Genomic DNA, 92,599 nt, shown 5'->3' on the forward strand with positions numbered 1-92,599 from the left:
GCGCTCAGGCTGATACCGACCTTCTTGGCCATGGCCCGTCCGGTCCAGTGGGTGACGGCCCCGGGCGGCTCTGCGCAGGTCAGCGCCAGCACCTTGGCGACCGTCGCCGTGGCCAGCGGCGCCCGGCCGGGTTTGCGCGTCTTGTCGCGCATCAGACCATCGACGCCCTGCTCGGCGTAGCGCCGCTGCCAGCGCCACACCGCAGGGCGGCTCACACCCACGCGGCGGGCCACCTCCAGGACCGGTAGCCGCTTGGCCGACAGCAGAATGATGTTGGCCCGCTGCGTATGCTTGAGCGRGCGGTTCCGGTCGCCGATGATCTCAGCCAGGCGGGCACGATCCTCGGATCCAACAATGACACTGACGGTCTGGGCCATGCCCGGAGCATTCCACCGCCCCAGCTCGCTGTGAATCCTCCGTCTGGGTCAGTGCACTAGGTGTCTGGTCGCGGAACATTGTTGGGATCCGGTTGGGCTGGCCATCATAGACTATGCGTACCGCTTCGAGCGCCTGAAGAGCGCCGTGCAGGGAGGAAGGTGAGCCATGCTCCAGATCCATCCCAACGCCCGCACCACCCCCGCCGTCCGGGCCGAGATCGCCCGCTCGACCGAGCCTTGGGGCACCCTGGCCCGCCGCTTCGGGGTGAGCAGCGAGACCATCCGCAAGTGGCGCAAGCGAGGTCCTGAGGACTCCCTCGACCACTCAGCACGGCCTCACAAACTGCCCTGGAAGGCCTCAGACGAGGAGCGTGCCGTCGTCTGCGCCCTGCGCCGGGCCACTAACTTCCCCCTCGATGACCTCACCTTCGTGGTCACCCACCTCTTGCCGCACCTGAACCGCGACAGCATCTGGCGCATCCTCCGGGCCGAGGGGCTGAACCGCAGGCGTCCTCCCATCTCTGACCGACCTGCCCGGGGCAAGGGCACCTTCCGGGACTACGACCTCGGCTTCGTCCGCATCGACATCAAGCACCTGCCCAAGCTGCAGACCGCCGGTGGCGAGCGCCGCAAACGCTACCTCTATGTCGCCATCGATCGCCGGTCCCGCTCCGTCCACCTGGCCGTCAAGGACGACGAGACCGAGCGCAGCGCCATCGCCTTTCTCCGCGAGGCCGCAAAAGCCTTCCCGTTCCGCCTCACCCACGTGCTGACCGACAACGGCAGCTGCTTCACACCCGCCTTCGCCAAGGTCTGCGCCGAACTCGGCGCCGAGTGCCGCCACACTCGCCCCTACTCGCCGCAAACAAACGGCATGGTGGAGCGGTTTAACGGACGGGTCGGCAGCGAGGTGCTCGGCATCACCATCTGGTCCCACGCCCAGCTCGAGGGGCTGCTCCGCGGCTTCAACGCCGCCTACAATGCCCGCCGCCAGCGCGTTCTCGACGGCAAGACACCAGACCAGATGGTCAAGGAGCGCCTGCGGGCGCGACGAAAGCTCGCCCGGCCCAAACCCGAAACACCTGAAGGTCGAGCCGGACCAGACGACATCGCCCGCGCACGCCTCATTGCTGAGCACGCCAAGGAGGTCTCACAACCAGACAGCTAGGATTCACCACGGCCCTGACCTTGCGCCCGGTCTTCCCTCTGGTTCTCATCAGACCAAGGGTCTCAGCGGGGCTATCCTCTCTTCGTCCAGCCATTTGGCTGCTGTGTCCAGGTGGATGGAACAACGAGGCGCATGTTATGCGGAGCCTGACGATGGAGGCACAAGAGCAGCGAAGGCGGCGGGTGATTGGGCTACGCGAGCGGAGCAAATCACTGCGGCGACAGCGGCCAAGATTGGGTTGACTTCGACCGGTGCTTTTGATGTCGCGAGCTTTTCGCGGCGCACGGCTAGGCATGGCCGAGGGGCAAAGCGCGTGGACCAGCGCCAAGCCATGTTCACCTCCCGGCGGCAGGGCGGGAGGCGGATGAATTGGCCTCGCGGCTGTACCCTGGGGCTGCATGGCGGTGCAGGCACCAGTTTGGTAGGGCTTTGGCGTCACGAAGGTGGTGCGTGCTACGGGCAGTCACCTAGCGCGCTGGGGCGACACGCCGCGGAAGTTGCTGCGGTGAGCCCACGAGCAGCACCCGGTGGCGGCACAACGCCGGCTGCGGCCCGAGTATCCAGCGAGCGCGGCCCAGGCTAGAGCGGAGAAAGGGGTAATCTTCTGGGCCGACGAGACCGTTCTGCGATTGAACGATTTGTGCGGCTGCAGCGATGCTTCGCGTGGTGAGACCCCGGTAAATCGTTCTAATTACTGTCGCAACAACGCCCATCCAGTTCTGCGGTGACTAAATCGAAGCAAGGCAAGCTTGATCGTGCTCGAAGGCGCGGTCAAGGCATAAACCCTATTCCATTTCTGCAACGAGAGCGGCGAGGTTTTCCTCATTGTCGACCAGTTGCAGGCGCATTGGTCAGAAGAGGTGCGCACATGGCTAGTTGGGGGCGGGGATCAGACCGAGGTCTTCCTCCTGACTACCGACATTCACGACCTCAATCCTGACGAGGGACCGATCGCGATGTGACGCAGGCAGTTAGCGACAAGCCTTCGCCCCGGCGAAGGGCAGCTCGAGCGAGCGATTGCCGACCACACACGTAACCTGTTCCGGCGACCGGAGGGCATCCGTTCCTTCTTCTGCCATCCGCCACTGCGCCATGCAGCTTGATCCAAGAACGCCCGGGACGGCTCAAGAGGACGATTGCCGAGCCTGGAACTGGTCCACCGTACTGTAGCTCCGGCCGCGCACTGCTGCTGTGGACGGATGGGTGAACAGCAATCGAAGGAAGCAAGCAAGTTCGCCAGGGCTGGTTGGATCAATTGCAAAAGCACGCAACGCAAACCCAAGTGCCGCAGCACGCCGGCCCGCCAGCAAGTTGTTTAGGGCAACGCCCTTCACCGCGCTGTACTCAGACCAACGAGTCTCACGGCGGAAGTCGCGCAGCAACGGGGAGCGACGAGCAGCCCGGTAGGCGGTCAGGGAGGCTGCCGTGAGCCGACGAGGCGAGACAGTTAAGCTGTCTTGCTCGCGCCGCCAGCCGTAGACCTCGCTGTTGAGCATCCAGAGTGGCGTCAGAGTTGACAACTCCGCAATGAGCAGCGTGTCTTCGTGAAAGAATGATCCAGGGTGAAAGCCGCCAGTCCGTTCAAAAAAGCAGCGCCGCACCAACATGCCACCTAGGTGAAGCCAAGCGTCACCCAGTAGCCGCTGGGTTAATCTAGGACCCTCCAAACGTGCTAGGTCGGGTGCGACGGGTGTCGGAAGCAAATCGGTTTCTGTAAGCAGGGGGAAGGCTTCAGTCCGGCCGCTTGTGAACAGCAGACGATGCCGTCCAGCTATCCATTGCGCGTCAGGAGCCGCCTCCAGTACGGCGGCAAAGCTTGCCTGCCGCCCGGGCAGCCATAGGTCATCCGCGTCAATGAAGCCGATCCAATCTCCTGTGGCGCGTCGGATAGCGGCGTTGCGAGCACTGGCTGGGCCCCCATTGGCGGTACGCAGGAGGACGATCCGCGGGTCGACGGTGGTGAGGTGCGTGAGCGTAGCGAGGGTTGCGGGTTTACGCGAGCCATCATCAACAAGGATTAGCTCGGCCATGGCGGAGCCAGCCTCGGCCAGCACTGAAGCAACGGCTGCTTCGAGAAGAGGCGCTGGCGTGTCGAACACAGGGCAGACAACACTGATTCGCATGCAGAATATTATCGCGAGTTCATACCAACATGGCAACTGTTAGATGGCCGACGCTGGGCAACGAGGAGCTTCTGTTCCTGCGCAAGACGGAACCGCTCACAATCCGTCGTCTCGCCTCGCTGCTCCGCAGAGGCTGCCTAAGCCTCTGCGCAGTGATCTCGAGACGGAATTTGGACTGAGTCGTTGAGCAGGAATAGCGTTTCTTGTTTCTGACGACTGTTATCCGGCGGTAGAACCGCTGTTGCCGTGGGAGCGGCCGAAGGCGAAAGGCGATCGGTCGCGTGCGCCCGACTGTGTGGCGCTGGCTAGTATCTGTTGGTGCGGCGACCGCGCATTTCGTGGCACGAGATACCAACTGAGTTAGGCTGCTACGGCAAGACCTGCTAGCGCCGATGAGGTGGGTGGCGTACGGCCGCGCTCTGGGCCCGGCTGTACCGGCTCTTGCTGGGCCAGTCGCAGGATGCAGGCGCCCTGGACCAGAAACGAGCGACGCTGGATAGCGCCAGCCTTCCTGCAAAAAGGGGCGCGCGGACCTTGGGCGAACCCGACAGGGTCAGACAAGCCGAGTACCAGGGGTCACATCGTAACAGACGTTCGTGGCACGCTTTTTGGTCAAACGGCAGAATGAGTTATTAAAGGCGGGCCTGAGCATCCCTTCTGTAAGTGAGCACGGGTTCGGGCCTACGTAGCCTTGGCGAGTTCTTCGATCTCAACCGGCGCTTTGTAACCAACCGCTGAGTAGAGGTGGTATCGATTGCAACATCCCGCGAGGAGGCCAAAGAAGGTGGATCGTGCCGCCGTCTTGAAGCTGCCAAGAAGGTTTTTGTCGGGACACTGCTCCAGCAGTCGCCCTTCTGGCCCTTTGAACAGGACGCGCCGGTTTTGGTTAGCCGGCGAGGGTTAGTACTGCGCAGGATCTAGCCGCCGCGGTCAGCATGGTGCAGCAGCCCAAAACCTGATCGGCGCTTGTTGTTCGCCATACTCCGACCTCAACCTGTCGGGCAGCTATCCAAACCGGCCCCGATCGCTGCTCGGCACGCCTAACGTTAGTTCTGACGGGTCCGTGCCTCCAACTGCTCCAATGTCTGAGCGCACTGTCGCACGCCGGACACCAGAAAGTATTCGAAACGCTTCCTGGTAAAGAGGATGGTGCAATACCCGAAGTGTCCACATCCAAGCCAGCACGCCAACTGTTATACCGGCTAACAGCGGGAGCAAAGGTGTGTTGGCTGACCACCCGTAAATCGTCATCACGCCGGCGGCCGGCAACACGGCTGCAGCTGTCAACAAGGATCCTTGGCCGTAGATCGGCATGTAGTCCGACCAAGTCGTGTCCGTCATACGTTCCAGGTGGGGTTGGTAGATTAACAGGGAGAACACCGACGAAAGTATTGCAAGCGCGGCAACTGCATCTAAATCAAAAAGACAGCCAGCGAAGAGGAGACCGAAAGACACCAGGGCTCGCATTACTTCAATACGCACTTGCTTTCCGGTTTCGCTGCACAAGATAAAGATATCCCAGGCCATAATGATGGGAATGACGACCGCGGTGGAAACGGCCAGGAAACTCAGGGGCAGGACAACGCCATACCATGCATCGCCGAAGAGAAGGAGGACGAGTGGCCCGGAAATAACGGCCATGCCGATAAGCGGTGGCCAGAAGGCAGCTGTTAGAAGTCTCATGGTATGTAGATAGGAATCGCGGAGTGACTTGCCCTGGCGGCGCTGCTCAGCGAAGTCCACAAGCAGGACGCGCAGTACTATGGCGTGCAGATTTTCCCATAATACACCTGTAAGACTCCCGGCGCGAGAGTAGAGGCCAAGAGCACTAAGTCCAAGCATTTTTGCTAAGATAAGGTCTGACAAACGGCCGCTGAACCCTCCTAGACCTGAGGTCGTCAGGACCTGCAATCCGAAACGTAGGACTGTACGATGCTCTGATAGGCCAAGCCGAAGGTGCGCATACTGCCAGCCAAAACCGTTGCTCATGACGGCAGCCATCACCGCACTGGCAACTTGGCCATAGGCAAGGCTCATGAAGCCGTGGCCAGCATATGCAAGAGCGAGCGTGAGCAAGTTAGCCGTTGTGTATCGAACAAGGTTGATGAGCGCTATGGTTTTGAACTCCCCTCGTCTCTCAAGGCCAGCGGTGGGGAGAAAGTCGAAGATACTGATTAATGGTACAATCGCCATGATGAGCAGGACTTGCCTCACCCCGACTTCTTCTAAGGCGGCGCTGCCCAGTACGCTTAAACCGGTGACTGCGGCAGAGAGCGTCAACGCCAGTACTGCATTGATTGTAAAAACGGTCGAAACCAACGGCCGGCTCCATTCCTCCACCCGAATGAGGAAGGAACCAAGCCCAAAGGAGCGAATGGTTGCGAGAAGTCCAACGGTGGAAACTGCGACAGCGAAGATACCCATCTCATACGGAGACAGCAGCCGTGCCACCAGGATCGACACGACGAACTGGAGGACAAACAGGCTAACTTGCGAAAAGGCCATCCAGGCGAGGCCGCGTCGGACGGAGGTCAATGACGGATCCCCAATCCCTGACGCCGCGAAAGGCCCTCGTCCAGGCGATCGAAGCCCATCATGCGTGTTGAGCTGACGTTGTCGGTCCGAGTGCCAGGTAAAAGATCGTCTGGCGCAATCCCAGATAACAGAGCGGCGTGATCAGAGTTATTCGGCTTGGGAGGTGTGTATCCCAGCTGGCCCTTTGGCGTATCCGACTGACCAGTACGGCAGCCTCCGCTTTGAACTGGCTCCATGCTCAACCGACCGGCTGCAACCAGAGCAAGTCCAGATGCGCTGGCGCGGCGAGGTTTTGCGTAAGAATGGCGTGGTCCCCTTGAAGTCCATGACACACGTAGAAGCGCATACAAAAAGATTAGAATGCCGTGAAAGCTCTCTTTCGACTGAATTGAGGAGTAGCACAGCGCGTTCAAAAGGCCCACGAATCTACGAATCTTGCTGTAGCAGCGAACAATCATGAATTGTCTCCGCCCATGGCTAGATTTGTGGCCGATGCGCTTTGGTCACGATTGCAGAACTTCATCAATATGGCGCGCTGATCGATGAATTTTTGCGACTGCTTGCGTCGCTGCTATTGAGCAGGTTTGATAAGGCGCATCTTCATTGTAGTTCAGGACATCGACGATCAGAGACGTCAACTGCCGCAACACCATTAGCATGAGTGTCACCTTACCACGACGCCCAGAAGGCGGTGCACCATCATCTCGCAATGCTACGACTCCGCGATGAGACGTACATCGCAGGAATGAATGGCGTTGCTCGTGCTTCTCACGGCAGCAACCAGAAGCCTTACCTTAGCACTCCAGCAGAACGATGCGCAAACAAAACTAATACACGAAAAGGTTAGATCTGTTAAGCGCTGAACTAGATCTGGTCTTGAGCTAAGCCGTTCTGAAAAAATGATCGGCGTCTGGTGAAATCCCTTCCCGGATTTTGCGCGATGGACGAAGCGCTGTGTTGTAAAGAAGCGCCTCTCGAGGGCCTATGGCAAAGCTTCTGTCGAGACACTCGCGGCGGCAAACGCCCCAGTACGTCTTCGCCTCCAGGCAGATTTTCCCTGGGGTTTAGGCAAGGAAACCCCTGCTCTACACCAGCAACCATCCAAGATCAGTCGGTGCAAGGTTGCGGCGCGGAAGGACGAACGGGATCGAAATCGTCTACCTGAAATACGATTGGCGTCTCTTCCGCCCCGCCCTTCAGCGTAAGGTCGACAACGCCTTCCACGCGGGTATCTGCGATTGACGTCACAGCATTCGCCAGGTCCGAGCCCGACTCAGATCCGTTCCAGCTGCGCTTTTCGTCACGCTCATTGCGACAATGCGGCACCCAGGTCATCACGCACCTATGGTTCAGCTAGGCTGCAGCGGCTATTCAGAGCCGACCACTCAGGGGAACTCTTTCAGGGTGCGGCTGCGCATCGGCGTCTTGCTGACTATAATGGAAAGAAGGGTCCGGGCACGTCGTTTGAGATCAAGAACATACGCGGGAAGGCAGGCCGCCCCGATGAGCAGGAAACCTTGTGGGCTCGGATAGTTGATGAAGGATCGTATTAACAATTCACGTGCCAACAAGTTGTTGCGATTATAGAGCGCAGTACGTCCGAACTCGGCGTGGATGTTTGATATTCTGCGCTTCACTAGCCTCTTCGGGAGGGATAAATTATCGGCCAGTAGATTGATATTGCACAGAGCGGCTTTATAGAAGCGCGGAGTGTCTGAGGAGATGCCAATCCCGCGTGTGTACTGGGTTAGTGGCTCAGGGCAAAGGAGGATCTTCCAGCCAGACGCTGCAAGCCTGAGCCAGAAGTTATAGTCCTCAACGGAAATAAGATCCCTCGTTTCGTCGAAGCCGCCAAGATTCTCGAACGCTTTCTTGCGCAGGAGGACGGTGGAGTTAACAATCCAATTTCGATCCCAGAGCTGCTCGAAACTGAGTGTGGTCGGGACTTGTGCCCTCTGGCCGTCGGTCAAGGTGTGAACGAGGCCGACTTCGGGATCGGCCACAAGACGCAGCTGCCGCTCAAGCTTGTCAGGCGCCCAGAGATCGTCAGCGTCTAGCAGGGCAATCCATTCGCCCGCAGCCTGTCGAACACCGAGGTTGCGTGCGGAAGCGGGCCCTCCGTTCTGCTTTCGTATTACTTTAACGAAAGGGCCGTAACCCTCGGCGACCATGGCCGTGTCGTCAGCCGAGCCGTCATCGACCACGATAATCTCCTTGGCCGGCACGGTCTGGGCAAGGACGGTTTCGATCGTGTTCCCGATGGTTTTCGCGGCGTTGTACGCGGGGATGACGACGCTGACATCCGGATAGTTGGATGAAAGATCGTTTCCAAAATGGGCTTCCTGCGGGGCGGGCATCAGATGGCCTTCCCCGAAACGGTCTCGTACATCGACAAGACTTGCGGAACGACGGCCGCTTCCGAGAAGCAGGCCTGCACATGGTCCCGGCCCCGCATGGCAAGGTTTCTCCTTCTTGCAGCGTCGAGCAGCATCGGAAGGCTGGCCTGTAGTCCCCCATCTTTCGAAAGATCGCTGTAAACGCCGCCGTCACCGACGACGGCGCGGAAGGAGGGACTGTCGTGGCAAACCACGGGTAACCCGCTCGACATCGCTTCCAGCAGGACGATGCCGAACATCTCCTGCAGGGAGGGAAGGACGAAGACATCGGCCGCCTGGTACAGATCCTTCACCTCTGCCCTCGGTACGTTCACCATGAAGCGAACAGCGTCACCGAGCAGGGTGTGACCCATCTGAATAAGATCGGCGGTGTCCTCTTCCTGCGCGCCCGCGATGATCAACATCATCTGTCCGCCCACAGCGGTGTTAGCGGCTGCGAACTCGTTGAGGAGATAATCGATGCGCTTGTGGCGCCGCCGGATAGCCGCACAGCAGAGGACGATCAGCTTGTCCTGAGGAAGACCCAGCCTCGCTCGCACACTGCAGCTTGCTGCGGGGTGGAACCTCGTGACGTCGATGAGGTTCGGAATGACGAAGCTGGCCTGCTTGGATGGGCGATGCGCCTCCCATTCGTCGGCCGCCTCGGGAATGAGGTGCTGTAGCGTGGAGAAGGCCCGCAGCGTGCTTGGCGCTTCGCTGGTTCCGTGGGCGAGGATAACCTTCGGGCGGGACAGTCCGGCCCGGTGCGCCGCCTCGAAGAACCTGGCGATGACGGGGTCCTGGACGTGCAGTAGGTCGTGACTGCGATGAATTCGGCGCCACAGGCCGAGGGCGAAGCTGGTCTGCTCCACTTCGTACGGCGAGCCCATGCCGTAACGCCACCCGCCAAGCTGGCGAAGGACGCTCGCCACACGCCGCGTAAGCAGGTCGTTTCTCTTCAGGCATTGAACGCGCTGGCGGTCTGGACCTGACGTCGCCGCGAACAGATCCAGCTGGAGGGAAGGGGCTCGGCGCCGAAGCCCGGCCGCCAAGTCTTCAGCCCATGCCTCGACCCCACGTTGTACATGCCCGAGACCGGAGCAGGCGATCGCGACGCGGATGCGCTGAAGCGACGACGGATTCTGCTGACCCGCCTTCACAGGTCTGGCCGTCGTGCGAAGGAGCGTTGGCGCTTCCAGGCTTTCAGGCATCCATTCATTCCGATCACGAAATTGAGAGGAGATCTGAAGCGTCAGGCCGACTCCGCTAAGCGCCTGCCCTCAATTTTGAGACTATGATTGATATCGATACTAGACGCAAGACGGAACGATGCTCCTCCGTAGGGATCGTTGTCGATCCCAGACGGCAAGCTGGTCCTGCCAACCCTCGCCTCACGGCGTGCGGGCTTCAGGGGATGGAGGCGGCTCAGCAGCCAGGATGAACTGTGTGGACGGCGACGCCGATCGTACCTCGGAGCAACGGGATCGCACGGCATAGGGCGACCGGCGCTTCCGCTACCCCCCCTGTGGTCCGCGGTTGAACGCTCGCTCGGCACTATCATGATACTCAATAACGCTAGTCAAACTATCCATTTCACGAGGTACCTACAGCTCCTGCATGGTTCTGCCAAGGAACAGCCAGGAGCAGATCGATGGCCGATATCAAGGCGCTAAAGGGTCGGATCAAGATTTGCATGTTCGACCAATACGGAACCGTCGTGGACATGCAGGGCGGGCTGCGCGAGGCGGCAGCGCTCTACCTCCAGTCCAAGGGGTGGAAGGGCAACCCGAACTCCTTCGTCACCTGGTGGCGCCGCACCCACTTCGAGAACTCCATGATCGACGCGCTGCTCCACCGCGAGCACATGCGCTACCGCGACATCGGGCACCTCTCAGTGGACCAAGTGCTAAACCGCGCCGGCATCGAGCACAGCCAGGAGGAGGTGGAGAGCCTCGTTTCCAACATCGAGCGCCTGAAGTGCTTCCCCGAGGTGCCGGAGGCGCTCGGGCGGCTGCACCGCGACTTCAAGCTCGTCGTCCTCTCCAACGGCGACCCGGACATGCTGGAGGAGGCGAAGAAGCACCACGGCATCCCGTTCGACCGGGTGATCTCGGTGGCCGCCGCGGGCGCCTTCAAGCCGCACGTCTCGACCTACACCAAGGCGGCGGAGATCTGCGGCGTGGCGATGGACGAGATCCTCTTCGTCGCGAACCACGAGTTCGACTGCGTGGGCGCCAAGGCCGCCGGGATGCGCGCTGCCTTCATCGACCGTCGCCGCCGCCCCTTCGCCAAGTGGCCCTACCAGCCCGACCTGATCGTCGGAAGCATGACCGAGCTCGCCGACCTCTTGGTGGAGCGGGCGGATGCGGTGGCCTGAGGCGAATGGCCCGGCCCCGCTCGGCGGGGTAAGGGTGCTGGACCTCACCCGCGTCGTCTCCGGCCCCTTCTGCACCATGCTGCTGGGCGACCTCGGGGCAGACGTGGTCAAGGTTGAGGAACCGGGCGATGGGGACGAGAGCCGCCGGTACGGGCCGCCCTTCCAGGGCGGCGAGAGCAGCTACTTCCTCTCCGTCAATCGAAACAAGCGCAGCATCGCCCTGGACCTCAAGAGCAAGGAGGGCCGCGAGACCGCCCTCTCGCTCGCCGCCCAGGCCGACGTCGTGGTGGAGAACTTCCGCCCCGGCGCGCTGGATCGGCTGGGCCTGGGCTGGGACGCCCTGAGCGCGGCCAACCCGAGGCTCATTCTCTGCTCCATTACCGGCTTCGGCGCTGAAGGACCGGACGCGCAGCGACCTGGCTACGACCTGATTACACAGGGCGAGAGCGGGCTGATGGGCATCACCGGCCTGCCGGACGGGCCGCCGACCAAGGTGGGAACCTCAGTCGCAGACCTCGTCACAGGGCTGTACGCGTCCCAGGCCGTGCTCGCCGCGCTGCGGCGCCGGGACGCGGCGGGCAAGGGCGGCCGGGTCGAGGTATCCATGCTCGACGCACTGGCATCGCTCCTGACCTTCAACGCCGGGATCTACTTCACCACGGGCCGCAGCCCGGCCCGGCGCGGCAACGCGCACGCGACCATCGCGCCCTACGAGACCTTCGAAGCATCCGACGGCTGGATCAACATCGCCGTCGCGAACGACAAGTTCTGGCGCCTCTTCTGCGCCGAGGCGGGGTGCCATGCCCTGGAGGCGGATCCCCGCTTCGCGACGGCGCCGGACCGGGTGATCAACCGGGAAGCCCTCATCAGCGTGCTCGCGCCGGTCATCCGAACGCGCCCGAGGCAGGAGTGGCTCTCCCTTCTCTCGGCAGCGGGTGTCCCCTGCGGCCTCATCCGCTCCGTGGGCGAGGTCTGCGAGGCGCCGCAGCTGCTGGAGCGCGGGATGATCTCGACCGTGGAGCACCCGGCCGCCGGTCCGGTCCGCTACATCGCCTCGCCCGCGCGCTTCGACGGCCACCCGCTCCCTCCGGCCGCCCGCTCCCTCCGGCCGCCCCGCCGCCCCTGCTGGGGCAGCACGCGGCGGACATCAAGGCGGACTGGCTCGGCCGCTCCGGGCGGGAGGCAGCGGAATGAGGGCGGTCTACTTCCTGGGCGACCGTCGCCTGGAGGTCCGGGACGTGCCGGACCCGACCCCGGGCCCGGGAGAGGTGATCCTCGAGATCAGGGCGTCCGGCATGTGCGGGAGCGACCTGAAGTACTACCGCGCGGCGGACGGCGCCGCCTCCATGGGCCTTGGCCGCCGCTCCGAAGGTCCGGTCATCGCCGGGCACGAGCCTTGCGGGGTCGTTGCCGCCCTAGGGCCCGGCGTCTCCAGTCCCGTGGCCCGGATCGGTGCGCGGGTCATGAACCACCACTACGCCGGCTGCGGGTGCTGCTCGCCCTGCCGCAGTGGGTGGACGCAGATGTGCGACGACGGCTCGACCACCTTCGGCGCCAACGGGGATGGTGCCCACGCGAAGTACATGAAGGTGCCGGCGGAATCCCTCATCCCCTTGCCGGACGTCCTGTCCTTCCGTGCGGGCGCGGCTATCTCCTGTGGCACGGAGACGGCCTGGGGCGGGCTGGACCGGCTCGGCCTGCGCGGGACCGAGACCATCGCCGTCTTCGGCCAGGGCCCCGTCGGGCTAAGCGGAACCCAACTTGCCTCGGCGATGGGGGCCAAGGTCATCGCCCTCGATATCGATCCGGGCCGCCTCGCGCGCGCCGCCGAGTTCGGCGCGGACGCCACCATCGACGCCCGGCGGAACGACGTCGTGGAGGCCATCCGCGACCTGACCGGGGGCCACGGCGCGGACTGCACGATGGACTGCACGGGGGCGGCCGAGGCGCGCTCCGCGGCCATTCGCGCCGCTCGGAAGTGGGGGCGGGTCGTGTTTCTGGGGGAGGGCGGAACCGTCACCATCGACGTCAGCAACGAGATGAACCGCAAGCAGCTCTCGATCTTCGGGAGCTGGACCTTCAGCCGGAACGGTCAGGCGGACTGCGCCCGCTTCGTCGCGGAGCGCGGTCTCGATCTCGACAGCCTCTTTGACGTGCCCCCGTAGAAGCAGTCCGCCGGTTATGTGAACTGGCGGCTGTTTTGAGGAGGCTAGGATGGGTCGGAAGAGGACGCACACGCCGGAAGAGATCGTTGCCAAGCTGCGGCAGGTTGAGGTGCTGACAGCGCAGGGCAAGCCGGTGTCGGAGGCGGTGCGGGCGATCGGGGTAACAGACCAGACCTACTACCGCTGGCGTGCCGAGTTCGGGGGTCTGAAGCTGGACCAGGTCAGGCGGCTGAGGGAGTTGGAGCGGGAGAACGCGCGGCTGCGGAAAGCGGTGTCGGACCNTTGACGTGCCCCCGTAGAAGCAGTCCGCCGGTTATGTGAACTGGCGGCTGTTTTGAGGAGGCTAGGATGGGTCGGAAGAGGACGCACACGCCGGAAGAGATCGTTGCCAAGCTGCGGCAGGTTGAGGTGCTGACAGCGCAGGGCAAGCCGGTGTCGGAGGCGGTGCGGGCGATCGGGGTAACAGACCAGACCTACTACCGCTGGCGTGCCGAGTTCGGGGGTCTGAAGCTGGACCAGGTCAGGCGGCTGAGGGAGTTGGAGCGGGAGAACGCGCGGCTGCGGAAAGCGGTGTCGGACCTGACGCTGGACAAGGTGATCCTGAAGGAAGCGGCAACGGGAAAATACTGAGCCCCGCCCGTCGTCGCGCGGCGGTGGGGCATGTGAGGGATGAGCTCGGCGTGTCCGAGCGCAGAGCCTGCGCGGTACTGGGTCAGCACCGATCAACGCAGCGCAAGGTGCCGCACGCAGCGGACGACGAGGCAGCGCTGACGGCGAGTATCATCGGCTTGGCCAAACAGTACGGCCGGTATGGCTACCGCCGGATCACCGCGCTGCTCAGGACGGAGGGCTGGCGGTGTAACCACAAGCGGGTTGAGCGCATCTGGCGCCGTGAGGGCCTGGAGGTGCCCGCCCGGCAGCCCAAGCGCGGGCGGCTGTGGCTCAACGACGGCTCCTGCGTGCGGCTGCGGCCGGAGCGGCCGAACCAGGTATGGGCTTATGACTTCGTGGGGGACCGCACCCGGGACGGGCGCAAGTTCCGGATGCTGAACGTGGTGGACGAGTTCACCCGCGAGTGCCTGGCCATCCGGGTGGGTCGCCAGCTCAGGGCCGCCGACGTCATCGACGTGCTGTCCGACCTGTTCATCCTGCGCGGTACGCCCGGCCATGTTCGTTCGGACAACGGGCCCGAGTTCGCCGCCACGGCCGTGAAGGGCTGGATCACCGGCGTGGGTGCGAAGACAGCGTTCATCGAGCCCGGCAGCCCTTGGGAGAACGGCTACGTGGAGAGCTTTAACGGCAAGCTCCGGGACGAACTGCTCAACGCCGAGGTGTTCAACACGCTGGCCGAGGCCAAGGTCCTCATCGAGCAATGGCGNTGGCCATCCGGGTGGGTCGCCAGCTCAGGGCCGCCGACGTCATCGACGTGCTGTCCGACCTGTTCATCCTGCGCGGTACGCCCGGCCATGTTCGTTCGGACAACGGGCCCGAGTTCGCCGCCACGGCCGTGAAGGGCTGGATCACCGGCGTGGGTGCGAAGACAGCGTTCATCGAGCCCGGCAGCCCTTGGGAGAACGGCTACGTGGAGAGCTTTAACGGCAAGCTCCGGGACGAACTGCTCAACGCCGAGGTGTTCAACACGCTGGCCGAGGCCAAGGTCCTCATCGAGCAATGGCGACGGCACTACAACACCGTCCGCCCGCACTCCTCGCTGCGCTACCGACCGCCCGCGCCAGAGGTCGTCCTGACGCACCTCGGCAGGCCACCACACGGCCAAACCGCCCACGCCTCGGCCCAGCTCCTGCCCATGCGCCATTAACATCCGACCCGGTGCACCTCGTGGGGGCTTGTCACTCGAATCCCATCTTCAGGTCCTGGCCAACGAGCGCCTGCTCGGGACGCTGCTGAAGGGCGTCGACATCATCCTCGGCGCGGGCTCGAACACGCGGCTCGGCGATGCGGACGACCTGGCCGTCAACTTCCCGGGCCACGCGGCTGACTTCGCCGATACCTACCCGGTCGTGATCACGGCCGCCGACGGCAAGCCCACGCTCCTCGTCAACACGGACAACGAGTACACCTATCTCGGGCGCCTCAAGGTTGATTTCGACGCAAACGGCGAGGTGATCCTCGCCAACCTGGCATCGGACAGCGCGATCAACGGCGCCTACGCCGCGACCGCCGGGAACGTCGCCGCGGCCTGGGGAACGAGCCTGGGCGATCTCGACGCTACGGCCTTCGCTGCGGGAACGAAGGGCAGCCAGGTCCGCGACCTCACGGACGCGGTCCAGGGCGTGATTGTGGCAACGGACGCCAACGTCTTCGGCTACACCGGTGTCTATCTCGAGGGTGAACGCTCGCTCGTGCGGAGCGAGGAGACGAATCTCGGCTCTCTCTCGGCCGACGCCAACGCCTTCGCCTTCCGCGAGGCGCTCGGGCTCTCCGCGGACAGCTTCGTTGTGTCGTTCAAGAACGGCGGCGGTATCCGGGCGCAGATCGGAACGCTCTCGGCGCCCGACCCGGTCGATGGCAGCGTGGACAAGCTTCCTCCGCTGGCCAATCCGGCGGCCGGCAAGCAGACCGGCGGGGTCTCGCTCCTCGATGTCGAGAACTCGCTCCGATTCGACAACAAGCTGATGGCCTTCGACACCACGCCGGAGGGGCTGAAGGCCATCCTCGAGCACGGCGTGGCGGCGGGGACGCTGCAGGGGCGCTTTCCCCAGATCGGCGGCGTCAGCTTTTCCTGGGACCCGGACTTGCCGGCGGGCAGCCGCGTCTCGGATATCGGTCTGCTGTCGGCGGACGGCCGCGGCCTCCTTGCGCTCTACAACGACGGAGCCGTGCTCCCCGGCGCGCCCGCCCGTATCAGCGTCGTGACGCTCAACTTCCTCGCCAATGGCGGCGACGGCTACCCGGCGAAGGAGAACGGCGAGAACTTCCGCTATCTCCTCTCCGACGGAACGCTCTCGGGCGCGGTGGACGAGGCACTGAACTTCACCGACCCCGGCGTGATCGCCGGCGCGACGCCCTCGGGGAGCACCCTGCTCGGCGAGCAGCAGGCGTTCGGGACCTATCTGGCGGCCCGCTACGCCACCCCGGAGACGGCCTACGCCCTCGCCGACACGCCCGTCTCGCTGGACGAGCGGATCCAGAAGCTCAACTTCCGCGCCGACACGGTGCTGGCGGGTATCTCGATGCCGGGAACAGGCATCACGATCGGGGAGGGGCCGGACAGCCTCGTGCTGCGCATCAGCCAGGATGCCTGGGTTGGCGACGCCCAGTACGTCGTGAAGGTCGATGGGATCCAGGTCGGCGGGGTGCTCACCGCCTCCGCCTTGCACGCCTCGGGCCAGAGCGACGTCGTCACCGTTCGGGGCGACTGGGCGGGTGGGCTGCACGGCGCCACGATCGAGTTCCTGAACGACGCCTGGGGCGGCACGCCGCAGACGGACCGGAATCTCTATCTGGACGGGGCGACCTACAATGGGGTCGCGGTGGCCGGGGCCAACGCGGTGCTCGAGAAGCCGGGGCCGGCCTTCGTCACCTTCACCGACACCGGGCCGGTGACAGTGCCGGCGCCGGCCAGCGCCACCATCGGCGCGGGCGCGGACTCGCTCGTGCTGAAGATCAGCCAGGACGCCTATCTCGGCGCGGCGCAGTACACGGTGGCGGTGGATGGCGTCCAGATTGATGGCGTGCTCGCCGCCTCCGCGACGCGCGCGTCGGGGGGGGCCGACACGCTGACCGTGCTCGGGAACTGGTCTGGCGGCCTGCACGAGATCACTGTGCAATTCCTCAATGATGCCTGGGACGGGACGCCGGAGACGGACCGTAACCTCTACCTTGAAGGTGCGACCTATAATGGGGTGGCCGTGGAAGGTGTTGTCGCCGCGCTCGAGAAGCCGGTGGCGGCCTCGTTCACCGTCCTGGACATGGGTCCCGTCGGCGCGCCCGTCACGACCACCATCGGCGCCGGTCCGGACGGCCTTGTCCTGCGCGTCAGCCAGGATGCTTACCGGGGGGACGCCGCCTACACGGTGAGCGTCGACGGTGTGCAGATTGGCGGCGTGCTGACCGCCTCTGCCCTGCGCTCCACCGGCTCAAGCGATACGCTCAACGTGTTCGGCAATTGGGGTGAGGGCGTGCACGAAGCGAGGATCGAGTTCCTGAACGACGCCTGGGGCGGCACGCCGGAGACGGATCGCAACCTCTTCCTTGACGGCGCGACCTATGGAGGCGCCGTGGTGAACGGCGCCACTGCCACGCTCGAGAGGCCGGGGGCTGCCGTGTTCACGTTCGAGGATGCGGCGACCAGCGGATCGGCCAACAATGCGGACCTACTCTTCGCATCCTAGCTCAGCATCCACCGTCCAAGGGGCGGTGGTGCAGGGAGGTGGCGAGACCGCCAGGTGGCAGGGGCGGGGAAGGTCTAATACCAACCGCCTTGGTGGATGACCGTTTTGGGTGGGAAGCGGCTGTAGAACACCCAGGCCCGAATGTCCGCTTTACCCTCCTGAACGGAAGGGGGACTAGGCCGCATCGTCTGGGGCCTAACAGCATGGTCTGGCCGGAAGCCGCCTGACCGCTTCCGGGCACCGAAACCGGGCAGCGGACATGGTCCGCTGCGACGAGGCTCATCACCCGCGCACGTCGGCGCCACCGAACACGACCTGATTGCGAACCCCTGGCTGGAACAGGCCGTAGAGGATCTTCTGGTCGCCGCCGCTCGTCGCGTCGAGCGCCTCGGAATGCTTGGGCGCTAAATCGAGGCCAAGGGCAGCCACGTTATCGGTCACCTGCTCGGCGCGGCTCACCCCCATCAGCGTGGAGGCGACACCCGGTCGTCCCACCACCCAGGCCAGCGCGACGCGGGCCGGGCTCTCGCCCACCTCGCCCGCGACGCGCTTCAGCGCCTCGACGATGTTCCAGTTGCGGTCGGTGAACAGCATGTCGCCGAACGGGTTGTCGCCATCCAAACGCTTGTCCCCCTCCGGGCGAGGCCGGCCGTTCATATCCGCCTCGTTCGGGACACCGCCTCGCCGCGGCGCGGCGGCTTCGACGGCGGTACGGTCGTACTTGCCGGTCAGCAGGCCGTAGGCCAGCGGGCTCCACGGCACCAGTCCCATGCCGAAGGCTTGGCCCAGCGGGATGTGCTCGCTTTCCACGCCACGCTCGACCAGCGAGTAGAAGTACTGCAGTCCGACGGGTCCCGGCAGGCCGCGCACCTGCGCCAGCGTGGCGAGCTGCGTAGCGTACCAGGCTGGCGTGTTCGAGATGCCCCAGTAGCGGATCTTTCCCGCCTGGATCAGCGCTGCCATGGTCTGGAGCAACTCCTCCGCAGGAGTGATGCCGTCCCAGATGTGGATCCAGTAGAGGTCGATGAAGTCCGTGCACAGCCGCCGCAACGAGCGCTCGACCGCCGCATGGATGTGCCGCGCGCCATTGCCGCCCTGATGAAACCCCTGGCCCGTGGCGAAGCCCGACTTGGTGGCGATCACCATCTGGCCGCGCAGGCCGTTTTCATCGACGAACTGGCCGACCATCTCCTCCGAGCGGCCGCCGGAATACACGTCGGCGGTGTCGATGAAGTTGCCGCCCAGCTCGACGTATCGCTCGAAGATGGCGCGGCTGCCCGCCTCGTCGGCACCCCACCGCGCCGTGCCGAAGGTCATCGTGCCCAGGGCGAGCGGGCTGACCAGCAGACCCGAGCGGCCAAGCGGGCGGTAGGTCTGAAGGTTCATCGGGTGCTCCTCTCTTCGTGCAGCGTGCCGAAGATGGACTGCCGCTCGGGGGACGATTAGTGCCTCAAGGACGCATGGGTTACTGAGGAATTTTCAGAAATGGAGCGTGAGCTCTGGTCGGGCCTTGCCGTGTTCGCGGAGATCGTGGAGGCCGGCAGCTTCGCGAGGGCGGCAACCCGGCTTGGCCTTTCGGCGTCGGCGCTGAGCCATGCCATGCGAACCCTGGAGGGCAGGCTGGGTATCCGCCTGCTGGACCGCACCACCCGCTCGCTCTCACCCACGGGCGCAGGCGAGCAGCTCCTGTTGCGGCTACGCCCGGCGATGGCCTCGGTGGAGGACATGCTGGCCGAGCTCGACCAGGCGCGCGACCGCCCGGTGGGGCGGGTTCGTGTCAACGCGCATCGGCCAGCGGCCGTCCATGTCGTGCTGCCCCGCCTCGCGACGCTGGCGCAGCGCTACCCGGACGTGGCGGTGGAACTGGTCGTCAACGATGGATTGGTCGATATCGTGGCCGAGCGGTTCGATTGCGGCGTGCGGCACGCAGGCGGTCTGCAGGGGGACATGATCTCGGTGCGGATCAGCGAGCCGATGGAGCTCGTCTTCGCGGCGGCATCAGCCTATCTCGATGCGCACGGCGTGCCCGAAACGCCCGACGACCTCGGCGCACATCGCTGCATCAGCTACCGCCACACCTCGTCAGGGGCACTACACCGCTGGGATTTTGTGCGCGACGGCGAGATGTTCGGGCGTGCGGTCCCCGAAACCTTCATCACCAACGATGCCGACCTGATGCGCGACGCGGCGCTGTCCGGGCTGGGCATCGTCTGCCTGCTGCGTCTCCAGGCCGCCCCCTGTCTGCTCGATGGGTCGCTCACCGAGGTGCTGCCGGGATGTGCGCCGGTGCTGGCGGCCAACCATCTGTACTACCCAAGCCGCCGCCAACCGAGCGCGGCGTTCCGTGCCTTCCTCGAAGTCATGCGGGCTTGAAGGAGAAGCCCCAGGGCTCAGGCGGGCGTCAGAGGCCCTGACAGCGGTCATCACCTCGATCTGTCTGAACCGGGAGTGCCATGTCCGCTTACCGAAAGGGGAACGCATGCAGCCTTTGGCCGAGATGGGCGCGAAGCAGCCGCCTGTATCTGCGGTGACGCAATGTCCGTTTCTCCTTCCACGTCCGACTTTGCATCAACGAGCGTCAATGTCGTGGATGGGTCGCAACCGGTCATCTACCAAGGCGGTTGGTATAAGGGCTACCCTTCATGCGCGACACATCCGGTGGCTTGTCCCGTAGAGGAGCGTCGCCCCTGCCCCACGCTGTAGGGTACGACCGCTGACCTCCAGGAGGAGGTAAGCGGCAGATTGAGGCGATGTCACCAATCCTTCACCGGGAGGATCCACTGCACATCATGATTGAGGCGGCAGAGAACACGTCGTTAGAGGTTAAAGGGGTAGATCATGTCCAATTTCCGCGTGAGCCGTCGCGCCGCCCTCGCCGGCGCTCTGCTTGCGCGGCCCGGGTTCGTCTTCGGGCAGGGAGGCGCCCCCGCGCTCATCAGCAGCGACGCGCTGCGCCCGCGGGCGCAATGGGGTGCAAGCGCCGGGGACGTCTCGGCCGATCGCGCCATCATCTGGAGCCGTGCGGACCGGCTTTCCCGCATGCAGGTGGAGTGGTCGACAAGCGACATCTTCCGCGACGCGCAGCGCGTCCTCGGCCCGCACGCGACCGAAGCGACCGACTTTACCGGCAAGGTTGACCTATCCGGCCTGCCCCCTGACCAGGAGATCTTCTACCGCGTCACCTTCAAGGACCCGTCCGGTGTGGCCGCTGAGCCCGTCAATGGACGCTTCCGCACGGTGCCGGTGTCGCGTCGTGACGTGAAGTTCCTCTGGTCCGGCGACACTACGGGGCAGGGATGGGGCATCGACGAGAGTCGCGGCGGCATGATGACCTACGACGCGATGCGGCGAACGGGCGCGGACTTCTTCATCCATTGCGGCGATACGATTTACGCGGACAGCGTCGTGGCAGGTGAGATCCATTACCCGGACGGCAGCCTGTCACGGCAGTTGGTGACGCCCGAGAAGGCCAAGGTGGCCGAAAGCCTGGCCGAGTACCGCGGCGCTCATCGTTACAACCTGATGGACCGCAACGTTCGCGCCTTCCATGCCGAGGTCGCGCAGATGTGGATGTGGGACGACCACGAGGTCGTCAACAACTGGTCGGACAGCAAGGATCTCACGGCCAACGCGGCCTACCACGAGAAGCGCATCGGCGCGCTGCGCGCCAACGCCACCCGCGCCTTCCTGGACTACGCACCGCTTCGCACCAACCCCGACGAGGCCGAGCGGGTTTACCGTCGCGTGTCCTACGGTCCCCATCTCGACCTCTTCATGCTCGACATGCGCTCCTACCGCGGCCCGAACACCTATAATCGGCAGGAGGCCGCGGGGGCCGAAACCGCGTTCCTGGGAGAGGCGCAGCTGCGCTGGCTGAAGAACGGTTTGCAGGCCTCGCGCGCGACCTGGAAGGTCATCGCGGCCGACATGCCGATTGGGCTGCAGGTGCCAGACGGCAAGGATAGCCAGGGCCGGCCGGTATTCGAGGCTGTGGCGAACGGCGATGGCCCTGCCCTTGGCCGCGAGCTGGAGATGGCAGAGCTGCTCTCCTCCATTCGCGCCGGGAACATCCGCAACGTGGTGTGGTTGACGGCCGATGTGCACTACACCGCCGCCCACCACTATCATCCCGAGCGCGCCAAATTCCGCGATTTCGCGCCTTTCTGGGAGTTCGTGAGCGGCCCTCTTTGGGCGGGCGGCTTTGGGCCGAACGCGCTCGACGACACATTTGGTCCGGAAGTCGTGTGGCAGAAGGCGCCCGGCACGGACAACGCAGCTCCAGGGGAGAACACGCAGTTTTTCGGGGAGGTGCAGATTGCCGGCGAGAGCGGCGACATGACGGTTTTGCTACGCAACATGAGCGGCACCTCGCTCTGGGAGCGGCGGTTCACGCCAGCCGGTGGCTGAGTGAAAGCTTTGCGAGCAAGTGCCCTTCAGAATGCTGCAGGGGGGGCTGCCGCGGGACAGCCTCCCTATTTCCCCCGCACGCAACTCGAGCTGCATGCACCCTGTTCCGCCGTTGTTCTGGCCGGACGGGGTTTCGACAGAGCATCCTGAGCTCCTAGACCTTCCCAAAGTCGTCTGCTGCGCGGTGCGACGTTGGCGAGGATGCCGCTGGCCAACTTGGTACAGACGAAGGCATCCGGCTTGGCATTGGTTATGTCGATGTAGCCCTGAATAGCGGCCTTGAAGGCGAAGGTGCGGCCTGCGGCGGCGCAGCACGCTTCCATCTAAGCTCCACAAAAATGTCACTTCTGTTATCACATAAAAGTGAGTCACAGTGTGCGGGTGCTCGTCATGGAAAGGAGCCGAGGTCCATGTTCAAGGTGTGGTGCGGTTTTCTCGCTGCGGCTGTAGCGCTCGTGCTGGGCGGCCAAGCCTTGCTTGGAGGAGGCCGCCAGGGCAACGCGTCAGGCAGTCTCCACATACCAGGCCCTGCGCAGCTGTCGGTCACATCCTCCGGGCTGCTTGGCAGCCGTTGAAGACTGCTGGCCGGATGTAACCCTTGGTGGCTAGGCTAGTCGCCACCTGCGAGTGCCAGCTTGCAACGAGGACAAGAACATCCGTTGGATGGGGCATCACTGCCCCCCGGCTTTGCCCTTCTCGGCGGCGATGATTTCGTCACAGACGGCGATGCGTCGCCTTACCTCGGCCATGGCATCGGCCGTGGAGACCTGAAGGTCACCTGGCGTGTCGCCCGGTATCCGACTGCCTCCGTTCTCGAGAAACCGGAGCTGTGCTTCAAGGGAAGCCCGGTCCTCCCTGGCCCGACCCTCTGCATGCTTTGAGACCGCCATCCATCATCTCCCGGCTTTCCAGCGGCCTCGCATACATCAGGCCAGAAGTGGATGGCCAGGAGAGTAGCGGGGCGTCCGTGCTCCCCCGAGACACGGCACGCGGGCTCCATGTCACGACCCGGCCCCGCCGGAAGGAGCTTAGAGGATGCTGCCCTGCTCCGAGTAGGGCTGATCCCGAAATAACTTGAAGCGCCCATATCCCGCGTTATCGTCTGATCTTCCGGCCCCTCCGCCCCGCGGTTGGCGCCGGATCGGACGACCTGGCGGAACCGAGGCCGGCTCTGGGGCGAGGTGATCGCAAGCCTCCCGAGCCGGTAGAGGCCTCGTCCTCCGGGGCGAGGTCTCTACGTTCTGGCGACCGGCAAAGGCGGCACGTGCATGCGGCATGACCACGAGCCAGAACGACGAGCAAGCGGAATGGCGGCGTCGCCTTGCGGATGCGCTCCGCGAGTGCCTGATGGCCGCTGATCGCCTTGCCACTAGAGCGGAGACGATGGAGTCAGAGCAGCGGATGCGAGCTCTCGAGGAGGAGGGCCGGCTGCGAGGCTCAGGCCAGCGGACCCATCCAAGCCGTAGTTCAACGCACCTCAGATTACTCGGTGAGGCCTCCGCCTCAGGCACAACACGCGCTCACGTCTCGCCATGGCCGGTCAACAGTAGGTAGCCGCCCGGATGAGGGTCTGCGTGGTGGCGAGGGTGGTCGTCAACGCCCCCCCCCGCGTCACGCGAGGTACGCGGCCATTATCCGCGCTCGTACCAGCCCTTCGTCCGCATCACGATGTGGACCACCGAGAGCATGACGGGCACCTCGACCAGCACGCCGACCACCGTCGCGAGCGCGGCGCCGCTCTCGAAGCCGTAGAGCCCGATTGCGACGGCGACAGCGAGCTCGAAGAAGTTGGAGGCGCCGATCAGGGCCGACGGTCCGGCGACACTGTGCGCCGAGCCGCACTGGCGGTTCAGAAGGTAGGCAAGGCCCGCGTTGAGGTAGACCTGGATGAGGATGGGCACCGCCAGCAGCAGGATCACCAGCGGCTGCGCGAGGATCTGCTCGCCCTGGAAGCCGAACAGCAGCACCAGCGTCGCCAGCAGCGCGACCAGCGACACCGGGTGCAGCGCCCTCAGCGTGCGCCCGAGGGACGCCTCGCCGCCGGAGGCGAGCAGCGACCGCCGCCAGGCCTGCGCCGCTGCGAGGGGAAGGACGATGTAGAGGCCGACCGAGAGGAGCAGCGTGTCCCAGGGCACCGTGATGGCGGACAGGCCGAGGAGTAGGCCGACTACTGGGGCGAAGGCCACCAGCATGATCGCGTCGTTCAGCGCGACCTGGGACAGGGTGAAGTTGGCGTCGCCGTCGGTCAGGCGGGACCACACGAAGACCATGGCCGTGCACGGCGCGGCCGCCAGCAGGATGAGGCCGGCGATGTAGCTGTCCACCTGCCCCGCGGGCAGCCAGGGCCGGAACAGCCAGCCGATGAACAGCCAGCCCAGCAGGGCCATCGAGAACGGCTTCACGAGCCAGTTGATGCCGACAGTCACGGCGATGCCGCGCCAGTGGCGCGCGACCTGGCCCATGGCGGCGAAGTCCACGCGGAGCAGCATGGGGATGATCATCGCCCAGATCAGCAGGGCGACGGGGATGTTGACCTGGGCCACCTCCAGGCGGCCGAGCGCCTGGAACGGGCCTGGCAGCACCGCGCCGAGGGCGATGCCTGCCACGATGCAGAGAGCGACCCAGAGGGTCAGGTAGCGCTCGAAGGTGCCCATGGCGGCCCTGCGGCGCCCGATGGCGGCCTCGCCCTCGACGGCCGCGCTCATGCCGCTGAATCCTTGGCGACGCGCTGCCCGTCGGCGCCGGCCACCGCCTCGCCGTCCTCCTTAGCGAAGGCGCCGCGCTGCGGCTTGGGCAGGATGTCGAGGACCGCCTCGGAGGGCCGGCACAGGCGCACGCCGAGCGGCGTCACCACGATGGGGCGGTTGATGAGGATGGGATGCGCCATCATCGCGTCGAGCAGTTGGTCGTCGGTGAGAGACGGATCGCCGAGACCCAGCTCCGCGTAGGGCGTCCCCTTCTCACGCAGCACGGCGCGGACCGGGATGTCCATGCGCCGGATCAGGTCCACCAGCTCCTCCCGAGACGGCGGGGTCTTCAGGTACTCGACGATCTCCGGCTCCTCGCCGCTATTGCAGATCAGGGCCAGGACGTTGCGGGACGTCCCGCAAGCCGGGTTGTGGAAGATCGTAATGGTCATGTCGCTGGCTCCGGAGAGGGGCAGGCGCAGGCCGATAGGGAGGCGACCGCGGGGGTACAGACCTCCGGGTGGCCCTGACAGCAGTCCTGCAGGAGGAAGGCGATGAGGCCGGAAAGGGCGTCGTAAACGGCCGAGTACCGGATCGACCGGCCGTCCCGGCGCGACTGTACCAAGCCCGCATGCTCGAGATGGGTGAGGTGGAAGGACAGGCGCGAGGAGGTTGCGCCCATGGCCTCGCCGATGGCGCCGGCTGCCATGCCGTCCGGCCCCGCCGTCACCAGCAGGCGCACGATCCGCAGGCGGGTTTCCTGGGAGAGGGCGCCCAGCGCATCGAGTGCTTGCGTTTCGTCCATGACGGCTCAATAACTCAAGATCAATTGAGATGTAAGGGGTCACGATGAACGCGCTGGTCCTTCCGCTGAGCATCGGCTTCAAGGGCGACGCCTCGCTCGGCGCGCTGCGGCCCCACTGGGGCGCCGGCTGGTCATCAGCTACGACGGGCGCCAGACCGAACCCGGCTACCACGTCACCGAGGTGAAGGCGGGCGCGGTACGGCTACCGGCGCCTGCACGTGCTGCTGCGGCGTGGTTCGAAGCACTTCTTCGGACGCCGAAGGTTGGGTGGCCGGTGAACCATAAGCGTACCTACCGGCTGTACGCCTAGGAGGGGCTGGCGATCCGCTCCAAGCTGCCGCGGCGCAAGCGGGCCTGGCGCTACCGGCAGGGACATCCGGGAGCGGTCGCGCCGAACGAGATCTGGGCCATGGACTTTATGTCCGACCAACTGTTCGACGGCCGCCCGATCCGGATCCTGACCGTGGTGGACATCCACACACGAGAGGGCCTCTCAGCGCATCCGAGAGCCAACTTCCGAGCAGCCCAGGTGGTCGAGGTTCTGGACCAACTCGTGCGCGCCCGGGGCAAGCCGAAAAGCCTGAGGGTGGACAACGGGCCGGAGTTCGCCGATCGCCTGCGCGACCACTGGGCTTACCTGAACGGGGTGGAGATCGACTTCTCGCGCCCCGGCAAACCCACGGACAACGCGTTCATCGAGGCGTTCAACGCCCGGCTCCGGGCCGAGTGCCTGAACGCCTCATGGTTCCTTTCCTTGGCCGATGCCAAGGAGCGCATCGAGGAATGGAGGTGCCACTACAACGAGGAGCGGCCCCACTCGGCGCTTGGGAACTTGACCCCGAGCACCTTCGCCAACCAAGCTCAACCAGCCCGAGAACTTGCATAGACCCCGGACCAGAGTTGGGGCGCAGACCAGTGCCCGGTCCGAGCGTTCAGACGGCGTCGAGCAGTCCCTCAGCAAGGGCGATGAGGCTGTAGCACAGCTCGCACGCAAGCTTTCAGGACCAAATCCTTATCTTATCCTGTGAAGCGCTTTGATTGAGTTGGCGAACAGAGTCACTGGGTCGAGATGCAAGGCCTCCGCGATGTCTACGAACTCAAAGACGTCAAGCCGGCGCTGCCCGCTCTCAAGTCGCGAAATAAAGGCCTGTGGCCGCCCTAACCGACCAGCAAGTTCAGCTTGCGAAAGTCCTTCAGCCTGCCGCTGCTCGACAAGGAGCTTCCGCAGTGTCGCTGAGGACTGAAGCCAGGACATTTAGGGGAGACGCGCCTTGCCAGCAGTGCACGACGCCTCGCTATGCGAAAAACCACCTTATGCAAAAAATGTATGGACCCTCGACTGCCCGCATCATACAAAAAATGCATGATCATGCTGTGGCTGGACCTCTTGCTTGTAGAAGGAGCAGCTCGGGTGAACTTCCCTCTTTCCTTGATGGAGAAAGCAGTGAGCTTGAGGCGGCAAGAGCACGCTACAAGGCGAAATCAGTTCTCGGTGTTAGTGAAGCTCGGCTTCCTCAGGGAGATCCTTGAGGTCGGCCCTGAGGGAGTGATCTGGTCGATCCATGACCCTGCCCTGCCGGGCGAGGAGGGCCTCTACGCCTTGGAGAGCGGGGACGAGCTCCGCGTGCTCGACGGCACGGGCCGCACTCTCTGGGAGGGGGTGGTGAGCTTCGATCGGCTGGGCTCCCGGCCCAACTCCTGCCCTGACGGTGACCTGCTCGCGGACGATGCTCGGGGTATGTGGCACCACGGCACGCAGGTGGACGTGGACCGCGGTTTCTGGGGGTGCCTGTTTGCCGAGCACCGGCGAGCCGTTCTGCGCCGCGGTCCGCCAAACCCCTGGGACCGAGCCCCGCACCCGTTCAGCGGCCCGGCCGACGGTTTAGGCGCGCGCCTCGCCGCGCTGTCGCCGGTGCAGGCCGAGGCGCTGTTCAGGAGTACCCTGGGCGCGGCGGCGCGAAGGCGGGGCACGGGGCGCGGCTGGCCTGCTTTTCCTTCAACGGCAACAAGATCATCACCGCGGGCGGCGGCGGCGCCCTCGTCTCCGACAACCCCGCGCTGATCGCGACGGCGCGGCACCTCAGCACCCAGGCCAAGGAGACGGCGCCGCACTACCAGCACGAGACCACCGGCTACTCCTACGGCCTCTCCTCGGTGCTGGCGGCGGTCGGGCTCGCGCAGCTCCGCACGCTGGAGGCGCGGGTGGCGTCGCGGCGCGCGGTCTTCGCGCGCTACGTCGTGGGGCTGGCGGACGTGCCGGGCGTCTCCTTCATGCCGGAGCCCGCCTGGGGCCGGTCCTCGCGCTGGCTTTCCGTCGCGATGTTCGACCCTGCCCGCTTCGGCGCCGACCGGGAGGGGGTGCGGCGGGCGCTGGACGAGGCGGGCATCGAGAGCCGGCCGGTCTGGAAGCCGCTTCACCTGCAGCCGGCCTTCCGGGACGCCGAGGTCGTCGGCGGCCCCGTCGCGGCCTCGCTGTTCGAGCGCGGGCTCTGCCTGCCGTCCGGCAACATGACACCGGCGGTGCAGGCGCGCGTGATCGAGACGATCCGCCGGCTGGCGCGGCGCTGAGGGGCGGCGCCTTGCGCCTGCTCTATCTCCACCAGCACTACTCCGGGCCCGGGGGCGCGACCGCGACCCGGGCGCACGCCATGGCCCGCGCCATGGCCGCGCGCGGGCACGCGGTGACGCTCGCCTGCGGGCGCTACGACGGCGCGGTGACGGGGCTCGCCGGCCCCTTCGAGGGCGGGCGGCGCGAGGGGCGGGTGGCGGGCTTCCGCGTGGTGGAGTTCGACATCCCCTGCGGCAACGGCCAGGCGCTGGCCGCGCGGACGGGCGCCTTCCTGCGCTACGCCTGGCGGGCGGGGGGCCTCGCGCTGGCGGAGGAATTCGACCTCGTCCTCGCCTCCTCCACGCCGCTGACGGTCGCGCTGCCGGCCCTGGCCGCGCGGCGGATGCGGGGCGTGCCCTACGTGTTCGAGATCCGCGACCCCTGGCCCGAGCTGCCGCGCGCGCTGTCCGAGGCGCGGATGCCCGGCGGCGTGCCGGGGCCGGTTCTGGAGGGGATGGAGCGGCTGGCGACGGCGGCCTGCCGGGGCGCCGCCGCCGTGATCGCGCTGACGGAGGGCATGGCCGAGACCGCCCGCGCCCGCGGCGCCTCCCGCGTCCACGTCGTGCCCAACGGCTGCGACCTCGACCTCTTCGGGCCGCAGGTGGCGCCCTGGCGGCCGGAGGCGGCGGGCTCGGCCGAGGTTCTGGCGGTCTATGCCGGGGCGCACGGGCGGGCGAACGGGCTCCACGCCGCGCTGGAGGCCGCGACGATCCTCCGCAACGCCGGCGAGCGCCGGCTGCGCCTCGTGCTGGTCGGCGAGGGGAGCGAGCGGGCGCGGCTGATGGCCGAGGCGGCGCGGCGGGACCTGCGGAACGTCACCTTCCTCGACCCCATGCCGAAGACGCAGGTGGCGGCGCTGCTCTCGGCCGCGGGGATCGGGCTGCACCTGCTGGCGCCGGTGCCCGCCTTCGCGGAGTGGACGGCGCCGAACAAGCTGATGGACTGCCTCGCCGCCGGGCTGCCCGTGGTGACCAACGCGGCCGGGCGGGCGGCGCGGCTGCTGGAGGCGGGGCCGGACGGGCCGGCCTGCGGAATCGCGGCGCCGCCGGGCGACGTGCCGGCGCTGGCGGACGCGCTCGCCGCCCTCGCGGGCGCGCCGGCGCGGCGGGTGGCCATGGGGAAGGCCGCGCGGGGGCGGGCGGTGCGGCTCTGGGACCGGCGGCTGCACGCGGCGCGGTTCTGCGAGATCCTGGAGGCGGCGGCCGGCCTCGCACCGCTCGCCCGGGCGGCCTGACCGGCCCGGCGGTTTTCACAACGACGACGAGAGGGAGCGGGGCGCGAGGCACGGCTTCCGCCCCGGCGTGCCACGATGGCGCCTGAGCCGAACCCCCCCGAGCTGCACCTTGTTGCCGCGGCCCGGCCGAACCTGCCCAAGCTGGCCGCGCTGGTGCACGCGCTGGCGGAGCGGCCCGCCTTCTGCCGGCCGGTGCTGGTCCACACCGGGCAGCACCACGACGCCGCCATGTTCGGCGGGCACCTGGCGGATCTCGGCCTCCCGCCGCCGGACGTGTCGCTGGGCATCTCGGGCGGCGGGCACGCGGGGCTGACGGGGCGGACCATGATCGCCTGCGCGGAGCTCTGGGCGGCGCGGCGGCCGGCGATGGTGGTGGTGGCGGGCGACGTGGACGGCGCGCTGGCCGCGACGCTCGCCGCGCGCAAGCTCGGCCTCCCCGTGGCGCACCTGGAGGCGGGGCTGCGCTGCGGGGACCTCGACATGCCCGAGGAGATCAACCGGCGCGCGATCGACGCGGTGAGCACGACCCTCTGGGCGCCGGACGAGGGCACGGCGGCGCGGCTGCGGGCCGAGGGCCACGCGCCCGGCGCGGTGCGGGCCGTGGGCAACGCGATGATCGACAGCCTGCTTCGCGCCCGGCCGGCCGCGATGGCGCGGCCCCTGCCGCCGGGCCTCGTGCCGGGGGGCTACGGCGTGCTGACGCTGCACCGCCCGGCGAACGTGGACGGGCGGGAGGCGCTGGCGGGGCTGCTGGAGGCCGTGGGCGCGGCCGCGCGGCGCCTGCCGCTGGCCTGGCCGATGCACCCGCGGACGCGGCAACGTCTTTCGGAATTCGGCCTCGCCGTGCCAGAAGGGGTCATGCGCCTGCCGCCGCTCGGACACCTCGATTTCCTGGGATTGCTCGCCCGCGCGCGCCTCGTCGCGACGGACAGCGGGGGCGTGCAGGAGGAGGCCTGGGCGCTCGACCTGCCCTGCCTGACGCTGCGGCCCTCGACCGAGCGGCCGGTGACGCTGGAGGCCGGGACGAACCGGCTGGTGCCGCCCGCGGGGCTGGGCGCGGCGGTGGCCGCGGTGCTGGCGGGGGACTGGCCGCGGGCGCGCCCGATCCCGCTCTGGGACGGGCGGGCGGGCGCGCGGATGGCCGCGCACCTGGCGGAGACGATGGGCGCCGCGGGAGCCACGGCATGAGCGAAGCGCCCGACACCCGCGCCCGGCCGGCGCGCGGCCCCGCCGGGGCGCCGAGGCGCCCGGCGCCGCTGGTCCTGATGCTCTCGGCCGCGCACCCGCCGACCGACCTGCGGATCGTCGCCAAGGAGGGCGCGGCCCTGGCGGAGGCGGGCTGGCGCGTGACCCACCTCGCGCCCGCGCCGCTGCGCGGGGCGAAGGACGTGCCGGCGAGCCTGGCGGGGGTCTCGATCGTGACCTACCCGCGCCCCACGGGCTGGATCGGGCGGCTGCGGGCCGCGCGGGCGCTGGCGGCGCGGGCCGCGCGGCTGAAGCCGGACGTGATCCACGCGCACGAGCCGGACAGCTGGTACGCGGCGATCCGGGCCGCCGGGCGGACGGGGGCCTCCGTCGTGCTCGACGTGCACGAGCACTACCCGTCGCGCCTCGACGGCCGGCTGCCCCGGGTGTTCCGCGGCCTCGGCCGGCGCGCGGTGCGGGCGGCCTGCCGCTGGATGGCGGCGCGGGCGGACGCCGTGGTGGTGGCCAAGGACGGGCTGGAGGACGCCTTCCCCGAGGTCGCGATCGTGCCCGTGCGGAACTACGCGGCCGCCGTGCCGGTGGAGCCGCGCGAGCACCGGCCGGGGCCGCTGACCCTCGTGCACCTCGGCGCCCTGACGCGCGAGCGCGGCGCCTTCGAGATGCTCGCCGCCCTCGCGGACTGCCCGGAGGGGACGCGGCTCTCGCTCATCGGGCGCTTCACCGACGGCTGCGAGGCCGAGTTCCTGGCCGAGGCCAGGCGGCGCCGCCTGGACGGCCGGCTGGACCGCCACGGCTGGATGCCGCACGCGGCGGCGCTGGGCCTGGCGGCGGCGGAGGCCGACATCGGCCTCGTGCTGTTCCAGCCGGGCCACGAGAACCACCGCCTGGCGCTGCCGCACAAGCTGTTCGACTGCATGCTGGCCGGGATCCCCGTGATCGCCCCCGCCTTCGCCGAGGAGGTGGCGGCGGTGGTGCGGGAGACGGGCTGCGGCCTGCTGGTGGACACCGCCGACCCCGCCGCCGTGGCCGGAGCCGTGCGCGCCCTGGCCGACCCCGCGCGGCGCGCCAGCATGGGCGCCGCCGGCCGGGCCGCGGCGCTGGGCCGCTACGGCTGGGCGGGCGAGGCGGCGCGGCTGGTCGGCCTCTACCGGGAGCTGGCGCCGCTGCCCGCGGCGGCCCCGCCCCGCGAGTCCCCCGCGGTCCCGATCGCCGCCGTCCCGATCGCCGCGGTGCCGCCGGCCGAGGCGCCGGCGGACCCCTTCGCCGGGCTGCCTGCGGGCGGGTGGACCCCGCCGCGCGAGCGCGCCGCGTCCGCGGCCGGTGCGGAGGACGCCTTCGCGAGCCTCTCCGCGGCCCTGCAGTCGGCAACTCCGCCGCCGCCCGCCGGCCCCGCGCCGGTCGCGTCGCCGCCCGCCGTGGCGGAGCCCGACCCCTTCGCGAGCCTTTCGGCGGCGCTGCGGGCCGCCGCGCCACCCCCGGCTGAGGCCGCGCCGCCGAACGGGGCCTTCGCGAGCCTGTCCGCCGCCCTGCGGGACGAGGCCGACGCCCGGGCGCCGGTGGAGCCCGTGCCGGTGGAGCCGGAGGCGGCGGGCGGGAGCCCCCTGCCCTTCTCGCTGCTCGCCGGGCTGGGCGAGGCGCCCGGCGGCGTCCCGGCCGCGCCCCCCCCGGTCCGCCCGGCACCGTCGCCGCTGGCCGGGCGCCCGATCGAGGCCCCGCCGGCGGCGGAGGGCCGGCGCCTGCTCGTGGAGGCCGGGCTCTCCGCCTCGGCGATGCCGGACTCGGTCGCGGCGCTGCTCGCCCGGCCGGCCGAGGAGCCCGAGGCCCCGCCCGCCGCGGCGCCGGTCACCTCCGACGTGCCGCTGATCGAGGCCGGGCTGCGCGCCGCGGGCCCGGCATCCGCCCCTTCCGAAACATCGGCGTGGCGCCTGTTGCAGGCCGCGCCGTCCCTGCCGGACGCGGCGGCCCCCGCCGCCCCCGGCCGCTAGGCTGATCCCATGGCGCCGCAGCGCATCCTGCTGAACCTTGCCCTCGACCTCGCCCTTGCGGCGCTGGCCCTTCCGCTGGCGCTGCTGCTGGCCGCGCCCGGGACCTGGCCGCCGGCGGGGTGGTGGGGGCCGGCGACGGCGGGGTCGCTGCTCGCCTTCGCCGCGGCGGCGCTGCCGCTCCGCCTGCCGCAGCAGTACTGGCGCTATGTCGGCCTGCCGGACCTGCTGCCGCTGCTCGGCGCGGCGCTGATCGCCGCGCTGGTGTTCTGGGGCGGGCTGCTCGTGACGGGCGGGTGGCGGCCGCCGAACCCGGCCTTCTTCCTCCTGCACGCGGGGGTGCTGACGGCGCTGACGGGCGGCGCGCGGCTGCTCGGGCGCATCCGCTCGGCCCACCGGGGCGGGCCGGAGTCCGACGTGCCGCCGCAGCCGGTGCTGCTGGCCGGCGGCGGCAACGCGGCGGACCTCTTCATCCGCGCGCTCATCGCCCAGCGCGCGCCGGGCTACCGGGTGGAGGGCATCCTCGCGCCGCGGGCGCGGCAGCGGGGCCGCCGCATCCTCGGCGTGCCGATCCTCGGCACGGTGGAGGAGGCGGGGGCGGTGCTGGACGCGCTGCGGGCCGAGGCGCGGCTGCCCTCGCTGGTCGTCCTCGCCGATCCCTCGTTGTCCGGGCCGGTGCTCGAGGCGCTGCTCGACGCCGCGGACCGGCACGGGGTCTCCGTACGCCGCGCGCCGCGCGTGACGGCGCTCGACCCCGCCAGCGCCCGGCCGCAGGCGGCGCGGCGGATCGACCTCAGGCCCGTCTCGATCGAGGAGCTGCTGGACCGCCCGCAGGTGCCGCTCGACCGCGAGGGGATGGCGCGGCTCATCCAGGGGCGCCGCGTGCTGGTGACGGGGGCGGGCGGCACGATCGGCAGCGAGCTGTCGCGCCAGATCGCGGCGCTCGGGCCGTCGAACCTCACCTTGCTCGATCACGGGGAGTTCGCGCTCTACGAGATCGACCTCGAGCTGTCGGAGAACCACCCCGCGGTCGCGCGGCGCGCGGTGCTGGCGGACGTGCGCGACGAGGCGCGGCTGCGGCGGCTGATGGAGGAGATCCGGCCGGAGCTCGTCTTCCACGCGGCGGCGCTGAAGCACGTGCCGATGGTGGAGAACGACCCACTGGAGGGGCTGCTGACGAACGCGCTCGGCACCCGCCTGATCGCCGACGCCGCGCGGGCGAACGGCTGCCGGGCGATGGTGTTCATCTCGACCGACAAGGCCGTGAACCCGACGAGCGTGATGGGCGCCTCCAAGCGGCTGGCGGAGATGTACTGCCAGGCGCTCGACGTCGCGACGCGGGCGGCCCAGGGGAGCGGGCCCGGCGTGGGATCGTCCGGCGGCGCGCCGGCGGGCGGGATGCGCTGCGTGACCGTGCGCTTCGGCAACGTGCTGGGCTCGACGGGCTCCGTCGTGCCGCTGTTCCGCCGCCAGCTCGAGCGCGGCGGGCCGCTGACGGTCACGCACCCCGACATGCGCCGCTACTTCATGACCGTGCGCGAGGCCGTGGGGCTGGTGCTGCAGGCGAGCGTGATCGGCGCCGAGGACCGCGAGGACCAGCCGCCGGAGCTGCGCGAGGGCGGCATCTTCGTGCTCGACATGGGCAAGCCCGTGAAGATCGTGGACCTCGCCCGCCGGATGATCCGCCTGGCCGGGCTGCGGCCGGACGAGGACGTGGAGATCCGCTTCACCGGGCTCCGCCCCGGCGAGAAGCTGTTCGAGGAGATGTTCCACGGGCAGGAGCCGCCGCGGCCGACCGGCTTCCCGGGCCTGCTGGTGGCGACGCCGCGCACGGCCGACGCGGCGCTGGTCGGGCGCGCGATCGACGAGGTCTCGGGCGCGGCGCGCGGCGGGCAGTCGCGGCTGGCGCTCGTGGGGCTCGCCCGCATGGTGCCGGAGTTCGAGCACGCCCCGAACACGCCGGCCGCCGGGCGGGCCTGAGGGGGCCGCCAGGGCGGAAAGACCGGCTTCCGTTCCGCGCGCGTCCGGAAGGTCTTGCAACCGGCGGTCGTGGAAGGCTTCAATGCGCTCCGTTAACGGAGCAAAACGCCGTGATGGTCTTTCCCGCGACCCCGGTGCGACAACCGGGCGCCCCGACCGCGCCCGCCCGGCCGGGCCGCGCGCCGTGAACCAGGTCCTGGCGCGCGACGCGGGCGCGGGTCGCCACCTGCGGGACCGGCTGCTCGACCTCCTGGCGTCGCGGGAGGCGCGGATCGGCGTGATCGGCCTCGGCTACGCCGGGCTGCCGCTGGCGCTGCGCTACGCCGAGCTCGGCTTCGTGGTGGAGGGCTTCGACATCGACCCCGCGAAGGTGGAGGCGATCGAGGCCGGGCGGAGCCCCGTGCACGGAATCGCCGACGCGCGGGTGGCGGCGGCGCGGCTCGACGGGGGGTTGCGCGCCCATGGCGGGGCCGCGGCCGCCGCGCTCTGCGACGCGCTGATCATCTGCGTGCCCACCCCGATCGGGCCGCACAAGGAGCCGGACCTCGCGGCCGTGCGGGACACGCTGGCGGCCCTGGCGCCGCATCTCCGCCCCGGGCAGGCGGTCGCGCTCGAGAGCACGACCTACCCGGGCACGACGGAGGAGCTGGTGCTGCCCGCCCTGGCCGCGGCCGGGCTCGTCGTCGGGCGGGACGCCTTCGTGATCTACTCGCCCGAGCGCGAGGACCCCGGCAACCCCGAGGGCACCGTCGCCCGCGTGCCCAAGCTCGTCGCCGGCGCGACGGCGGACTGCCTGGCGGTCGGGCGGGCGCTCTACGCGCCGGTGGCGGGCAGCCTCGTGCCCGTCTCCTCGCTGGCGGTGGCGGAGCTGGCGAAGTGCTACGAGAACGTCTTCCGCGCCGTGAACATCGGCCTGGTGAACGAGCTGAAGCGGATCGCCCACGCGATGGCGCTCGACGTGAACGAGGTGATCGACGCCGCGGCGACGAAGCCCTTCGGCTTCATGCCCTTCCGCCCCGGGCCGGGTCTGGGCGGGCACTGCATCCCGGTGGACCCCTACTACCTCGCCTGGAAGGCGCGGGAGCTCGGCGTGCCGAGCGACTTCGTGGAGCTCGCCGGGCGGGTGAACGACGCCATGCCCGGCTACGCGGTGCAGCGGCTGCGGGACGCGCTGGACGCGCGCGGCATCCCGCTGCGGGGCGCGCGCATCCTCCTGCTCGGCCTCGCCTACAAGCCGGGGGTGCCGGACACGCGGGAGAGCCCGGCCGTCGAGATCTTCCGGCTGCTGGAGGCGCGGGGCGCGCGCGTCGCCTACCACGACCCGCTGGTGCCGCGCTTCCCGGCCACGCGCCGGCTGGCCGGGGCCACGCCGGCGCTGGAGAGCCTTCCCCTCGACGAGGCGGTCGTCGCCGCGCAGGACGCGGTGCTGCTGGTGACGCCGCAGCCGGGGATGGACCTCGCGATGGTGCGGCGCGCGGCGGCGCTCGTGGTGGACACGCGCGGCGCGATGCGCGGCGAGGGCCCGGGCGTGGTGGTGACGGCCTGAGGGCCGCGCCCGCCGCCGCCCGCCCGCGGCCCCAAAATCTGGACGGGAGACACGCGCGGTAACGCGGGCCGCAACGCGGGACGTCGCGCGTCAGCCTCCTGTTAACGCCTCACGGCCAGTTTACCCCCTTCGGCGACCGGTGTTGTCGCGGAGGAGAGGGAACCTTGGTCATGAAGGTCGGGCAGCTTCGCTGGCGGGAGGGGGATGGCTGGGACTTCGCGCCGGGCGGCGCGCCGCCCTCGCTGGTCCTCTACTTCGGCTCGGCCGGGAACATCGAGTCGGCGCGGGCGCCCGCCGCGCTCGCGGAGCGCTACCCCGGCGCCCTCGTCTTCGGCTGCAGCACCGCCGCCGGCATCGCGGGCGACGCGATCGACGAGGGCGGGATCGTCGGCGTCGCCTGCCGCTTCGACAGCACGCCGCTTCGCCTGGCCGAAGCCGAGGTGCCGGACAGCGGCCATTCCGCCAGCGCCGGGCGGCAACTCGGCGAGGCGCTGCGCGGCGAGGGGCTGGCGGGCGTCCTCGTCCTGTCGGACGGGACGGGGGTGAACGGCAGCGCCCTCACCGCGGCCCTCACCGAGTCGCTCGGCGGCCGCGTGCCGGTCAGCGGCGGGCTGGCGGGGGACGGGGCGCGCTTCCTGCGCACCCTCGTCGGCGCCGGGGGCTCGGCGCGGCCGGGGCGCGCGGCGGCGGTCGGCTTCTACGGGGGCGCGGTCCGGATGGCGCACGCGAGCGCGGGGGGGTGGGACCCCTTCGGCCCGCGTCGGCGCATCACGCGGTCGAGCGGCAACGTGCTGCACCAACTCGACGGCCGCTCCGCCCTCGCGCTCTACGAGCTCTACCTCGGCGAGGAGGCGGCGGGGCTGCCGGGCACGGCGCTGCTCTTCCCGCTGCTCGTCTGGAACCCGGAGGCACCCGGGGACACGCTCGTGCGGACCGTGCTCTCGATCGACCGGGAAGCGGGCAGCATGACCTTCGCGGGCGACATCCCCGAGGGATGGAGCGCCCAGCTCATGCGCGGCACCTTCGACCGGCTGGTGGACGGCGCCGCCCGCGCGGCCCAGGTGGCGCGCGAATCCCTCACCGAGGCGGGCGGGGGCGACGCGCTGGGCGTGATCGTGAGCTGCGTCGGCCGCCACATGCTGCTCGGCCAGCGCACGGCCGAGGAGCTGCACGCGGTGACGGCCGCGCTCGGCCCGGGGGTGACGCAGGTCGGCTTCTACTCCCACGGCGAGATCGCCCCGCGGCGCCGGCTGGAGCCGGCCATGCTGCAGAACCAGACCATGGCCGTCTCCCTGATCGCCGAGGCCGCGTGAGCACGCCCGCCGAGCGGCTGTTCCGCCGCCAGCTCGCGGCCGCGACCGACGCGGCGGGCCGCCTGGACCTCGCGCGCCTGCAGGAGCTGGTCATCGGCGCCTACGCTGAGACCGACCGCGACCGCCGGCGCGGCGACCAGGCGGCGCGGCTGATGGCGGCGGAGCTGGAGGAGGTGAACGAGGCGCTCGAGCGGTCGGTCGCCGACCTGCAGGCGCAGAACCTCCGCTTCGCCGTCGCGCTCGACAACATGGCCAACGGGCTGGCGCTGTTCAGCCGCGAGGGCCGGCTGGTGGTCTGCAACGGCCGCCAGCGCGAGATGCTGGGCTTGGCGGAGGCCGAGGCGGGGTGCAGCTTCGCGGCCTTCCTCCGCGCGAGCCCCTTCCTCGACGCGCGCCTGGCCGGGGAGCGGCTGCGGCTGGCGGAGGCGGGCACGCGGGGCGAGATCCTGCAGACGCTCCTCAACGGGCGCGACGTGCGCTTCATGGTGTGCCGGACCGCCGACGGCGGCTTCCTCACGACCTGCGAGGACGTGACGGAGCGCAACCGCGCGGCGGCGCGCATCACCTACCTCGCCTACCACGACACGCTGACCGACCTGCCGAACCGCGCCCTGCTGCGCGAGCGGCTGGAGGCGGCGCTCGCCGCCGGGCGCTGCTCCGTGCTCTGCCTCGACCTCGACGGCTTCAAGGGCGTGAACGACACGCTCGGGCACGGCATGGGCGACGCCCTGCTGCGCGCGGTGGCCGAGCGGCTGCGCCACCAGATCCGCTCGGGCGACACGCTGGCGCGGCTGGGCGGGGACGAGTTCGCCGTCGTGCTGGCGGCCGGCCAGGCGGAGGCGGCGCGCATCGCGGGTCGCATGGTGGGTGCGATCGGCGCGCAGTTCGAGATCGAGGGGCAGATCGTCAACGTCAGCACGAGCATCGGCATCGCGACCGCGCCGGCCGACGGCACGACGCCCGAGGACCTGCTGCGCCACGCGGACATCGCGCTCTACAGCGCCAAGGCGGCGGGGCGGGACTGCTACCGCGCCTTCGAGGAGGCCATGCGCGCCGTCGTCGAGGCGCGCCGCACCGTGGAGAACGAGATCCGCACCGCGCTGGCGGAGGGGCAGTTCGAGCTCCACTACCAGCCGCAGGTGAGCGTGCTGACGGGGCGGATCACCGGCTTCGAGGCGCTGGTCCGCTGGAACCACCCCGTGCGCGGCATGGTGCCGCCCGGAAGCTTCATCCCCGTGGCCGAGGAGACCGGGCTGATCGTGCCGCTCGGCACCTGGGTGCTGCGCGAGGCCTGCCGCCAGGCGGCGGGGTGGCCGGGCGCGCCGCGCGTCTCCGTCAACGTCTCGGTGGTGCAGCTCCGCTCGGGCGGCGTGGTGAAGGCGGTGGCGGAGGCGCTGGGCGAGAGCGGGCTCGAGCCCGGGCGGCTGGAGCTGGAGGTGACGGAGACCGTCATGCTCGACGACACCACGGCGACGCTCGGCGCGCTGCGGGCGGTGCGCTCGCTCGGCGTGCTCGTCGCGATGGACGACTTCGGGACGGGCTACTCCTCGCTCAACTCGCTGCACAACTTCGCCTTCGACCGGATCAAGATCGACCGCTCCTTCGTCGCGGACCTCGCCTCCGGTGAGAAGGCGCTCGCCATCGTGCGCGCGGTGATCGGCCTCGGGCGGAGCCTCGGCGTCCCCGTCACGGCCGAGGGCGTGGAGACGCCGGCGCAGCTCGAGCGGCTGCGGGCCGAGCGCTGCGACGACGTGCAGGGCTACCTCTACAGCCGGCCGGTCCCGGCGGCGGCGGCGCGGCGGATGCTGGAGGAGGCGGGCGGGCGCGTCGCGGCCTGAGGCGCCGGGCGCTAGCCGCGCCGCGCGAGGGTCGCGGACTGGCGGGCGATGGTAAGCAGCGCGGTGCGGGCCAGGGCCGCGTCCGGCATGGGCCGCCCGGTGCCGCCCGACTTCGACAGGCGCTCGGCCTCCAGCAGGCTGGCGAGCACGGTCTCCAGCGCCTCCGGTCGCCAGTGGCGCAGCGCCTTCTCGAAGCCCGGGCGGCTGCGGAAGAAGACCGGCGGCTGCAGGGCCTGCATGCCCGCGACGGAGGCGAGGTGCAGGCGCTGGACGTGGCGCAGCAGGGCGCGGATGACCTGGACGGGGTTGGCGCCCTCGGCCATCGCGGATTCGAGGGCGCGGTCGGCGGTCGCGACCTCGCCGGCGGTGGCAGCCACGAGGGCTTCGTCGAGCTCGAGCGCGGAGCCGTCGCCGATGCAGGCGAGGACGTCCTCCTCGGCCAGCCGCCCGCCGGGGCCGGCGTAGAGGGCCAGTTTCTCAAGCTCGCGCCGCATGGCCTGGCGGTCGTCGCCGAGGCGGCCGGCGAGCCAGGCGATGGCGGAGGGCTCGGCCGTGACGCCGGCCTCGCGCAGGATGGCGGCGATGCTGGCCGAGAGCTCCGCGCCGCGCTCGCGGTAGCAGGCGACGCTGGCCGCGCGGGCATGGGCCTCGGCGAGCTGGCGGAGCTTGGAGCGGGCGGGAAGCTCGCCGGCCTCGAGGATAATCAGCGTGTCGCCGGGGGCGTCCAGCACCTCGCGCAGGGGCGCGGCGAGGGCGTCGGTGGCGTCGCGCACGCGCACCACGCGGCGGCCGCCGATGAGGGACAGGGCCGCGGCCTCGCCGGCCAGGGCGCCGGGGCGGGCGGCGGCGTCGCGGGCAAGGTCGGTGACGCGGAAGGGGTCGTTGCCGGGGGCCACGGCCTCCTGCAGGGCGTCGGCGCGCTCCCGCGCGAGGCCCGCGTCCTCGCCGTGCAGGAGGGCCGCGCGGGTGGCGCCGGGGTCCTTCAGGAAGGCGGGCAGGCGGCGGGCGTCGAGCTTCATCGGGCCCCGCGGCTCAGGCCGCGGGGCGTTCGCGGAAGGCGAGGGCGAGGCGGAGCGCGATGTCCTCGGCGACGCGGTCCACCAGGCGGCGCTCGGCGGCCTCGCTGCTGACGACGGAGGAGAAGAACTCGAGGTCGGCGAGGTTGAAGGAATCGACCGCCCGCGCCGTGCCGGCCGCGATCCGCTGGGGCGGCACCGAGAGGGTCGAGAGGGTCCAGGGGGCGGTCATGGTGAGGCGGAAGCGGGAGGGCGAGCCGTCGCGCCGGTAGCCCTGGGCCTCGGAGGCGGAGGAGATGGAGGTGGTGAGGAGGTAGCGGGGCGCGGGGCCGCTGGGGTCGCGGGCGGCGAGGCGGCGCTCGAGGGACTGGTGGAGAAGCTGGCCGCTGCGGCCGTAGGTGGGGCCGAGCCGGATGGCGGCGAGCTCCGGGCCGAGATCCGCCGTGCCGCCGCCGAGGGACGGCGGGGCGTTCAGGGGCTCGAAGCCGCAGCCCGCCAGCAGCGGCAGGCCGAGGGAGGCGCCGAGCGCCCCGAGCAGGGCGCGGCGGCCGGTCGCCCCCGGGTGGGCCTCAGACCGGGCCTCGGATCGGGCCTCAGACGACGAAGTTGACGATTCGGCCTGGGACATGGATGCGCTTCCGGATGGGCTTGCCCGCGATGGCACGCTGCACGTTCTCCTCGGCCTCGGCGGCCGCGAGGACGGCATCTTCCGGCGTTCCGACCGGCAGGGAAAGGGTGGCGCGCAGCTTGCCGAGCACCTGGACGGCGATGGTCATCGTCTCCGCCGCCAGCAGCGCCGGGTCGGCCTCGGGCCAGGGCATCCCCGCGACCAAGTCGGTGGTCCCGGGCCGGAGGATGGAGAGAAGCTCCTCCGCCAGGTGCGGCATCATGGGCGCGACCAGGCGGGCCATGACCGAGACCGCCTCGCGCCGCGCCTCGAGGGGGGCGTTGCTCCCCTCGATGGCGTTGGCAAACTCGTGCAGGCGGGCGACGGCGACGTTGAAGGCGAAGCCCTCCAGCGCCGCGGTGACGGCGGCGATGGTGCGGTGGGTGGCCTGCATCAGCGGGCGCGCGTCGCCGTCGCCGGCGCGGCCTCCGGGCGTCGCCGCGCCCTTCTGGTCGAGGGTGGCGGCGAGGCGCCAGAGGCGCTGGACGAAACGGTGGGCGCCGGCGACGCCGGACTCCGACCACTCCATGTCGCGGTCGGGCGGGTTGTCCGCCAGGATGAACCAGCGGGCGGTGTCGGCGCCGTAGCGGGAGATGATGGCGCCGGGGTCCACCGTGTTGCGCTTGGACTTCGACATCTTGTCGTTGCGCGACACGGTGAGCGGAATGCCTGTGCCCTTCTCCACCGCGCTGCCGTCGGCCGCGACCTCCACCTCGTCGGGCGCGAGCCAGCGGTTGTCGGGCGCCTTGTAGGAGGCGTGCTGGACCATGCCCTGGGTGAAGAGGCCGGCGAAGGGCTCGGGGGTCCGCACCTGGCCCATGGTGGACAGCGCCCGGGTGAAGAAGCGGGCGTAGAGGAGGTGCAGGATCGCGTGCTCGATGCCCCCGATGTACTGGTCCACCGGCAGCCAGGCGTCGGCGGCCTCGGGCGTGATCGGCGCCTCGGCGCGGGGCGCGCAGAAGCGGGCGAAGTACCAGGAGCTGTCGACGAAGGTGTCGCAGGTGTCCGTCTCGCGGCGCGCGGGGGCCCCGCAGGAGGGGCAGGCGACGTGCTTCCAGCTGGGGTGGTGGTCGAGCGGGTTGCCGGGCACCGAGAAGTCCACGTCCTCGGGCAGGAGGACCGGGAGCTGGTCCTTCGGCACGGGCACGGTGCCGCAGGCCTCGCAGTGGATGACCGGGATGGGGCAGCCCCAGTAGCGCTGGCGGGAGACGCCCCAGTCGCGCAGCCGCCAGTTCACGACGCCCTGGCCGAGGCCGCGGGCCTCCAGCGCGTCGATCGCGGCGCGCTTGGCGGCGGCGGTGTCGAGGCCGTCCAGGAAGGCGGAGTTGTAGAGGGTGCCGTCGCCGGTCCAGGGCGTGCGGCCGATGGCGAAGGACGCGGGGTCCTCGCCCGGCGGCAGCACCACGGGGGGCACGGGCAGGCCGTACTTGCGCGCGAAGTCGAGGTCGCGCTGGTCGTGCGCCGGGCAGCCGAAGAGGGCGCCCGTGCCGTACTCCATGAGGACGAAGTTCGCGATCCAGACGGGGAAGGTCGCGCCCTCGAGGAAGGGATGGGCGACGCGGAAGCCAGTGTCGAAGCCCTTCTTCTCGGCCTGCTCGATGGCGGCCTCGCTCGTGCCCTGGCTGCGGCACTCCGCGACGAAGGCGGCGGCCGCGGGGTCGCGGGCGGCGGCGGCCGCGGCCAGCGGGTGCTCGGCGGCCACCGCCAGGAAGGACATGCCGAAGAGGGTGTCGGGGCGGGTGGTGAAGACCTCCGCCTCGGTGACGCCGTCCACGGGCGCGGCCAGCGGGAAGCGCACGCGCGCGCCCTCGCTCCGGCCGATCCAGTTCGCCTGCATGGTGCGCACGCGCTCGGGCCAGCGGTCGAGCGTGTCCAGCGCCGCCAGGAGGTCGGGCGCGAACTTCGTGATGGCGAGGAACCACTGGGAAAGCTCGCGCTTCTCCACGGGGGCGCCGGAGCGCCAGCCCTTGCCGTCGATGACCTGCTCGTTGGCGAGCACCGTGCCGTCCACGGGGTCCCAGTTCACCCAGGACTTGCGGCGCTCGACCAGGCCGGCCTGGAGGAAGTCGAGGAAGAGGGCCTGCTGCTTGCCGTAGTACTCGGGGTCGCAGGTCGCGAACTCGCGCGACCAGTCGAGCGAGAGGCCCATGCTCTTCAGCTCGGCGCGCATGGCCGCGATGTTGGCGTAGGTCCAGGCGGCGGGGTGGGTGCCGCGCTCGCGCGCCGCGTTCTCGGCGGGCAGGCCGAAGGCGTCCCAGCCCATGGGGTGCATCACCGCGTGCCCGCGGGCGCGCTTGTAGCGGGCGACCACGTCGCCGAGCGTGTAGTTCCGCACGTGCCCCATGTGGATCTTGCCGGAGGGGTAGGGGAACATCTCGAGGACGTAGTACTTTGGCTTCGTGCCGTCGGGCACGTCGGGCGCGGCGAAGAGGGCGCCCTGCTCCCAGGCCGCCTGCCAGCGGGGCTCGGCGGCGGCGAAGTCGTAGCGCTCCACGGGTCGCTCCAGGGGGCGCTCCATCGGGCGGGCGGGGGTGTCGGTCGGGCCGTCGGTCATCGGGGCCAATATGGGCCTTCGTCGTTGGTGCGTCCCCATATTCCGCCGCGCGCGGGGTGGGAAGGGGGCGGTGCAACCCTGGGGCGGCCACGGGGTTCTGAGCCCCGCTGACGAAGGATTCATGACATGAAGTTAATGCGGACCGCCACCCTTCTCGCCGCCCTCGCCGCGGCCCCCGCCCTCGCGCAGGGCCAGACCCCGGCGGGCGCCACCGCCATCCCGTCCGGGCACCTGCGGGCCGAGGCGCTGATCGACCGCGACGTCTACAGCACCGACAACGTCGAGGTGGGCGAGGTGCAGGACCTCATCATCGATCCCGCCGGCGGGCGCGTGACGATGGTGGTGATCGAGGTGGAGAGCCGGCTCGGCCTCGCGCAGAAATACGTCGCCGTGCCGCTGGAGCGGCTGCGCCTGTCCGAGGCCGAGCGGCGCGTGGCGCTGGACATGGCCTCGGCGGAGGTCCGGTCGCTGCCGGCGCTCGGCTACTGAGGGCAGTGGAGCCGGACCGCCAGTCTCGGGCCGCCGGGCTCAGAGCGCGGCGGACTGGCTCCGCAGCTCGCGGGCGCGGGCGAGGACCTTGTCCTCGAGCTCCGTGCTCGTGGCGTTGGCGACGGGGACGTCCACCCAGAGGCCGTTGCGGAGTTCCTGGCGGAAGACCGAGACGCGCACGCCGTCCGAGCGAAGCTGGCGGCCGAGGATATAGGCGGTGGCGCGGAAGCGCTCCCCCTGGGCGGCGGGGGGGCTGTACCAGTCGGTGATGATGACGCCGCCGAAGGGATCGGCTGAGGCGAGCGGCATGAAGGAGAGGGTGTCGAGGCTGGCGCGCCAGAGATAGGCGTTCACGCCGAGGGTGCCCTGGTCGGCGCCCGCGCCGCCGCCGTTGCCCCCGCCCTCGCGCCGGCTGGTGCCGAGGATCAGCAGGCCGTCCTGGTTGCCGGAGAGGCGGCCGGTGACGCGGGCGCGGCGGCTGTCGTCGTAGTACTCGCTGTTGTCCACCTGCCGGGTCTGGCCGCAGGCGGCGACGAGCACGGGAAGGGCAAGGGCGGCGAGGCGAAGATGGCGCATGGGCCGGCACCTAAGGCAGCCGCGGGCCGGGGCGCAAGGGGTAAGTTGGAGAAGGCGGCGGGGTTTCGGCGGCCGCCGGGAGGCGGGCATGAAAAAGGGGCGGCGGGTTTCCCCGCCGCCCCCTTGGGTTCCGCCGAAGCGGATTGGATCAGAAGGCGACGCGGAAGCCGGCGAGCACCGTGCCGACGTTCGAGCCGCGCTGGATGAAGGTGCCGTTCGCGACCGTGGCGGCCGTGGCGGTGTTGCCGGTCACGAAGTCGAAGCCGGCCTCCTTGCGCTGGGTCTGGAGGTACTCGGCGAAGAAGTCGAGGCCCGGCGCGATGCGGTAGTTGCCGCCGACCGCGAAGCCCGTGTCGGTGCGGTCACCCGTGGCGGCGCGGAGCACGCCACCGCCGCCGGCCGTGCCGCCGGTCAGGGTCTGGGCACCGGCCGAGACCGAGCGCAGGTAGTGGCCGCCGATCGTGATGGCGTCGATCGTGTAGGTGGCGCCGACGAGGAAGGCGTCGATGTTGCGGCTGTCGACCGGGTTGCCGGCGCTGCGCTCGAGCTTGGTGGCGAAGTTCGCGTTGCCGCTGCCGCCCGTGTACCAGCCGCCGACCGTGAAGCCGTAGGCGGTGGCCGCGACGCCGGCCCAGACCATGTCGAGGCGCTGCGGCGAGAAGCCGGTCGTGTTCTTGATGGAGTCCGCGCCGTAGTAGCCGATGGTGGCGGTCAGGCCCACGGGGCCGAAGGCGCCGCGCCAGCGGAGGGCGGCCTGGATCTCGTTGCGGCGGCGGAAGTTCTGGCCGTTGAGCGCGGAGGTGCGGTCGCAGAGCGCGGCGGCGTTGAGCGCGTCGCAGCCCGAGTTGGCGCCGTCGTTCGTGTTGAACGAGAAGCTGCCGCCGGCGTCGAAGCCGAGGAACTGCGGGGACAGGTAGATGAGCTTCGTGTTGTCGCCCGGGTCGTTCACGGTGCTGAAGGCGCCGCGCTGGTTGCCGCCGACGACCTGCTGGTACTGGTCGCCCGAGTCGAGGCCGCCGACGCCGAAGCCGGTGATGTGGCCGGACTGGAGCTGCTGGACCGCGCCGTCCTCGTCGCCGAAGCGGATCTGGCCCCAGGAGCCGGCGAGGTAGGCCCACGCCTCGTCATAGGCGAGCGTGTTCTTGCCGCTGTTGTTGACCGAGTTGTAGGTCTGGTTCGGCGTCACCGTGGCGTTGAACGCCTGCGGCTGACGGTAGGCGTCGTTCTCGATCTCGAGCGCCACGCCGTACTGGAGGCCGTTCGCGGCCTTGCCCGAGGCGAGGATGTGGATCTCGATCTCGTTCGTGAAGTCAGACTTGCCGAGACGCGTGGTCGCGTTGCTGTCGTTCGTCTGGTTCGTGTAGTTGTACATCGCGCGGTAGTAACCGCCGATGCGAACCTCGAGACCGCGCATCGAGGTGCCGGCGGCGCCCATCGAGCTGTCCGAGAAGCTCACGCCCTGCGCCATGGCGCCGGTCGGCGCGAACAGGGCAGCGGCGGCGACGGCCGTGCTGCCGAGAAGAAGCTTACGCATCCCAAATCCTCCTGACGTACCGGGGAGCAGCCCCGGCGCTTCACGCGACCCGCCCGCCCCCCTCGGCGGGTTTGCCGCGAGAAATGCACCCCAAGGATGCGCCCCCCTTTGGCCGAGCCCGGGCGGACTATGGTTCAGGGTGTCGGAAGGCGTCCATGGCGCAATCGGGCCGAACGCGACATCCGCGAAACACTGTGGCCAGCACGCCACAGGCTCAGGCGAGCCCCCCGATGGCCGCCCAGCCCAGGGTTGCGGGGGCGCCCGGCCCTCGCTTTCCGGGCAGGCCGGGCAGGCGGCGCCGGTTGCGGGCGGTAACGCCGCCGAGCGCGACGACCGGCCGCCCGGCGCCGCGCGCGACCGCCCCCCAGCGCAGCGGGCCGAGCGCGGGGGCGCCGGGGTGGCTGGCCGTCGGGAATACCGGCGAGAGGAGGACGAGGTCCGCCCCCAGGCGGCGGGCGCGGGCGAGTCCCCCCCGCCCGTGCGCCGCGACCGAGAGCAGCGGCGGGCGCGGCCGGCGCCGGGCGAGGAGGAAGGGAAGGAGGCCCGTCGCGGGGCGGCGGTCCGGCAGGTGCAGCCCGGCGCGAAGGAGGAGGGCGGCGCGGCCCTCGCCGGCAAGGACGAGTCGCAGGCCCCGCCGGCGGGCGAGCAGCGCGAGGGGGCCCAGCAGCGCGGGGTCGAGGTCGCGCGCCAGCACCGCGCTGCCCGGCGGCAGGCGCCCGGCCGCGGCGCGGGGATCGGGCAGGCGGCGGGCGTCGCTGAGCAGCCAGAGGGTGGGCAGGCCGCGGTTCCCGGGAGCCTGGTTCTGCCCTAGCGTCCCGCGCCTCATGACCGAATTCCCCGCCCCCGCCGAACACGCCCCCGACGCCTCCGCCATCGCCGCGAATCTCGCCCGGATCAAGGCGCGGATCGCCGTCGCCTGCGACCGGGCGGGGCGCGACCCCGCGGCGGTCGCGCTCGTCGCCGTCTCCAAGACGCACCCGGCCGCGGCGGTGGAGGCGGCGCTGGCGGCGGGGCAGGTGAATTTCGGCGAGAACCGCGTGCAGGAGGCGGCCGGCAAGTTCCCGCCCCTGCGCGCGGCGCACCCGGCGATGCGCCTGCACCTCATCGGCGGGCTGCAGACGAACAAGGCGCGGGACGCCGTGCGGGTAGCCGACGTGATCGAGAGCCTCGACCGCCCGCGCCTGGCCGAGGCCATCGCGGACGCCATCCGGCGGGAGGGCCGCGCGCCCGCGCTGCTCGTGCAGGTGAACACGGGGGCGGAGCCGCAGAAGTCCGGCGTGGCGCGGGACGAGGCCTCGGCCTTCCTCCGCGCCTGCCGGGAGGCGCATGGGCTGGCCGTGACGGGCGCCATGTGCATCCCGCCCGAGGGCGAGGACCCGGCGCCGCATTTCCGCTGGCTGGCCGCCTTCGCGGCCGACGAGGGGCTGCCCGTGCTGTCCATGGGCATGAGCGGCGACTTCGAGGCGGCGGTCGAGTGCGGGGCGACCGAGGTGCGGGTGGGAAGCGCCCTCTTCGGGGCGCGGCCCTCGCCGGTCTGAGGCGCGGCGGGTGAGCGACGCCGGCGCCTGGGACGCGCGCTACGCCTCCGGCGGCTACGCCTTCGGGGAGGCGCCGAACCGCCACCTGGAGGCGCAGGCCTGGCGGCTGCGCCCGGGCTCGCGCGCGCTGTCGCTCGGCGATGGCGAGGGGCGGAACGGGGTCTGGCTGGCCGAGCGCGGCCTGGACGTGACGGCGGTGGACTGGTCGGCGACGGGCCTGGCCAAGGCGGCGGCGCTGGCGGCCGCGCGCGGGGTGCCGCTGCGCCCGGTGGTGGCGGACCTCACGGCCTGGGACTGGCCGGCGGCCGCCTTCGACCTCGTCGCCTGGATCTTCGTGCACCTGCCGCCCGCGGACCGCGCGGTGGTGGCGGCGGGCGCGGCCGCCGCCCTGGCGCCGGGCGGGCTGCTCGTGCTGGAGGGCTTCACCCCGGCCCAGGAGGGGCGGCGCTCGGGCGGGCCGCGCGACCCCTCCCTGCTCTGGTCCGCCGCCCTCGTGCGGGAGCGCTTCGCGGGGCTGGAGGTGCTGGAGTGCCTCGAGGGCACCGTCGTGCTGGACGAGGGGCCGAAGCACCAGGGCCCGGCCGAGGTCGTGCGGGCCGTCCTGCGGAAGCCGCCCCCCTTATAAGGATGGCCTCTCAGGCCGCGGCCGGCGCCTCGCCCTTGGCCGAGGCCGCGAGCCAGCCCCCGCCGACGACGAGCGCGGCGGCGACCGCGACCCGCGGCCCGGCCTGCCCCTCGCCCGAGAGCAGCAGCAGGAGGGTGGAGGCCACGGGCACCGCGTAGGCGAGCGTGCCGAGCAGCCGGGGGTCGCCCCGCTTCATGCCGACGTCCCAGAGGAAGAAGGCGGCGCCGACGGGGCCGAGGCCGAGCAGCAGGGCGGCGGCCCATTCGCGGGGGGTCGGGACCACCGTCGTCTCGAAGGCGAGGTGGGAGAGGGCGGCGAGGAGGGCGGCGCCGAGGCAGAAGCCCGCGACGGCCTCGGTCGGCACCCCCGAGAGGCGGCGGGCGGTGACGGAGTAGAGGGCCCAGACGAGGGCCGCCGCCGCCGCGCAGAGGAAGCCCGGCACCGCGCCCGGCGGGAAGGCGGCGCCCGGCCCGACGACGAGCGCGCAGCCCGCGAAGCCGAGCGCGACCCCGGCCAGGCGGCGCGGCCCGAGCGGCAGGCCGAGGATGGGAGCGGAGAGGGTCACGATCAGCAGCGGCCAGAGATAGTTGATGAGGCTTGCCTCCACCGGCGGCGCCCAGGCGAGGGCCGCGAAGTAGAGGGCGTGGTAGCCGAAGAGCCCGCCCACGCCGTGCGCCCAGGCAATGGGCGGCTGGCGCAGCGCGGCGAGCCGCCCGGTGAGGGCGAGCCAGGCGGTCGCGAGGATGCCGGCGGCGGCGAAGGCCATGGCCGTGACCTGCAGCGGCGGCAGCCCCGCGGCGCCGCGGGCGAGCAGGGCGAGGAAGGCCCAGAGGGCGAGCGCGCCGATGCCGGAGGCGGTGGCGCGGTTCATTGCGCAAGCCCGGCAACCGGGGCGCGGAGGGCGCGTTGCCCCTGCATCCTGCCGGATCTTTCCGGCGCTGGCCTGGGCGAGGAGTTGGACACGGTGGGCTTCCTGATTCGAACGGTCATCACGGCCGTTGCCTTCTACATCGCGGCGAATGTCGTGACCGGGCTGTGGTTCTCCAGCCTGACCACCCTGATCATCGCGGCGATCATCTTCGGCGTGGTGAACGCGGTCATCCGCCCGATCGTCGCGACCCTGTCCCTGCCCGTCACGGTGCTGACGCTCGGCCTGTTCACCCTTGTCGTGAACGCCTTGATGCTCGGGCTCACGGCGCTGCTGATGCCGGGCATGCGGATCACCAACCTTTCCGCCGCCTTCTTCGGCGCGATCATCATCTGGCTGGTCTCGTGGCTGGCCAACAAGCTGGTGGGCGACCGCACCGCGGCGGTGGCGCGGTGACCGCGGCCGTCCTTGCCGCCGTCGCGATCACGGCGGCGGTGGCCGCCGCGCTGGCCTCCCTCGGCGCGCCCCCGAAGGCGATTCCGGTCCGGGCGCGCCGGAGGGGTCACGGCCCCGGCAACGGGCGGTAGGGAAGCGGCGCGAAGCGCGTGAGGTGCCAGGCGGTGTCCCTCCAGACACCGCCGGTCATGTAGGGATCGACGGCCCACCAGGCCCTGGCTTCGTCCAGGCTCGGGTGGGCCGTTATCGCGACCGAGCCCACCATCCGCCCCCCGGGCGCGTCGAGGATGGCGCCGCCGGCGGCGAGGAGGCCGGTCTCGGCGGCCGGGTGGACGCGGGCGAAATGGGCGTCGCGCACCGCGAGCCGCCGGGAGAGGGCCTCGGGGTCGGCCCCGTCGCGGGCGATGGCGATGCTGTGGGTCGGGCTCGGCGCGGCCGGGCCCGATGACGGGAGCGGGCGCCAGGGCAGAGAGGCGAGGCGGAAGGGATGCGTCGCGTGGCTCTCCCAGACGCCGCCGCGGCGGAAGGGCTCCGCCTCGAGGTAGCGGTCGAGCGCCGCGTCGGCGACGAGGAGGAGCGAGCCGCGATAGGCCCCCGCCTCGTCCATCACCGCCACGCCGAGAAGGAGGTCCCCGGCCTCGGCTAGGCTCGCGAGCAGGTCGAGGTGGGCGGGGCGGACGGCGCCGATCCGCTCGGCGGCGTCGGCGGCGCCCTTTGCCAGCACCAGGGTGCAGTCGGTCATGGTCGGTCCTCCCCGGGTCATCCCGGACGGGAGGCTGGCCCGCCCGGGCCGCCGCGGCAAGGCGGCGCGGGGGGCCGTGCCGCTAGCGGTTCGTGCGGCCGAGCTTGCCGGGGTCCACGCCGCCATCGGGCGTTGTGTCGTTGGCGGTGTCGCCCTCGTCGGTGTTGTCGCCCTGCAGGACCGCGGGGTCGGTGCCGCGGCCGAAGGTGCCCTTGGAGGAGCCGATGCCGGGGTTGCGCTCCTCGTCGGAGGGCGGGCGGGGGATGCCCTCGCCCAGCCCCTTCTCGTTCGGGCCGCCATGGGGATGCTTGGACGCTGTCATCGTCGCCTCCGTTCCTTGGATTGGAACGGAGGTAACGGATGCTGGCCGACGCGGTTCCCCGTGCGGCCTCAGTACATGTGCTGGCCGCCGTTGATGGAGAGGGTGGAGCCGGTGATGAAGTCGGCCTCGTCGGCGGTGAGGAAGGCGACGCCGCGGGCGATGTCGTCGGCGGTGCCGAGGCGGCCGCGGGGGATGCGGGCGATGATCTTCTCGAGCACGTCGGGCGGCACGGCGCGCACCATCTCGGTGTCGACGTAGCCCGGGGCGATGGCGTTCACGGTGATGCTGGCGCGCGCGCCCTCGAGCGCGAGGGCCTTGGTGAAGCCGTGGATGCCCGACTTGGCGGCGGCGTAGTTCACCTGCCCGTACTGGCCGGCCTGGCCGTTGATCGAGCCGATGTTCACGATGCGGCCGAACTTGCGGGACGACATGCCGTCCCAGACGAGCTTGCAGAGGTTGAAGCAGGAGCCGAGGTTGGTGTCGATCACGTCGTCCCAGGCCTTGCGGTCCATGCGCTTCATCGTGTTGTCGCGCGTGATGCCGGCGTTGTTGACGAGGATCTCCACCGGCCCGACCTCGGCCTCGATCTTCTTCAGGGCCGCGGCGCACTGGTCCCAGTCGGAGACGTCGAACTTGTAGGTCGGGATGCCCGTGCGCTCGGTGAAGGCGCGGGCCGCCTCGTCGTTGCCGGCGTAGGAAGCGACGACCGTGCGGCCGTTCTTCTGCAGATGCTCGCTGATGGCGGCGCCGATGCCGCGCTGACCCCCGGTGACGAGTGCGATGCGTGCCATGGTTGGACCTTTCTTGGACGTGGGCTCCCGTCCGTGAGGCTGGCGCATGGGCCAAGGGGCTTCAAGGGGGGCCTCATGGGCGGAGCCCGCCGGATAGCCGCCCCGGCCGCCGTTTTCTTCCCCCGGCCGCGGAATAGGTGCCCGGCGCGAGAGAATGGTGGCGGCACAACCCCCTGGCGGTGTAGGACGCCGCCGCCCGTGCGCACTCGCGGCACCCACCGCCGCGCCGCCCGCCGCCATCAAGGACCGCCTCCCCATGGACACTCCGATCGCCGCCGTGCTCTGGCCGGAAGAGGCCGGCCGCGACATGGCCGCGCTGACGCGCCTCATGGAGCACCTGGAGCGGTGCTGCCTGGAGCTCGGGGCCGACGAGGCGGCGGGCCACCTGGCGGAGGCGGCGGCCTGCCTGACGCAGGACCGCGCGCAGCGGCGCATGGCGGCCTGAGGGACCCGGGCGCGGCCCGGATCCGCCGCGCCGCCCTTGCGGGCGCGCGCATGCGCTGGTAGCCGCGGGGCCCTCCCGATCCCCTCGGTGCCCAGCCTTGCAACGATTGCCGCGACAGCCGGAACTCGACGCGCTCCGCGGCCTCGCCGCCCTCTCCGTGCTCCTGCACCACAACCTCGTGGCGGCCGGGCTGCTGAGGGGATGGCTCTACGACGTCCTGGAGGCCTCGCCGCTCCGCGGGCTCGTGTCGGGGCGCCCGGCGGTGCTCTTCTTCTTCGTGCTGAGCGGCTACGTCCTCGCGCGCTCCCTGCGCGGCACCGGGACCGGGCGCTCGGCCGGCCGCTACGCGCGCTGGGTCCTGCAGCGCGCCGTGCGGCTCGGCCTGCCGACCCTGGGCGCCCTGCTGCTCTCGGTGCTGCTCTACCGCCTGACCTATGACGGGACCTGGCCCGGCCAGACGCCGTGGCTGCGGCAGCAGCTCTGGCGGCATCCGCCCGAACTGGGCGAGTTCCTGCGGCAGGCGCTGCTGCTCGTGCCGGAGCGGGGCTTCGACCTCGTCTACCCCGTCTGGAGCCTCGTGCACGAGTGGCGGATCTCGCTCCTCATCCCCGCCCTCGTCGCGGTGCCCGCGCTGGGGGGAAGCCGGGGCGCGGCGCGGCTCGTCCTGGTCGGGGCCGGCCTGTCCGGCCTAGCCGGCGGCTCCGCCGGGGAGGGCACCTACACCGGCGAGACTGCGCTGGAGGACCTCCGGGCGACGCTCTACTTCCTGCTGCCCTTCCTGCTCGGCGTCGCGCTGGAGGCCGGCCGCGTCGCCGAGATTCCGGGCGGCTGGGGGATGGTGGCGGCCGCGCTCCTGGCGGTGGCCGGGCTGGCGCGGGTCGGCAGCGACCTCGCGATCGTCGCCGCCGCCGCGCTGCTGATCTGGGCGGGGCAGCGGCCGGGGCCGTTCCGGGCGGCGCTGCGGCGGCCGGCGCTGGTCGCGCTCGGCACCGTTTCCTTCAGCCTCTACCTCGTCCACGAGCCGCTGCTCGCGGCCCTGCACCACGGGCTGCACGACGCCCTGGCCCCGGCCCGGATCGCCGCCCTCAGCCTGGCCGCCGCGCTGCCGGCGGCCTGGCTGTTCTTCCTCGGTGGAGCGGCCGGCGCACCGGCTGGCCCGCCGGATCACGCGTCCCCGCCCGGGGACGGCGCCGGAGGGGGCGCTTGCCGCGACGGACCGGGCGAAGGCGGAGCCCCCCTGAGGCCCCGCGCCGCCGCCGTCAGGCCGCGCGCTTGCGGCGCGGCAGGCCGAGGCGGTCCCAGACCGCGGTGAGCGCGCCCGCGAGACGGGCGATGGCGGCGTCGTCGTGCAGCGGCGTCGGCGTGATGCGCAGGCGCTCGGTGCCGCGGGGCACGGTCGGGTGGTTGATCGGCTGGATGTAAATCCCGTGCTCGTCCAGCAGGAGGTCGCTGGCCGCGCGGCAGAGGGCGGCGTCGCCGACCATAACGGGCACGATGTGGCTCGGGTTCAGCATCACCGGCAGCCCTTCGGCGAGAAGGGCGTCGCGGGTGGCGCGGGCGCGCTCCTGGTGGGCCGTCCGCTCGGCGTCGGAGGCGCGGAGGTGGCGCACGCTAGCCAGCGCGCCCGCCGCGATGGCCGGGGCGAGGGTGGTCGAGAAGATGAAGCCCGAGGCGAAGGAGCGGACGGCGTCCACGAGGGTCGCGCTGCCGGCGATGTAGCCGCCGCCGACGCCGTAGGCCTTCCCGAGCGTGCCCTCGACGACGTCAATCTCCACCCCCTCCCGCGCCGCGACGCCGGCGCCGCCGGGGCCGTAGAGGCCGACCGCGTGGACCTCGTCGATGTAGGTGAGCGCGTTGTGGGCGCGGGCGAGGTCGGCGATGGCGCGGATGGGCGCGATGTCGCCGTCCATGGAGTAGACGGATTCGAAGGCGACGATCTTCGGCGCCTCCGGCGGAAGCTCCGCGAGAAGCTCGGCGAGGTGGGCGACGTCGTTGTGGCGGAAGACCCGCTTGGGCCCGCCGCCGTGGCGGATGCCCGCGATCATGGAGGCGTGGTTGTCGGCGTCCGACAGGATCGTGCAGCCCGGCAGCAGGCGCGCGAGGGTCGACAGCGCCGCCTCGTTCGCCGCGTAGCCGGAGGTGAAGACGAGGGCGGCCCCCTTGCCGTGGAGCGAGGCGAGCTCCGCCTCCAGCGCCACGTGGTGGCGGCCGGTGCCGGAGATGTTGCGCGTGCCGCCGGCGCCGGCGCCGTCCTCGCGGATGGCGGCGATCATGGCGTCCCGCACGGCGGGGTGCTGGCCCATGCCGAGGTAGTCGTTGGAGCACCAGACGGTGACGGGCGAGCCGTCCGCGCGCCGGGCCGCCGGGAAGGCGCCGGGCTGGCGGTGCAGCGTCAGGAAGTGGCGGTAGCGCCCCTCCGCGCGGAGCGCGTCGAGATGGGCACCGAGGAGCGCGTCGTAATCCGGCATGGTGGCGGGCATATGGGGGTCTGGCCGTGCCTGGTCAGGGTGGGGGGCGGGATCACGGGAACGTATCCACCCGGCGGGCCTACCATTTCCATAATTTTCTCGCCCTCCCGGCGCCGGACGCGGGCCAGGGGGGCGAGAAGCGGGGGTTCCCGGGCCGGCCGCGGCCGGCCCGGGGTCAACGGGAGGACGCGCCGGTCAGGCGGCCTCGACGCACATGGCGACGCCCATGCCGCCGCCGATGCAGAGCGTGGCGAGGCCCTTCTTGGCCCCCTGGCGCCGCATCTGGAACAGCAGGGTGTTCAGCACCCGCGCGCCCGAGGCGCCGATGGGGTGGCCGAGCGCGATGGCGCCGCCGTTCACGTTCACCTTCGCCGGGTCCCAGCCAAGGTCCTTATTCACCGCGCAGGCCTGCGCCGCGAAGGCCTCGTTCGCCTCGATGAGGTCGAGGTCGTCCACCGACCAGCCGGCCTTCTCGAGCGCGCGGCGCGACGAGGGGATGGGCCCCGTGCCCATGATGGAGGGATCGACGCCCGCGGTGGCCCAGGAGACGATGCGGGCCAGCGGCGTGACGCCGCGGCGGGAGGCCTCGGCGCCGCTCATGACGAGGAGGGCGGCCGCGCCGTCGTTGAGGCCCGACGCGTTGCCGGCGGTGACGGAGCCCTCCTTCGAGAAGGCCGGGCGGAGCTTCTGCAGGATCTCGATCGTCGTCTCGGGCTTGGGGTACTCGTCGTTCTCGTAGACGGTCTCGCCCTTGCGGCCCTTCACGGTCACCGGCGTGATCTCGTCCTTGAAGCGGCCGGCCTTCATCGCCTCGCCCGCCTTGCGCTGGGAGGCGGCGGCGAACTCGTCCTGCTGCTCGCGCGTGATCTGGAACTTCTGGGCGACGTTCTCGGCGGTGTTGCCCATGTGGTAGCCGTGGAAGGCGTCCCAGAGGCCGTCCTTGATCATGGTGTCGACCATGGCGAGGTCGCCCATCTTCTGCCCGGCGCGAAGCTGCGCGGCGTGGGGCGCCTGGGTCATGCTCTCCTGCCCGCCGGCGATGACGATCGTCGCGTCGCCCGTCGCGATCTGCTGGGCGGCGAGCGCCACCGTGCGCAGGCCCGAGCCGCAGAGCTGGTTGATGCCGAAGGCGGTGCGCTCGACCGGGATGCCCGCCAGGATGGCGGCCTGGCGGGCCGGGTTCTGGCCGGCGCCGGCGGAGAGCACCTGGCCGAGGATCACCTCGTCCACCTCCTCCGCGGAGACCCCGGCGCGCTCGAGCACGGCCTTGATGGCGATGGCGCCAAGCTGGTGCGCGGGCAGGCTGGCGAAGGCGCCGTTGAAGCTGCCGACCGGGGTGCGGGCGGCGGAGGCGATGACGATGTCGTCCATGGGTGCGCTCCTCGTTGATCCCAGGATTTTCCGGCGAGGGGGCCGCTGGGAGGGGGGTTATAATTGGGGTGATGCTGCGCGTGGCGCGGGGGGCAAGCAATCCCGGGAAGAGCGGGTCTGCCCCTCATTCCGCGTCTGGCGCGCGCCCGGCGCCGCGCGGCAGGCCCAGGACCCAGTCGCGGAGCGGCCGCCAGAGGGCGGTCTCGGCCCGGAGGCCCGCGGCCATGCCGATATGCCCCGCGGGCACGTCGAGCACGGTGGCGGCGGGCAGGCGGGCGGCCAGCGCGCGGGCGCTCTCGGGCGGCACGATGCGGTCGCCGCGGGGGATGGCGACGAAGGCGGGGCCGCGCCAGGCCGCGGGGTCCACCGCCTCCCCGGCGACGCGCCACTCCCCGGACAGGGGGGTGTTGGCGCCGTACCAGCCGCCCAGGCACTCCCGCGCGACGGGGGCGGGCAGGGGGACGCCGTCGTTCAGCCAGTCCTCCAGCGCCACGAAATGGGCGGCGCGGGGCGAGGCGGGGTCGAGGCGGCCGAAGGCGCGGAACTTGCGCGCGATCCCGAAGGGGTCGAGCCCCGCGAAGGCGAGCTGGAGGAAGTCCACCGGCAGCCCGCCCGTCGCGGCCATGACGGGCTCGAGCGAGGGCAGGATGTCGGCCGAGGCGCGCGCCCGGGCCCGCGCCTCCGCGCCGCCCGCGTGGAAGTCCCAGGGGGTCGCCAGCAGGACGAGGCCGCGGACGAGGTCCGGCCGGCGGAGGGCGGCGGCAAGCGCCAGGAGCCCGCCCATGCAGTAGCCGACGAGGACGACCGGCCCGCCCGCGGCGCGGGCCGCGGCGGCCAGGCCGCGCTCCAGCCGGCCGGCGATGAGGTCGCCGAGGGAGAGGCGGTGCTCGGCCGCACCGGGCTCGCCCCAGTCGAGCAGGAGGGGGCGCAGCCCCGCGCCGGCCATCCAGCGGAGCATCGAGTGGCCGGGCATGAGGTCCAGCACCGACGCCCGGTTGACGAGGGAGGGGACGAAGAGGGCGGCGGGCGCCGCGCGGTCCGCGCCCCCGTAGTCCAGCAGCCGGGCCGGGCCGTCGGACCAGAGGGTGGGCGGCGCGGGAAGGTCGCGGCGCCAGGGGTGGTCGCGGTAGGCGACGATGCCGCGGAGGAGGGCGGCGTCCTCCTGCTGGAGGCGCCGGAGGACGGCGGCGCGGAAGCCCTCGGGGTCAGCGCCGCCGCGGAGGGCGTGCAGGATCCGCCGGTGCTCCGCCCTCGCCTCGGGCGAGCGCGGCGCGAAGCCCGGCCAGCTCGCGCTCCAGGGCATCGAGCCGGGCGCGGAGGGCGCCATCCCCGGCATCGGGGCGGAGGGGATCGAGGCCAGCGACAGCCAGGCGCGGCCCAGGGCCAGCGTCAGGTGCGCCGGCAGCGGGCGCGGCCCGCGGCGATGGCTCATGCGGTGGCTCCGGCGGCGCGGCGTCCGGGGGTGGCGATCCCGGCGGCCTCCCCTCCGCGGCGGGCGGGCCGGGCCAGGGGGACGGCCATCCCGGGGGCGAGGGGGGCGGGGCCGGCCAGCCCGGCGGCGGCCAGGACGGGAAGGACCAGGATGGCGATGGGGGCGGCCCGGCCGGCGGCTGGGGCGGCCAGCCCGGCGGCGCCCAGCCCGGCGGCGCCCAGCCCTGGGGCCAGCCGGGCGGCCAGGACGGCGGCTGCCAGGGGGCCGGCCAGGGCGAGGGCCAGGAGGGCGGCCCGGCCGGCGAGGGCCAGGGCGGCGCCCAGGGAAGGTTCAGGGCCGCGGCGGGCCAGCCGGTGCCCGGCGCGGACCAGGGGTTGGGGACGCCGCTGGCGCGGGCCGCCTCGGTCCAGGGGCGCGCCCAGGAGGTGGCGGCGCCCGCGCAGGCCGCGAGAAGGGCGGGGTCGGTGGCCATGGCGGCCATCTCCCCCTGCCAGAGGCTGATCCAGTCGGCGGCGAGGCGCGCGAGGTCCGGCGCCTCGGTCCCCTCCGCCGGGCCGCCCGCCTCCGGGCCCCCCGGGGCCTTGCCGTCCGACCCGTCCATCTCTTCCCCGACCCGTCCCGTCCCGCACGGCCGCGCCGCGGCCCTCCGCGAGGGGCATCTTCTGGTCCTTGTCCGTCAACACGGCCATCCCCCGACCGGTCCGGCGCTCCCGCCGCGCTGCACCCGGCCGGCCCCGGAAGAGGCGCCTTTTGCATTGCGGCGTGGCGGGTCTAGCATCAGGCATCCCGGCCCGTGAACAGGCAGCGCGCCGTTCGGGGGCGCACCAGCGACCCGGCGCGATCCGGGGGAGGAAGACCGGACCATGCCCCAACCCGCCGCTCCGCAGGACGCGGCAGCCGAGACCCCGCCCCGGCCGCCGGTCGTGGTGAAGAAATACGCCAACCGGCGCCTCTATAACACCGAGACCTCCTCCTACGTCACGCTGGAGGACCTGGCGGGCATGGTGCGGCAGAAGCGCGACTTCACCGTCTCCGACGCCAAGACGGGGGAGGACATCACCCGCTCCGTCCTGACGCAGATCATCGTGGAGGAGGAGAGCAAGGGGCAGAACCTGCTGCCGATCCCCTTCCTGCGCCAGCTCATCGGCCTCTACGGCGACAGCCTGCAGGCGGTGGTGCCGCGCTACCTCGAGGCCACGATGGGCACCTTCGCCCGCCAGCAGGAGGGGATGCGCCGCGCGGCGCAGGACGCCGTGGGTTCGGCCATCGGCTTCAACGCCTTCTCCTCCTTCGAGGAGATGGGCAAGCAGAACCTGGCCATGCTCGAGCGCGCGATGAGCCTCTTCACGCCCTTCCCCCGGGCGGGCGGCACGGCCGGGCCGGCGGCGCACCCCGTGGACGAGACGCAGGTGCTGCGCGAGGAGGTCGCCCGGCTGCGGGGGGAGCTCGAGCGGCTGAAGGGTGGGGCGGGCTGAGCCCGCGGGGACGGCCCGGACCCCGCGCGGGGTCGGCCGTTCCCGCCCGCGGGGCCCCGCCGGGCGACCACACGGTGGCGCCGGGCGACCGCCGAGCGGCGCCGGGCGACCGCAGAGCGGCGCCGGGCATTACGCGGCGCCGCCGGGCGCACTAGATTGGGGGGATGGTCGCCCTCACCTCCCCCGACTTCAAGCGCCGCGCCTCCCGAGCCCTGGGGGATGAGCGCCTCCAGACCGCGCTCAAGCGCGGCGGCTCCGGCTTCCACTCCAAGCGCGCGCAGGCCATCGCCGCGCTGCCGGAGTTCGAGCGGCTGCGCGACATCGGGCGCGACATCAAGAACCACACGCTGGCGAACCTCGACCACTACCTCGAGGTCTTCGAGCGGAACGTGATCGCCAACGGCGGCAAGGTCCACTGGTGCGCCGACGCGGCCGAGGCGCGGGAGACGGTGCTCGGGATCTGCCGCGCGGCCGGCGCGCGGACGGTCACCAAGGGCAAGTCGATGATCTCCGAGGAGATCGGGGTGAACGAGCACCTCTCGGCCCACGGGATCACGCCGGTGGAGACCGACCTCGGCGAGTACATCCTCCAGCTCGTGGACGAGGCGCCGTCGCACATCATCGCCCCGGCCTTCCACCTCAACCGCGACGACTGGGAGACGCGCTTCCGGGCCGCGCACACGGACCTGCCGAAGGACCGCGTGTTCCACGACCGCCGCGACATCATGGCCGAGGCCCGCGGCAAGCTGCGGGAGCGCTTCCTGGCGGCCGATGTCGGCATCACCGGCGCGAACTTCCTCATCGCCGAGACGGGCTCCTCCGTCATCGTGACGAACGAGGGGAACGGGGACCTGACGCAGACGCTGCCGCGCGTGCACATAGCGCTGGCCAGCATCGAGAAGGTGGTGCCGACGCTGGAGGACTGCACCTCGCTGCTGCGGCTGCTCGCGCGCTCGGCCACGGGGCAGGACTTCTCCGTCTACACGACCTTCAGCACGGGCGTGCGGCGCGCGCGGGACCTGGACGGGCCGGAGGAGTACCACGTCGTCCTCATCGACAACGGCCGGTCCAACATGGTCGGCACGGATTTCCACGAGATGCTGCGCTGCATCCGCTGCGCCGCCTGCATGAACCACTGCCCGGTCTACGGCGTCACGGGCGGGCACGCTTATGGCTGGGTCTACCCGGGGCCGATGGGGTCGGTGCTGACGCCCTCCCTCGTGGGCGTCGAGAAGTCCGGGCACCTGCCCAACGCCTCCACCTTCTGCGGGCGTTGCGAGAGCGTCTGCCCCGTGAAGATCCCCCTGCCGAAGATGATGCGCCACTGGCGGGAGCGGGAGTTCGAGCGGCACCTGGCCCCCTCCTCCGTCCGCACCGGGCTCGGCGTCTGGGGGTGGTTCGCGCGGCGGCCGGGCTGGTACCGGGCGGCGTCCCGCCTCGGCATGGGGGCGCTGTCGCTGCTCGGCCGCGGCCGCGGACGCTTCCAGAGCCTGCCGCTGGCGGGCGGCTGGACGGAGGGGCGCGACCTGCCGGCGCCGGAGCCGGGCGGCACCTTCATGGCGCGCTACGCGGCCGCGCAGCGGGGCGGGCGGCGATGAGCAGCCGGGAGGGCATTCTCAACGCCATCCGCCGAGGGCTGAAGCGCGGCCCGTTGCCGGCGGACCAGCGGGCGATGCTCGACGGGCGGCTGGCGACGCACCCGCGCCACCTCATCCCCGCCCGCTCCCGCGTGTCGCGGCCCGAGCAGATCGCGCTCTTCGTGCGGAACCTCGAGAAGGAGTTCGCGACGGTGGAGCGGGTGCCGGACGCGGAGGCGGTGCCGGCGGCGGTCGCGGACTACCTCGCCGCGCAGAACCTGGCGCCGCGCTTCGCGATGGCGCCGCACCCGGAGCTGACCTCCCTGCCCTGGGACAGCCGCCCGATGCTCGAGTTCGAGGCGCGGCGCGCGCGGGGGGACGACGCGGTCTCGGTGCAGCACGCCTGGGCCGGGGTCGCGGAGACGGGGACGATGCTCTTCCCCTCCGACCCCGCGCGGCCGACGACGCTGAACCTGCTGCCCGAGACCGAAATCGCGATGATCCGCGCCTCGGCCATCGTGGGCGCCTACGAGGAGGCATGGGACCGGCTGCGGGCGGAGCGCGGGGGCGCGGAGCCCTCGGGCGGCTTCATGCCGCGCAACATCATGTTCGTGACCGGGCCCTCGCGCTCCGCCGACATCGAGCAGACGCTGGAGCTCGGCGCCCACGGGCCGCGCCGGCTGCACGTCGTGCTGGTGGAGGACGAGCCGGCGGCGCGGGTCGCGCTCTCGGAAGGCGACCCGCGGCCGGAGGCGGCGCGCGAGCCCGTGGCGCGCCCGGGGCAGATCGCCAACCCGGCGGACTGATGGCGCGCCGGGCCCGCATCGTCTCGGCGTCCGAGCGGGCGCTCTGGCACGCCTACCTGTCGCTCAACGCGGTGGAGGCGCTGCCGGGCCGCGACGCGCCGCCGCCACCCCCGCCCGCGCCGCCCGCCGAGCCCCTGGCCGCGCCCGCGGCCCCCGCCGCGCCGCGCCGGCCGACGAAGCCCGCCACGGTGCCGCTCGTCGCCGTCGGCCAACCGGGGGCGGGGCTGGACGAGAAGCGCTGGCGGGACCTGCGGCGCGGCAAGACGCGGCCGGAGCGGACGCTCGACCTGCACGGGCGGCGGGCGGAGGAGGCGCACGGCGCCACCCTGTCCTTCCTGCGCGCGGCCCACGCGGACGGGCTGCGCTGCGTGGCGATCGTGACCGGCAAGGGCGCGGGGGAGGGCGGCGTGCTGCGGCGGGAGCTGCCGCACTGGCTGAACCTGCCCTCGCTGCGCCCGCTCATCCTTGGGGCCGCGCACCCGCACCGGGCGAACACGGGGGCGGTGCACCTGCTGCTGCGGCGGCGGCGCGGCTAGGCCGGCGCGGCTAGACCGGCGCGGCCGCGCCTCAGTCCGCCCCCATCAGCCCCTCGACCACCCCGCGCAGCACCGCGATCCCGTCCGACAGGCGCTCGAGGGCCAGCGGCCGGCCGCGCGCCTCGCCGACGGTGGCCAGCGCCGCCCGGTCCTGGGCCAGCTCGCGGGCGGAGAGCCGGTTGTCGCCGTCGTAGTCGAGGCTCTCGAGCACCACCCGCGCGGCCGCAAGGCCGCCGAGCGCGCCGGCGCCCCCGGCCAGCCCCGCCAGCTCCGGCCCGGCCTCGGACTGGATGGAGAGCAGCCAGGCGGCGCCCCGGAACAGCCGCGCCAGCTCCGCCGTGCCGAGAAGGTTGTCGCCGGAGACGTCGCCCACGCGCACGATGGCGGCGGCGCAGTCCGGCACGCTGCCGATCCCCGGCCCGCAGGCGGCCTCCAGCACCTCCACGCTGCCGAGGAAGGCGACGCCCTCCCCCTGGGAGGCGAAGGCGAGCGGGGTCGCGGCGCAGCGGCGCCAGGCGGTCACGGGGGCGTCGCCGGGAAGCCGGTCGTCGCGGAGCTTGTTGGCGGGCTCCGCCGTCTCCAGCCCCTCGCCGGCGGGGCGGAGGAGGAGGCGCGGGGCCTCGGCGCCGCGGCCGGTGGCGACCGTCCAGCCGGCGGCCTGCCGCGCCTCGGTGAAGCGGAGCAGCCGCGCGGGCCCCTCCGCCGGCACGCGGGCGGCGGCGCGGGCCGAGAGGGCGAGCATGCCGGCGGGCGCCGCGCAGTCCCCCGCGAACCAGGCGCCGCGCAGGCGCTCGGGCACCGCCGCCACGGCGTCCGGGGCCTGGGCGTTGGCGGGCAGCAACGGGGGCAGCAGCAGGGCGAGGGCGAGGAGGAGGCGGTTCATGGCAAGGGAACCTCGATTCCGGCGCAGAGGTCGATCGGGTCGCGCGTCACCTCGCGCCCGTCGCGGAAGACGGCGGTGAGGCGCGCGGGGCAGCCGGCGCCCTCGGGCGGGGCGATGTCCAGCGTCTCGTTGCGGCCGAGCACGGTGGCGCCGAGCCGGTCCGGGCCGCGCGGCTCGCCGGGCGCGTCGACGTAGAGCTCGACCACGGGGAGCGCCGCGGTGTTGCGCAGCCGGATGCTGCCCGGGCGCGGCCCGTCGTCGTCTTCCTCGCCCTCGTCGAGGCGGGCGGCGATGGTCCAGCCGGGGCGGACGGCGACGACCGGCACCTGGCAGATGTTCACCTCCCGCCGCTCCTCCGCGCCGCCCGTGGGGAAGACGACGCGCAGGTCCACGACGCAGTCGACGGGCAGGGTGAGGAGCTGCCGCTCGCCGCGCCCCAGGCCGCCCGGCAGCCGCTCCGGCCCCCAGTCGCCCTCGGTGGAGGAGGAGACGTAGACCTCGTCGATCCGCGCGCCGTGGCGGTTGACGAAGGTGACGCCGCGCTCGGGCGGGCGGGGGATGCCGCTGCCGTCGAAGGTGACGGTGGGGGTGCGGCAGACGTCGACGTCGCGCCGCGCCTCGGCGCTGCCGTCCTCGTAGGTGGCGCGGAAGTCGGCCTCGCAGCCCGGCAGGCGGATCCGCAGGCGGAAGCTGCTGCCGTCGGGCGCGGTCTCGCCGCCCATGCGGTTCGCGCCCCACCCCTCCTCGGCGTTGAGCGCGGGGGAGCGGCCGCCGGGCACGGCGTGCAGGCCGCGCAGCACGCGCCCCGAGCCGTTGGCGATCGTCAGCTCCCGCCAGTGGAGCGAGGGGTCGGCGAGCGTCACCCGCGGGCTGCGGCAGATGTCGGCGCGCGGGCGGAAGACCTCGGTGCCGTCGGCGAGCACGGCCGTGATGTCGAAGACGCAGTCCCGCCGGCGGCCGAGTCGCAGGCGGTGCATCCGGCCCGCCGGCACCACCTCCGCCCCCAGCCGGTCGGGGCCGCGGGGAGCGCCCGGTGGAGCGGCGTAGAGCTCGCGCAGGTCGAGGTCCGTGTCGTTGTTCACGATTGCCTCGCGCGAGGGGGCGGAGGTGTCGCCCAGCACCACGCGCGGGCTGCGGCAAAGGTCGATCCGGCGGTCGTCCTGCGTCTCGTCGGCGAGGATGGCGCGGAGCGACCAAGCGCAGGGCTGGTTGCGGCCGAGGCGGAGCCGGAGGCTGCCGCCGGGCGGCAGGGTGTCGGCGCCGAGCCGGTCGGGGCCGGGGTCGGTCTCGTTGCCGGGGGCGAGGTAGAGCTCGCGCACGGCAAGGCCGGTCTCGTTGACGACCACCGCCTCGCGCTCGGCCCGGCCCGGCGCGCCCTGGGCAAGGGCCGGGGCGGCGGCGAGGAGCAGGGAGAGGACGAGCCCCGCCCGGCCCGGCCCTGCCCAACCTAGCCAGGAGCCGGTGAGGATCCCGCGCATTCAGACATCCCGATCCGTCCCGCGCCGGCCCGCCCGGCGAGGTGCCCGCAGGATCGTCGCATGAAAGCCACGGCGCAATGGCGCGAAAGCCACACCCGGCCCCCCGACTGACAGCGGGAGCGGCGCGCCGCGCCGGCGGGATCATGGCGCAGCTTTGATGGGGCGCGCGGATTCATCTCCCGACGGGGCGGGCCTAGGATGGAACGAACCGCCCTGGGAGGGACGAACGATGAGCCGCCACCTGATCCGCCGCCGCCACATGCTGGCCGGGGCCGCGGCCCTGCCCTTCCTCGGCGCGTCCGCGCGGGCCCAGGGCACGCAGCGCTACGCCGCCCTCAGCATGTTCATCCCGGCCGCGCCCGGCGGCGGGTGGGACGGACTCGGGCGCGCGATCGAGCAGGTGGCGCGGCCCGCGGGGCTCGTGGGCTCCATCCAGTTCGAGAACGTGGGCGGGGCGGGCGGCGCGGTCGGCCTGCCGCGCTTCGTGGCCCAGCGCCGCGGCCGGCCCGAGGCGCTGATGGTGGCCGGCGCCGTGATGGTCGGCGCGACGCTGACCAACAAGAGCCCGGTGACCATCAAGGACGTGCTGCCGGTCGCGCGGCTGACCGACGAGTCCTCCGCGATCGTGGTGCCCGCCAACTCCCCGATCCAGGACCTCAAGGGCTTCATGGACGCGCTGAAGGCGGGGCCGGGCGCGGTCGCGGTCGGCGGCGGCTCGGCGGGGGGGATCGACCACATCCTGCTCGGGCTGCTCATCAAGTCGGTCGGCCGCAACGCGCGGGAGGCCTCCTACGTCGCCTTCGCCGGGGGCGGCCCGGCCCAGGCGGCGATCCTCGGCGGGCAGGTGAAGGCGGGCATCTCCGGCTATTCGGAGTTCGCCGAGCAGATCAAGTCCGGCCGGATGCGGGCCCTGGCGACGAGCGGCGAGAAGCGGATCGACCCCGCCGTGCCGACGCTGAAGGAGAGCGGGATCGACATCGTCGTCGGCAACTGGCGCGGCCTCTTCGCGCCGCCCGGCGTCAGCGCGGAGGCGCGCGCGAACCACGCCCGTTTCGCCGCCGAGCTGCACGCGCTTCCCGCCTGGAAGGAGCTGCTCGAGACCCGTGGCTGGGAGGACGCCTTCATGGAAGGCACGGCCTTCGAGGAGTTCCTCCGGCGCGACAGCGACGCGACGCTGGCCGTGCTGAAGGACATCGGCTTGGCCTGAGCCCGGGCCGGGGGCCGGGCTTCCGGTCCCCCCGGGGCCGTGCCATTCACGCAGAAGGGCCGGCGCCGGCGGGCCAGGGAACGGGACGTCCAATGAACCAGCCAAGCCCCGCGCGCCTCCAGGCGGGCACGCCGCGCGCCGACCTGGCCGTCGGCCTCGTCGTCGTCGCCCTCGGCCTGCTCGTGCTCTACGCGGCCTGGGCGATCCCGGATTCGCCGCTCTACGCCCAGGTGGGGGCGAAGGCGGTCCCCACCCTCGTCGGCGTCATCCTCGTCGCGCTCGGGATCGGCCTCTCGGCCTCGGCCGCCCGCGGCGGGTGGAGCGGGGGGCTGGAGGAGGCCATGGCGGCGCCGCCGACGAACTGGCGGGCGCTGGGGCTGCTCGGCGCGGGGCTGCTCGTGCAGCTCGCCCTCATCGACTGGCTCGGCTTCGTCATCGCGGCGACGATCCAGTACGTGCTCGTCTGCGCGGCCTTCGGCTCGAAGCGGCCGGGACGTGACCTCGCGATCGGGGTCGCGGTCACGCTCGGCGCCTATATCGCCTTCTCGAAGCTGCTCGGCGTGAACATCGGCGCGGGCGTGCTGGAGGGGATCCTCTGATGGACGCCTTCGCCGGCCTCGCCATGGGCTTCGCCAACGCGCTGACGCCGATCAACCTCGGCTGGGCGCTGCTCGGCTGCTTCCTCGGCACCGCGATCGGCGTGCTGCCGGGCATCGGGCCCGCGCTGACCATCGCGCTGCTGCTGCCCGTCACCTTCAAGGTGGAGGCGACCGGCGCCTTCATCCTCTTCTGCGGCGTCTTCTACGGCGCGATGTACGGGGGATCGACCACCTCGATCCTGCTGAACACGCCCGGCGAATCGGGCTCCATCATCACCGCGCTGGAGGGCGCGAAGATGGCCCGCAACGGCCGCGCGGGGCCGGCGCTGGTGACCGCCGCGGTCGGCTCCTTCGTGGCGGGCACCGTCGGCACGCTCGGCATCTCCTTCATCGGGCCGGTGGTGGTGGAGCTGGCGCTGAAGCTCGGGCCGGCGGAGTACTTCTCCCTCATGCTGCTCTGCTTCGTCACCGTCTCGGCGGTGCTGGGCGGCTCGGCGCTGCGTGGGCTGACGTCGCTGGCCTTCGGGCTGATGCTCGGGCTGGTGGGCATCGACCTGCAGACGGGCCAGCCGCGCCTGACCTTCGGCGTGCCGGAGCTGCTGGACGGGGTGAACGTCGTGCTCGTCGCCGTCGCGCTGTTTGCCGTGGGGGAGACGATGCACCTCGCCTGGCGGCACCTGGAAGGCAACCAGGAGGTGCGCGAGGTCGGCCGCCTCTGGATGACGGCGAGCGACTGGCGGCGCAGCCTCGGGCCCTGGCTCCGCGGCTCCCTCCTCGGCTTCCCCTTCGGCGTGCTGCCGGCGGGCGGCACCGAGATGCCGACGATGCTGAGCTACTACGCCGAGCGGAAGATGGTGCGCCCCGAGCACCGGCACGAGTTCGGCACGACGGGCGCGATCGAGGGCGTGGCCGGGCCGGAGGCGGCGAACAACGCGGCGGCGGCGGGCATCCTCGTGCCGATGCTGACACTGGGCCTGCCCACCTCGGCCACCGCCGCCATCATGCTCTCGGCCTTCCAGTCCTACGGCATCCCGCCGGGGCCGATGCTGTTCACGCAGCAGCCGGTGCTGGTGTGGACGCTGATCGCGTCGCTCTACATCGCGAACGTCATGCTCGTGGTGCTGAACCTGCCGCTGGTCGGGCTCTGGGCGCGCATCCTCAAGATCCCGACGCCGCAGCTCTACGCGGGCATCCTCGTCTTCGCGACCATCGGCACCTACGGGATCAGCAACTCCGTCACCGACCTCGTGCTGCTCTACGGCATCGGGATCGTGGCGATGTTCATGCGCCGCTTCGACTTCCCGACCGCGCCGGTGGTGATCGGCATGATCCTCGGCCCCATGGCGGAGCAGGCGCTGCGCCAGGCGCTGACGATCAGCCAGGGCGACTGGACGACCTTCCTCACGCGCCCGATCTCGACCGCGATCCTCGCGCTGGCGCTGCTGGCGCTGGTGGGGCCGCGTCTCTGGGGGGCGTTCCGGCGGCGGGAGGCGGCCTGACGCGGCCGCCCCCCGCAAGCGGCCTCACCGGCTCGGCGTGACCCGCCAGACGGTGTTCGACAGGTCGTCGGCCACGATCAGCGCGCCGCGCGGGTCCACCGACACGCCGACGGGGCGGCCCCGCGTGTTGCCCTCGCCGTTCAGGAAGCCGGACACGACGTCGACCGGGTCGCCGCTGGGCCGGCCGTCGCGGAACGGCACGAAGACGACCTTGTAGCCGACGGGGTTGTCGCGGTTCCAGCTGCCGTGCTGGCCGACGAAGACGCCGTCCGCGAAGGTCGCGCCCATGGCGGGGGCCGAGAAGGCGACGCCGAGCGCCGCGACATGCGCGCCGAGGGCGTAGTCGGGCGCGATCGCCGCGGCCACGCGCTCCGGGTTCTGCGGGCGCACGCGGGTGTCCACGTTCTGCCCCCAGTAGCTGTAGGGCCAGCCGTAGAAGCCGCCCTCGCGCACCGAGGTCAGGTAATCCGGGACGAGGTCGGGGCCGATCTCGTCGCGCTCGTTCGCCACCGCCCAGAGCTGCCCGCTCCCCGGCTGGATCGCGAGCGCCGTGGGGTTGCGGAGCCCGGTCGCGTAGGGCCGGTGCGCGCCCGTCTGCCGGTCGACCTCCCACACCATGGCGCGGTCGATCTCGACGTCCATCCCGCGCTCGGTGATGTTGCTGTTCGACCCGATGCCGACATAGAGGAACCGCCCGTCGGGGCTGGCGGCGAGGGACTTCGTCCAGTGGTGGTTCACCGCCGCGGGCAGGTTCGTCACCAGCGTCGGCGGGCCGCTCGCCTCGGTCTGGCCCGCGCGGTAGTCGAAGCGCACCAGGGCGTCCTGGTTGGCGACGTAGAGGTTGTTGTCGACCAGCGCGAGGCCGTAGGGCCCGTTCAGGTTGCTCGCGAAGACGGTCCGGCTCTCGTAGGTGCCGTCGCCGTCGGCGTCGCGCAGCAGCGTCAGGCGGTTGCCGCCGGGAACCGAGGTCTTGCCCCAGCTCTTGATGATGCCGGCGATGAAGGCCTTGGGGTTGAGCCGGGGCGCGCCCTGGCCGCCCGTGCCCTCCGTCACCAGGATGTCGCCGTTGGGCAGGACGAGCGTCTGGCGCGGGATCCGCAGGTCGGTCGCGATGGCCTGGATCGTGTAGCCCGGCGGCACCGTCGGGCGGTCGTTGCCCCAGGACGCCGGGCGGGGGATCGTCATGTCCGGCAGCAGGCCGCGATGCGGCGCCGGCAGGTTGGGGTTGGCGCCGTGCTGCTCGGCGGCCGGGGCGTCGTCGCAGGCGGAAAGGGCGAGCGCCGCAGCGCCGGCCAGCAGGATTGCGCGCATCACGCCGTCTCCCTCGAGTGAGTACCGGAATAGCCCATCCAGGCCCCGACAAGCGCGAGGACCGCCACGACCGCGGACAGGTAGAGCGCCTCCGGCATGATCGCGAAGGCGTCCTTCGAGTGGACGAGCGCGTTGGCGAAGCCGAGCAACCACATGGCGAGAAGCACGACGAAGTAGGCGGCGGCGCGCCCCCGCCGCCCCGCGGGGCTCCGGACGAGGCCGATCAGCGCCCAGAGCAGGGCGAAGCCCCCCACGAACAGCCCGCCGGCCAGGAGCCAGGAGGAGAAGTTCGCCCACTGCACCTGGAAGCTCGCCTGGTAGGCGAGGTCGCTGAGCAGGGCGCCGAGGAACAGAGGCAGGGGGAAGGCGAGCAGGATGGCGTTCAGGGGATGAAGAGGTCTCTCGAACCTCGTGGCGGCGATGGTGGCCAAGGCGGATCCTCTCGTGTCTCGATCCGGCCGGGCCATGCGCGCGGTAACCTGGCCCGCGCCCGCCGGGATTGCTTCAGACGGAACGGGACGGCAAACCCTGGGTTTCGGCGCCGGCCGCAATCGGTGGGCAGCGGGGCGCGTCGCCCGCCGCCCGCCTTACCCCGCGCGACCCGCGAGCAGCGCCGCGTTCACGGCCGCCGGCGCCTCGAAGGCCACCCAGTGCCCGGCGCCGGGCACCACCAGCGCCTCCGTCCCCCGCGCGCGGAAGAAGGCGATGCGGGAGGCGAGGTCCGGCAGGGTGATCGCGTCGCGCTCCCCGTAGATGACCGAGAGGGGGGTGCGCACCGCCTCCAGCGCGTCGCGCAGGCTGGTGGCGCTGACGACGCGGCGGCTGCGGAAGCGCGCGTGGTCGCTGTTCCAGGCCTGGATGGCCAGCGCCTCCGCGTCGATGCGCGCGGGGTCGGCGATCATCAGCCGCGCCAGGTTCTCGCGGTGCGCGGCGGTGCGGTCCTCGCTCGCCCGGTCGCGGACGGAGACCAGCGGCGTGGGCTGGCGCGGCAGGCCGAGGCCCCCGGCGCCGAGCAGGGTGAGGGAGGTCAGCTCCGCCCCCGCGCGCGCCGCGACATGGCCGGCGATGATGGCGCCGAAGGAGAAGCCCGCCAGCGCGTGGGGCGCGCCGCCGAGCCGGGCGGCGATCCCGGCCGCGACGATGGCCGCGATGCCCCAGAGGTCGGCCTCCGGCGGCGGGAGGTCGGATTCCCCGAGCCCCGGCAGGTCGGGCGCGAGGACGCGGTGCTGCCGCGAGAGCGCCTCGACGTTCCGCGCCCAGTGCCGCCAGGACCCCGCCCCCCCGTGCAGCAGCACCAGCGGCGGCCCCGCGCCCCATTCGTGCCAGACCATCCGCCCACCCGCGAAGGCGGTCTCCGCGCGGGTGGCGGCGGCGGCGAGGGCGGCCAGGCGGCCTCCGGTCGGGGCGGTGTCCATGCCCGGCTTTTCGTCGGAAAGGCGGCCCAAGGGAACCGGTGCCGGGGAATCGGCCGCGTGGAACCTCCTGCCGCGCGCGCCCGATCTCGGCTAGACCGTCTCGGCCGGACCTGAACGAGGGGGAGCGATGATCGACTTTCGCGGGAAGCGAATCCTCTGCCTCGGCGACGTCATGCTGGACCGCTTCCAGTACGGCCGGATCGACCGCATCTCGCCGGAGGCGCCGGTGCCCGTGGTGCGGATGACGGACCGCCAGGCCATGCTCGGCGGCGCCGGCAACGTCGCCCGCAACATCGTCTCCCTGGGCGGCGAGGCCGTGCTGGTCGGCCTGGTGGGCGACGACGCAGCGGGGCGGGAGGTCGCGGCCCTGATCGCGGCCAGCCCCGGCCTCGACGACGCCAACCTCCGCTCCGCCACGCGCCCGACGGTCGCCAAGACGCGGATCATCGCCGGGCACCAGCACGTCGTCCGCCTCGACGAGGAGGTGACGGAGGCGGTGTCCGAGGCCGACGCCGCGGCGGCGCAAGCGCGCGTCTCGGCCCGGCTGCCCGGCTGCCACGCGCTGGTGATCTCGGACTACGCCAAGGGGCTGCTCTCCGCGGAGGTGGTGGGCCACGCGATCGCGGAGGCCCGGCGCCTCGGCCTGCCCGTGCTGGTGGACCCCAAGCGCGAGGACTTCGCCTTCTACCGCGGCGCCACGGTCCTCACCCCGAACCTGCGGGAGCTGCGCGCGGCGGCCGGCGCGCAGCGCCCCGCCCTGCCCGCCGAGACCGACGCCGAGCTCGCCGCCGCCGCGCGCGCGCTGATGGCCGGGGCGGAGGCGGGCGCCATCCTCGTCACGCGCTCGGAGAAGGGGATGCTGCTGGTGGAGGCCGATGGCGGCGTCCACGCCGTGCCGGCCCACGCGCGGGAGGTCTTCGACGTCTCCGGCGCCGGGGACACGGTGATCGCGGTGGTGGCGCTGGCGGTGGCCGCCGGCCACGCGCTGCCGCGGGCGATGCGCATCGCGAACGCGGCGGCCGGCGTCGTCGTCGGCAAGCTCGGCACGGCGACGCTCGACATCGCGGAACTGGCCGCGGCCGTCGAGGCCGACGCGGGCGAGGACGCGGTGATCGCGGGCAAGGTCGCCTCCTCCCCCGGCCAGGCGCTGTCGGTCGTGGAGGGATGGCGGCGGCGGGGCCTGGAGGTCGGCTTCACCAACGGCTGCTTCGACATCCTCCACCGCGGGCACGTCACCATGCTCCAGGCCGCGCGCGCGAAGTGCGACCGGCTGGTGGTGGCGCTGAACACGGACGAGAGCGTGGCGCGGCTGAAGGGCCCGGCGCGCCCGGTGAACGCGCTGGAGGACCGCCAAGCGGTGATCGCGGCCCTGCAGTCGGTGGACCTCGTGCTCGCCTTCGCCGAGGACACGCCGCTCGACCTCATCACGCGCCTCGGCCCGGACGTGCTGTTCAAGGGCGCGGACTACACCGAGGAGACGGTGGTGGGCGCCGAGGTCGTGCGCGCGCGGGGCGGGCGGGTCGCGCTGATCGACCTCGTGCCGGGGCGGTCCACGACGAGCATCATCGCGCGCAGCCGGGTGATGGCGGGGTAGCGCCGCGCGGCGGGCGGCGCCCGCCCGGCCAGTGTCGCCCGGTCAGTGCCGCCCGTTCAGTGCCGGAAGTGCCGCATCCCGGTCATCACCATCGCGAGCCCCGCCTCATCCGCCGCCGCAATCACCTCGTTGTCGCGCATCGAGCCGCCGGGCTGGATGACCGCCGTGGCGCCCGCCGCCGCCGCGGCCTGGAGGCCGTCCGCGAAGGGGAAGAAGGCGTCCGACGCGACGACCGAGCCCTGGGCGAGCGGCGCGTCGAGCCCCGCGGCCTTGGCGGCCTCCGCGCTCTTCCAGGCGGCGATGCGGGCGGAATCGACGCGGCTCATCTGCCCCGCGCCGATGCCGACGGTGGCGCCGCCCTTGGCATAGACGATGGCGTTCGACTTCACGTGCTTGCAGACTCGGAAGGCGAAGACGAGGTCGTTCATCTCCTGCGCGGTCGGCTGGCGCTTCGTCACCACGCGGAGGTCCGCCATGGCGACCCGCCCGGCGTCGCGGGACTGCGCGAGGAAGCCGCCGCCGACGCTGCGGAAGGTCATGCCGGGCGCCGCCGGGTCGGGCAGGCCGCGCGTGAGCAGCAGGCGAAGGTTCTTCTTCGTCGCGAAGATCGCGCGCGCCTCGTCGTCGGCGTCGGGGGCGATCACCACCTCGGTGAAGATCGAGGTGATGCGCCGCGCCGCCTCGGCGTCGAGGGTGCGGTTGGCCGCGATGATGCCGCCGAAGGCCGAGACGGGGTCGCAGCGCAGCGCCGCGTCCCAGGCCGCGTTCAGGTCCGCCGCCACCGCCACGCCGCAGGGGTTGGCGTGCTTGACGATGACGATCGCGGGCTCGTCGAACTCGGCCACCGCCTCGAAGGCGGCGTCGGTGTCGTTGAGGTTGTTGTAGGACAGCTCCTTGCCCTGCACCTGGTCCGCCGTCGCGATGCCCGGGCGGTGCGTGCCGTCGAGGTAGAAGGCGGCGGACTGGTGCGGGTTCTCGCCGTAGCGCAGCGTCTGCTTGAGCATCCCCGGCACCGAGAGGCGCGGCGGGAACTCCTCCTCCACCACCTCCGCGAACCAGCGCGCGATGGCGGCGTCGTAGGCGGCGGTGCGGGCGTAGGCCGCGGCGGCCAGGCGCTTGCGGGTGTGGAGCGAGGTGCCGCCGGTCTCGGCAATCTCGCGCGCGACCTCGATGAGCTGCTCGGGCTCGGTCAGCACCGCGACATGGGCGTGGTTCTTGGCGGCGCTGCGGATCATGGCGGGGCCGCCGATGTCGATGTTCTCGACGCAGTCCTCGTAGGAGGCGCCGCGGGCGACGGTGGCCTCGAAGGGGTAGAGGTTCACGCAGACGAGGTCGATCGGGGCGATGCCGTGCTGCTCGACCTGCGCCACGTGCTCGGGCACGTCGCGGCGGAACAGCAGCCCGCCGTGGACGCCGGGGACGAGGGTCTTCACCCGCCCGTCCAGGATCTCGGGGAAGCCCGTGTGGTCGGACAGCTCGACCACGGCGACGCCGGCCTCGCGGAGGGCCTTGGCGGTGCCGCCGGTGGAGAGGATCTCCGCCCCGCCGGCGTCGAGGCTTCGCGCGAATTCGACCAGCCCCGTCTTGTCGGAGACCGAGAGGAGGGCGCGGCGGATGGGGAGGGTGGCCATGGGCGGGCGGATAGCGCGGGCCGCGCCGCGACGCCAGCGCGGCGGCGCGCGGGGCAGGTGCGAGCGGGTCGGGGACCGGCCCCCGCGACCGGATCGCCCGAGTCGCGAAACGGTACATCGCGGGAACGCGCTTGTGCCCCGCGCGGTGTCCAGCCACCAGGGATGGTGGTTCGGCACGCCGGAACACCCGTCAGCGATTCGTTCGCGCGACTCGGGGGAGCCGCCTGATTCGGCACCCTTTCCGGACCGGCCCGTTCGGCATGTGTTCGAGGGTCGGTTCGGAGGCGAGGGGGAACATCTGGTTGCGGCGCGGCATCCAACCGCGGGGGGGATGGGACGTTCCGGCCAGGGCCATCCCGGCCCGGCAAGGTGAGGAACCCATGGCAGCAGCCCCTTCCGAGGCCCCCCCGGCCCGCCCGCTCCTGGCCAGCCGCCGCGCGCTGGTGACGGGCGCCTCCTCGGGGATCGGCCTCGCCGTGGCCCGCGGCCTGGCGGCGGCCGGGGCGGCGGTGGCGGTGAACTACCACTCCCAGGCGGCGCCGGCGGAGAAGCTCGTGGCGGAGATCCGGGCGGCCGGCGGCCAGGCCGTGGCCCTCGGCGCCGACGTCTCGGACGAGGGGGAGGTGGCCGGGCTGGTCGACCGCACGGTCGCCGAGTTCGGGGGGCTCGACGTGCTCGTCGCCAATTCCGGCATCCAGAAGGACGCGCCGGTGGGACAGATGAGTCTGTCCGACTGGAACGCCGTCCTCTCGCTCAACCTGACGGGCCAGTTCCTCTGCTGCCGCGAGGCCATCCGCGCCTTCCGCGCGCAGCCCCCGCGGGAGAGGGGCGCGCGCGGCTCGATCGTCTGCATGAGCTCGGTGCACGAGCTGATCCCCTGGGCTGGGCACGTGAACTACGCGGCGGCCAAGGGCGGCGTGCGGATGATGATGCAGACCCTCGCCCAGGAGATGGCGCCCGAGCGCGTGCGGGTGAACGCGATCGCGCCCGGCGCCATCCGCACCCCCATCAACAAGGAGGCCTGGGGCACGCCCGAGGCGCTCGAGAGGCTGCTGAAGCTCATCCCCTACGGCCGCATCGGCGAGCCCGAGGACGTGGCGCGCGCGGCCGCCTGGCTGGCCTCGGACGAGGCGGACTACGTCACGGGCGTCACCCTCTTCGTGGACGGGGGGATGGCGCTCTACCCGGGCTTCGTCGGCAACGGCTGATGGGGGAGCCGATCGAGAACCACGGCATCGTGGGGGACCTTCGCACCGCGGCCCTGGTGGGGCTCGACGGGACGGTGGACTTCCTCTGCTGGCCGCATTTCGACAGCCCGAGCGTCTTCGCCTCCCTCCTCGACGACGAGCGCGGCGGGCGCTTCGAGCTGGCGCCCGTTCTGGACGGCGCGCGGCACCGCCAGCTCTACCTACCGGACACCAACGTGCTGCTGACCCGCTTCCTCTCGCACCATGGCGTCGCCGAGATCTCCGACTTCATGGCGATGGGCCGCACGCAGCGCCTCGTGCGCCGCGCCAAGGCGGTGCGCCAGGGCATGCGCTTCCGCATGCGCTGCGCGCCCCGCTTCGACTACGCCCGCGCCGTGCCGGCCGTGCGGGAGGAGGGGGGAAGCCTCGTCTTCGAGGCGCCGGGCGGCCGGGCGCTTCGCCTGCGCGCGACCGTGCCCCTGCGGATGGAGGGCGCGGACGGCGTCGCCGAGTTCGACCTGCGGGCCGGCGAGGCCGCGGCCTTCGTGCTGGAGGAGGCGGCGCTCGGCGAGGCCCGCCCCGCCGACCCGCGGGAGGTGGCGAACGGCTTCAAGGCCACCGCCGACTACTGGCGGGGCTGGAGCGCGCACTCGACCTATCGCGGGCGCTGGCGGGACATGGTGAACCGCTCCGCCCTTGTGCTGAAGCTGATGACCTCGGGCGAGCACGGCTCGATCATCGCCGCCCCCACCTTCGGCCTGCCCGAGACGATCGGCGGCGTGCGAAACTGGGACTATCGCTACACCTGGATCCGCGACGCCGCCTTCACCGTCTACGCCTTCCTCCGCCTCGGCCATGTCGCGGAGGCGAACGCCTTCATGCGCTGGCTGGCCGCGCGCGGGGCGGAGTCCGGGCATGACGGGCACATCGACCTCATGTACGGCTTCGACGGGCACCGGCAGCTCGGCGAGACGGAGCTGCCGCACCTGCGCGGCTACGCGGATTCGCGCCCCGTCCGCATCGGCAACGGCGCCGCGGGTCAGCTCCAGCTCGACATCTACGGGGAGCTGATGGACGCCGCCTACCTCTCGGACAAGTACGGCGAGCAGATCTCGCACGAGGCCTGGCAGGGCGTGATCCGCTCGATGGACTGGCTTTCGACGAACTGGGAGCAGCCGGACGAGGGGATCTGGGAGGTGCGCGGCGGGCGGCAGCACTTCCTGCACTCCCGCCTCATGTGCTGGGTGGCGCTCGACCGCGCGATCCGCCTGGCCCGCAAGCGCTCCCTCCCCGCGCCGCTGCTGCGCTGGTCGGAGGCGCGCGACACGATCCACGCGGACATCCACGCGAACTTCTGGAACGCCGAGCAGCGGGCCTTCGTGCAGGTCCGCGGCGGCGCCTCGCTCGACGCCTCCTGCCTGCTGATGCCGCTGATGCGCTTCATCAGCCCGACGGACCCGCGCTGGATCTCCACCCTGCGCGCGGTCGGCGAGCGCCTGGTGGAGGACAGCCTCGTGCGGCGCTACGAGGACGAATCGGTGGACGGGCTCGACGGCATCGAGGGCAGCTTCAACATGTGCTCCTTCTGGTACGTCGAGTGCCTGGCGCGCGCGGGCGACCTCAAGCGCGCGCGCTTCCTCTTCGAGAAGATGCTCGGCTACGCCAACCACCTCGGCCTCTACGCGGAGGAGCTGGGCCCGGCCGGCGAGCACCTCGGCAACTTCCCGCAGGCCTTCACGCATCTCGCGCTGATCAGCGCGGCCTACTACCTCGACCGGGCACTGTCCGCGGCGGAGATCTAGCCGCGCGCATGCCGAGCCCCGAGGCCAGGATCGGCGCCATCCTCCGCGCCGATCCCCGGCGCTGGCACCTCTTGGACGTGGCGCGCGCCCTGGGACCGCCGGACGGCTGGATCGGGGCGGGCTTCGTCCGCAACGCCGTCTGGGACCACCGGCACCACCGCGCCCCCTTGCCGCCCACCGGCGACGTGGACGTCGTCTGGCACGACCCCTTCCGCGCCGATCCCGCCGAGGACCGGCGGCACGAGGCGGCCTTGCGCGCCGCCGAGCCCTCGGTCCGATGGTCCGTGAAGAACCAGGCGCGGATGCACGCCCGCAACGGCGACGCGCCCTACGCCTCGGTGCCGGACGCCATGCGCCACTGGCCCGAGACCGCGACCGCCGTCGCCGCCCGCCGGAGCGGCCCGGACGGCTGCGACATCGCCGCCCCCTTCGGCGTCGACGACCTGCTGAACCTCGTCCTGCGGCCAACCCCGGCCTTCCTCGGGGCGAAGCGGGCCGTCTACGAGGAGAGGCAGCGATCCAAGCAGTGGACCGCGCTGTGGCCGCTGCTGCGCGAGGCCTGAGCACCGGTGACTCCGGGAGGCGCTGCCTCCCGGAGTCACCGCCGGGGTGGCAACGGCCACCCCGAACCCCGCGATGAGTCTTGAGGCACGCCTGAGGTCCATGACCTCAGGCGACTGGCAAGTCAGCCCGCGTGGCCTGAAAAACATCCAAGCGCGCTGCCACCGGCCGATGCAGCACCGACCGATCGCGGGGTCCGGGGAGCCCGCCGGCTCCCCGGCGGAGGGTCTGGGAGGCAGAGCCTCCCAGGAGCCACACGCGCCGCTTCAACCGGACGGCAGCCCCCGCGCCGTCGCCGCCGCCTGCCCCAGGTCCTCCACGAAGCGGTCGTACTCCCGCGCCTTGCTCGCGGGGTCCGGCAGCCGCAGCAGGTAGGAGGGGTGGACGGTCGGGTAGAAGGGCCGCCCCTCGGGGTCGCGCAGCAGCGACCCCCGCAGCTTCGTCACGGGCATGGCGCGGCCGGAGACGGCGCGCAGCGCGGTGGCGCCGAGCGTGACGATCAGCCGCGGCTGCACGAAGCCGATCTCGCGCAGCAGGAAGGGCCGGTAGAAGGTGATGTCGCCGGCGTCGGGCGACTGGTGCAGGCGGCGCTTGCCGGTGGGCGTGAACTTGAAGTGCTTCACGGCATTGGTGACGTAGGCCTCGTCGCGCGCGACGCCCGCCTCCTCCAGCGCCTTGTTCCAGAGGCGCCCGGCCGGGCCGACGAAGGGCTGGCCCTTCAGGTCCTCCTCGTCGCCGGGCTGCTCGCCGATGAACATCAGCAGCGGGTGCTGCGGGCCCTCGCCCATCACGGGCTGGGTGGCGTTGGCCACCCAGGGCGGCAGGTCGTTCCGCGCCAACAGGTCGCGGCGGAGCGCGGCCTGGGCCTCGGGGAAGGGGAGCGTTTCGGAGAGCAGATCGGCGGGCATGACGCTCTCAACGCCGGCGGCGGCGGCGGGCTGCGCGTCCCGGGCGAGGGCGGGCACGTGCACCGCGCGCTGGCGGCGCCCGGCCGGGGCCGTCGCGCCGCGCGCCACCATCTCCGCCACGCGCTTCGGCGCCTCGGCCATCAGGCGGGGGATGTCCTGCGCCTCCGGCAGGTTGCGCCAGTACTTCTTCGGCATCTCCGCCCGCATGGCATCGGGCTTGAGGCGGGCGGGGTTGAAGATGGAGGCGAAGTAGGCGCGCCAGAGCCCCTCCGCCGCGTCCTCCGAGGGGGCGTCCGCGCGGCGGGCGCCGGGGCCGAAGGCGACCTCCGTCCCGTCCCAGTGGGCGGAGATCTCCGGCGTCAGGATGGACCAGCGCAGCATGGCGAAGCGGCGCGCGAAGAAGCCGGCCTCGGCGCGCAGGATGTGGTGCTCGGGCTCGAACCAGGCGACGAAGCGGCTGTCCGGCGCGGGGGAGGGGACGGGCGGCGCCCCCGGGGCGGCCTCGAGCGCCGCCGTCCCGGCCCCGGGGCCCTCCTCCAGCCGGCCGAGGTCCCGCAGCGCGAGGGCCACCGCGCGGGCGTTGCGCGGGGGCGCCGGATCCGCGGGAACCGCGACGGGCGGCGGGGGCGGCAGGGGCGCGGCCGGCGCCCCGTCCTCCACCCGCACCTCCCGGAAGCGGACGAAGGCGTGCATCTTGTGCGCGTCGCGCCGCACCGCGCGCGCCATGGCGTTGGCGCGGGCCACCATCGGGTCGGCGGCGTCCTCCAGCAGCCCGCGCTCGCGCTGCAGGCGGTGCAGCAGCCCGTGCAGCAGGGCGAAGCGCGCGGGGTCGCGGTGGCGGGCCACCAGCCGCGCCAGCTCCGGGAAGTCGCGGGGCACGCGGGGCGGCGGGGCGTCCGGCGGCGGCGCGGGCGGGGCGGCGCCGCCGAAGAGGGGGACGGGGTCGCCCTCCACCAGCCACTCCACCGCCTCGGGCGCGACGCCGGCCATGACGAGCGCGCGCGAGGCCTCGCGCCATCCCTCGAAGTCGTCAGGGGCGGCGAGCGGCACGCTAAACATGGGCGAAGAGGGGAAGCTGCACCGGGCGGGCGACGAGCCCGGCGGGGAGGATCGAGGCCCGCTCCGCCAGCCCGTCGCGCGGGACGACGAGGGCGCGCAGGTCCGCCCGGTCCAGCAGCCCGCCGCGCGGGTGGTGGTCGAGCGCGGTGACGAAGGGCGCGACCTTGCGCAGGCTGACGCGAAGCCGCGCGAGGTCCGCCATCCGGAAGGAGCGCACGCGGCGCGCCGCGACGATCCGGTCCACCGTCTTGGCGCCGAGGCCGGGCACGCGGAGCAGCATCTCGCGGTCCGCCCGGTTGACGTCCACGGGGAAGACCGCGCGGTGCTTCAGCGCCCAGGCGAGCTTCGGGTCCACCTCCAGGTCCAGCATCCCGCCCTCGCCGCCCGCGATCACCTCGCCCGCCGTGAAGCCGTAGAAGCGCAGCAGCCAGTCCGCCTGGTACAGCCGGTGCTCCCGCACCAGCGGCGGCGCGGCGGGCGGCAGGGCCGCGGCGGCGTCGGGGATGGGGGAATAGGCGGAGAAGTAGACGCGCTTGAGCCGGTAGGAGCCGTAGAGGTTCGCGCTGACGTCGAGGATGGTCGCGTCCGTCGAGGCGTCGGCGCCCACGATCATCTGGGTGGACTGCCCGGCCGGCGCGAAGCGCGGGGCCGGGGCGCGGCGCCCGCCGGCCATCGCCACCCGCGTCACGGCGGACTCGGCCCGCGCCGCCTTCGCCTCGTCGATCCGCGTGCGCAGCCCCGCCATGGCGAGGCGGATGCCGCCCGCGTCCTTCTCCGGGGCCAGCGCCTTCAGGCTGCCGGGATCGGGCAGCTCCACGTTGATCGAGAGCCGGTCGGCGTAGAGCCCCGCCTCGGCCAGCAGCGCGGGGTCGGCGTCGGGGATGGTCTTGAGGTGGATGTAGCCCTTGAAGCCGTGCGTGGTGCGAAGCTCCCGCGCGACGCGGACGAGCTGCTCCATCGTGTAGTCCGGCGAGCGGATGATGCCGGAGGAGAGGAAGAGCCCCTCGATGTAGTTGCGCCGGTAGAAGTCGAGCGTCAGCTCCACGATCTCGCGCACGGAGAAGCGCGCGCGGCGCACGTTGGAGGAGGCGCGGTTGATGCAGTAGGCGCAGTCGAACACGCAGGCGTTCGTCAGCAGCACCTTGAGCAGCGAGATGCAGCGCCCGTCCGGCGCATAGGCGTGGCAGATGCCCATGCCCTCGGTGCTGCCGAGCCCGCCGTCGCGGCTGTCCCGCTTCTCGGTGCCGGAGGAGGCGCAGGAGGCGTCGTACTTCGCGGCGTCGGCGAGGATCTCGAGCTTCTCGCGCAGCTCCATCGGGGGCCCTTCCGGCTGGTCGATGGATATGGGGTCGAAACGCGGGGCCGGCAAGCACAAAGAGGGAACGATCCGCCCCGCGGCGCCGGTGGCGCGCGGCCCGGCGGCGGCAGGGGCGCGGGCTTCGCGGGGCGCTCACGCTTGGGAAAGGAGCGCCGTGGGTTTATGTGCCGCCGCGCAACACCTGCCGAGCCGAGGTCCATGAGCGATTCGCCCAGCCCAACCGCCCAGCTCCACTTCATCTGGGGCGGCGTCTTCACCGACGCGACCTTCACCGCGCTCGAGCCCGGGACGGAGGAGGCCTACGGCCCCTACCACGACGCCCGCACGGCCGACCGCATCTGGAACGAGAAGGCGCGGCGCAACATCGACATCGCGAACCACCGGCTCTTCGTGATCACCGTGCCCCGGCCCGGCGGCAAGGCGGCCTGAGGGGCGGTCCGCCCTTCGCATCGCGGCCCAACCCGCCGATAGTCCCGCCGAACCGGGAGGACACGGGAATGGGCCAGCATCTCACGCGCCGCGGCATGGCCGCCGCCACCCTCGCCGCGGCCGTGGCCGCCGCGGGCGGCGCCCGCGCCCAGGGGGCGCCCGCCTGGCCGCAGCGCCCCGTCCGCGTCGTCCTGCCCTACCCGCCCGGCGGCGGCACCGACGTCCTCGCCCGCGCGCTGGTCGAGGTCATGCGGCCCCACCTGGCGCAGCCGATCATCGTGGAGAACCGGCCGGGCGCGCAGGGCCTCATCGGCTCCGAGGCCGTCTCGCGCGCCGAGCCGGACGGATCGACCCTCGCGGTGGTGACCTCCACCCACAACCTCAACAAGTACCAGTTGCCGACGATCCCCTACGACCCCGTGCGGGACTTCACGCCGCTGGCCATCCTCTCGCGCCAGGTGCTCGTCCTCGTCGCGGGGCGCGGCCAACCCTTCGCCGACGTGGCGGGCCTGGTCGCCCGCGCCCGTGCCAACCCGGGCGCGATCGGCTTCGGCGCGACCGAGGCGCTGACGGCCTTCGCCGGGCACGAGTTCAACCGCCGCGCCGGCGTGCAGACCGAGGAGGTGCAGTACCGCGGCGGCGGGCTGCTGATGAACGACATCGTCGCCGGCCACCTGCCCATCGGCTGGACGAGCACCGCCAGCGCCCTGCCGCACCTCGCGACCGGCCAGGTGCGGGTGCTTGCCGTCAGCACCGCGGCGCGCACCGGACTGATGCCGGAGGTGCCGACCGTGCAGGAGGCGGGGGTGCCGGGCTACGAGGTCTCGGGCTGGGTCGCGGCCCTCGCGCCGCCGCGCATGGCGCCGGCCCTGGTGCGGGAGATCCACGCGGCCTTCGCGCGCGCCTACGCCGAGCCGTCGCTGGCCGAGCGCTTCCGCACGCTCGGCCTCGAGCCCGGGCTGATGAGCCCGGAGGAGACCGCGGCCTTCCTGCGCGCCGACGACGCCCGCTGGGCGGCCGCCGCGGCCGCGGGGCAGATCGTCAAGCAGCAGTAGGGGGCGAATTCTTGATACCTGAGCAGTTACAACTTGAAGCGACTGACTCTCGATAAGAACTAAACCAAATGGCGTGGCAACTTATAACGGATGGGTAGTCTATCAATCGAAGCATGGAAATCCTGCGGGCTAGACAAAAACATCAATCCAGGATCTTCGGCAAATCAATTTTTTGATATACGAAACATTCATTCCTGTCTTTATGAATTATCTCAAGAACGCGCGTTATATTTCCCTTGCCCGCGATTAACTGGAAATTACTTTGCTGGTGGATAGCTTCGAAAACTTCAACATCATACCTTATCGCATCGTTAATGACATCTTCGATTGTTGCGCAAAAATTATTTTCGCGTTCAGGCAGAAGGAATTCAGGCATCAATTCAGAAATTTCTAAGACAAGGGGTCGGCCATGACCTTCGAGCATCGGCAGGGTATTTCTATACCTTGCAATTAGATTTTCGGCTTGCTGATTGTTGACGGCACGGATATTCTGAAGAATATTAACGCCAATATTTATATATTCGCCGCCGTATTGTGCATTCGACCAAGCATATTCAGCTGCTGTTCGCTTGCAGGGACTTACATAAAGTTTTCCGTGCCGCCAGTGATCCTTCTGCTGCAAAACATCTTCTTCAAACCACTCAAGTCGAAGGCCTATATGCTTTATGGTGTTCGCTGCCTCCTCAACAAATGCCTTCGCTGCCGCTTCATAAGGCCAGTTGCAAGACGGAACGCCATCTGTGAATAGATCCAAGAAATAACTAGATGTCCCATGATAAAAGGAGAATGGGATCGATTTTGCCATTATTTTTTATATTCTAGTTGTCTTTGGATGAGCAGCGCCCCCCCGGCCTCAGGGCGCCAGCCGCGCCAGCCGCCCCTCCCGCGCGGCGGCGACGGCCGCTTCGGCATCGGCGGGCAGCAGCATCCGCTCGGCCACCAGGCGCTGCGTCGCCGCGCGCACCGCGGCCTCGTAGGCGCCGGGGGAGGGGTAGAGCTCCTCCAGCGAGGGGCGCGGGTCCGCGGCGGCCCGGCCCTCGGCGCGGGTCGCGGGCAGGGGCAGCACGCCGCCGACCTGGGTGCAGAGCTCCTGTGGCCCCTCCGCCCCCTTCTGCGCGTTCCAGCCGACATAGGTGGCGCGCGGCGCCTCCAGCAGCGGCAGGCGCAGCCCCGCGACCGCGTTCCCGTCCAGCCCGGCGCGCGGGAGGAAGAGCGGGTACTCGCCCCGCACGCGCGGCAGGGGCGCGGCCTGCTCGACCAGCTCCGCCCGCGCGTACTGGCCGCGGTAGGGCAGGCCGGGGATGGCGGGGTAGACCTGCGCGGCCGGCACCAGCGTGCCCTGGCCGCGCATGGGGTAGCGGCTGGCCGGCGGCGCGCGCTCCTCGCGGACCCAGTCCTCCATGGCCACGATCAGCGCGCGCAGCGCGGGGCCGCCGTTCACGGGGTTCAGCGGCAGGGCGCAGGCCGCGCTGGGGCGCGCCACCGCGTCGAAGGGGTTGCCGTGGGGCGCGCCGGAGAGGAGGAACAACCGCACGTCGTCGGGCATGTCGAGGTGGTTGCCGCGCGTGTCCGTCACCAGCAGGCTCGCCTGCGAGCCCCAGAACTCGAACTCCGAGTCCATCTGGATGACCTTCGGGCAGGTGTTGCTCAGCCGGCAGCGCAGCAGGATGCCGTCCCGCTTCCCGCTCAGGTGGTCCTCCGTCACGGGGTAGGTGAAGGGAAAGGCGAGCACCGGGAAGAGCCGGTCGTATTGCGGCCCGGGGTTGCGGCCGGGCTGGGCGAAGCGGGCGTTCGTGAAGCTCCGCCGCGCGCCGGGGATGATGGGCATCGCCCCCTCGAAGACGATCCGCCCCGCCTCGTCCTCGTTCATCCCGAAGTAGAGGAGGTCGCGCAGCGCCCGCCCGGACTGGGAGATGCCGAGGCCGATCGCGCGGTCGATCCCCGAGCGCCCGTCCCGCGCCAGCGGGTTGGCGGGCCCGCCCTCCCGCCGCAGGAAGGCGGTCACGTCCCGGATCGCGGCCAGGCCCATGCCGGAGACCTTCGGGTCGCGCGCCGTGTAGGTGATCTCGTAGAGCGCGCCGGGCGCGGCGCCCGCGGGGCGGTCGATCTCCACCGTCGCGTCGTCGATGAAGCGCAGCGCCAGCCCCTCCGGCGTCGCGCGGTCGAGGTCCGTTCGGTCGCGCACCGTGAGGCGGGCGGAGGCGCGGTCGGCGGCGGGGTAGGAGAGGGTGACCCGCTTCGGCGTCGCCGCGTCCTCGAAGGAGAACTCCTCGCGCGAGGGGCCGGTCACGCCGGGCACGGTCGGCACCTGCAGCCGCGGCAGGTTCGGGCCGGTGGGGGAATCGATCTGCCAGGCCGCCCAGACGAGGGTGTGGCCCTGCTCCAGCAGGAAGCCGTTGCCCGCGTCCTCGGGCCGCTCCAGCCGGATGGAGCCCGCGCCGTCGCCGTCCTGCGCCCAGCCCGGCAGGAGCTTGCGGCCGCGGTTCAGCACCTCGAAGAGCAGCGTGCCGCCCGGCCGCGCGGGGCGGAGGATGACGACGTCCGTCACCGCCTCCACCCGCCCCTCGGCGTTGCGGGGCGCGAGGCCGATGTCGGCGATGACGGCGTTGCGGGGGTCGTTGGGGTCGAGGGCGATGGTGGCCCGCGCCGTGATCTTCTCGGCCGCGCCGCGGGTTCCGAACTCCCGCCCGCCCAGCGCCGGCGCCTCGCGGGAGAGGACCTCGAAGCGCGTCACCTCGGCCCGGGCGGGGGCGGCGGGCAGGGCGAGGCTTGCCAGCGTCGCGAGGCTGGCGGCGAGGCAGGCGCCGCGCCCTCCGCGGATCGGGGCGTTCAGGGCCATGGGGCGGTTCTTCCCGTTCGGACGTTCTCGCGGGGATGATGCGGGAAGGCGGGGGCGGTGGAAAGGCGCCCTCAGCCGGGTTCCGCGAGCAGCCTCTCGATCTCCGCCGAGAGCTTCTCCGGCGCCGTCGCCGGCGCGTAGCGGCCCGCCACCCGCCCGTCGCGCCCGACGAGGAACTTCGTGAAGTTCCACTTGATCGCCTCGGTGCCGAGCGCGCCCGGGGCCGCGTGCTTGAGGTGCCGGAACAGCGGGTCGGCCGCGGCCCCGTTCACCGCCACCTTGGCGAAGACCGGGAAGGTCACGTCGTACTTGGTGGTGCAGAAGGTCGCGATCTCCGCCGCGTTCCCCGGCTCCTGCCGCCCGAACTGGTTGCAGGGGAAGGCGAGCACGGTGAAGCCCCGCGGGCCGAAGCGCCGCTGCAGCGCCTCCAACCCCTGATATTGCGGCGTGAAGCCGCACTGGCTGGCCGTGTTCACGATCAGCAGCACCCGGCCGCGGTACTCGGCCAGCGGCGCCGCGCCCCCGTCCGGGCGGGGGGCCGAGAGGGTGAAGAGGTCTTCGCTCAATGCGCTGGCTCCAGCCGCAGCACTCGGCCGCGGTCCTCGTCTGTCAGGATGTAGAGCAGCCCGTCCGGCCCGGGCAGCACCTGGCGGAAGCGCGTGCGGCCCCGGAGGAGCCGCTCCTCCGCCACGACGCGGTCGCCCTCCATCGTCAGCCGCACCAGGCCGGGCGGGTTCAGCGCCGCGAGGAAGAGGTTGCCCCGCCAGGCCGGGAAGGCGTCGCCGTCGTAGAAGTTCGCGCCGGAGGGGTTGATGGAGGGCGTCCAGTGCCGCAGCGGCTCCTCGATCCCGGGCGCGCTCGCCCGCCCCGTGCCGATGGGGCTGCCGTCGTAGTCCGTGCCGTAGGATACGATGGGCCAGCCGTAGTTGGCGCCCGCCCGCAGGAGGTTCACCTCGTCGCCCCCCTTGGCCCCGAACTCCACCTCGACCACGGAGCCGGTGGCGGGATTCACCGCCAGCCCCTGCGGGTTGCGGTGGCCGAGGGTGAAGATCTCGGGCCGGGCGCCGGGGCGGCCGAGGAAGGGGTTGCCCTCCGCCGGGCGCCCGTCGCGCTCCAGCCGCAGCACCTTGCCGCCGAGGTCCGAGAGGTCCTGCGCCCGCGCCTTGTTGGCGTAGCGCTCGCCGGTGGAGAGAAGCAGCTTCCCGTCCCGCCCGAAGGCGAGGCGGCAGCCGTAGTGGTTGCGGCCGGAGGACTGGGCGGGCGTCGCGTCGAGCAGCGTGCGCGTCCCCTCCAGCCGCGTCGCGTCCGCGGAAAGGGTCGCGGTGGCGAGGCGGGTCAGCGCGCCGCCCGGCGCCGCGCCGGCGAGGCAGAAGTAGACCTGGCGCGTCGCCGCGAAGTCCGGCGCCAGCGCCACGTCCAGCAGCCCGCCCTGGCCGGCCGCCACCACCTCGGGCACGCCGGGAAGGGGGGCGGAGACCGCGCCGTCGCGGCCGATAAGGCGCAGGCGCCCGGGCCGCTCCGTTACCAGCAGCCGCCCGTCCGGCAGGAAGGCCGCGCCCCAGGCATGGTCGAGCCCGCCCGCGAAGGGGACGACCCGGAAGGCGCCGGCCTCACCCCGCACGATCTCGGGGGTGCCCTGGGCGGCCACGGGATCGGCGGCGCAGGCGGCCAGCCCCAGGCCTAGACCGAGCACCGCCAGGCAGGCCAGGAGGCGCGCCGCCCCCGGCCCGCCCATGGCCGCGCTCAGGCCTTGGCGCCGATCGCCTGGTCCACCCACTCGCGGAGCTGGCCGCGCGGCAGGGCGCCGACCTTCATGTCCACGGGCTTGCCGTCCTTGAAGAGGATCATCGTGGGGATGCCGCGCACCGCGTACTCGTTCGGCGTCATCGGGTTCTCGTCGATGTTCACCTTCGCGACGGTCAGCTTGCCCGCGTAGTCGCGGCCGATCTCGTCGAGGAGGGGGCCGACCATGCGGCAGGGGCCGCACCACTCCGCCCAGAAGTCCACGAGCACGGGGCCCTCGGCCTGGAGCACGTCGGTCTTGAAGCTGTCGTCGCTGACAGCCTTGGTGTTCTCGCTCATCTCGCTGCTTTCCCGGAGGGGGCCCGCTGGGGGATCACCCTTGAAGGTCGGGGCGCGGGGGTCACGGGTCAAGAAGGGATGTCGAGAGGGCGCGGGGGCGGCCGACCCGGGGCGGAAAGCGGCGTTCACCCCCCATGGACCACGACCCCCCGCCCATGGTCGAGCTGATCGAATCCCGGCTCGAGCGCCTGGACCTCTCGCCGGAGGAGGCCTTCCGCCGGGCCGGCCTGCCGCCGGACCTCCTGCCGCGCCTGCGCGACGGCACCGCGCCCGTGCCCCGCGGCGCGCGCCTCGTCCGGCTGGCCGAGGTGCTCGGCACCTCCGTCTCCTGGCTCGTCGGCCTCGACCCGGACGTGGCGCCGCCGGCGGAGGTGCTGGAGGAGGAGCAGGGCAGCCTCGGCCTCCTGGCCGGGGACGAGGAGGCGCTGCTCCGCGCCTACCGCTCCCTCGACTTCCCCACCAAGGCCGCCCTGCTGACGGTGGTGCGCCGCATGGCCGGGCCGGAACCGGTGCCCGAGGTGCCGGCCAAGGCGAAGCGCCGGAAGGGCTGATCCGGGCGGGGTGAAGGGGCGCCGCCGCGCGACGTTCCGGGGCCCGGCATGCCGCGCGCGCGGGGTCGGTAACATTGCCGCCGGCAGGGCCGTGCCCACATCCCGTCTGTCATGATCACATTCCTCACGATCCTCGTCGTCCTCGGGATGCTCGGCACCCTGGGCACCCTCTTCTACGGCATGGTCGGCATGGCCCGAGGAAGCAGCGACGGGCACAAAGCCAACGCGCTGATGCGCTGGCGCGTGACGCTGCAGGGCGTGACCCTCGCGCTCTTCGCGCTGCTTCTCTTCCTCATGCGGGGCTGACCCCCGGGGCGGCGGAACGGCGCCCCGCTTGTCCGGGTGGGGGGCGGGCCGTATAGACAGCGCCGATTTCGTTCATGCGAAGCGCGGTTGCGGCCCTCCGGGGCCGCCTCCGGCAGGGATTGCCGGTGGATCGCGGCTTCGTGTGCGTGCCCAACAGGGGTCTTGCCCCATCCGGGGTCTGCAAAGTCCCCCAAACGTGCCGGCTGAACCCGGCGCCTGCCAGAGGATCGCCCCCGCATGAAGCTCCTCGTCCCCATCAAGCGCGTGGTGGACTACAACGTGAAGGTCCGGGTGAAGCCCGACGGCACGGGCGTCGAGACCGCCAACGTGAAGATGTCGATGAACCCCTTCGACGAGATCGCCGTCGAGGAGGCCGTTCGCCTGAAGGAGAAGGGCGTCGCCACCGAGATCGTCGCCGTCTCCATCGGCGTGCCCCAGGCGCAGGAGCAGATCCGCACGGCGCTCGCCATGGGCGCCGACCGCGGCATCCTGGTGGAGACCGCGGAGGCGGTGGAGCCGATCGCGGTCGCCAAGATCCTGAAGGCGATCGTCGACAAGGAGGGCCCGCAGATGGTCATCCTCGGCAAGCAGGCGATCGACGACGACATGAACGCGACCGGCCAGATGCTGGCGGCGCTGCTGGGCTGGGGCCAGGGCACCTTCGCGAACAAGGTCGAGGTCGCCGACGGCAGCGCGAGCGTGACGCGCGAGGTGGACGGCGGCCAGGAGACGGTGAAGCTTACGCTTCCCGCCATCGTGACGACCGACCTCCGCCTCAACGAGCCGCGCTACGCGAGCCTTCCGAACATCATGAAGGCCCGCAAGAAGCCGATCGAGACGATCAAGCCGGGTGACCTCGGCGTGGACACCGCGCCGCGGCTGAAGGTCATCAAGGTCGAGGAGCCGCCCAAGCGCCAGGCCGGCGTGAAGGTGGCCTCCGCCGAAGAACTCGTCTCCAAGCTCCGCAACGAAGCGAAGGTGATCCCATGAGCGTCCTCGTCCTCGCCGACCACGACAACGCCGCGATCAACCAGCCGACGCGGTCCGCCATCGCCGCCGCCGGGCAGCTCGGCGAGGTGCATCTGCTGATCATCGGGCCCGAGGCCGTGGCGCAGGCGGGCGCGAAGATCGCGGGCGTCGCCAAGGTCGTGCACTCCCCGGCCGAGCACATCATGGCCGAACCCGCGGCCGCCCTCCTCGCGGGATTGGCGGAGGGCTACACGCACCTCCTCGCCCCCGGCTCCGCCCTCGGCAAGAACATCATGCCGCGCGTGGCGGCCCTGCTCGACGTGCAGCCGATCAGCGACGTCTCCGGCATCGTCGATGCCGACACCTTCGTGCGGCCGATCTACGCCGGCAACGCGCTGGCCACCGTGCAGTCCTCGGACCCGAAGAAGGTGCTGACGGTGCGCGCCGCCTCCTTCGACCCCGCGGCGCCCGAGGGCGGCAGCGCGGCGGTCGAGCCCGCGCAGGCCGCGACCGACCCCGGCGTCTCCAGCTTCGTCAGCGCGGAGCTCGTGAAGAGCGAGAGGCCGGAGCTGACCGCGGCGCGCATCGTCGTCTCCGGCGGGCGCGCCATGGGCTCGGCCGAGAACTTCCACATCCTCGACGGGATCGCGGACAAGCTCGGCGCCGCCGTCGGCGCCTCGCGCGCCGCTGTGGACGCCGGCTACGCGCCGAACGACCAGCAGGTTGGGCAGACCGGCAAGATTGTGGCGCCGGAGCTCTACATCGCCTTCGGCATCTCGGGCGCCATCCAGCACCTCGCGGGCATGAAGGACAGCAAGGTCATCGTCGCCGTGAACAAGGACGAGGAGGCGCCGATCTTCCAGGTGGCCGACTACGGCCTCGTGGGCGACGTCTTCAAGCTCATCCCGGAGATCGAGGCGGAGCTGTCGAAGTGAGCGAGGCGGCGGGGACGATCCAATCCGTCGGCGTCATCGGCGCCGGGCAGATGGGCAACGGCATCGCGCATGTCGCGGCGCAGTCCGGCCTCGCCGCCGTCATGATCGACGTGAACCCGGAGGCGCTGGACAAGGCTCGCGCCACCATCGCGAAGAACATGGAGCGCCAGGTCTCCAAGGGCACGCTCGACGCCGCGGCGCGCGACGCGGCGCTGGGGAGGATCACGACCGGCACCGACATGGCGATGCTCGGCGCCTGCGACATCGTCATCGAGGCCGCGACGGAGCGGGAGGAGGTCAAGAAGTCGATCTTCCGCTCGCTCTGCCCGCACCTGAAGGCCGACGCGATCCTCGCGACCAACACCTCCTCGATCCCCATCACGCGGCTCGCCGCGGTGACGGACCGGCCGGCGCGCTTCATCGGCATGCACTTCATGAACCCGGTGCCGGTGATGAAGCTCGTCGAGATCATCCGCGGCATCGCGACCGACGACGCGACCTACCAGGCGGTCGACGCGCTGGCGCGGCGCATGGGCAAGACCACCGCGACGAGCGAGGACTTCCCGGGCTTCATCGTCAACCGCGTCCTGATGCCGATGATCAACGAGGCCGTCTACACCCTGCACGAGGGCGTGGGCGACGTCGCCTCGATCGACACCGGCATGAAGCTCGGCACCAACCAGCCGATGGGCCCGCTGGAGCTCGCGGACTTCATTGGGCTCGATACCTGCCTCGCCATCATGCAGGTGCTGCACGAGGGCATGGGCGACAGCAAGTACCGCCCCTGCCCGCTGCTGGTGAAGCACGTCGAGGCCGGCTGGCTCGGCCGCAAGACGGGCCGCGGCTTCTACGACTACTCCGGCGAGAAGCCCCGGCCCACGCGTTAGCGGCGGCGGAACCAGATGGTGATCATCATCACGGCGACCATGATGATGACGCCGGTCCGGTTCTCGGCGATCCAGGCGAGCGCGGGGTCGAGCAGCACGGCATCCCTCCTGCGGCAGGGGGCCGCCGCGGGGCTTTAGGCCGGGCGGCGCCGCGCGGCAAACCGGGGGGCTGCCGGCGCGGGCCGGATCACCCGCCCCGCCGCGCCCTCTCCCGGTCCGCGCCCTCGCCGGACACCGCCCAGCCCTGCCGCACCGCCTGGGCGCGCACCGGCCGCCGCAGCGGGCGGGCGGGCGCCTCCAGGGCCGGGATCAGCCCCTGCACCGACTTCCGCGCCTCGATCACCGTGACGCCGCCGAACTGCGGCAGCAGGCGGCGCCCCGCCGCCTCCCACAGCTTCGCGCCGCGCAGCAGGGGCCGCAGGCCGAAGGGCGGGATGAACAGCGCCGCCTCCCGCCGCTCCACCTCGAACATCGATCGCTCCAGCAGCCGCGCGAGCTGCCCGGGGGAATAGGGCTGGCCGTGGCCGAAGGGCGTGCGCTCGAGATGCGCCCAGACCGAGCGGCGGTTGGCCACCACCGCCAGCAGCCGCCCCTCCGGCCGCAGCACGCGCCAGGCCTCGCGCAGCAGGCGCCGCCCGTTGCCCGCGGCCTCCAGCCCGTGGACCAGCAGCACGTTGTCGAAGGAGACGTCGGCGAAGGGGAGGCGGTCCTCCTCCGTCAGCGCCGCCGCGCAGGGGCCGTCCGGCGGCCAGGGCGCCATGCCGTGCCCGGCCGTGAGCGAGACCGGCGTCGCCGCCACCAGCCGCGCCGCGCCCCGCCGCCAGAGCCTGAGGTAGGGCCCGGCATGGCCGATCCCCAGCACCTCGTTCCCCGTCAGCTCCGGCCAGACCTGGCGGAGGCGGGCGCGCAGGATCCGGCGCGTGACGGCGCCCAGGGGGGCTTCGTAGAAGCGCTGCAATCCCCAGGCGGTGAAGTGGACCTCGGCGACCATGAGGGAGATATAGGGGCTTACGCCCCCAGGAGACAGCGCATGAGCGGAACAGCAGGCTGGACCATCAAGGCCGTGCCCAATCTGTCGGACAACTACGCCTGGCTGCTGCGGGACGAGGCGACGGGCCTGGTGGCGCTCTGCGACCCCGGCGAGGCCGCGCCGAACCTGGCGGCGCTCGCCGAGATGCCCGAGCCCGGCCGCCTGGACTGGATCCTGCTGACCCACCACCACGGCGACCACATCGACGGCGTGCCCGAGATGGTGCGCGCGACCGGCGCCAAGGTCCTCGGCGCCACCGCCGACGCGCACCGCCTGCCGACGCTCGACCGCGCCGTGAAGCCCGGCGACCGCGTGCCGCTCGGCAGCGGCGAGATCGAGGTGCTGGACAGCCCCGGCCACACCCTCGGCCACGTCGCCCTCTACATCGCCGCCGCCCACGCGGTGCTGGCCGGCGACACCCTCTTCTCCCTCGGCTGCGGCCGCCTGCTGGAGGGCAAGCCCGCCGACATGCACCGGGCGCTGCGCCTGCTGGACGCGCTGCCCGGCGACACGCTGGTGCTGTGCGGCCACGAGTACACCGAGAGCAACGCCCGCTTCGCGCTCACCGTCGAGCCCGACAACGCCGCGCTCCGCGACCGCGCCGAGGAGGTCCGGGCGCAGCGCAAGGCCGGGCTTCCCACGGTGCCGACGACGCTCGACCAGGAGCGGGCGACGAACCCCTTCCTCCGCGCCCGGACCGTGGAGGAGCTCGCCGCGCGGCGGGCGGGCAAGGACGTGTTCAAGGGCTAGCATGTTCTACGAACCCCGGAACGGCCACGGGCTCCCCTGGGATCCCTTCAAGGCCATCGTCGCCCCGCGCCCGATCGGCTGGATCTCCACGGTGGACGAGACGGGCCGGGTGAACCTCGCGCCCTACAGCTACTTCGCCATCGTCCACAACGCGCCGCCGATGATCGCCTTCGGCAGCGAGGGGCTGAAGCACTCCGCGGCCAACGCCAGCGCCACCCGCGAATTCGTCTTCAGCCTCGCGACGCGCGACCTGTTCGACGCGATGAACGCCTCCTCGGCCGACCAGGCGGAGGGGGTGAGCGAGTTCGAGGCGGCGGGCATCGAGGCCGCGCCGAGCCGCCTCGTCCGCCCGCCCCGCGTCGCGGCCAGCCCGGCCGCGCTGGAGTGCCGCGTGGTCCACGCCATGGAGCTGCCCGACCAGGACGGCCGCCCGAGCGGCGGCTTCCTCACCATCGGCCAGGTGGTGGGCGTGCACCTCGACGAGCGCTGCCTGCGCGAGGGCCGCTTCGACCTGGTGGCGGCCGGCACCATCGCCCGCTGCGGCTACCGCGACTACGCCGAGGTGACGTCGCTCTTCGAGGCGCTGCGCCCGACGGACGGGGGCGCCTTCCCGCCGGCGCGCTAGGCCCCTCGCCGCCGCCGCAGCCCTGGCCTAGCTGTTTGGTCCCGGGGTTTGGTGGTGCGGGTCATGGATGAACCTGGACGGTTCTTCTGTCCAGGCTTTGCAGATGGCTTCGTAGGGCGTGAGGCCGCGTAGAGTCTTCAGGCGACGGGCGAAGTTGTAGGCGGCGACGAACTGGTCGAGGTGCTGTCGGAGTTCGTCGTGCGTCTCGTAGTGGTAGCGCTTGACGGTTGCTTCCTTGATCGTGCGGTTCATCCGCTCGACCTGCCCGTTCGTCCAAGGATGCCGGGGCTTGGTCAGTCGGTGATCGATGTTGTTCTGGG

At 71.7% G+C, this 92,599-nt stretch carries 81 protein-coding genes and 3 pseudogenes; 45 read left to right on the forward strand and 39 right to left on the reverse strand.

Features of this window, described 5'->3' with window-relative positions; translation table 11 throughout:
* A partial coding sequence (locus EAH89_RS20745; RefSeq protein ID WP_140885627.1) for a helix-turn-helix domain-containing protein occupies window positions 1-377 on the reverse strand: 377 nt, incomplete at its 3' end.
* Window positions 378-543: 166 nt separating this feature from the next.
* On the opposite strand from EAH89_RS20745, the gene EAH89_RS20750 reads away from it, so the two are divergent.
* Window positions 544-1,545, forward strand: coding sequence for a DDE-type integrase/transposase/recombinase (locus tag EAH89_RS20750; RefSeq protein WP_140885628.1), 1,002 nt, complete (start codon window positions 544-546; stop codon window positions 1,543-1,545).
* A gap of 1,124 nt (window positions 1,546-2,669) precedes the next feature.
* Here EAH89_RS20750 and EAH89_RS20755 read toward each other — a convergent pair.
* The 4 genes from EAH89_RS20755 to EAH89_RS20770 form a co-directional block, all read right to left on the reverse strand.
* Complete coding sequence (locus EAH89_RS20755) at window positions 2,670-3,668, reverse strand: glycosyltransferase family 2 protein (protein WP_140885629.1); 999 nt, start codon at window positions 3,666-3,668, stop codon at window positions 2,670-2,672.
* Window positions 3,669-4,673: 1,005 nt separating this feature from the next.
* Window positions 4,674-6,203, reverse strand: coding sequence for an oligosaccharide flippase family protein (locus tag EAH89_RS20760; RefSeq protein WP_140885630.1), 1,530 nt, complete (start codon window positions 6,201-6,203; stop codon window positions 4,674-4,676).
* A gap of 1,385 nt (window positions 6,204-7,588) precedes the next feature.
* Complete coding sequence (locus tag EAH89_RS20765; protein ID WP_140885631.1) at window positions 7,589-8,560, reverse strand: glycosyltransferase family 2 protein; 972 nt, start codon at window positions 8,558-8,560, stop codon at window positions 7,589-7,591.
* On the reverse strand, window positions 8,560-9,789 hold the full coding sequence (locus EAH89_RS20770; RefSeq protein ID WP_140885632.1) for a glycosyltransferase family 4 protein: 1,230 nt from the start codon (window positions 9,787-9,789) through the stop codon (window positions 8,560-8,562). The genes EAH89_RS20765 and EAH89_RS20770 overlap by 1 nt, the downstream gene beginning before the upstream one ends.
* A 482-nt stretch (window positions 9,790-10,271) precedes the next feature.
* Here EAH89_RS20770 and EAH89_RS20775 point away from each other — a divergent pair, with 482 nt between their 5' ends.
* The 7 genes and pseudogenes from EAH89_RS20775 (at window position 10,272) to EAH89_RS31995 (ending at window position 17,475) form a co-directional block, all read left to right on the forward strand.
* A complete protein-coding gene (locus EAH89_RS20775; RefSeq protein ID WP_206667623.1) occupies window positions 10,272-10,955 on the forward strand; it encodes a haloacid dehalogenase type II in 684 nt (227 codons plus the stop codon).
* Window positions 10,942-12,033: pseudogene (locus tag EAH89_RS33520) on the forward strand (CaiB/BaiF CoA transferase family protein); the annotation flags it as partial. The gene EAH89_RS20775 and the pseudogene EAH89_RS33520, both read left to right, overlap by 14 nt.
* Window positions 12,034-12,145: 112 nt before the next feature.
* A complete protein-coding gene (locus EAH89_RS20785; protein ID WP_140885634.1) occupies window positions 12,146-13,120 on the forward strand; it encodes a zinc-binding dehydrogenase in 975 nt (324 codons plus the stop codon).
* Window positions 13,121-13,169: 49 nt separating this feature from the next.
* Window positions 13,170-13,400 (forward strand): annotated as a pseudogene (locus tag EAH89_RS20790) (transposase); the annotation flags it as partial.
* Window positions 13,401-13,468: 68 nt separating this feature from the next.
* Window positions 13,469-14,631 (forward strand): IS3 family transposase gene (locus EAH89_RS20795; RefSeq protein ID WP_456306517.1). Its coding sequence is split into 2 segments (ribosomal slippage): window positions 13,469-13,736 and window positions 13,736-14,631, totalling 1,164 coding nucleotides; the frame shifts between segments, so codons are not numbered across the junction.
* Window positions 14,632-14,648: 17 nt separating this feature from the next.
* Window positions 14,649-14,939, forward strand: a complete 291-nt coding sequence (locus tag EAH89_RS20800; RefSeq protein WP_408906311.1) for an integrase core domain-containing protein — start codon at window positions 14,649-14,651, stop codon at window positions 14,937-14,939.
* A 28-nt stretch (window positions 14,940-14,967) separates the two neighbouring features.
* Window positions 14,968-17,475 (forward strand): carbohydrate-binding domain-containing protein, encoded by a 2,508-nt coding sequence (locus EAH89_RS31995; protein WP_140885635.1) that lies wholly within the window; start codon window positions 14,968-14,970, stop codon window positions 17,473-17,475.
* A 282-nt stretch (window positions 17,476-17,757) separates the two neighbouring features.
* On the opposite strand, the gene EAH89_RS20810 is transcribed toward EAH89_RS31995, so the two are convergent.
* Window positions 17,758-18,861: an aldo/keto reductase gene (locus tag EAH89_RS20810; RefSeq protein WP_140885636.1), complete on the reverse strand. Its 1,104-nt coding sequence runs from the start codon at window positions 18,859-18,861 to the stop codon at window positions 17,758-17,760.
* 99 nt (window positions 18,862-18,960) lie between these two features.
* Between EAH89_RS20810 and EAH89_RS20815 the strand changes: the two genes are divergently transcribed.
* Window positions 18,961-19,848, forward strand: coding sequence for a LysR family transcriptional regulator (locus EAH89_RS20815; RefSeq protein ID WP_140885637.1), 888 nt, complete (start codon window positions 18,961-18,963; stop codon window positions 19,846-19,848).
* Window positions 19,849-20,313: 465 nt separating this feature from the next.
* A complete protein-coding gene (locus tag EAH89_RS20820) occupies window positions 20,314-21,882 on the forward strand; it encodes an alkaline phosphatase D family protein (protein WP_140885638.1) in 1,569 nt (522 codons plus the stop codon).
* A 1,631-nt stretch (window positions 21,883-23,513) separates the two neighbouring features.
* Here the strand turns inward: EAH89_RS20820 and arsB are convergent.
* The 3 genes from arsB to EAH89_RS20835 are packed head-to-tail and all read right to left on the reverse strand — an operon-like array spanning window position 23,514 to window position 25,374.
* Window positions 23,514-24,587, reverse strand: coding sequence for an ACR3 family arsenite efflux transporter (gene arsB / locus EAH89_RS20825; protein WP_277753872.1), 1,074 nt, complete (start codon window positions 24,585-24,587; stop codon window positions 23,514-23,516).
* On the reverse strand, window positions 24,584-25,021 hold the full coding sequence (gene arsC, locus EAH89_RS20830; RefSeq protein WP_140885639.1) for an arsenate reductase (glutaredoxin): 438 nt from the start codon (window positions 25,019-25,021) through the stop codon (window positions 24,584-24,586). The genes arsB and arsC overlap by 4 nt, the downstream gene beginning before the upstream one ends.
* Window positions 25,018-25,374: an ArsR/SmtB family transcription factor gene (locus EAH89_RS20835; protein ID WP_140885640.1), complete on the reverse strand. Its 357-nt coding sequence runs from the start codon at window positions 25,372-25,374 to the stop codon at window positions 25,018-25,020. The genes arsC and EAH89_RS20835 overlap by 4 nt, the downstream gene beginning before the upstream one ends.
* Window positions 25,375-25,562: 188 nt before the next feature.
* Between EAH89_RS20835 and EAH89_RS20840 the strand changes: the two are divergent.
* Window positions 25,563-26,260: pseudogene (locus EAH89_RS20840) on the forward strand (IS3 family transposase); the annotation flags it as partial.
* Window positions 26,261-26,386: 126 nt separating this feature from the next.
* On the opposite strand, the gene EAH89_RS20845 reads toward EAH89_RS20840, so the two are convergent.
* Window positions 26,387-26,629 (reverse strand): helix-turn-helix domain-containing protein, encoded by a 243-nt coding sequence (locus tag EAH89_RS20845; RefSeq protein ID WP_140885641.1) that lies wholly within the window; start codon window positions 26,627-26,629, stop codon window positions 26,387-26,389.
* Window positions 26,630-27,159: 530 nt separating this feature from the next.
* Between EAH89_RS20845 and EAH89_RS20850 the strand changes: the two genes are divergently transcribed.
* The 8 genes from EAH89_RS20850 (at window position 27,160) to EAH89_RS20885 (ending at window position 39,081) form a co-directional block, all read left to right on the forward strand.
* Window positions 27,160-27,942 (forward strand): DegT/DnrJ/EryC1/StrS family aminotransferase, encoded by a 783-nt coding sequence (locus EAH89_RS20850; protein WP_241667127.1) that lies wholly within the window; start codon window positions 27,160-27,162, stop codon window positions 27,940-27,942.
* 11 nt (window positions 27,943-27,953) lie between these two features.
* Entirely contained in the window at window positions 27,954-29,216 is a 1,263-nt protein-coding gene (locus EAH89_RS20855; protein ID WP_140885643.1) for a glycosyltransferase family 4 protein, read from the forward strand.
* A gap of 75 nt (window positions 29,217-29,291) precedes the next feature.
* On the forward strand, window positions 29,292-30,404 hold the full coding sequence (gene wecB / locus EAH89_RS20860; protein ID WP_140885644.1) for a non-hydrolyzing UDP-N-acetylglucosamine 2-epimerase: 1,113 nt from the start codon (window positions 29,292-29,294) through the stop codon (window positions 30,402-30,404).
* Window positions 30,401-32,407, forward strand: a complete 2,007-nt coding sequence (locus EAH89_RS20865; protein WP_140885645.1) for a glycosyltransferase — start codon at window positions 30,401-30,403, stop codon at window positions 32,405-32,407. The genes wecB and EAH89_RS20865 overlap by 4 nt, the downstream gene beginning before the upstream one ends.
* 9 nt (window positions 32,408-32,416) lie before the next feature.
* Window positions 32,417-34,384, forward strand: a complete 1,968-nt coding sequence (locus EAH89_RS20870) for a polysaccharide biosynthesis protein (RefSeq protein WP_140885646.1) — start codon at window positions 32,417-32,419, stop codon at window positions 34,382-34,384.
* 184 nt (window positions 34,385-34,568) lie between these two features.
* Window positions 34,569-35,930 (forward strand): nucleotide sugar dehydrogenase, encoded by a 1,362-nt coding sequence (locus EAH89_RS20875; protein WP_241667128.1) that lies wholly within the window; start codon window positions 34,569-34,571, stop codon window positions 35,928-35,930.
* A 170-nt stretch (window positions 35,931-36,100) separates the two neighbouring features.
* The gene (locus tag EAH89_RS20880) at window positions 36,101-37,243 is read left to right on the forward strand and encodes an FIST signal transduction protein (protein WP_241667132.1); all 1,143 of its coding nucleotides are present in this window, start codon (window positions 36,101-36,103) and stop codon (window positions 37,241-37,243) included.
* Window positions 37,240-39,081 (forward strand): putative bifunctional diguanylate cyclase/phosphodiesterase, encoded by a 1,842-nt coding sequence (locus EAH89_RS20885; RefSeq protein ID WP_140885649.1) that lies wholly within the window; start codon window positions 37,240-37,242, stop codon window positions 39,079-39,081. The genes EAH89_RS20880 and EAH89_RS20885 overlap by 4 nt, the downstream gene beginning before the upstream one ends.
* Before the next feature lie 11 nt (window positions 39,082-39,092).
* Here the strand turns inward: EAH89_RS20885 and holA are convergent, their stop codons facing one another.
* From holA to leuS, 3 genes are read right to left on the reverse strand one after another with little or no spacing between them, the layout of a single operon-like run.
* Window positions 39,093-40,100: a DNA polymerase III subunit delta gene (gene holA / locus EAH89_RS20890; RefSeq protein ID WP_140885650.1), complete on the reverse strand. Its 1,008-nt coding sequence runs from the start codon at window positions 40,098-40,100 to the stop codon at window positions 39,093-39,095.
* A gap of 13 nt (window positions 40,101-40,113) precedes the next feature.
* Window positions 40,114-40,725 (reverse strand): LPS assembly lipoprotein LptE, encoded by a 612-nt coding sequence (lptE, locus tag EAH89_RS20895; protein WP_161993700.1) that lies wholly within the window; start codon window positions 40,723-40,725, stop codon window positions 40,114-40,116.
* Window positions 40,691-43,282 (reverse strand): leucine--tRNA ligase, encoded by a 2,592-nt coding sequence (gene leuS / locus EAH89_RS20900; protein ID WP_140885699.1) that lies wholly within the window; start codon window positions 43,280-43,282, stop codon window positions 40,691-40,693. The genes lptE and leuS overlap by 35 nt, the downstream gene beginning before the upstream one ends.
* Window positions 43,283-43,444: 162 nt before the next feature.
* Between leuS and EAH89_RS20905 the strand changes: the two genes are divergently transcribed.
* Window positions 43,445-43,807: a PRC-barrel domain-containing protein gene (locus EAH89_RS20905; RefSeq protein ID WP_140885652.1), complete on the forward strand. Its 363-nt coding sequence runs from the start codon at window positions 43,445-43,447 to the stop codon at window positions 43,805-43,807.
* A gap of 39 nt (window positions 43,808-43,846) precedes the next feature.
* Here EAH89_RS20905 and EAH89_RS20910 read toward each other — a convergent pair whose 3' ends face one another.
* The 3 genes from EAH89_RS20910 to EAH89_RS20920 all read right to left on the reverse strand — a co-directional run bounded on the left by EAH89_RS20910 (window position 43,847) and on the right by EAH89_RS20920 (window position 46,743).
* The gene (locus EAH89_RS20910) at window positions 43,847-44,383 is read right to left on the reverse strand and encodes a DUF3576 domain-containing protein (protein ID WP_140885653.1); all 537 of its coding nucleotides are present in this window, start codon (window positions 44,381-44,383) and stop codon (window positions 43,847-43,849) included.
* Between the two features lie 148 nt (window positions 44,384-44,531).
* Window positions 44,532-45,917, reverse strand: a complete 1,386-nt coding sequence (locus tag EAH89_RS20915; protein WP_140885654.1) for a porin — start codon at window positions 45,915-45,917, stop codon at window positions 44,532-44,534.
* 214 nt (window positions 45,918-46,131) lie between these two features.
* Window positions 46,132-46,743, reverse strand: coding sequence for a thiamine phosphate synthase (locus EAH89_RS20920; RefSeq protein ID WP_140885655.1), 612 nt, complete (start codon window positions 46,741-46,743; stop codon window positions 46,132-46,134).
* On the opposite strand from EAH89_RS20920, the gene EAH89_RS20925 reads away from it, so the two are divergent.
* A complete protein-coding gene (locus EAH89_RS20925; protein WP_140885656.1) occupies window positions 46,742-47,455 on the forward strand; it encodes a YggS family pyridoxal phosphate-dependent enzyme in 714 nt (237 codons plus the stop codon). The genes EAH89_RS20920 and EAH89_RS20925 overlap by 2 nt on opposite strands.
* 10 nt (window positions 47,456-47,465) lie before the next feature.
* The gene (locus EAH89_RS20930; protein ID WP_140885657.1) at window positions 47,466-48,080 is read left to right on the forward strand and encodes an SAM-dependent methyltransferase; all 615 of its coding nucleotides are present in this window, start codon (window positions 47,466-47,468) and stop codon (window positions 48,078-48,080) included.
* 10 nt (window positions 48,081-48,090) lie between these two features.
* Here the strand turns inward: EAH89_RS20930 and yddG are convergent, their stop codons facing one another.
* A complete protein-coding gene (gene yddG / locus EAH89_RS20935) occupies window positions 48,091-48,951 on the reverse strand; it encodes an aromatic amino acid exporter YddG (RefSeq protein ID WP_140885658.1) in 861 nt (286 codons plus the stop codon).
* A gap of 93 nt (window positions 48,952-49,044) precedes the next feature.
* Between yddG and EAH89_RS20940 the strand changes: the two genes are divergently transcribed.
* On the forward strand, window positions 49,045-49,404 hold the full coding sequence (locus EAH89_RS20940; RefSeq protein ID WP_140885659.1) for a phage holin family protein: 360 nt from the start codon (window positions 49,045-49,047) through the stop codon (window positions 49,402-49,404).
* Window positions 49,405-49,510: 106 nt separating this feature from the next.
* On the opposite strand, the gene EAH89_RS20945 is transcribed toward EAH89_RS20940, so the two are convergent.
* From EAH89_RS20945 to phbB, 3 genes are all read right to left on the reverse strand, one after another.
* Entirely contained in the window at window positions 49,511-50,146 is a 636-nt protein-coding gene (locus EAH89_RS20945; protein WP_161993701.1) for a YciI family protein, read from the reverse strand.
* 82 nt (window positions 50,147-50,228) lie between these two features.
* Entirely contained in the window at window positions 50,229-50,468 is a 240-nt protein-coding gene (locus tag EAH89_RS20950; RefSeq protein WP_206667624.1) for a hypothetical protein, read from the reverse strand.
* Window positions 50,469-50,536: 68 nt separating this feature from the next.
* Window positions 50,537-51,259 carry an acetoacetyl-CoA reductase gene (gene phbB / locus EAH89_RS20955; RefSeq protein ID WP_140885661.1) on the reverse strand — a complete coding sequence of 241 codons (723 nt, stop codon included), beginning with the start codon at window positions 51,257-51,259 and terminating at the stop codon, window positions 50,537-50,539.
* Between the two features lie 256 nt (window positions 51,260-51,515).
* Between phbB and EAH89_RS20960 the strand changes: the two genes are divergently transcribed.
* Together EAH89_RS20960 and EAH89_RS20965 are read left to right on the forward strand one after the other, a co-directional pair.
* A complete protein-coding gene (locus EAH89_RS20960) occupies window positions 51,516-51,704 on the forward strand; it encodes a soj family protein (RefSeq protein ID WP_140885662.1) in 189 nt (62 codons plus the stop codon).
* A gap of 106 nt (window positions 51,705-51,810) precedes the next feature.
* Window positions 51,811-53,016 carry an acyltransferase family protein gene (locus tag EAH89_RS20965; RefSeq protein WP_140885663.1) on the forward strand — a complete coding sequence of 402 codons (1,206 nt, stop codon included), beginning with the start codon at window positions 51,811-51,813 and terminating at the stop codon, window positions 53,014-53,016.
* On the opposite strand, the gene hemA is transcribed toward EAH89_RS20965, so the two are convergent.
* The 4 genes from hemA to EAH89_RS32705 form a co-directional block, all read right to left on the reverse strand.
* Entirely contained in the window at window positions 52,964-54,184 is a 1,221-nt protein-coding gene (gene hemA / locus EAH89_RS20970) for a 5-aminolevulinate synthase (protein WP_140885664.1), read from the reverse strand. The two genes, EAH89_RS20965 and hemA, sit on opposite strands and share 53 nt — an antisense overlap.
* A gap of 183 nt (window positions 54,185-54,367) precedes the next feature.
* Window positions 54,368-55,543, reverse strand: a complete 1,176-nt coding sequence (locus EAH89_RS20975; RefSeq protein WP_140885665.1) for an acetyl-CoA C-acetyltransferase — start codon at window positions 55,541-55,543, stop codon at window positions 54,368-54,370.
* 124 nt (window positions 55,544-55,667) lie between these two features.
* Window positions 55,668-56,846, reverse strand: a complete 1,179-nt coding sequence (locus EAH89_RS20980) for an alpha/beta fold hydrolase (RefSeq protein WP_241667133.1) — start codon at window positions 56,844-56,846, stop codon at window positions 55,668-55,670.
* On the reverse strand, window positions 56,749-57,576 hold the full coding sequence (locus tag EAH89_RS32705; protein WP_241667129.1) for a hypothetical protein: 828 nt from the start codon (window positions 57,574-57,576) through the stop codon (window positions 56,749-56,751). The genes EAH89_RS20980 and EAH89_RS32705 overlap by 98 nt, the downstream gene beginning before the upstream one ends.
* A 262-nt stretch (window positions 57,577-57,838) precedes the next feature.
* Between EAH89_RS32705 and phaR the strand changes: the two genes are divergently transcribed.
* From phaR to EAH89_RS21000, 4 genes are all read left to right on the forward strand, one after another.
* Complete coding sequence (gene phaR, locus EAH89_RS20985) at window positions 57,839-58,450, forward strand: polyhydroxyalkanoate synthesis repressor PhaR (RefSeq protein WP_140885667.1); 612 nt, start codon at window positions 57,839-57,841, stop codon at window positions 58,448-58,450.
* A 164-nt stretch (window positions 58,451-58,614) separates the two neighbouring features.
* Window positions 58,615-60,048, forward strand: a complete 1,434-nt coding sequence (locus EAH89_RS20990) for a lactate utilization protein B (RefSeq protein WP_140885668.1) — start codon at window positions 58,615-58,617, stop codon at window positions 60,046-60,048.
* The gene (locus EAH89_RS20995) at window positions 60,045-60,833 is read left to right on the forward strand and encodes a LutC/YkgG family protein (protein ID WP_140885669.1); all 789 of its coding nucleotides are present in this window, start codon (window positions 60,045-60,047) and stop codon (window positions 60,831-60,833) included. The genes EAH89_RS20990 and EAH89_RS20995 overlap by 4 nt, the downstream gene beginning before the upstream one ends.
* On the forward strand, window positions 60,833-61,369 hold the full coding sequence (locus tag EAH89_RS21000; RefSeq protein ID WP_140885670.1) for a Smr/MutS family protein: 537 nt from the start codon (window positions 60,833-60,835) through the stop codon (window positions 61,367-61,369). Before EAH89_RS20995 ends, EAH89_RS21000 begins: the two co-directional genes overlap by 1 nt.
* A gap of 31 nt (window positions 61,370-61,400) precedes the next feature.
* Here the strand turns inward: EAH89_RS21000 and EAH89_RS21005 are convergent, their stop codons facing one another.
* Window positions 61,401-62,252 carry a hypothetical protein gene (locus tag EAH89_RS21005; RefSeq protein ID WP_140885671.1) on the reverse strand — a complete coding sequence of 284 codons (852 nt, stop codon included), beginning with the start codon at window positions 62,250-62,252 and terminating at the stop codon, window positions 61,401-61,403.
* Window positions 62,249-63,730, reverse strand: a complete 1,482-nt coding sequence (locus EAH89_RS21010) for a hypothetical protein (protein ID WP_140885672.1) — start codon at window positions 63,728-63,730, stop codon at window positions 62,249-62,251. Before EAH89_RS21010 ends, EAH89_RS21005 begins: the two co-directional genes overlap by 4 nt.
* A 229-nt stretch (window positions 63,731-63,959) precedes the next feature.
* Here EAH89_RS21010 and EAH89_RS21015 point away from each other — a divergent pair, with 229 nt between their 5' ends.
* The 3 genes from EAH89_RS21015 to EAH89_RS21025 all read left to right on the forward strand — a co-directional run bounded on the left by EAH89_RS21015 (window position 63,960) and on the right by EAH89_RS21025 (window position 67,035).
* On the forward strand, window positions 63,960-64,937 hold the full coding sequence (locus tag EAH89_RS21015) for a Bug family tripartite tricarboxylate transporter substrate binding protein (RefSeq protein WP_140885673.1): 978 nt from the start codon (window positions 63,960-63,962) through the stop codon (window positions 64,935-64,937).
* Window positions 64,938-65,029: 92 nt separating this feature from the next.
* Window positions 65,030-65,536 (forward strand): tripartite tricarboxylate transporter TctB family protein, encoded by a 507-nt coding sequence (locus tag EAH89_RS21020; protein WP_140885674.1) that lies wholly within the window; start codon window positions 65,030-65,032, stop codon window positions 65,534-65,536.
* Window positions 65,536-67,035: a tripartite tricarboxylate transporter permease gene (locus EAH89_RS21025; protein WP_140885675.1), complete on the forward strand. Its 1,500-nt coding sequence runs from the start codon at window positions 65,536-65,538 to the stop codon at window positions 67,033-67,035. Before EAH89_RS21020 ends, EAH89_RS21025 begins: the two co-directional genes overlap by 1 nt.
* A 24-nt stretch (window positions 67,036-67,059) precedes the next feature.
* Here EAH89_RS21025 and EAH89_RS21030 read toward each other — a convergent pair whose 3' ends face one another.
* The 3 genes from EAH89_RS21030 to EAH89_RS21040 all read right to left on the reverse strand — a co-directional run bounded on the left by EAH89_RS21030 (window position 67,060) and on the right by EAH89_RS21040 (window position 69,761).
* Complete coding sequence (locus EAH89_RS21030; RefSeq protein WP_140885676.1) at window positions 67,060-68,346, reverse strand: PQQ-dependent sugar dehydrogenase; 1,287 nt, start codon at window positions 68,344-68,346, stop codon at window positions 67,060-67,062.
* Window positions 68,346-68,777 carry a DUF2231 domain-containing protein gene (locus tag EAH89_RS21035; protein WP_140885677.1) on the reverse strand — a complete coding sequence of 144 codons (432 nt, stop codon included), beginning with the start codon at window positions 68,775-68,777 and terminating at the stop codon, window positions 68,346-68,348. Before EAH89_RS21035 ends, EAH89_RS21030 begins: the two co-directional genes overlap by 1 nt.
* Window positions 68,778-68,933: 156 nt before the next feature.
* Window positions 68,934-69,761 (reverse strand): alpha/beta fold hydrolase, encoded by an 828-nt coding sequence (locus EAH89_RS21040; RefSeq protein ID WP_140885678.1) that lies wholly within the window; start codon window positions 69,759-69,761, stop codon window positions 68,934-68,936.
* Between the two features lie 130 nt (window positions 69,762-69,891).
* Between EAH89_RS21040 and rfaE1 the strand changes: the two genes are divergently transcribed.
* Window positions 69,892-71,355, forward strand: coding sequence for a D-glycero-beta-D-manno-heptose-7-phosphate kinase (gene rfaE1 / locus EAH89_RS21045; protein WP_456306518.1), 1,464 nt, complete (start codon window positions 69,892-69,894; stop codon window positions 71,353-71,355).
* Window positions 71,356-71,411: 56 nt separating this feature from the next.
* On the opposite strand, the gene purH is transcribed toward rfaE1, so the two are convergent.
* Window positions 71,412-72,986: a bifunctional phosphoribosylaminoimidazolecarboxamide formyltransferase/IMP cyclohydrolase gene (purH, locus tag EAH89_RS21050; protein WP_140885680.1), complete on the reverse strand. Its 1,575-nt coding sequence runs from the start codon at window positions 72,984-72,986 to the stop codon at window positions 71,412-71,414.
* 380 nt (window positions 72,987-73,366) lie between these two features.
* On the opposite strand from purH, the gene EAH89_RS21055 reads away from it, so the two are divergent.
* Genes EAH89_RS21055 through EAH89_RS21065 form a run of 3 tightly spaced genes read left to right on the forward strand, consistent with a single transcriptional unit; the run spans window position 73,367 to window position 76,538 of the window.
* Window positions 73,367-74,194, forward strand: a complete 828-nt coding sequence (locus tag EAH89_RS21055; protein ID WP_140885681.1) for a glucose 1-dehydrogenase — start codon at window positions 73,367-73,369, stop codon at window positions 74,192-74,194.
* Window positions 74,194-75,975, forward strand: a complete 1,782-nt coding sequence (locus EAH89_RS21060; RefSeq protein ID WP_140885682.1) for a glycoside hydrolase family 15 protein — start codon at window positions 74,194-74,196, stop codon at window positions 75,973-75,975. The genes EAH89_RS21055 and EAH89_RS21060 overlap by 1 nt, the downstream gene beginning before the upstream one ends.
* Before the next feature lie 8 nt (window positions 75,976-75,983).
* Entirely contained in the window at window positions 75,984-76,538 is a 555-nt protein-coding gene (locus tag EAH89_RS21065; protein WP_140885683.1) for a nucleotidyltransferase family protein, read from the forward strand.
* Window positions 76,539-76,802: 264 nt separating this feature from the next.
* Here EAH89_RS21065 and EAH89_RS21070 read toward each other — a convergent pair whose 3' ends face one another.
* Both EAH89_RS21070 and EAH89_RS21075 read right to left on the reverse strand, forming a co-directional pair.
* Entirely contained in the window at window positions 76,803-78,503 is a 1,701-nt protein-coding gene (locus tag EAH89_RS21070; protein ID WP_241667131.1) for a UdgX family uracil-DNA binding protein, read from the reverse strand.
* Entirely contained in the window at window positions 78,496-79,818 is a 1,323-nt protein-coding gene (locus tag EAH89_RS21075; protein WP_140885684.1) for a putative DNA modification/repair radical SAM protein, read from the reverse strand. Before EAH89_RS21075 ends, EAH89_RS21070 begins: the two co-directional genes overlap by 8 nt.
* Before the next feature lie 201 nt (window positions 79,819-80,019).
* Here EAH89_RS21075 and EAH89_RS21080 point away from each other — a divergent pair, with 201 nt between their 5' ends.
* Complete coding sequence (locus EAH89_RS21080) at window positions 80,020-80,250, forward strand: DUF4170 domain-containing protein (protein WP_140885685.1); 231 nt, start codon at window positions 80,020-80,022, stop codon at window positions 80,248-80,250.
* Between the two features lie 68 nt (window positions 80,251-80,318).
* Complete coding sequence (locus tag EAH89_RS21085; protein ID WP_140885686.1) at window positions 80,319-81,305, forward strand: Bug family tripartite tricarboxylate transporter substrate binding protein; 987 nt, start codon at window positions 80,319-80,321, stop codon at window positions 81,303-81,305.
* A gap of 142 nt (window positions 81,306-81,447) precedes the next feature.
* On the opposite strand, the gene EAH89_RS21090 is transcribed toward EAH89_RS21085, so the two are convergent.
* From EAH89_RS21090 to trxA, 5 genes are all read right to left on the reverse strand, one after another.
* The gene (locus EAH89_RS21090; RefSeq protein WP_140885687.1) at window positions 81,448-82,110 is read right to left on the reverse strand and encodes a hypothetical protein; all 663 of its coding nucleotides are present in this window, start codon (window positions 82,108-82,110) and stop codon (window positions 81,448-81,450) included.
* Window positions 82,111-82,158: 48 nt separating this feature from the next.
* On the reverse strand, window positions 82,159-84,144 hold the full coding sequence (locus EAH89_RS21095; protein ID WP_206667625.1) for an alpha/beta hydrolase domain-containing protein: 1,986 nt from the start codon (window positions 84,142-84,144) through the stop codon (window positions 82,159-82,161).
* Between the two features lie 71 nt (window positions 84,145-84,215).
* Window positions 84,216-84,710 carry a glutathione peroxidase gene (locus tag EAH89_RS21100; RefSeq protein ID WP_140885688.1) on the reverse strand — a complete coding sequence of 165 codons (495 nt, stop codon included), beginning with the start codon at window positions 84,708-84,710 and terminating at the stop codon, window positions 84,216-84,218.
* Window positions 84,707-85,879, reverse strand: a complete 1,173-nt coding sequence (locus EAH89_RS21105; protein ID WP_140885689.1) for a PQQ-dependent sugar dehydrogenase — start codon at window positions 85,877-85,879, stop codon at window positions 84,707-84,709. Before EAH89_RS21105 ends, EAH89_RS21100 begins: the two co-directional genes overlap by 4 nt.
* An 8-nt stretch (window positions 85,880-85,887) precedes the next feature.
* A complete protein-coding gene (trxA, locus tag EAH89_RS21110; RefSeq protein ID WP_140885690.1) occupies window positions 85,888-86,226 on the reverse strand; it encodes a thioredoxin TrxA in 339 nt (112 codons plus the stop codon).
* A 134-nt stretch (window positions 86,227-86,360) separates the two neighbouring features.
* Between trxA and EAH89_RS21115 the strand changes: the two genes are divergently transcribed.
* The 5 genes from EAH89_RS21115 to EAH89_RS21135 all read left to right on the forward strand — a co-directional run bounded on the left by EAH89_RS21115 (window position 86,361) and on the right by EAH89_RS21135 (window position 89,874).
* Window positions 86,361-86,777, forward strand: a complete 417-nt coding sequence (locus EAH89_RS21115) for a hypothetical protein (RefSeq protein ID WP_140885691.1) — start codon at window positions 86,361-86,363, stop codon at window positions 86,775-86,777.
* A 111-nt stretch (window positions 86,778-86,888) separates the two neighbouring features.
* On the forward strand, window positions 86,889-87,083 hold the full coding sequence (locus tag EAH89_RS21120) for a twin transmembrane helix small protein (protein ID WP_140885692.1): 195 nt from the start codon (window positions 86,889-86,891) through the stop codon (window positions 87,081-87,083).
* A gap of 237 nt (window positions 87,084-87,320) precedes the next feature.
* The gene (locus EAH89_RS21125) at window positions 87,321-88,073 is read left to right on the forward strand and encodes an electron transfer flavoprotein subunit beta/FixA family protein (RefSeq protein WP_140885693.1); all 753 of its coding nucleotides are present in this window, start codon (window positions 87,321-87,323) and stop codon (window positions 88,071-88,073) included.
* Window positions 88,070-88,987 (forward strand): electron transfer flavoprotein subunit alpha/FixB family protein, encoded by a 918-nt coding sequence (locus EAH89_RS21130; protein WP_140885694.1) that lies wholly within the window; start codon window positions 88,070-88,072, stop codon window positions 88,985-88,987. The genes EAH89_RS21125 and EAH89_RS21130 overlap by 4 nt, the downstream gene beginning before the upstream one ends.
* Window positions 88,984-89,874, forward strand: coding sequence for a 3-hydroxybutyryl-CoA dehydrogenase (locus EAH89_RS21135; protein WP_277753874.1), 891 nt, complete (start codon window positions 88,984-88,986; stop codon window positions 89,872-89,874). Before EAH89_RS21130 ends, EAH89_RS21135 begins: the two co-directional genes overlap by 4 nt.
* Window positions 89,875-90,061: 187 nt before the next feature.
* Here the strand turns inward: EAH89_RS21135 and EAH89_RS21140 are convergent, their stop codons facing one another.
* Window positions 90,062-90,865, reverse strand: a complete 804-nt coding sequence (locus tag EAH89_RS21140) for a methyltransferase domain-containing protein (protein WP_140885695.1) — start codon at window positions 90,863-90,865, stop codon at window positions 90,062-90,064.
* A gap of 39 nt (window positions 90,866-90,904) precedes the next feature.
* Here EAH89_RS21140 and gloB point away from each other — a divergent pair, with 39 nt between their 5' ends.
* Window positions 90,905-91,654 (forward strand): hydroxyacylglutathione hydrolase, encoded by a 750-nt coding sequence (gene gloB / locus EAH89_RS21145; protein ID WP_140885696.1) that lies wholly within the window; start codon window positions 90,905-90,907, stop codon window positions 91,652-91,654.
* 1 nt (window position 91,655) lies between these two features.
* Window positions 91,656-92,279 carry a flavin reductase family protein gene (locus tag EAH89_RS21150; protein ID WP_140885697.1) on the forward strand — a complete coding sequence of 208 codons (624 nt, stop codon included), beginning with the start codon at window positions 91,656-91,658 and terminating at the stop codon, window positions 92,277-92,279.
* Between the two features lie 27 nt (window positions 92,280-92,306).
* Here EAH89_RS21150 and EAH89_RS21155 read toward each other — a convergent pair.
* On the reverse strand, window positions 92,307-92,599 hold a 293-nt coding region (locus EAH89_RS21155), incomplete at its 5' end, for an integrase core domain-containing protein (protein ID WP_140882405.1).

Source organism: Muricoccus nepalensis, assembly GCF_006438825.1.
In the GTDB taxonomy this organism is placed as follows: domain Bacteria; phylum Pseudomonadota; class Alphaproteobacteria; order Acetobacterales; family Acetobacteraceae; genus Roseomonas; species Roseomonas nepalensis.

Bases quoted from the DNA above. Each gene is read 5' to 3' on its own strand.
- EAH89_RS20750 (WP_140885628.1), top strand. From the start codon at position 544: ATGCTCCAGATCCATCCCAACGCCCGCACCACCCCCGCCGTCCGGGCC.
- EAH89_RS20755 (WP_140885629.1), bottom strand. From the start codon at position 3,668: ATGCGAATCAGTGTTGTCTGCCCTGTGTTCGACACGCCAGCGCCTCTT.
- EAH89_RS20765 (WP_140885631.1), bottom strand. From the start codon at position 8,560: ATGCCCGCCCCGCAGGAAGCCCATTTTGGAAACGATCTTTCATCCAAC.
- EAH89_RS20770 (WP_140885632.1), bottom strand. From the start codon at position 9,789: ATGCCTGAAAGCCTGGAAGCGCCAACGCTCCTTCGCACGACGGCCAGA.
- EAH89_RS20775 (WP_206667623.1), top strand. From the start codon at position 10,272: ATGTTCGACCAATACGGAACCGTCGTGGACATGCAGGGCGGGCTGCGC.
- EAH89_RS20785 (WP_140885634.1), top strand. From the start codon at position 12,146: ATGAGGGCGGTCTACTTCCTGGGCGACCGTCGCCTGGAGGTCCGGGAC.
- EAH89_RS20810 (WP_140885636.1), bottom strand. From the start codon at position 18,861: ATGAACCTTCAGACCTACCGCCCGCTTGGCCGCTCGGGTCTGCTGGTC.
- EAH89_RS20815 (WP_140885637.1), top strand. From the start codon at position 18,961: ATGGAGCGTGAGCTCTGGTCGGGCCTTGCCGTGTTCGCGGAGATCGTG.
- EAH89_RS20820 (WP_140885638.1), top strand. From the start codon at position 20,314: ATGTCCAATTTCCGCGTGAGCCGTCGCGCCGCCCTCGCCGGCGCTCTG.
- arsB (WP_277753872.1), bottom strand. From the start codon at position 24,587: ATGAGCGCGGCCGTCGAGGGCGAGGCCGCCATCGGGCGCCGCAGGGCC.
- arsC (WP_140885639.1), bottom strand. From the start codon at position 25,021: ATGACCATTACGATCTTCCACAACCCGGCTTGCGGGACGTCCCGCAAC.
- EAH89_RS20835 (WP_140885640.1), bottom strand. From the start codon at position 25,374: ATGGACGAAACGCAAGCACTCGATGCGCTGGGCGCCCTCTCCCAGGAA.
- EAH89_RS20845 (WP_140885641.1), bottom strand. From the start codon at position 26,629: ATGTCCTGGCTTCAGTCCTCAGCGACACTGCGGAAGCTCCTTGTCGAG.
- wecB (WP_140885644.1), top strand. From the start codon at position 29,292: ATGGCGCCTGAGCCGAACCCCCCCGAGCTGCACCTTGTTGCCGCGGCC.
- EAH89_RS20865 (WP_140885645.1), top strand. From the start codon at position 30,401: ATGAGCGAAGCGCCCGACACCCGCGCCCGGCCGGCGCGCGGCCCCGCC.
- EAH89_RS20870 (WP_140885646.1), top strand. From the start codon at position 32,417: ATGGCGCCGCAGCGCATCCTGCTGAACCTTGCCCTCGACCTCGCCCTT.
- EAH89_RS20880 (WP_241667132.1), top strand. From the start codon at position 36,101: ATGAAGGTCGGGCAGCTTCGCTGGCGGGAGGGGGATGGCTGGGACTTC.
- holA (WP_140885650.1), bottom strand. From the start codon at position 40,100: ATGAAGCTCGACGCCCGCCGCCTGCCCGCCTTCCTGAAGGACCCCGGC.
- lptE (WP_161993700.1), bottom strand. From the start codon at position 40,725: ATGTCCCAGGCCGAATCGTCAACTTCGTCGTCTGAGGCCCGATCCGAG.
- leuS (WP_140885699.1), bottom strand. From the start codon at position 43,282: ATGGAGCGCCCCCTGGAGCGACCCGTGGAGCGCTACGACTTCGCCGCC.
- EAH89_RS20905 (WP_140885652.1), top strand. From the start codon at position 43,445: ATGAAGTTAATGCGGACCGCCACCCTTCTCGCCGCCCTCGCCGCGGCC.
- EAH89_RS20910 (WP_140885653.1), bottom strand. From the start codon at position 44,383: ATGCGCCATCTTCGCCTCGCCGCCCTTGCCCTTCCCGTGCTCGTCGCC.
- EAH89_RS20915 (WP_140885654.1), bottom strand. From the start codon at position 45,917: ATGCGTAAGCTTCTTCTCGGCAGCACGGCCGTCGCCGCCGCTGCCCTG.
- EAH89_RS20925 (WP_140885656.1), top strand. From the start codon at position 46,742: ATGACCGAATTCCCCGCCCCCGCCGAACACGCCCCCGACGCCTCCGCC.
- EAH89_RS20920 (WP_140885655.1), bottom strand. From the start codon at position 46,743: ATGAGGCGCGGGACGCTAGGGCAGAACCAGGCTCCCGGGAACCGCGGC.
- yddG (WP_140885658.1), bottom strand. From the start codon at position 48,951: ATGAACCGCGCCACCGCCTCCGGCATCGGCGCGCTCGCCCTCTGGGCC.
- EAH89_RS20945 (WP_161993701.1), bottom strand. From the start codon at position 50,146: ATGACCGACTGCACCCTGGTGCTGGCAAAGGGCGCCGCCGACGCCGCC.
- EAH89_RS20950 (WP_206667624.1), bottom strand. From the start codon at position 50,468: ATGACAGCGTCCAAGCATCCCCATGGCGGCCCGAACGAGAAGGGGCTG.
- phbB (WP_140885661.1), bottom strand. From the start codon at position 51,259: ATGGCACGCATCGCACTCGTCACCGGGGGTCAGCGCGGCATCGGCGCC.
- EAH89_RS20960 (WP_140885662.1), top strand. From the start codon at position 51,516: ATGGACACTCCGATCGCCGCCGTGCTCTGGCCGGAAGAGGCCGGCCGC.
- hemA (WP_140885664.1), bottom strand. From the start codon at position 54,184: ATGCCCGCCACCATGCCGGATTACGACGCGCTCCTCGGTGCCCATCTC.
- EAH89_RS20975 (WP_140885665.1), bottom strand. From the start codon at position 55,543: ATGGACGACATCGTCATCGCCTCCGCCGCCCGCACCCCGGTCGGCAGC.
- EAH89_RS20980 (WP_241667133.1), bottom strand. From the start codon at position 56,846: ATGCCCTGGAGCGCGAGCTGGCCGGGCTTCGCGCCGCGCTCGCCCGAG.
- EAH89_RS32705 (WP_241667129.1), bottom strand. From the start codon at position 57,576: ATGGACGGGTCGGACGGCAAGGCCCCGGGGGGCCCGGAGGCGGGCGGC.
- phaR (WP_140885667.1), top strand. From the start codon at position 57,839: ATGCCCCAACCCGCCGCTCCGCAGGACGCGGCAGCCGAGACCCCGCCC.
- EAH89_RS20990 (WP_140885668.1), top strand. From the start codon at position 58,615: ATGGTCGCCCTCACCTCCCCCGACTTCAAGCGCCGCGCCTCCCGAGCC.
- EAH89_RS20995 (WP_140885669.1), top strand. From the start codon at position 60,045: ATGAGCAGCCGGGAGGGCATTCTCAACGCCATCCGCCGAGGGCTGAAG.
- EAH89_RS21000 (WP_140885670.1), top strand. From the start codon at position 60,833: ATGGCGCGCCGGGCCCGCATCGTCTCGGCGTCCGAGCGGGCGCTCTGG.
- EAH89_RS21005 (WP_140885671.1), bottom strand. From the start codon at position 62,252: ATGAACCGCCTCCTCCTCGCCCTCGCCCTGCTGCTGCCCCCGTTGCTG.
- EAH89_RS21010 (WP_140885672.1), bottom strand. From the start codon at position 63,730: ATGCGCGGGATCCTCACCGGCTCCTGGCTAGGTTGGGCAGGGCCGGGC.
- EAH89_RS21015 (WP_140885673.1), top strand. From the start codon at position 63,960: ATGAGCCGCCACCTGATCCGCCGCCGCCACATGCTGGCCGGGGCCGCG.
- EAH89_RS21020 (WP_140885674.1), top strand. From the start codon at position 65,030: ATGAACCAGCCAAGCCCCGCGCGCCTCCAGGCGGGCACGCCGCGCGCC.
- EAH89_RS21025 (WP_140885675.1), top strand. From the start codon at position 65,536: ATGGACGCCTTCGCCGGCCTCGCCATGGGCTTCGCCAACGCGCTGACG.
- EAH89_RS21030 (WP_140885676.1), bottom strand. From the start codon at position 68,346: ATGCGCGCAATCCTGCTGGCCGGCGCTGCGGCGCTCGCCCTTTCCGCC.
- EAH89_RS21040 (WP_140885678.1), bottom strand. From the start codon at position 69,761: ATGGACACCGCCCCGACCGGAGGCCGCCTGGCCGCCCTCGCCGCCGCC.
- purH (WP_140885680.1), bottom strand. From the start codon at position 72,986: ATGGCCACCCTCCCCATCCGCCGCGCCCTCCTCTCGGTCTCCGACAAG.
- EAH89_RS21055 (WP_140885681.1), top strand. From the start codon at position 73,367: ATGGCAGCAGCCCCTTCCGAGGCCCCCCCGGCCCGCCCGCTCCTGGCC.
- EAH89_RS21060 (WP_140885682.1), top strand. From the start codon at position 74,194: ATGGGGGAGCCGATCGAGAACCACGGCATCGTGGGGGACCTTCGCACC.
- EAH89_RS21065 (WP_140885683.1), top strand. From the start codon at position 75,984: ATGCCGAGCCCCGAGGCCAGGATCGGCGCCATCCTCCGCGCCGATCCC.
- EAH89_RS21070 (WP_241667131.1), bottom strand. From the start codon at position 78,503: ATGTTTAGCGTGCCGCTCGCCGCCCCTGACGACTTCGAGGGATGGCGC.
- EAH89_RS21075 (WP_140885684.1), bottom strand. From the start codon at position 79,818: ATGGAGCTGCGCGAGAAGCTCGAGATCCTCGCCGACGCCGCGAAGTAC.
- EAH89_RS21080 (WP_140885685.1), top strand. From the start codon at position 80,020: ATGAGCGATTCGCCCAGCCCAACCGCCCAGCTCCACTTCATCTGGGGC.
- EAH89_RS21085 (WP_140885686.1), top strand. From the start codon at position 80,319: ATGGGCCAGCATCTCACGCGCCGCGGCATGGCCGCCGCCACCCTCGCC.
- EAH89_RS21090 (WP_140885687.1), bottom strand. From the start codon at position 82,110: ATGGCAAAATCGATCCCATTCTCCTTTTATCATGGGACATCTAGTTAT.
- EAH89_RS21095 (WP_206667625.1), bottom strand. From the start codon at position 84,144: ATGGCCCTGAACGCCCCGATCCGCGGAGGGCGCGGCGCCTGCCTCGCC.
- EAH89_RS21105 (WP_140885689.1), bottom strand. From the start codon at position 85,879: ATGGGCGGGCCGGGGGCGGCGCGCCTCCTGGCCTGCCTGGCGGTGCTC.
- trxA (WP_140885690.1), bottom strand. From the start codon at position 86,226: ATGAGCGAGAACACCAAGGCTGTCAGCGACGACAGCTTCAAGACCGAC.
- EAH89_RS21115 (WP_140885691.1), top strand. From the start codon at position 86,361: ATGGACCACGACCCCCCGCCCATGGTCGAGCTGATCGAATCCCGGCTC.
- EAH89_RS21120 (WP_140885692.1), top strand. From the start codon at position 86,889: ATGATCACATTCCTCACGATCCTCGTCGTCCTCGGGATGCTCGGCACC.
- EAH89_RS21125 (WP_140885693.1), top strand. From the start codon at position 87,321: ATGAAGCTCCTCGTCCCCATCAAGCGCGTGGTGGACTACAACGTGAAG.
- EAH89_RS21130 (WP_140885694.1), top strand. From the start codon at position 88,070: ATGAGCGTCCTCGTCCTCGCCGACCACGACAACGCCGCGATCAACCAG.
- EAH89_RS21140 (WP_140885695.1), bottom strand. From the start codon at position 90,865: ATGGTCGCCGAGGTCCACTTCACCGCCTGGGGATTGCAGCGCTTCTAC.
- gloB (WP_140885696.1), top strand. From the start codon at position 90,905: ATGAGCGGAACAGCAGGCTGGACCATCAAGGCCGTGCCCAATCTGTCG.
- EAH89_RS21150 (WP_140885697.1), top strand. From the start codon at position 91,656: ATGTTCTACGAACCCCGGAACGGCCACGGGCTCCCCTGGGATCCCTTC.